Source organism: Corallococcus sp. AB038B, assembly GCF_003668955.1.
Lineage (GTDB): Bacteria > Myxococcota > Myxococcia > Myxococcales > Myxococcaceae > Corallococcus > Corallococcus exiguus.
Genome location: NZ_RAWO01000008.1, coordinates 226,291 through 339,428, shown reverse-complemented (window position 1 = coordinate 339,428; position 113,138 = coordinate 226,291). Strand labels below are relative to the sequence as shown.

Annotated in this window: 93 protein-coding genes and 1 pseudogene (2 of these 94 only partly in view); 33 read left to right on the top strand and 61 right to left on the bottom strand. The window is 69.3% G+C overall.

Annotated elements, in window-relative coordinates; translation table 11 throughout:
- The 7 genes from D7Y04_RS28625 to D7Y04_RS28595 form a co-directional block, all read left to right on the top strand.
- A protein-coding gene (locus tag D7Y04_RS28625) for a C45 family autoproteolytic acyltransferase/hydolase (RefSeq protein WP_121761321.1) crosses the window boundary here: on the top strand, window positions 1-78 show its 3' portion. The gene continues 3,195 nt to the left of window position 1, outside the view; the window shows 78 of its 3,273 coding nt (coding positions 3,196-3,273); the start codon falls outside the window, past its left edge; its stop codon occupies window positions 76-78.
- Window positions 79-225: 147 nt separating this feature from the next.
- The gene (locus D7Y04_RS28620) at window positions 226-846 is read left to right on the top strand and encodes a TetR/AcrR family transcriptional regulator (RefSeq protein WP_120596180.1); all 621 of its coding nucleotides are present in this window, start codon (window positions 226-228) and stop codon (window positions 844-846) included.
- A 1-nt stretch (window position 847) separates the two neighbouring features.
- Window positions 848-2,479: a DHA2 family efflux MFS transporter permease subunit gene (locus D7Y04_RS28615; RefSeq protein ID WP_121761320.1), complete on the top strand. Its 1,632-nt coding sequence runs from the start codon at window positions 848-850 to the stop codon at window positions 2,477-2,479.
- Window positions 2,480-2,482: 3 nt separating this feature from the next.
- Window positions 2,483-3,715, top strand: a complete 1,233-nt coding sequence (locus D7Y04_RS28610) for an HlyD family secretion protein (protein WP_121761319.1) — start codon at window positions 2,483-2,485, stop codon at window positions 3,713-3,715.
- 229 nt (window positions 3,716-3,944) lie between these two features.
- Window positions 3,945-5,954, top strand: a complete 2,010-nt coding sequence (locus tag D7Y04_RS28605) for a LodA/GoxA family CTQ-dependent oxidase (RefSeq protein WP_121761318.1) — start codon at window positions 3,945-3,947, stop codon at window positions 5,952-5,954.
- Window positions 5,951-7,123: a tryptophan 7-halogenase gene (locus D7Y04_RS28600; RefSeq protein WP_121761317.1), complete on the top strand. Its 1,173-nt coding sequence runs from the start codon at window positions 5,951-5,953 to the stop codon at window positions 7,121-7,123. The genes D7Y04_RS28605 and D7Y04_RS28600 overlap by 4 nt, the downstream gene beginning before the upstream one ends.
- The gene (locus D7Y04_RS28595) at window positions 7,120-10,197 is read left to right on the top strand and encodes a hypothetical protein (RefSeq protein ID WP_147477208.1); all 3,078 of its coding nucleotides are present in this window, start codon (window positions 7,120-7,122) and stop codon (window positions 10,195-10,197) included. Before D7Y04_RS28600 ends, D7Y04_RS28595 begins: the two co-directional genes overlap by 4 nt.
- A gap of 83 nt (window positions 10,198-10,280) precedes the next feature.
- Here D7Y04_RS28595 and D7Y04_RS28590 read toward each other — a convergent pair whose 3' ends face one another.
- The 3 genes from D7Y04_RS28590 to D7Y04_RS28580 all read right to left on the bottom strand — a co-directional run bounded on the left by D7Y04_RS28590 (window position 10,281) and on the right by D7Y04_RS28580 (window position 13,300).
- Entirely contained in the window at window positions 10,281-11,318 is a 1,038-nt protein-coding gene (locus tag D7Y04_RS28590) for a hypothetical protein (protein WP_120577577.1), read from the bottom strand.
- Between the two features lie 198 nt (window positions 11,319-11,516).
- The gene (locus D7Y04_RS28585; protein ID WP_121761315.1) at window positions 11,517-11,999 is read right to left on the bottom strand and encodes a GNAT family N-acetyltransferase; all 483 of its coding nucleotides are present in this window, start codon (window positions 11,997-11,999) and stop codon (window positions 11,517-11,519) included.
- 5 nt (window positions 12,000-12,004) lie between these two features.
- A complete protein-coding gene (locus D7Y04_RS28580; RefSeq protein WP_233601617.1) occupies window positions 12,005-13,300 on the bottom strand; it encodes an MFS transporter in 1,296 nt (431 codons plus the stop codon).
- Between the two features lie 184 nt (window positions 13,301-13,484).
- Between D7Y04_RS28580 and D7Y04_RS28575 the strand changes: the two genes are divergently transcribed.
- Window positions 13,485-15,053, top strand: a complete 1,569-nt coding sequence (locus tag D7Y04_RS28575) for a glucan 1,4-alpha-maltotetraohydrolase domain-containing protein (RefSeq protein ID WP_120600268.1) — start codon at window positions 13,485-13,487, stop codon at window positions 15,051-15,053.
- A 245-nt stretch (window positions 15,054-15,298) separates the two neighbouring features.
- Here the strand turns inward: D7Y04_RS28575 and D7Y04_RS28570 are convergent, their stop codons facing one another.
- A complete protein-coding gene (locus D7Y04_RS28570) occupies window positions 15,299-17,140 on the bottom strand; it encodes a hypothetical protein (protein WP_233601616.1) in 1,842 nt (613 codons plus the stop codon).
- Window positions 17,141-17,749: 609 nt separating this feature from the next.
- On the opposite strand from D7Y04_RS28570, the gene D7Y04_RS28565 reads away from it, so the two are divergent.
- Window positions 17,750-18,745 carry a hypothetical protein gene (locus tag D7Y04_RS28565; RefSeq protein ID WP_120599664.1) on the top strand — a complete coding sequence of 332 codons (996 nt, stop codon included), beginning with the start codon at window positions 17,750-17,752 and terminating at the stop codon, window positions 18,743-18,745.
- Window positions 18,746-18,840: 95 nt separating this feature from the next.
- On the opposite strand, the gene D7Y04_RS28560 is transcribed toward D7Y04_RS28565, so the two are convergent.
- From D7Y04_RS28560 to D7Y04_RS28550, 3 genes are read right to left on the bottom strand one after another with little or no spacing between them, the layout of a single operon-like run.
- The gene (locus tag D7Y04_RS28560) at window positions 18,841-21,999 is read right to left on the bottom strand and encodes an efflux RND transporter permease subunit (protein WP_120599665.1); all 3,159 of its coding nucleotides are present in this window, start codon (window positions 21,997-21,999) and stop codon (window positions 18,841-18,843) included.
- 28 nt (window positions 22,000-22,027) lie between these two features.
- A complete protein-coding gene (locus D7Y04_RS28555) occupies window positions 22,028-23,215 on the bottom strand; it encodes an efflux RND transporter periplasmic adaptor subunit (RefSeq protein ID WP_120599666.1) in 1,188 nt (395 codons plus the stop codon).
- Between the two features lie 26 nt (window positions 23,216-23,241).
- Window positions 23,242-24,669 carry a TolC family protein gene (locus tag D7Y04_RS28550; RefSeq protein WP_120599667.1) on the bottom strand — a complete coding sequence of 476 codons (1,428 nt, stop codon included), beginning with the start codon at window positions 24,667-24,669 and terminating at the stop codon, window positions 23,242-23,244.
- Between the two features lie 207 nt (window positions 24,670-24,876).
- Here D7Y04_RS28550 and D7Y04_RS28545 point away from each other — a divergent pair, with 207 nt between their 5' ends.
- On the top strand, window positions 24,877-25,278 hold the full coding sequence (locus D7Y04_RS28545; protein ID WP_233601615.1) for a MarR family winged helix-turn-helix transcriptional regulator: 402 nt from the start codon (window positions 24,877-24,879) through the stop codon (window positions 25,276-25,278).
- 96 nt (window positions 25,279-25,374) lie between these two features.
- Here D7Y04_RS28545 and D7Y04_RS28540 read toward each other — a convergent pair whose 3' ends face one another.
- Window positions 25,375-25,668: a FruA-associating protein, FapA gene (locus D7Y04_RS28540; RefSeq protein ID WP_014395578.1), complete on the bottom strand. Its 294-nt coding sequence runs from the start codon at window positions 25,666-25,668 to the stop codon at window positions 25,375-25,377.
- 251 nt (window positions 25,669-25,919) lie between these two features.
- Here D7Y04_RS28540 and D7Y04_RS28535 point away from each other — a divergent pair, with 251 nt between their 5' ends.
- Complete coding sequence (locus D7Y04_RS28535) at window positions 25,920-26,978, top strand: type IV pilus twitching motility protein PilT (protein ID WP_233601614.1); 1,059 nt, start codon at window positions 25,920-25,922, stop codon at window positions 26,976-26,978.
- 31 nt (window positions 26,979-27,009) lie between these two features.
- Here the strand turns inward: D7Y04_RS28535 and D7Y04_RS28530 are convergent, their stop codons facing one another.
- The 7 genes from D7Y04_RS28530 to D7Y04_RS28505 form a co-directional block, all read right to left on the bottom strand.
- Window positions 27,010-28,641: a fumarate hydratase gene (locus tag D7Y04_RS28530; RefSeq protein WP_120600253.1), complete on the bottom strand. Its 1,632-nt coding sequence runs from the start codon at window positions 28,639-28,641 to the stop codon at window positions 27,010-27,012.
- 42 nt (window positions 28,642-28,683) lie between these two features.
- Entirely contained in the window at window positions 28,684-29,253 is a 570-nt protein-coding gene (locus D7Y04_RS28525) for a class I SAM-dependent methyltransferase (RefSeq protein ID WP_121761314.1), read from the bottom strand.
- A 43-nt stretch (window positions 29,254-29,296) separates the two neighbouring features.
- Entirely contained in the window at window positions 29,297-29,470 is a 174-nt protein-coding gene (locus D7Y04_RS44600; protein WP_158627600.1) for a hypothetical protein, read from the bottom strand.
- Between the two features lie 184 nt (window positions 29,471-29,654).
- Window positions 29,655-30,941: an MFS transporter gene (locus tag D7Y04_RS28520; RefSeq protein WP_121761313.1), complete on the bottom strand. Its 1,287-nt coding sequence runs from the start codon at window positions 30,939-30,941 to the stop codon at window positions 29,655-29,657.
- A gap of 71 nt (window positions 30,942-31,012) precedes the next feature.
- On the bottom strand, window positions 31,013-32,119 hold the full coding sequence (locus tag D7Y04_RS28515) for an isopenicillin N synthase family oxygenase (protein ID WP_120600214.1): 1,107 nt from the start codon (window positions 32,117-32,119) through the stop codon (window positions 31,013-31,015).
- A 116-nt stretch (window positions 32,120-32,235) separates the two neighbouring features.
- Window positions 32,236-32,856 carry a protease gene (locus D7Y04_RS28510; protein ID WP_121761312.1) on the bottom strand — a complete coding sequence of 207 codons (621 nt, stop codon included), beginning with the start codon at window positions 32,854-32,856 and terminating at the stop codon, window positions 32,236-32,238.
- A 90-nt stretch (window positions 32,857-32,946) separates the two neighbouring features.
- Entirely contained in the window at window positions 32,947-34,032 is a 1,086-nt protein-coding gene (locus tag D7Y04_RS28505; protein WP_120599833.1) for a M35 family metallo-endopeptidase, read from the bottom strand.
- A 238-nt stretch (window positions 34,033-34,270) separates the two neighbouring features.
- On the opposite strand from D7Y04_RS28505, the gene D7Y04_RS28500 reads away from it, so the two are divergent.
- Window positions 34,271-34,966 carry a glutamine amidotransferase gene (locus D7Y04_RS28500; protein ID WP_120580891.1) on the top strand — a complete coding sequence of 232 codons (696 nt, stop codon included), beginning with the start codon at window positions 34,271-34,273 and terminating at the stop codon, window positions 34,964-34,966.
- Between the two features lie 33 nt (window positions 34,967-34,999).
- Window positions 35,000-36,298, top strand: coding sequence for an AAA family ATPase (locus D7Y04_RS28495; protein ID WP_121761311.1), 1,299 nt, complete (start codon window positions 35,000-35,002; stop codon window positions 36,296-36,298).
- A 3-nt stretch (window positions 36,299-36,301) separates the two neighbouring features.
- On the opposite strand, the gene D7Y04_RS28490 is transcribed toward D7Y04_RS28495, so the two are convergent.
- From D7Y04_RS28490 to D7Y04_RS28480, 3 genes are all read right to left on the bottom strand, one after another.
- Complete coding sequence (locus D7Y04_RS28490; RefSeq protein WP_121761310.1) at window positions 36,302-37,498, bottom strand: hypothetical protein; 1,197 nt, start codon at window positions 37,496-37,498, stop codon at window positions 36,302-36,304.
- A gap of 265 nt (window positions 37,499-37,763) precedes the next feature.
- Window positions 37,764-38,771, bottom strand: a complete 1,008-nt coding sequence (locus D7Y04_RS28485; RefSeq protein WP_120599836.1) for a hypothetical protein — start codon at window positions 38,769-38,771, stop codon at window positions 37,764-37,766.
- 165 nt (window positions 38,772-38,936) lie between these two features.
- Window positions 38,937-40,238, bottom strand: a complete 1,302-nt coding sequence (locus tag D7Y04_RS28480) for an OprO/OprP family phosphate-selective porin (RefSeq protein ID WP_121761309.1) — start codon at window positions 40,236-40,238, stop codon at window positions 38,937-38,939.
- Window positions 40,239-40,416: 178 nt separating this feature from the next.
- On the opposite strand from D7Y04_RS28480, the gene coaA reads away from it, so the two are divergent.
- Together coaA and D7Y04_RS28470 are read left to right on the top strand one after the other, a co-directional pair.
- Window positions 40,417-41,370 carry a type I pantothenate kinase gene (gene coaA / locus D7Y04_RS28475; RefSeq protein WP_120580466.1) on the top strand — a complete coding sequence of 318 codons (954 nt, stop codon included), beginning with the start codon at window positions 40,417-40,419 and terminating at the stop codon, window positions 41,368-41,370.
- 17 nt (window positions 41,371-41,387) lie between these two features.
- Entirely contained in the window at window positions 41,388-42,380 is a 993-nt protein-coding gene (locus D7Y04_RS28470; RefSeq protein WP_121761308.1) for a cysteine synthase A, read from the top strand.
- 13 nt (window positions 42,381-42,393) lie between these two features.
- Here D7Y04_RS28470 and D7Y04_RS28465 read toward each other — a convergent pair whose 3' ends face one another.
- The gene (locus tag D7Y04_RS28465) at window positions 42,394-43,662 is read right to left on the bottom strand and encodes a type I restriction enzyme HsdR N-terminal domain-containing protein (protein WP_121761307.1); all 1,269 of its coding nucleotides are present in this window, start codon (window positions 43,660-43,662) and stop codon (window positions 42,394-42,396) included.
- A gap of 192 nt (window positions 43,663-43,854) precedes the next feature.
- Window positions 43,855-44,739: pseudogene (locus D7Y04_RS28460) on the bottom strand (FadR/GntR family transcriptional regulator); the annotation flags it as partial.
- 471 nt (window positions 44,740-45,210) lie between these two features.
- On the opposite strand from D7Y04_RS28460, the gene D7Y04_RS28455 reads away from it, so the two are divergent.
- Window positions 45,211-45,837: an SgcJ/EcaC family oxidoreductase gene (locus D7Y04_RS28455; RefSeq protein WP_121761305.1), complete on the top strand. Its 627-nt coding sequence runs from the start codon at window positions 45,211-45,213 to the stop codon at window positions 45,835-45,837.
- Here D7Y04_RS28455 and D7Y04_RS28450 read toward each other — a convergent pair.
- From D7Y04_RS28450 to D7Y04_RS28435, 4 genes are all read right to left on the bottom strand, one after another.
- A complete protein-coding gene (locus D7Y04_RS28450) occupies window positions 45,800-47,110 on the bottom strand; it encodes a DUF418 domain-containing protein (protein ID WP_121761304.1) in 1,311 nt (436 codons plus the stop codon). The two genes, D7Y04_RS28455 and D7Y04_RS28450, sit on opposite strands and share 38 nt — an antisense overlap.
- A 102-nt stretch (window positions 47,111-47,212) precedes the next feature.
- Window positions 47,213-48,739, bottom strand: a complete 1,527-nt coding sequence (locus tag D7Y04_RS28445; protein WP_121761303.1) for a phosphatase PAP2 family protein — start codon at window positions 48,737-48,739, stop codon at window positions 47,213-47,215.
- Window positions 48,736-49,647, bottom strand: coding sequence for a fatty acid desaturase (locus D7Y04_RS28440; protein ID WP_121761302.1), 912 nt, complete (start codon window positions 49,645-49,647; stop codon window positions 48,736-48,738). Before D7Y04_RS28440 ends, D7Y04_RS28445 begins: the two co-directional genes overlap by 4 nt.
- Window positions 49,637-50,620, bottom strand: coding sequence for a Rieske 2Fe-2S domain-containing protein (locus D7Y04_RS28435; RefSeq protein ID WP_121761301.1), 984 nt, complete (start codon window positions 50,618-50,620; stop codon window positions 49,637-49,639). The genes D7Y04_RS28440 and D7Y04_RS28435 overlap by 11 nt, the downstream gene beginning before the upstream one ends.
- A gap of 144 nt (window positions 50,621-50,764) precedes the next feature.
- Here D7Y04_RS28435 and D7Y04_RS28430 point away from each other — a divergent pair, with 144 nt between their 5' ends.
- The 3 genes from D7Y04_RS28430 (at window position 50,765) to D7Y04_RS44595 (ending at window position 52,628) form a co-directional block, all read left to right on the top strand.
- Complete coding sequence (locus tag D7Y04_RS28430) at window positions 50,765-51,952, top strand: cyclic nucleotide-binding domain-containing protein (RefSeq protein WP_120599595.1); 1,188 nt, start codon at window positions 50,765-50,767, stop codon at window positions 51,950-51,952.
- A gap of 82 nt (window positions 51,953-52,034) precedes the next feature.
- The gene (locus tag D7Y04_RS28425; RefSeq protein ID WP_121761300.1) at window positions 52,035-52,451 is read left to right on the top strand and encodes a hypothetical protein; all 417 of its coding nucleotides are present in this window, start codon (window positions 52,035-52,037) and stop codon (window positions 52,449-52,451) included.
- Between the two features lie 15 nt (window positions 52,452-52,466).
- Complete coding sequence (locus tag D7Y04_RS44595) at window positions 52,467-52,628, top strand: hypothetical protein (protein ID WP_158627599.1); 162 nt, start codon at window positions 52,467-52,469, stop codon at window positions 52,626-52,628.
- A gap of 17 nt (window positions 52,629-52,645) precedes the next feature.
- Here D7Y04_RS44595 and D7Y04_RS28420 read toward each other — a convergent pair whose 3' ends face one another.
- Window positions 52,646-53,260 carry a hypothetical protein gene (locus tag D7Y04_RS28420; protein ID WP_120599597.1) on the bottom strand — a complete coding sequence of 205 codons (615 nt, stop codon included), beginning with the start codon at window positions 53,258-53,260 and terminating at the stop codon, window positions 52,646-52,648.
- Window positions 53,261-53,377: 117 nt separating this feature from the next.
- On the opposite strand from D7Y04_RS28420, the gene D7Y04_RS28415 reads away from it, so the two are divergent.
- Window positions 53,378-53,695, top strand: coding sequence for a hypothetical protein (locus tag D7Y04_RS28415; protein WP_147477207.1), 318 nt, complete (start codon window positions 53,378-53,380; stop codon window positions 53,693-53,695).
- 3 nt (window positions 53,696-53,698) lie between these two features.
- Here the strand turns inward: D7Y04_RS28415 and D7Y04_RS28410 are convergent, their stop codons facing one another.
- The gene (locus D7Y04_RS28410; protein WP_121761298.1) at window positions 53,699-55,069 is read right to left on the bottom strand and encodes a hypothetical protein; all 1,371 of its coding nucleotides are present in this window, start codon (window positions 55,067-55,069) and stop codon (window positions 53,699-53,701) included.
- A gap of 282 nt (window positions 55,070-55,351) precedes the next feature.
- Here D7Y04_RS28410 and D7Y04_RS28405 point away from each other — a divergent pair, with 282 nt between their 5' ends.
- The gene (locus tag D7Y04_RS28405; RefSeq protein WP_121761297.1) at window positions 55,352-55,714 is read left to right on the top strand and encodes a hypothetical protein; all 363 of its coding nucleotides are present in this window, start codon (window positions 55,352-55,354) and stop codon (window positions 55,712-55,714) included.
- A 79-nt stretch (window positions 55,715-55,793) separates the two neighbouring features.
- Here D7Y04_RS28405 and D7Y04_RS28400 read toward each other — a convergent pair whose 3' ends face one another.
- The 6 genes from D7Y04_RS28400 to D7Y04_RS28375 all read right to left on the bottom strand — a co-directional run bounded on the left by D7Y04_RS28400 (window position 55,794) and on the right by D7Y04_RS28375 (window position 62,789).
- Entirely contained in the window at window positions 55,794-57,974 is a 2,181-nt protein-coding gene (locus D7Y04_RS28400; RefSeq protein ID WP_233601613.1) for an ATP-binding protein, read from the bottom strand.
- 23 nt (window positions 57,975-57,997) lie between these two features.
- Window positions 57,998-59,179: a hypothetical protein gene (locus D7Y04_RS28395; RefSeq protein ID WP_121761296.1), complete on the bottom strand. Its 1,182-nt coding sequence runs from the start codon at window positions 59,177-59,179 to the stop codon at window positions 57,998-58,000.
- Window positions 59,180-59,181: 2 nt separating this feature from the next.
- Window positions 59,182-59,913 carry an ImmA/IrrE family metallo-endopeptidase gene (locus D7Y04_RS28390; protein WP_121761295.1) on the bottom strand — a complete coding sequence of 244 codons (732 nt, stop codon included), beginning with the start codon at window positions 59,911-59,913 and terminating at the stop codon, window positions 59,182-59,184.
- Window positions 59,910-60,275, bottom strand: coding sequence for a hypothetical protein (locus tag D7Y04_RS28385; RefSeq protein ID WP_147477206.1), 366 nt, complete (start codon window positions 60,273-60,275; stop codon window positions 59,910-59,912). The genes D7Y04_RS28390 and D7Y04_RS28385 overlap by 4 nt, the downstream gene beginning before the upstream one ends.
- Window positions 60,262-60,864, bottom strand: coding sequence for a sigma-70 family RNA polymerase sigma factor (locus D7Y04_RS28380; protein WP_147477205.1), 603 nt, complete (start codon window positions 60,862-60,864; stop codon window positions 60,262-60,264). The genes D7Y04_RS28385 and D7Y04_RS28380 overlap by 14 nt, the downstream gene beginning before the upstream one ends.
- A 260-nt stretch (window positions 60,865-61,124) precedes the next feature.
- The gene (locus tag D7Y04_RS28375) at window positions 61,125-62,789 is read right to left on the bottom strand and encodes a bifunctional aspartate transaminase/aspartate 4-decarboxylase (protein ID WP_121761292.1); all 1,665 of its coding nucleotides are present in this window, start codon (window positions 62,787-62,789) and stop codon (window positions 61,125-61,127) included.
- A 207-nt stretch (window positions 62,790-62,996) separates the two neighbouring features.
- Between D7Y04_RS28375 and D7Y04_RS28370 the strand changes: the two genes are divergently transcribed.
- Both D7Y04_RS28370 and D7Y04_RS28365 read left to right on the top strand, forming a co-directional pair.
- Window positions 62,997-63,791 (top strand): GNAT family N-acetyltransferase, encoded by a 795-nt coding sequence (locus tag D7Y04_RS28370; RefSeq protein ID WP_121761291.1) that lies wholly within the window; start codon window positions 62,997-62,999, stop codon window positions 63,789-63,791.
- An 86-nt stretch (window positions 63,792-63,877) separates the two neighbouring features.
- Entirely contained in the window at window positions 63,878-64,567 is a 690-nt protein-coding gene (locus tag D7Y04_RS28365; RefSeq protein ID WP_121761290.1) for an iron-containing redox enzyme family protein, read from the top strand.
- Window positions 64,568-64,587: 20 nt separating this feature from the next.
- Here D7Y04_RS28365 and D7Y04_RS28360 read toward each other — a convergent pair whose 3' ends face one another.
- From D7Y04_RS28360 to D7Y04_RS28310, 11 genes are all read right to left on the bottom strand, one after another.
- A complete protein-coding gene (locus D7Y04_RS28360; protein WP_120595096.1) occupies window positions 64,588-65,637 on the bottom strand; it encodes a LuxR C-terminal-related transcriptional regulator in 1,050 nt (349 codons plus the stop codon).
- 146 nt (window positions 65,638-65,783) lie between these two features.
- Window positions 65,784-67,127, bottom strand: a complete 1,344-nt coding sequence (locus D7Y04_RS28355; protein ID WP_121761289.1) for an ankyrin repeat domain-containing protein — start codon at window positions 67,125-67,127, stop codon at window positions 65,784-65,786.
- A gap of 69 nt (window positions 67,128-67,196) precedes the next feature.
- Window positions 67,197-67,634: a hypothetical protein gene (locus tag D7Y04_RS28350; protein WP_121761288.1), complete on the bottom strand. Its 438-nt coding sequence runs from the start codon at window positions 67,632-67,634 to the stop codon at window positions 67,197-67,199.
- A 122-nt stretch (window positions 67,635-67,756) separates the two neighbouring features.
- Window positions 67,757-68,596 carry an alpha/beta fold hydrolase gene (locus D7Y04_RS28345; RefSeq protein WP_120595094.1) on the bottom strand — a complete coding sequence of 280 codons (840 nt, stop codon included), beginning with the start codon at window positions 68,594-68,596 and terminating at the stop codon, window positions 67,757-67,759.
- Complete coding sequence (locus D7Y04_RS28340; RefSeq protein WP_121761287.1) at window positions 68,596-69,372, bottom strand: alpha/beta fold hydrolase; 777 nt, start codon at window positions 69,370-69,372, stop codon at window positions 68,596-68,598. The genes D7Y04_RS28345 and D7Y04_RS28340 overlap by 1 nt, the downstream gene beginning before the upstream one ends.
- 28 nt (window positions 69,373-69,400) lie before the next feature.
- Window positions 69,401-75,856, bottom strand: coding sequence for a non-ribosomal peptide synthetase (locus tag D7Y04_RS28335; protein ID WP_121761286.1), 6,456 nt, complete (start codon window positions 75,854-75,856; stop codon window positions 69,401-69,403).
- Complete coding sequence (locus tag D7Y04_RS28330) at window positions 75,853-82,620, bottom strand: polyketide synthase (protein WP_199749744.1); 6,768 nt, start codon at window positions 82,618-82,620, stop codon at window positions 75,853-75,855. The genes D7Y04_RS28335 and D7Y04_RS28330 overlap by 4 nt, the downstream gene beginning before the upstream one ends.
- 174 nt (window positions 82,621-82,794) lie before the next feature.
- On the bottom strand, window positions 82,795-83,673 hold the full coding sequence (locus tag D7Y04_RS28325; RefSeq protein ID WP_147477204.1) for an alpha/beta hydrolase: 879 nt from the start codon (window positions 83,671-83,673) through the stop codon (window positions 82,795-82,797).
- Window positions 83,670-85,418 carry a DUF885 family protein gene (locus D7Y04_RS28320; RefSeq protein WP_121761283.1) on the bottom strand — a complete coding sequence of 583 codons (1,749 nt, stop codon included), beginning with the start codon at window positions 85,416-85,418 and terminating at the stop codon, window positions 83,670-83,672. The genes D7Y04_RS28325 and D7Y04_RS28320 overlap by 4 nt, the downstream gene beginning before the upstream one ends.
- Before the next feature lie 27 nt (window positions 85,419-85,445).
- Entirely contained in the window at window positions 85,446-86,033 is a 588-nt protein-coding gene (locus D7Y04_RS28315; RefSeq protein ID WP_120595105.1) for an NYN domain-containing protein, read from the bottom strand.
- Window positions 86,034-86,072: 39 nt separating this feature from the next.
- Entirely contained in the window at window positions 86,073-86,960 is an 888-nt protein-coding gene (locus D7Y04_RS28310) for a LysR family transcriptional regulator (RefSeq protein WP_121761282.1), read from the bottom strand.
- Window positions 86,961-87,073: 113 nt separating this feature from the next.
- On the opposite strand from D7Y04_RS28310, the gene D7Y04_RS28305 reads away from it, so the two are divergent.
- Window positions 87,074-88,006 (top strand): MBL fold metallo-hydrolase, encoded by a 933-nt coding sequence (locus D7Y04_RS28305; RefSeq protein ID WP_121761362.1) that lies wholly within the window; start codon window positions 87,074-87,076, stop codon window positions 88,004-88,006.
- On the opposite strand, the gene D7Y04_RS28300 is transcribed toward D7Y04_RS28305, so the two are convergent.
- Window positions 87,939-88,952, bottom strand: coding sequence for a GlxA family transcriptional regulator (locus tag D7Y04_RS28300; RefSeq protein WP_121761281.1), 1,014 nt, complete (start codon window positions 88,950-88,952; stop codon window positions 87,939-87,941). The two genes, D7Y04_RS28305 and D7Y04_RS28300, sit on opposite strands and share 68 nt — an antisense overlap.
- Window positions 88,953-89,115: 163 nt before the next feature.
- Between D7Y04_RS28300 and D7Y04_RS28295 the strand changes: the two genes are divergently transcribed.
- On the top strand, window positions 89,116-89,484 hold the full coding sequence (locus tag D7Y04_RS28295) for a hypothetical protein (protein ID WP_120595086.1): 369 nt from the start codon (window positions 89,116-89,118) through the stop codon (window positions 89,482-89,484).
- Window positions 89,481-89,816: a DUF3817 domain-containing protein gene (locus D7Y04_RS28290; RefSeq protein ID WP_121761280.1), complete on the top strand. Its 336-nt coding sequence runs from the start codon at window positions 89,481-89,483 to the stop codon at window positions 89,814-89,816. The genes D7Y04_RS28295 and D7Y04_RS28290 overlap by 4 nt, the downstream gene beginning before the upstream one ends.
- Here the strand turns inward: D7Y04_RS28290 and D7Y04_RS28285 are convergent.
- Both D7Y04_RS28285 and D7Y04_RS28280 read right to left on the bottom strand, forming a co-directional pair.
- The gene (locus tag D7Y04_RS28285; protein ID WP_147454493.1) at window positions 89,785-91,167 is read right to left on the bottom strand and encodes a hypothetical protein; all 1,383 of its coding nucleotides are present in this window, start codon (window positions 91,165-91,167) and stop codon (window positions 89,785-89,787) included. The two genes, D7Y04_RS28290 and D7Y04_RS28285, sit on opposite strands and share 32 nt — an antisense overlap.
- An 88-nt stretch (window positions 91,168-91,255) precedes the next feature.
- Window positions 91,256-91,663, bottom strand: coding sequence for a MarR family winged helix-turn-helix transcriptional regulator (locus D7Y04_RS28280; RefSeq protein WP_171811810.1), 408 nt, complete (start codon window positions 91,661-91,663; stop codon window positions 91,256-91,258).
- A 94-nt stretch (window positions 91,664-91,757) separates the two neighbouring features.
- Between D7Y04_RS28280 and D7Y04_RS28275 the strand changes: the two genes are divergently transcribed.
- A complete protein-coding gene (locus D7Y04_RS28275; protein WP_121761279.1) occupies window positions 91,758-92,843 on the top strand; it encodes an aldo/keto reductase in 1,086 nt (361 codons plus the stop codon).
- Between the two features lie 6 nt (window positions 92,844-92,849).
- Here the strand turns inward: D7Y04_RS28275 and D7Y04_RS28270 are convergent, their stop codons facing one another.
- The gene (locus D7Y04_RS28270) at window positions 92,850-93,770 is read right to left on the bottom strand and encodes a LysR family transcriptional regulator (RefSeq protein ID WP_121761278.1); all 921 of its coding nucleotides are present in this window, start codon (window positions 93,768-93,770) and stop codon (window positions 92,850-92,852) included.
- Window positions 93,771-93,863: 93 nt separating this feature from the next.
- Here D7Y04_RS28270 and D7Y04_RS28265 point away from each other — a divergent pair, with 93 nt between their 5' ends.
- Entirely contained in the window at window positions 93,864-94,748 is an 885-nt protein-coding gene (locus D7Y04_RS28265; RefSeq protein ID WP_121761277.1) for an NAD-dependent epimerase/dehydratase family protein, read from the top strand.
- A gap of 44 nt (window positions 94,749-94,792) precedes the next feature.
- Window positions 94,793-96,031, top strand: coding sequence for a hypothetical protein (locus D7Y04_RS28260; RefSeq protein WP_121761276.1), 1,239 nt, complete (start codon window positions 94,793-94,795; stop codon window positions 96,029-96,031).
- A 57-nt stretch (window positions 96,032-96,088) separates the two neighbouring features.
- Here D7Y04_RS28260 and D7Y04_RS28255 read toward each other — a convergent pair whose 3' ends face one another.
- Together D7Y04_RS28255 and D7Y04_RS28250 are read right to left on the bottom strand one after the other, a co-directional pair.
- Complete coding sequence (locus tag D7Y04_RS28255) at window positions 96,089-97,636, bottom strand: DUF1501 domain-containing protein (RefSeq protein ID WP_121761275.1); 1,548 nt, start codon at window positions 97,634-97,636, stop codon at window positions 96,089-96,091.
- Window positions 97,637-97,641: 5 nt separating this feature from the next.
- Window positions 97,642-99,324 (bottom strand): DUF1800 family protein, encoded by a 1,683-nt coding sequence (locus D7Y04_RS28250; RefSeq protein WP_121761274.1) that lies wholly within the window; start codon window positions 99,322-99,324, stop codon window positions 97,642-97,644.
- 190 nt (window positions 99,325-99,514) lie between these two features.
- Here D7Y04_RS28250 and D7Y04_RS28245 point away from each other — a divergent pair, with 190 nt between their 5' ends.
- Window positions 99,515-100,135, top strand: coding sequence for a hypothetical protein (locus D7Y04_RS28245; protein ID WP_121761273.1), 621 nt, complete (start codon window positions 99,515-99,517; stop codon window positions 100,133-100,135).
- Here the strand turns inward: D7Y04_RS28245 and D7Y04_RS28240 are convergent.
- Window positions 100,116-100,766: a hypothetical protein gene (locus D7Y04_RS28240; RefSeq protein ID WP_233601612.1), complete on the bottom strand. Its 651-nt coding sequence runs from the start codon at window positions 100,764-100,766 to the stop codon at window positions 100,116-100,118. The two genes, D7Y04_RS28245 and D7Y04_RS28240, sit on opposite strands and share 20 nt — an antisense overlap.
- On the opposite strand from D7Y04_RS28240, the gene D7Y04_RS28235 reads away from it, so the two are divergent.
- Window positions 100,765-101,508, top strand: a complete 744-nt coding sequence (locus tag D7Y04_RS28235) for a hypothetical protein (RefSeq protein WP_121761272.1) — start codon at window positions 100,765-100,767, stop codon at window positions 101,506-101,508. The two genes, D7Y04_RS28240 and D7Y04_RS28235, sit on opposite strands and share 2 nt — an antisense overlap.
- A gap of 9 nt (window positions 101,509-101,517) precedes the next feature.
- Here D7Y04_RS28235 and D7Y04_RS28230 read toward each other — a convergent pair whose 3' ends face one another.
- From D7Y04_RS28230 to D7Y04_RS28205, 6 genes are all read right to left on the bottom strand, one after another.
- Entirely contained in the window at window positions 101,518-101,718 is a 201-nt protein-coding gene (locus D7Y04_RS28230; protein ID WP_120580979.1) for a hypothetical protein, read from the bottom strand.
- A complete protein-coding gene (locus tag D7Y04_RS28225; RefSeq protein WP_120596678.1) occupies window positions 101,715-102,572 on the bottom strand; it encodes a hypothetical protein in 858 nt (285 codons plus the stop codon). The genes D7Y04_RS28230 and D7Y04_RS28225 overlap by 4 nt, the downstream gene beginning before the upstream one ends.
- On the bottom strand, window positions 102,569-103,687 hold the full coding sequence (locus tag D7Y04_RS28220) for a pilus assembly protein (protein WP_233601611.1): 1,119 nt from the start codon (window positions 103,685-103,687) through the stop codon (window positions 102,569-102,571). The genes D7Y04_RS28225 and D7Y04_RS28220 overlap by 4 nt, the downstream gene beginning before the upstream one ends.
- Entirely contained in the window at window positions 103,660-105,291 is a 1,632-nt protein-coding gene (locus D7Y04_RS28215) for a pilus assembly protein (RefSeq protein ID WP_120596676.1), read from the bottom strand. Before D7Y04_RS28215 ends, D7Y04_RS28220 begins: the two co-directional genes overlap by 28 nt.
- 35 nt (window positions 105,292-105,326) lie before the next feature.
- On the bottom strand, window positions 105,327-106,163 hold the full coding sequence (locus D7Y04_RS28210; RefSeq protein WP_120596675.1) for a TadE family protein: 837 nt from the start codon (window positions 106,161-106,163) through the stop codon (window positions 105,327-105,329).
- Window positions 106,164-106,337: 174 nt separating this feature from the next.
- Window positions 106,338-106,961, bottom strand: a complete 624-nt coding sequence (locus D7Y04_RS28205; RefSeq protein WP_199749743.1) for a TetR/AcrR family transcriptional regulator — start codon at window positions 106,959-106,961, stop codon at window positions 106,338-106,340.
- Between the two features lie 107 nt (window positions 106,962-107,068).
- Here D7Y04_RS28205 and D7Y04_RS28200 point away from each other — a divergent pair, with 107 nt between their 5' ends.
- Window positions 107,069-108,055, top strand: coding sequence for an NAD-dependent epimerase/dehydratase family protein (locus D7Y04_RS28200; RefSeq protein ID WP_121761270.1), 987 nt, complete (start codon window positions 107,069-107,071; stop codon window positions 108,053-108,055).
- A 10-nt stretch (window positions 108,056-108,065) separates the two neighbouring features.
- Here the strand turns inward: D7Y04_RS28200 and D7Y04_RS28195 are convergent, their stop codons facing one another.
- The 4 genes from D7Y04_RS28195 to D7Y04_RS28180 all read right to left on the bottom strand — a co-directional run bounded on the left by D7Y04_RS28195 (window position 108,066) and on the right by D7Y04_RS28180 (window position 112,033).
- Window positions 108,066-109,955: a chloride channel protein gene (locus D7Y04_RS28195; protein WP_121761269.1), complete on the bottom strand. Its 1,890-nt coding sequence runs from the start codon at window positions 109,953-109,955 to the stop codon at window positions 108,066-108,068.
- Window positions 109,942-110,496, bottom strand: coding sequence for a MarR family winged helix-turn-helix transcriptional regulator (locus D7Y04_RS28190; protein WP_121761268.1), 555 nt, complete (start codon window positions 110,494-110,496; stop codon window positions 109,942-109,944). Before D7Y04_RS28190 ends, D7Y04_RS28195 begins: the two co-directional genes overlap by 14 nt.
- A gap of 182 nt (window positions 110,497-110,678) precedes the next feature.
- Window positions 110,679-110,984 (bottom strand): hypothetical protein, encoded by a 306-nt coding sequence (locus tag D7Y04_RS28185; RefSeq protein WP_120596670.1) that lies wholly within the window; start codon window positions 110,982-110,984, stop codon window positions 110,679-110,681.
- A gap of 65 nt (window positions 110,985-111,049) precedes the next feature.
- Entirely contained in the window at window positions 111,050-112,033 is a 984-nt protein-coding gene (locus tag D7Y04_RS28180; protein WP_120596669.1) for a LysR substrate-binding domain-containing protein, read from the bottom strand.
- Between the two features lie 123 nt (window positions 112,034-112,156).
- Here D7Y04_RS28180 and D7Y04_RS28175 point away from each other — a divergent pair, with 123 nt between their 5' ends.
- Entirely contained in the window at window positions 112,157-113,071 is a 915-nt protein-coding gene (locus D7Y04_RS28175) for a DMT family transporter (RefSeq protein WP_121761267.1), read from the top strand.
- Window positions 113,072-113,075: 4 nt separating this feature from the next.
- Here the strand turns inward: D7Y04_RS28175 and D7Y04_RS28170 are convergent, their stop codons facing one another.
- A protein-coding gene (locus tag D7Y04_RS28170; RefSeq protein WP_158627598.1) for a class I SAM-dependent methyltransferase crosses the window boundary here: on the bottom strand, window positions 113,076-113,138 show its final stretch. 747 nt of this gene lie beyond the right edge of the window; the window shows 63 of its 810 coding nt (coding positions 748-810); its start codon lies beyond the right edge, outside the window; its stop codon occupies window positions 113,076-113,078.

The window sequence follows — 113,138 nt, the reverse complement described above, 5'->3', positions numbered from 1 at the left end:
TTCCACGCCACCGAGGGCCTCACCCAGGAGCTGTCCGTGGAGCTGCCCGCCCCCAAGCTGGGCATGCTCACCCCCTGAGACGCCGTCGCTGAAATCCAGAAGCACCCAGGAAGGGCCGGCGGAGCGCACTCCCGCCGGCCCTTCTTGCGTCCGGCTGCTTCCTCCCTCTGGAACTCCAGGCCGATTTGACTCCAGCGGGGAGAAGGTTAAATCTCCATTCAGAGAATGAATCGAGATTCAAAATCTGAGGCGCCCGTCAAAAAGCTGCGCTCTCGTCTGAAGGAAGCCACCGCTGACGCCATCCTGTTGGCGGCCGCGGCGGTGTTCGCTCGCGACGGCCTGCACGCGGCGAAGATGGAGTCCATCGCCGAGCAGGCAGGCGTGTCGGTGGGGACGCTCTACAACCACTTCACCGACCGCGCGGCCCTGCTGGACGCGCTGCGCGCGAAGCGCCGCCAGATGATGCTGGACCGGCTGGACGCGGCCCTGGCTCCCGTGGCGGAGCGGCCCGCTCGCGAACAGCTGCGCGCCTTCGTGACGGCGCTGTTCGCCCACGCGGCGGAGCGCGACGCGTTCGTGCGGGTGCTGGTGCAGCTGCCGGAGGACCCGGCGCGCAAGAGCCGCATCCTGGCGGAGCTCAGCAAGCGCGTGTCGGTCATCCTCGACCGGGGCATCCAGGCCGGGGAGGTCCGCGCGGAAGGGCGCGCGTTCTACCCGAATCTCCTGATGGGAATGGTGCGCGGCGCATTGGACCGCCTGCGCGAGGACGACGCCGCGAACCTTCCGGCAGCCGCCTGGGCGGAGGAGATCCTCCGCGTCTTCTTGAAGGGCATCGAGGTCGACTGACATGGCGACAGCCGTCGCAACACCGGAGGTCCTGGCGCCGGCAACGCCCAAGGCCCCCGTCAACAAGTGGCTCGTCACGCTGTCGGTGACGTTCGGCACGCTGATGGGCGCCATCGACTCGTCCATCGTGAGCGTGGCGCTGCCTCAAATCCGCGGCGCTGTCGGCGCCACGGTGCAGGAGATCACCTGGGCCACCACCGGCTTCGTCATCGCCACGGTGATGGTGATGCCGCTCACGGGCTTCCTGGGCCGCATGTTCGGCCAGAAGCGCGTGTACCTGGCGTGCCTGGTGCTCTTCGTGGCGGGCTCGTTCCTGTGCGGCTTCGCGTGGAACCTGCCCACGCTGGTGCTCTTCCGCTTCCTGCAAGGGTTGGGAGCAGGCGCACTCCAACCCACCGAGCAGGCCATCCTCCGGCAGACGTTCCCTCCGAAGGAGCAGGGCACCGCGATGGCCATCTTCGGCATGGCCGTGATGGTGGGCCCCGCCATTGGTCCCACGCTGGGCGGCTACATCGTGGACAACTGGCACTGGTCCTGGATCTTCTTCATCAACGTGCCGGTGGGCATCCTGGGCTTCTTCATGGTGGCCCGCTTCGTCCAGGAGGACGAACAGCTGCGAGCCACCGCGCGCCAGGAGGCCGAGAAGCAGCGCAAGCACATGGACTGGTCCGGCATCACGCTGCTCTGCATGGGCCTGGCCTCGCTCCAGTACTTCCTGGAGGAGGGACAGGCGGATGACTGGTTCGAGTCCCCCATCATCATCATCTGCGCGCTGCTCTCCGCCACGTGTCTCATCGCCTTCGTCATCCGCGAGCTGACCGCGGAGGCGCCCGCGGTGAACCTGCGCCTGTTCAAGGATCCGGTGTTCGCGTCCGGCACGCTCCTGGGCGCGCTGGTGTTCGCGGTGCTCATGGCCAGCATGTTCCTGCTGCCGGTGTTCATGCAGGAGCTGCTGGGCTTCACCGCGACGCAGTCCGGCCTCTCGCTGATGCCTCGCACGCTGGTGATGATGGTGATGATGCCCATCGTCGGGCGGCTGTACGGCAAGGTGCCGGCGCGGGTGTTGGTGGGCATAGGCATCGTGTTCGCGGGCTTCGGCGCGTTCGAGATGAGCCACTTCTCGCTCGCCACCGGCTCCAGCAACATCATCGCGGCCATCGCGCTGCAGGGCGTGGGCTTCAGCATGATGTTCGTGCCGCTCAGCGCTACGGCGCTCGGCAACATCCCGCGTGAGCGGATGGCGGACGCGACGGGCCTCAACTCCCTCTTGCGCCAGATTGGCGGGTCCGTGGGCCTGGCCATCTTCACCACGCTCCTGTCGCGTTACACCGTGCTGTCCAAGGCCTCCATCGCGGCGCACCTGAACCCGGAGCGGTGGGAGGTGGCCAGCCGCATGGCCGCCACGCAGAAGGGGCTCATGCAGCACGGCCTGGATGCCGCGAGCGCCAGCATGGCCAGCCTCCAGATGATGGTGGGCAACGTGTCTCGGCAGGCCATGGTGCTCGCGTTCGACAAGCTCTTCGTATTGGCGTCGCTGATGTTCGTGGTGGTGCTGCCGCTCATCTATTTCCTCAAGGACCCCCCGAGCGTCGGGGGCTCCCACGAGAAACCGCACATCGACGTGGAGATTTAAGACATGGCAACGACAACGACTGCTCCCCAACTCGTCCCCGAAGCGGCGCCCGCGCCCGCCTCCGCGGCGCAGGCGAAGCGCGGCAAGCGCGGCTTCCTCATCCTCGGCGGCGTCGTGGCGGCCATCGTGCTGGCCATTGGCGGCTTCAAGATCGTCACGGCCGGGCAGGAGACCACCGACGACGCGCAGGTGGAGGCGGACGTGGTGCCCCTGGCCGCGCGCGTGTCCGGGCCCGTGGTGAAGGTGGCCGTGCTGGACAACGCCACCGTGCACCAGGGCGACGTGCTCCTCCAAATCGACCCGCGTCCGTATGAGGCGCGCGTGAAGCAGGCGGAAGCCGAGCTGGAGTCCGCGCGCGCCCAGGCTGTCGCGGCGGACGCGCAGGCCACGGTGGCGGAGGCCGGCGCGAAGGGTGGCCTCTCCAGCGCGAAGGCGCTCGTGTCCACGAGCACGTCCGCGGTGAGCGGCGCCCAGGCGCAGGTGGCGGCGGCCCGCGCGGCGCTGACTCGCGCGGAGGCGCAGGCCCGCAAGGCCACGCTGGACCTGGATAGGACCCAGAGCCTGCGTCAGCAGAACGTGGTGGCGCAGAGCGCGCTGGATGACGCGCAGACGTCCAGCGAGACGGCGCAGGCCGCGCTCGAAGGCGCCCGCGCGCAGCTCGCCCTGGCGGAGGAGGGCCGGCGCACCGCGGAGAGCAAGGTGGCGGAGGCCAAGGGCCAGCTCGACGTGAGCGCCCCCATCGACGAGAAGATCGCCGCCGCCCAGGCCAGCGCGTCGCTGGCACACGCGCGGGTGAAGGGCGCGGAGGCCGCGCTCGACCAGGCGAAGCTCCAGCTGGAGGACACGCGCGTCGTCGCCCCGGCGGACGGGCAGGTGTCCAAGCTGTCCGTGCACGCGGGCCAGCTGCTCACCCCCGGCCAGGCCGTGGCGGAGCTGGTGCCCACGACGACCTACGTGGTGGCGAACTTCAAGGAGACGCAGGTGGGTCACATGCAGCCCGGCCAGCGCGTGGAGGTGGAGCTGGACGCCTTCTCCGGTGAGAAGCTGGAGGGCAAGGTGGAGAGCCTCTCTGGAGGCACCGGCTCCCGCTTCTCCCTGCTGCCGCCCGACAACGCGTCCGGCAACTTCGTCAAGGTGGTGCAGCGCGTACCCGTGCGCATCTCCTGGGTGCACCCGCCGCAAGGCCTGGCCCTGCGCGCCGGCCTCTCCGCCGACGTGACGGTGCACACGAAGTAGGCCCCAGCCCGAAGCCCCACACCCCAGCGCCGCGCCCCGCACAGGGACGCGGCGCTTCTTTTTGGGGCTGACACGTCATGGCCAATCCTTGACGCGTCAATGGCCACGTCCGCCACTGCCGGGACATGGCCCCTGTCTGTAGAATGTGCAGTATTTCTGGAATTTCTGCGCTTCCCTTGAGGGGAGTGTCTTTTGCATCAGCTCCTTCCCCACCGCGAGGAGCAAAGGCATGAGCACGACCTACAAGATTCACCCGGCCATCGGCGTGGCCCGCGTCGGAGACAGCGAGGACTACTACCTCGGTCCCGAGGAGGCAGGAGGACTGCCGCTGGAGGTGGCGGGCGGCAGCGTGACCCGGTTTCGCGATGCCAGCATGGCAGTGCGCAGACAGGCGGCGCGCTTTCAAATCCACGCCTACGACTCGCCCGGCTCGAACGGGCGCAGGGTCCAGCCGGGTGAGGGCGGAATCAAAGACATCCGCTGGACGGTCCACCTGGCCAACAAGAAGTCCGCCTGGTACGAGTTCCGGCAGCAACAGGGCGCGGACGGCACCTACGCCGTCGACCACCCGCTGCGGAATCCGCGCACCGTGGGGAATGACCGCAACGCGCTCATCCTCGACGCGGGGCCGCGCACCGTCACCTGCCTGGGCAGCGCGGGCGGTCCCACCACCGTGCAGTGTGAGCTGCTCCCGGCGTCGGCCCGCCCTTCGCGACTCCTCCCCGAAGGCAGCGACATCACCACCCTGGGAAAGCTCGTCACGGATGCCCGGGGCTATCTCCACGCGGTGGGCGGCTACGGCAAGTCCGGCGTGTCGGTTCGCTATGACATCACGAGTGGGCTGTTGGAGGACTGGGCGCGGTACCACACGCTGGAGAAGGTGAGCGGCCTCAGCGGGAAGGCGCAGGACATCCTCCTCGCGCTGAAGAGCATCGCGGACATCGGCTACGACACCCAGGCGGCGTTCGACGCCGCGGTCGCCTCCGTTCTCACGGCCCCCAGCCTGGGGCTCACGTCCGATCAGGTGACCCAGGCGAGGCAGTTCATCGACACGAACGCCTACCCCCAGCCCCGGCTGGACACGTACGCCAACAACACCTTCTGGTGGGATGACATCTCGGACGGGCCCGTCACCGCGACGCTGGTCATGGATGACAACTCGGAGCACGAGGTGGAGTTCCCCGCGTGGGTCGTGGTGGGGCCCCCCGGGTACGCGCCTCAAATCCTCAACGTCATCACGCTCTACGACACGCTCTTCGACACCTTCGTCACCCAGCGGGGACTCGTCCCCGGGCTCTACCAGGGTGGGCAGTTCCAGCAGGACTACACGCCCAATTTCCAGGCGGACCTTCTTCCCATCCTCAGCCGCCCCGCTGCCTACCAGTGGGTCGCTGACGTGGGCCCGCAGGGCAATGGCAGACACGACGCCATCCAGGGCGGCAACCTGGGGCCGCGTTTCCTTCAGAGGATCCGGCACCCCGACGACGTCAACGTGCCGACGCCGGACCTCATGCCGAAGATGGCGGGCGACAACCCCATCTCCGACATCATCCCCCGGAAGTTCCTGAGCCTCACGCGGACCCAGTACTTCCTCCTCCAGCAATACAGTGCCGGCAAGGTCGACCACTCGCCCCCCAAGTCCCCCGCGTCGGAGGGAGCGCGGTTGGACCGCGCCGTGCTGGAGAACTGCGTGGGCGGCGCGTTCTGCCCGGGCATCGAGATGACGTGGATTGCCCGGGACGCGAACTTCTTCCAGGACGACCCGGCCGCGGGCTTCCGCTTCAAGCACCGAGACAGGCCCACCGGCCAGCCGCTCCAGTGGAGCATCAATCCGCACGACGGGCTGGGCCTGGAGCCGGGGGATGCCAGCAAATACATGGCGCTGCCCTGGCAGGCCGACTTCAACGAGTGCTCCAACCAGACGGTCCAGGGGACGTCTCTCTGGTGGTGGCCCGCACAGCGGCCCTACTTCGTGAGCTACCTGGGCGACGACCAACAATGGCACCAGGACTATTGGACGCGTCCGACGGACATCAACTTCGACACGGACGAAGCCATGGTCTTCCACTGGAAGGAATTGGGCTTCGTCCTCAAGCGGTCGGATGCCCCCGCCCCCCAGCAGGGCCCTGAGGCCGCGCCAGGAATGCCGCCCACGCCCACGTTCATCGAGGTGGAGCGGACGTATGCGCCCGCCACGGGCCAAGAGGTACCGGCCCTCGCCAAGGTGGCCAACTCGTGAGCGAGGACTCCTGCGACGTGGCCGTCATTGGCGGCGGCCCTGCGGGCGCGGCCATGGCCGTGGCCTTGAGGAGGAAGGCGCCGTCGCTCTCCGTCACCCTGGTCGAGCGAACCACCTATGACGCCCCCCGGCTGGGGGAGACCCTGCCACCGGACGTCCGCCTGTCATTGTCCCGGTTGGGTGTCTGGGAAGGCTTCCTGCTCGATGGGCACCTTGCCTCCCGCGGCACGGCGTCATGCTGGGGCAGGGCGGAGCCGGGCTTCAATGACACGATGATGTCCCCCTGGGGCTCCGCCTGGCACCTGGACCGGACGCGCTTCGACGAACGGCTGAGCGTCGAAGCCGCCGGGCAAGGCGCTCGGGTGCTGCGAGCGACGACCCTGGTGGACTCGGAATCGCTGGGGCGCAGCGGCTACCGGCTCCGCCTGTCCCATGGGGCAGCGGACCCCAGCACGCTGCGGGCACGCTTCGTCGTGGACGCCACGGGAGGCAAGGCCACCTTCGCCGCGGCACGCGGCGCGCGGCGGCTCGTGAGCGACCGCTGCTTCGCCGTGTATGGCGCCTTCCAGCTTCAGGGCGGCGCGGCCTTTCCCACCCACGCGCTGGTGGAGTCCTGCCCGGAGGGCTGGTGGTACTCGGCGTTGCTGCCGAGAGGGCGGGTCGTCGTCGCGCTCGTCGGCGATGGGGACTCCTTGCGCGGCTTGCGCTGGGCCACGCCCGAGCCCTGGATGAACCTGCTGAAGCAGGCGCCGGTGACCTGGGCGCGGCTGGACGCTTGTGACTTCGTCGGCGAGGCGCTCATCGCGGTGCCCGTGCTCGTCGGACAGTTGGACCGGCCACGAGGGGAACAGTGGCTCGCCGTGGGCGACGCGGCGTGCACCTATGATCCGCTGTCCTCCCAGGGCATCACCAAGGCGTTGGACTCCGCGCTCCTGGCCGCCGACGCGCTGGAGCGCTGCCTGAGCGGCGACGCGGACGCGCTCCAGGACTACGAGTCCATGCTGAACGCGCGGTTCCAGGACCATCAACGCACACGCGGCGTCTACTACCGCCAGGAACAGCGGTGGCCCCAGGCCCCCTTCTGGATGAACCGGTGGGAGGCGCTGCCCGCTCCCGCCGCGTCCCCAGCGCAGTCCCGCCGCTCCCATTCCACCGAGGTGAACCCATGAAGACGAGATATGCGCGTCATGTGATTGTCGCGGCGGGCGTAGGGCTCGCCATCGCGGCCGCGGTGGTCGTGCGGAGCGGGGCGCCCAAGCCAGTGGTCCTGGCCACGAGCGGCAGCGGAGGGGATGGCCTCGTCCCTCCGCCCTATCCCGTGTTCCCGCGAGGCAATGCCCTGCTCACGCCTCTCGCCGAGTCCAGCGACGAGGCCCAGGCATTCCTGAAGTTCTACTCGACGCAGTTGGGTGTTCAGCTGCCCAGGATCCAGAGCGCTGACCTCGTCAAACTGCCGCCCCGGAACCTGGACATCGCGCACAACGGACTGAACCTCGGCAGCCAGGACTTCAACTCCTCGCTGGTGTGCCAGTCCTGCCATGACTCGGATTGGAAGGCCCAGGGCAGCGACCTGCCGGAGATGGCGTTCTGGCAGCAGCCCACGGTCAACAGCCTCTGGCCGAGCGGTGGCGCGGGCCCCATGAACCTGTCCGCCAACTGGTCCCCCTTCGGAGACTGGAGCGCGTCCATCAAGGCACTGGCGGGCCGGGACCCTGTCTTCCTCGCGCAGGTGGAGACGACCCGTTCGCTGTCTCCTCACCAGCCCTACCAGGTGGACCAGCTCTGTCTGCGATGCCATTCCCCCCTGGCGGAGCGCCAGGCCCTGGCCAACAACGCCCCGTTCGACCACTTCACCCTCTACGCGACGCCAGAGGGCGCGCCCTACAAGAACCCGTTCCCCTCGGCCTCCTCGGCGGATTCGCAATACGCGACCTACGGCGCGCTGGCCCGGGACGGACTCTCCTGCGCCGTCTGTCATTCCATGGCGCCGAAGGAGGGCCAGCCCTGGAATGGCGCCGACTACAACTTCTTCTATGGCTCCGACGGAGACCTCTTCGGCGCGGGCGTCTCGGACCGGCTGGTCAGCGCGGAGGAGAAGAAGACGCAAACGCCGCCGTCCTTCCCCTTCACCTCGTCCATGAACCTGCACCCCGGCGCCATCCTCGGGCCTGACTTCGGCCTCAACGCGAAGCCCATGGCCGCGGCGGGGGTGAGCCTGGAGACCGCGGCGCACGTGGACGGACACAGCTACCTGCGCGACTCCATGGTCTGCGGCGCCTGCCACGTCGTCATCCTCCCCAAGGTCCCCACCAACTACAGGCCTGGCATGCGCATCGCCGACGCGAGCGAAGGCTACGAGCGCCCCGCGAGCTGCGACGCCAGCAAGACGACCTTCGACGCCAACGGCAACTTCACGAAGGACCCCTGTGTCGCGCTCGCCTATGAGCAGACCACCTACTTCGAGTGGCTCAACAGCGGCTATCCCGACTCCAAGACGACGTGCCAGGGCTGCCACATGCCGCTCACCTCGCCGTCATCCCCCCACGACAACCGCGTGTACGTGGCGCAGTACAACGACGACCTGGACCCCTTCTACCAGGGCAGTCCGCCCCCGGTGGCGCGCGAGTACAACCGCCACACGCTGCTGGGCATCAACCTGTTCGTTCACGAGATGTTCCAGCAGTTCCCGGACGTGCTCGGGCTGGACTTCTACCTGTCGCAGGACTCACGCATCCCGCCCTACCTCCAATCCCCAGACATCCTGAACCGCACGCCCAACCTCGTCCCCAATCCGGGCGCCGAGGATGGCAATACGAAGGGCTGGAGCGACCACAGCGCCATCGCCGCCGTCCAGAAGGCCACGGGCGACCAGGTAGGTTCCATCCACCCGAGCCACGGCCGCTATTTCTTCCAGCTCAACCCGGGCAGCGCGACGCTGAGCATCGACCTCAGCCGCTATCAGGACGCCCTCCAGAAGGGAGGCGGCAAGACGACCCTCCTCTGGGGCGCCACCGCCTGGTGCGACCAGCTCTCCTGCGGCGAGCTCGTCGTGCGCACCTTCAACGCGCAAGGAGTCGCGGCGTCCACGACACCTCCGCTCGCGGTCGACCCGGGACAGTCGAGGTGGCAGGCGCGTCAGGCGACCATGGCCGTGGGCACGGACATCCGGCGGCTGGAGCTGGGCTTCACCGGCCGGAGTGGCGAAGTGCTCCTCCTGGATGACGTCTTCATCGCCCTGCGCTTCCCGGATGGCACCGTCGCACCGCTGACGGATGCCAGACGCAACTACGTGGTCGCGCAGAACCTGCTCAACGCCGAGCAGTCCATCCTGGACCTCGCGTACAGCACCGCCCAGGGCTCCTACAATCCGCGGCTCCCCGCCGTGCAGGTTTCCCTGGGGAACATGTCCACCGACAACGGCCTGCTGAGCGTCCCCGTCACCCTCAGCAACAACGCGGGTCACAAGTTCCCCAGCGGCGCGGGCTTCCGCCGGGCGTTCATCCAGTTCGAGGTCCTGGACGCGTCCGGCAAGGCGCTCTGGGCGTCGGGACAACCCAACGCGCAAGGCGCCATCTGCAATGGCCCCTGCAATGCCAATGGCGACAACATCCTCACCAGCGAGTTCTCGTCAGACCCTGGCCAGCTCCAGCCGCACTTCCAGACCCTCCAGCGGCAGGACCAGGTCCAAATCTACGAGACCCGTGTCATGGACGACGTCAAGAAGGTCACCAGCCTGGAGCTCCAGCAGTTCAAGGATCTGAAGGACAACCGGATCCTCCCCGCGGGCTGGAAGCCGCCGAGCCTGCGCAAGTCCGGCGAGCTTCAGCTGGGGCTGGACCTCTACCAGCTGGCTCAAATCACCATGCCCCTGAGCGAGGTCCAGGGAACCCAGCCTGCCATTGAAAGCGACCCGGACTACCCCAACGACAGCCATCCCCAGGAGGCCGAGGGCGAAGACACGCTGGTGTACCAGGTTCCCCTGGCGGAGATTCCTTCATGGGCCTCCATCCGGGTCCGGCTGAACTACCAGAGCATTCCTCCGGGCTATCTCGGCGCGCGGTTCAAGGACGCGCTCCAGGGAAACCAGCAGCCGGGGCCCGCCATGAGCCGGCTCATCTACATGAGCAGCCACCTCAACACGAAGACGGCCATGCAGAGCCAGACCTACGGCGCCACCCAGCCCACGGAGGTCATGAACAACTGGTCCATGGTCCTGGGTGAGGCCCGGGTGACGAAGCGCTGAAGCACCGCGGCACCCACGAGAAAACGGCCACCGGCTCGCAAGAGCCGGTGGCCGCTTTCATTCAGCCAGGCTTGCCGCTCCGCTCAGCGGAAGACGGTGGTGTGGGAGCCGAGCACGATGCCGCGCTTGCCCGCCAGCGCCTTGCACCGCTCGGGAGACATCCCCAACTGCTCCGGCGTGAAGAGCCGGCCGAAGAGGCGGTGGTCATCGGAGACGAACGGCAGGACGCGGACCGTGATGGACATCCCCGGAAGCGGGGCAAGGCCATGGGACCAATACGAGTAGTCAATGGTCGTCGAGTAGTCGGCCGGCACGAAGCAGTCGATCCCCGTGTGCCAGTTGCGGTTGCCGTCCTGGTCCGGGAGCGTCTGGGGCACCGTGGTCTCCCCCAGGCTGATGAGAGGCGAGGGCCCCGGAGTCCCCGCCGAGAAGGCGACGCTCGCCCCCGCGGGGACGTTCACGCACTTGATGTCGAAGGTCACCATCGCCGCGGCGGAGCCATGGGGGTAGATGACGCCCTTGGTGGTGTAGTCCGGCTTGTTTGCATCCACGATGGTGACGTTCCGCCAGCCGAACCCCGGGTTGTCCAGGATGAACTCCGTCAGCTGGTCCATGTTGCCCACGGCCGTGGTGGGAACAGGATTCGGGTGCGCCGTGGTGGAGACCCGGGAGATGAGGCAGTAGTGGTCAGGGGTGGGGGCTCTCCAGACGAACGGGTTGTCCGTCACGGCAACCTTGCCGCTGTCGGCCTTGATGATGTTCTTGCTGTTGTTGTCGACGTTCTTGTCGCTGGTCTGCAGCTCATTGCCTGCCCACAAGTAGGGGTACAAGAGCAGCGTCGCCGGCACGGCATACAGCGACACGCTTCCGGACTGGGTTGCTCCCGCCAGGTTCTTGGCGCGCAGGTAGATGTAGTTGTCGCCGCTCTCCGTCAGGTTCTGCCCCACATCCGAGCTGTAGTTCCCGGCGAAGAACTCCGCCGGATTGAGCGTGGGGGTGAGGCCCTGGGGAATGATGTCCGGCGATTGATAGGCAATGGTGTTCTTCGACTCAGCTCCGAAGTTGCGATCACCGGTGTCACCGGTGTTCACACGGAAGAACAAATCATTGTACTGGGTCATGGGTGTCCGCCTTGGGTTGGGTGACATTCCCCGTGAGGCGTGGCTCGCAGGGGTGCGGCCCTGCAAGTGCATCCTGAATGCCAAGGATGTTCGAATCCCAACTGGTTGGAACCATTTGGGCGGCCCGGCGAAGGGGTGGGCCTTCCCCATGACCCTGACGTGGCAGGCCCAGGGGCTGACGTGTCAGCCCGCCTGCCGTCAGAGCGTGACGGCCATCTCCACGTCCGCGCGCGAGTAGCCCGTCTCCCGGGCAATCTCCGGGCCCTCGCGCGTGGTGACGAAGCCGTGCTTGCGGTACAGGCCCAGCGCGGGCCCCAGCGCGCTGTTCGTCACCAGGACCATCCGCTTCGCGCCACGCTGCCGGGCCGTGGCCAGCGCGGCCCGCATCAGCGCGTCGCCCAGGTCGCGGCCCCGCGCCTCCGGGGCCACCGCCATCTTGCACAGCTCGAACGTGTCCGCGTCCTCGCGCCTGAGCGCGCACGTGCCCATCACCTGTCCGTCCACGAGCGCGAAGAACACCTCGCCCCCCGGCGCCACGAACATCCCGTGGGGATCCGCGAACGAGGCCTCGTCCGAGCCCTCGATGCGGAAGTCCTGCTCAATCCATTGCCGGTTGAGCCGCGCGAAGTGCTCGAGCAGCTCCGGCCGGTAGGGGACGACCTCGACGGATGCAGGGGCCATGTCACTCACGCGGTCGCGACCGCCGCGGCGGGCTTCTTGCGCAGGAAGAGCACGAAGATGAGCGCCACGATGCTGATGCCCACCAGGGTAATCAGCCCGTCCGCCGCGATGGTGGCGCGCGTGCCGATGCCGCGGAACTCCGACGCGTGCCCGTCCAGCGCCGTCGTGTAGCTGATGGCGAAGTTGGAGGCCGCGACGAAGAGCGAGTACTTCGTCGTCACCGCCGCGCCGTCGTTCACCATCTCCAGCACCATGCCGGCGAAGGCCGCGAAGCCCGCGCCGTTCGCGAAGCTGTACGCGAGCGAACCCCAGATGTACGTGTCCGTCGTCATGGGCCCCGCCGCCATGGCGAACGCGCACATCGCGGTGGCCCCGCCCATCAGCGCGTACGCGAGCTTGCGGTTCATCCGGTCCGACAGCCAGCCGCCCATCAGTGAACCCACCGCGCCGGTGACGGCCATGCCCGGCCCGTTCACCATCTCCACCGTGTGCTCCGGCACCTGGTACGCGCCCGCCATCGCGCTGAAGAGGTTGCTGAGCGCGCCGCAGCTCACCGGCGCCAGGCAGAGCACCAGCATGATGAGCCCGTCGCGGCTGAAGGCCGTCTTCACCAGGTCCATCACGATGCTCTTCACCCGGTCCACCGCCGCCTTGAGCAGCGGCCCGGTGGGCACGGTGGAGGGGTCATGCCGCTCGGTGATCCAGAAGATGCCCGCGCCGCTCGCCAGCACCAGCGTGGCCAGCACGATGCCCGCCACCTGCCGGGAGAACTGGGTCGCCAGGAAGATGGCCAGCGCGCCCATCATCGCGGTGGAGCCCACGTTGCCCGCCATCTGCCAGCCGCCCGTGCGCCCCTTGTCGGACGGCTTGGACGTCGTGGCCATCAGCCCGTTGAGCGCCGCGTGCGCCGTCGTCGCCGCCGCCTGCAACGCCGTGAGCAGCAGCGTGAAGACGCCCAGGTGCTGCGCGGGCTCCGGGAACATCGCGCACGCCAGGAGCAGCAGCGCGGTGAGCAGCGTGCTCACGCCGTACCAGACGCGCCGCCAGGGCCCCAGGTCGATGAGCGGCACCCACAACAGCTTCCACGCGTGCGGTGAGAACGCCGTACCGGACAGCACGCCAATCTCCGCCAGCGGCATCCCGTCCTTCGCCAGCCAGTACGGCACCGCCGTCTGGAGGTAGCCCACCGCGGCGCCGAACTGCACCTCCAAGAGGCCGAACAGCGGGGGCCAGGCCCAGCGCGGTTCCTCGGCGGAAGCGGTGGCCGGAAGGGCAGTCTCTTGTTCAATCAAGGGCGACACCTACAGGGGAGGACAGGGGAGGGTGGGATTCTAGACACCTCCTGCGTCCTGCACAGCCCAACGCACTGCGCCGTCTCCTCGGAAGCACGGGGTGGGAGGGTGCCCTTCAACGGGGAGTCCTGGTCCATGCCGGAAGGCAGGACTAGCTTGCCCGCGCTTCCCCCCACAACCCCGAGGTCCCCCGATGACGTTGAAGACCCGACTGCTGGTCGTCTCCACGGCTGGCCTGTTCGCCGCCGCGCCCGCCGTGGCCAAACCGCTGGATGGCGCCAGCACCGACGTGATGCTCCAGGGCTTCCACTGGAACTCCGCCAGCGCGGGCGGGTGGTGGAACACGGTGAAGAACAACGCGGCCGCGGTGAAGGCCGCGGGCTTCACGATGATCTGGCTGCCGCCGCCCTCCGACGCGGCGTCCACGCAGGGCTACCTGCCCCGGCAGCTCAACGTGCTCAACTCCAGCTACGGCACGGAAGCGGAGCTCACCCAGGCGCTGGCCGCGCTCAATGCGCAGGGCGTGAAGCCCATCGCGGACATCGTGGTGAACCACCGCGTGGGCACCGCCAACTGGGCGGACTTCACCAACCCCACCTGGAGCGGCTGCAACGCGGTGGCCGCGGGTGACGAATGGCCGAGCGCCTGCGGCAACGCGGACAGCGGCGAGGGCTACGCCGCGGCGCGAGACCTGGACCACTCGCAGGCGAACGTGCGCGCGGACCTGAAGACGTGGATGAACACCCGCCTGAAGGGCGTGGGCTTCGCGGGCTGGCGGTTCGACTTCGTGAAGGGCTTCGCGGGCAGCTACGTGAAGGAGTACGTCACCGCGACGGACCCGTGGTTCTGCGTGGGTGAGTTCTGGCCCACGAACTACTTCGACGCGAACAACCCCAACAACTGGAAGCAGCAGATCACCAACTGGGTGGACGCCACCACGGGCTCCTGCGCCGCGTTCGACTTCGCCACCAAGGGCCTGCTCAACGACGCGCTCACCAACAACAACTACACGCGCCTGAAGGCGTCCGACGGCAAGCCCGCGGGCGGCATCGGCTGGTGGGCCAGCCGCCACGTCACCTTCGTGGACAACCACGACACCGGCCCCAGCGAGACGTGCGGCAACGGGCAGAACCACTGGCCGGTGCCCTGCACCAAGGTGATGACGGGCTACGCCTACGTGCTCACCCACCCGGGCATCCCCACCGTCTACTGGGGGCACTACTTCAACTGGGGCCTGGGCAGTTCCATCAAGACGCTGATGGACATCCGCAAGAACGCGGGTCTCACGTCTGAGTCCACCGTCAGCATCCAGCGCGCGGAGAGCGGCCTGTACGCGGCCATCATCGGCGGCAAGGTGGCGGTGAAGCTGGGCACCGGCTCCTGGACCCCTGGCACCGGCTGGACGCAGGCCGCCACCGGTACGGACTACACCGTGTGGACCACCAACACGCCGCCGCCCACCGGCACCACCTCCAACGTGGAGTTCGTGTGCAACAACGGCACGACCGTGATGGGCCAGAACGTCTACGTCACCGGCAGCGTCGCGGAGCTCGACACCTGGAGCCCCACCACCACCAAGATTCTCAGCCCCACCGCGTACCCCACCTGGCGCGGCACCTACGCGCTGCCCGCGAACACCACCGTGCAGTGGAAGTGCCTCAAGCGCGACGGCAGCGGCAACGTCGTCTGGCAGGGCGGTGGCAACAACACCGTCACCACCCCGGCCGCCGGCGGCAGCATCACCGCCACCGCCAGCTTCTAGGACGCACCCCTCCAAGCCTCTTCGGCATCGGCTCCCTGGGGGGAGGAAGCCGGGCTGGCTGGCGAGCAGGTAAATGCGCTGCGAGGGGCTGCTCCAGCGGCACGCGCTGGCCCCTGTGCGGACGGTAGCCCCTTGGCCACTCTTGGCCTGGGGGCCTACCGTCATGGCCCGGGTGGTGCTGGAGCGTGCCTGTGACGCGGCGTGGAGGGGGCGGGCTGAAGCGCGTTGATCAGCCTGCACTCATCTCAGGGGGAGGACATCAGCCGGACGCCATGCTCGCGCACCAGCGTGGCCCGCGCGGCCTCGGAGACAGCCGTCTCGCGCAGGTCGAGCTCACGAAGGAGGGGAAGATGGTGGAGCGCGGGCATGCCGGCGTCCGTGACCTTCGTGCGCAGCAGGTACAACGTGAGCAGGGAGCCCGGGAGGTGAACGAGCGCCTCGTCCCCGACGCGGGTGCCGGCGAGGCTCAACCAGGAGAGCTTCTCGAAGCCCGCGAGCATCTGCGCCCCGTTGTCGTCCAGCCAGGTGCCTCCCAGGTCGAGCTTGACGAGGTGGGGGAGCGTCTGGAGCGGCACCAGCCCCGAGCCGCTGATGGGGTTCCCCGAGACCTGGAGTGACTCCAGCTCCCGCAACTCGGAGAGCTGGCCAAGCCCCAGGTCCGTGAGGAGCGTGCGGATGGCGCGGAGCGACTGCAGTCGGGAAAAGGTCCGAAGGGTGGCCACCCACCCGTCGTTGAAGTCGGTCCGGCTCAGATCCAGGTGCCGCAGGACCATGCGCGAGCCGAGCTGCTTCAATGCCTCGGGGCCGATGCGCGTGGCACTGAGGTCGAGCCGGGAGAGCCGCTCCAGGGGCTCCAGCGACGCGAGCGACGCGTCCGCCAGCGCGAGACCCGAGAGCCCGAGGCTCTCGAGCTCCTGGTGGCCGGCCAGCGCAGGGAGGCCGCTCCCGGTGACGGCCGTGCGCGACAGCTCCAGGTCGCGCAGGTGGTGGAGGCCCTGCAGGTGGCGCAGCGCCGCGTTCCCGAGCAGGGTGTCGTCGAAGTGGAGGACCTCCAGCCGAGTGAGCCCGGCAAGGTGACGAACCCCTGGGCCGCGGATGCGTGTCTTGCTGAGCACCAGCACCCGGAGCACCGGCAACCGCGCCAGGTGGACGAGCCCCGCATCCGTCACCCCGGTGCTTCCCAGGTGGAGCGCGTCCAGCATGCGCAGCCCTCCAATGTGTGCCAGGCCTGAGTCCGAGACGGCCGTCCGCGCCAGCCCCAGCGAGCTCAGGGCCGGCATTCTCCTCAGGGCGCCGAGGCCGGCATTCGTGACGTGGGTGCCGCTCAAGACGAGTGTGCGCAAGCGGTCCCCGGGCAGGGACGCAAGGACCGTGTCATCGACCGTGGTGTCCGAGAGATCCAGCCACTCCAGCTCCGTCTGTGCCGCGAGCAGGCCGAGCCCCCGCGGGCTCACCGACGTGCCGCTGAGCGAGAGCCGGCGCAGCGTCGTCAGCGAGGCGAGAAGAACCAGCCCCCGGTCGGACACCGCCGTGGCATCCAGCCGCAGGATGGCCAGGTGTGGCATTCCCTGGAGAGAGGCGAGCCCCGCATCGGTTACCCGTGTGCCGTCGAGGTGCAGGGCCTTCAACCGTGCCGCGTTCCCAAGGGCGGCCAGGTGCTCGTCGCCGAACGCGGTATCGGAGAGATGGAGCGATACGACGGAGGAGCCCTCGACGAGGAGCGCGAGCAGGGCTGGGGCGGGGAGGCCTTGCTCCCCGAAGGAGAGACCGGGGACGCGGTATTCGCGCAGCACGGCGGCCAGCGCCTGGGCCTCGGCCGGTGTGCTCACGGGCTCCAGAGGCTCGGCGTACCAGTCTCCATCGGGAAGCGGCTGGGGGGCGGCATCACCCGCCGGCAGCAGGCCCCACGGGGAGGACGTCCCGTCCGGCAGGAGCCGGTACGCCTGGAGGGAGGGACGTGGGGGGGCCACGACCGCGGGAGCCGGAGGCGCGGTCGGGCGGGGTGGGGGGATGGGGGCGGGCGGGGAGGCGCAGCCCACCGCGAGCAGCAGTCCCGCCAGTCGCAGCCAACTCCAGGGGCCATTCACCAGTCGCTCCGTGACGCTGACATTCCCCTCTCTCTCGGCCAGGGCCCGGGCCAACTCCTCGCGACGGGCTCGTTCCCGGGCACGCTCCAGGACGAACTCGAGAGAGGGGGGTCTTTCTATTGTCATGTTCGAAGCCATCGTGGAGCGCTTCCTTGCCCAGAGTCCACAGGCCTGCGCTGCACGCGATTGCGCGAGCATTGCGGTGGAATGAAGGCCGCCCTCCCAGAGGAGGTCTGGCGTCCCATGAAAAGCAGACATCGAAGCGGCTGGCCCGGACGCGGGTGGACATGGCAAGGCACGGAGACCCCGTGATGCTCCTCAAGCATCCTCGCGGGCCGAAGCCTCGGAAGAAGAAAGGCTATGCACCCAGGAGCGAGGTGCGCCGGCAGGTCGCGACGTCACGTGTCCTCGCTGTCGGCACCGTCGACTACGTCAAGCAAGATGTTTAGAGGGGTGGCTCCAAGACGCCAAGGCAGGCGCCCCTCTCGCACGTTTCACCAAGGGCGCCTGTGTTTCATCTGTTGCTTGAGTTCCACTCTTCAAGCTGTCACAGGGAGGCGTTTCACTCCCAGGGCGGGTCCCCCCGCCCTCCTTGAGAAGGTGGACGCGATGAAGCGTGGAACGGCAGTGCGAAGCGCGGTGCTGGGCATGTCCGCGGTGGGCCTGATGGGTGCCTGTGGTGGCCAGCCGGAGCAGACCCCGGTCCCCGAGGGCGGCGACACGGTGACGACGGCGACGCAGCAGCTGGTGCCGGCCCCGCCCGCTCCGTTCGACAGCTACCTGTACATCGCGGGCACGCTGCCCGTGGGCGGCGCGGTGTCGTCGAACACCGGCACGTCCGCGAACTATGAGGGCTTCAAGCTCAACGTCGCGGCGAACACGCAGGTGGCGCTGGAAGTCACCCACCTGGGCACCGGCATGGGCGTGGACACCGGCCTGTACGTGTACGGCCCCAAGACGCAGTACGGCTACGGCTTCATGCCGCTCTACGGGGACGACGACTCCGGCTACGGCGAGCTGAGCAAGATTCCGCTCGCGACCTTCAATCAGGCGGGCGAGTACCTGGTGGTGGTGGGCTGGAGCAACGGCCTGGCGAAGCAGTACCGCCTCCAGGCCTCCTGCGTGGGCGGCGCGTGCGTGGCGAACCCCTCTCCGGCGCCGGCCAATGCCCCGGTGACGCTGGCGGCGTTCCCCCTCGACGGGACGCTCAACGCGGTGCTCGGCGGGGCCAACGCGTACCGCGAGGACATGTACTCCTTCCTGGACCGGTATGACTTCGCGTGGCCGTACTCCACGCATGCGACGCTGAACGCGGCGGCGGCGGCGGTGCTCGCGCGCAGCGAGTACAAGGGCTACCGCAACGACCCGAACCCGGGCACGTACACCTACGCGGCGTTCCTGCCGCGGATGTACCTGCAGTTCCAGCCGCTGCACCAGGCCATCCTCGACACCTATGGCGAGAGCGCCGCGAACGCGCAGGTGAAGAGCTACTTCCGCGAGTTCAGCACCGGCCCCAACGGCGACAACTGGCGCACGCTCAACATCATCCTGCTGCCCGAGTCCCGCCACGTCATCGTGTACGAGCAGACCGCCCACGAAATCTGACGCGCACGCAGTCCCCGAAAACACCACCGCCCTCCTCTTCGCGAACCGGAAGGGGAGGGCGGTCTGTTTTTCAGCGCTGCACTGGCAGCCTCAGCTCACGGTGCGTGGGCCGGGGCGGGCTCGTGCGAAGTGGGCGTCTCCTCCTCACCGCTGGACCGCTTCGCGTCCCCACGCACCTTCTGCATGAGGATGTAGAGGCCGGGGATGAAGATGAGGTTGACGATGGTGGACACCAGCATGCCGCCGAACACCGCGGTGCCCAGCGAGTTGCGCGCCGCCGCGCCCGCGCCGGACGCCGTCATCAGCGGCACCACGCCCAGGAGGAACGCGATGGACGTCATGAGGATGGGGCGCAGGCGGACTTCCGCGGCCGTCACCACCGCCTCCAGCGCGCTCTTGCCCTGGTCGCGCAGTTGCTCCGCGAACTCCACGATGAGGATGGCGTTCTTGGACGCGAGGCCCACGAGCATCACCAGACCCACCTGGCAGAACACGTCGTTGGCGTAGCCGCGCGCCACCTGCAATCCCAGCGCGCCCATGATGGCCAGCGGCACGGACAGGATGATGACGAACGGGAGGCTGAAGGACTCGTACTGCGCCGCCAGCACCAGGAACACGAAGAGGATGCCCAGGCCGAAGATGATCATCGTCTGCCCGCCGGACTCCTTCTGCTCCAGGCTGATGCCCGTCCACTCGGAGGACATGCCCTGGGGCAGCGCCGCCTGGGCCACCTGCTCCATGGCCTCCAGCGCCTGACCGGACGACACGCCGGGCGCGCCCTGGCCGTTGATCTCCACGGAGCGGAACAGGTTGTAGTGCTTGATGACCTGCGCGGAGACGATGGGCGTCACCTTCACCAGCGACTCCAGCGGAATCATGTCGCCCGCGTCCGTGCGTGCGTAGAAGGAGCCGATGTCCTGGGGGCTGTCGCGGAACTGCTGCTCGGCCTGGACGTACACGCGGTAGGTGCGGCTGGCGTAGTTGAAGTCGTTGACGTACTGGCTGCCCATGTAGAGCTGCATCACGCCGAAGATCTGCTCAATCGGCACGCCCAGCGCCTTGGCCTTCTGGCGGTCCACCTCCACGTCCAGGATGGGCGTGTTGGCGTTGAAGGGAGTGAAGACGCCGCGCAGGCGGCCCTCCTCGTTGCCCTTCTGCACCATCTCCTGCGTGGCGTTGGCCAGGTCTTCCAGCGAGTGGTTGCCGGCGACGTCCTCCACGATGAACTGGAAGCCGCCGACGCTGCCCACGCCGCGGATGGCGGGGGGCTGGAAGGGGATGACGCGCGCGCTGCCAATCTTGCCCAGCGGCCCGCGCAGCCGCTCCACCAGCGCGGCCACGGACTGGTCCTTGCCCGTGCGCTCCTCCCACGGCTTCAAGGCCGTGAAGACGGTGGCGTAGTTGGAACCGTTGCCGCTGGGGGAGAAGCCACCGATGGCGAACATCACGCTCACCTCCGGCTGGGCCTTGAGCACCGCCTCCACCTCCTGGAGCACCTTCTCCGTCTGGCTGAGGGCCATGCCCTCCGGCCCCTGCACGGAGATGATGACGTAGCCCTGGTCCTCATCCGGGATGAAGCCCGTGGGCGCCGAGCGGAACAGCATCACCGTGACGCCAATGCAGGCGAGGAACGCCACCAGCACGATGAGCGGGTGCACCAGCAGCTTGCGCAGCCCCTTGCCGTACATGTCGCGCGTCCAGTCCAGCACCTGGTCCACCTTGCGGAAGAACACCCACTTGGGGCCGTGGTGGTGCTTGAGCAGCCGCGCGGACAGGGCGGGCGTGAGCGTCAGCGCGCAGAAGGTGGACAGGGCCACCGACGCGGCGATGGTGAGCGCGAACTGCCGGTAGATGGAGCCCGTGGTGCCTGGGAAGAGGGCCACCGGGATGAACACCGCCACCAGCACCACGGAGATGGCCACCACCGCGCCGGCCACCTCCTTCATGCCTTCGCGCGCCGCCTGGAACGGGCTGAGCCCGCGCTCCGCCATCAGGCGCTCGATGTTCTCGATGACCACGATGGCGTCGTCCACCACGAGACCCGTGGCCAATGTGAGGCCGAAGAGGGTCAGCGTGTTGATGGAGAAGCCCATCAGGTAGACGAACGCGAACGTGCCGACCAGCGACACCGGCAGGGTCAGCGCTGTGATGAGCACGCTGCGCCACCCGTGCAGGAACAGGAAGATGACCAGGATGACGAGCGCGATGGCTTCAACCAGCGTGTGGATCACCTCGTTGACGGAGGCGCGCACCGCGAGCGTGGTGTCCGTGCCCACGCGGTACTCCAGGCCCGGCGGGAAGGACTGCGACAGGCGGTCCAGCTCCTTGATGACGCCGTCACGCACGTCCAGCGCGTTGGCGGTGGGCAGCTGGAAGATGGCCAGGCCCACGCCGGTGCGGCCGTTGAAGCGCAGGAGGGTGCTGTAGTTCTCCGCGCCCAGCTCCACGCGGCCCACGTCCTTCACCGTGACGGCTTTGCCGTCGTTGTTGCGCATGAGCACGATGTCGCCGAACTCCTCCGGCTCCACCAGGCGGCCCCGGGCGCGCACTGCAATCTGGTACGGCTGCTCGTCGCTGGACGGCGGCTGGCCCACCTGGCCCGCGGCCACCTGGAGGTTCTGCTCCTGGAGCGCGCGCACCACGTCCTGCGGCGTCATGTTCCGGCGCGCCAGCTCGGAGGGATCCAACCACAGGCGCATGGAGAACTTGCGCTCACCGAAGATGCGCACCTCGCCCACGCCGCGGACGCGTTTGATGGCGTCCTTGAGGTTCACGTCCGCGTAGTTGGAGAGGAACTTCGCGTCGTAGCGGTTGTCCGGGGAGGACAGGCCCACCGTCAGCAGCATCTGGCTGGAGGCCTTGTTCACCACGATGCCCGTCTGGTTCACCTGCGCGGGCAGGCGGGCCGCGGCGCGGCTCACGCGGTTCTGCACGTCCACCGCCGCCACCTCGATGTTGCGCGTGGGGGCGAAGGTGACGGTGATGGTGCTGGTGCCGTCGTTGCTGCTGGTGGAGGTGATGTAGCGCATGTCCTCCACGCCGTTGAGCTCCTGCTCCAACGGGATGGTGACGGCGGACTCCACCACCTCGGCGCTGGCGCCGACGTAGGTGCTGGTGACGGTGACTTGCGGCGGCGCCAGGTCCGGGTACTGCGCGATGGGCAGCGTCGGGATGGCGATGACGCCCACCAGCGTCAGGATGATGGAGCAGACGATGGCGAAGACAGGCCTGCGGATGAAGAAGTCGACGAACACGGTGTGGCGCCTCTCTTGAATTCGCCTGCTAGCGGCTGCCGCCGGTGGTGCCGCCGCCACCGGACGCGGAGCGGGGCAGCTGGGCGTTGGTGGGGGTCTCGTCGGCCCGCACGGTGCCCGTCGGCTGGGGGGATGCGTCGTTGTTCACGGAGACCTGCTTGGGGATGACGGGCATGCCGTCACGCAGCATGTGCAGCGACGACACCGCGACGAGGTCGCCCTGCTTCAGGCCGCCCTCCACCACGTAGGACATGTCGCCCAGCTGCCCCAGCGCCACCGGGCGGCGCTCCACCAGCGTCTTGCCGTCCTTCTTCTCCACCACCATGGCGAAGGGCTGGCCGCTCTGGCGCACCACCGCGAGCGCCGGAATCTGGAGCGCGTCCCGCGTGGCGTACACCAGCCGCGCCCGCAGCAGCTCACTGGGGCGCAGGCCCACCGTGTTGCGGAAGGCGGCCTTCACCTCCACCAGCTGCGTGCGAGGGTCCGTCTGCGGCGCCACGTAGAAGACGGTGCTGGAGAGGATGACCCGGCCCTGCTGATCCAACAGCTCCAGCTGCGTGTCCGGCTTGAGCGACCGCGCGCGGAACGACGGCACCGACACGCTGACCTCCAGCGCGTCCGCCTGGGCCACCGTCGTGAGCGTCGTGGTGGCGCTCACGAAGTCACCCACGCGCACCAGCACGTCGCCCATGGTGCCCGCGAACGGCGCGCGCACCACGTGGAACTGCAGCTGCACCTGACGCTGGGCCACGTTCGCGCCCGCCGCGCGCGTCGCGGCCTCCGACGCCTTCACCGCCGCCTGGGCGCGCTCCAACTCCTGCACGCTGGCCAGGCCCTCGCGGTTGAGGGACTCCGTGCGCGCCAGGGTGCGCTTCGCCAGCTCCAGCTCCACCGCGGAGGAGCTCTGCTGGGCCTGCGCGCTGTCCAGCGCCGCGGTCTCCTGACGCGCGTCCACTTCAATCAGCGGCGCGCCGGCCTCCACCTTCTGGCCGGGCTTCACCAATATCTTCCGGATGTAGCCGTTCACCTGCGGCAGCACCGTCACGCTCTGCCGCGACAGCAGCGAACCCAGGTACTCGCCGGTGTCCCGCACCTCGTGCGGCGCCAGCGCCACCACCTGCACCTCGCGCGGCGGCGGAGCGGCCTTCGCCTCCGGCTTGCCCGAGCACCCGGCCGCGCCAGCCACCAGCGCCGCGCCCAACACCGTCTTCGTCATCAGCGCCTTCAGGGGGCGTACCCTCGTCACCAGTCGCACCGGGCCTCCGTCAGGAACGCGTCCAGGCGGGCCTGGACGAGCTCGAATTCCCTCAAAACCAACGCGAGCTGCGCCTGGCGGAGGGCGGCTCCGCTCTGCACCAGCTCCAAACTGCCACCTCGTCCCACCTCGAAGGCCCGGCGCGTGAGCCGGTCCGTCCGGTCCGCGAGCTCCACGGATTCGGCAGCGGTCTTCAACAGCGCCTCGGCCACTTCCACTCCACGCCGCGCGCGAGAAACCTCCACACCCACGTTGCGGCGGTTGGCCTCCAGCGACTGGGCGGCCTGTTCTTCAATGCCTGCGCGCTCGCGCACGAGCCCTTCGCGCTGACCGCCCTCCCACAGGGGCATGGACAGCACCGCGGACACGTTCCAGGTGGCGAGGCGGCCAAAGCCGGGGTCGGTGGTGAAACCCACCAGCGTGCTGCTCAATCCCAGGGTGGGCAGGTAACCGGCGGAAGCCTGGCGCCGGCTCTCCCGGGCCGCGTCCACGTTGGCCCGCTGGGCCACCAGGTCCGGGCGGTTGGCCAGGTCCTGGAGGGGGGCGCAGTCCTGGCGCGTCTGCTCCACCAGCCCGCCCAGGTTGAACTCCGGGTTGACGCCCACGCCGTGGTCCTCGCCCAGGGACAGGCCCAGCGACTCACGCGTCCGGCGCAGCTGCTCGTCCCCGGCCACCAGCGCCTGCCGGGCCACCGCCACGTCCTGGCTCACCCGCACCACGTCCAGCTGGGTGCCGGCGCCCAGCTCGAACGAGCGCTGGGTGATGGCCTGGCGCTCCAGCGCCTGACGCAGGCCCACGCGGTTGACCTCCGCGGCGCGCTCGGCGGCCACCGTGGCCACCAGCACCTGCGCCAGCCCCTGCGTGAGGCGGCGCTGCACGTCCTGGAGGCTGGCCACGAACGCGGACTCGGAGGCCTTCGCGGACGACAGGCCCCGCCATGCACCCACATCAATGATGGACTGGGTGAGGGTCGCGGACACCGTTCCCAGGGGCGCACTGGGAGAGCTGACCCCGGTGCCGGTGTTGGAGCCGCCCACGAAGCCGCCGCCCGCGGCGGAGGGCACGTCCGGGTGGAGCACGTCCACGCCCACGCCCGCGGTGGCCCGCGCGTTGGGCAGCAAAAGGCCCAGCGACTGGCGCCACCGGCCCTGCGCGCGTGACACGCCGGCTTCCGCGTTGCGCAGGTCCGTGGAGCGCTGGCGCACGCGGGTGAGGGCGTCGTCCCACGTCTTCACCTGCTCCGGCGCCGGCGGAACGGGCGTGAGCATGGGGTCTTCCACCTTCGGCTGGAAGGGGACGGGGGCCGGCGCGGCCGCGCTGGCTTCAGGTGTAGGCTGCTGTGGGGCCGGGGTCGCGGACGGCGCCTGCTGCGCGGCGGCGAGGAGGAGGACGAGGAGGGCGCTGGAGGTGGCCATACTCTGGAGCGGCGGGTCTTTCCGGCAGGAGCGAGTGGTGGTACCCACCCCGGGTTCCCTGCGCGCGGTCAAGATGTAATTGACAACCGTTGTTGAATGCAATCATCTCTTACGCCCATGACCATCGCTGAGCAAGTGGCATCGACGCGACGCGCAGTGGTCCGACTGCTCACCCAGAAAGTTGGTGAACAAACGGACCGGCCGCTGATGCAGCTGCTCGTGCTGAAGAACATCGGAATCCACGGCATCCACAGCCAGGCGCAGATCGCGGAGCGGCTGCTCATCGACGCGCCCGCCGTGAGCCGGCTGGTGGACCGGTTGGAGGAGGATGGGCTGGTGGAGCGCCGCGCGGGGGAGAACCGCCGCTGCGTGCGCCTGGAGATCACCGACGCGGGGCGCCGGGAGATCCAGGCCCTGGAGCTCGCCGCGCGGTGGGTGGATGCCCAGGCGCGCGAGTTCCTGGCGCCGCCGGAGGTGGAGGTGCTGTCGTGCCTCCTGGAGAAGCTGCAGACGGGGCTGTGCCAGCTGCTGGGCGGCGAGCCCGCGGCTCCCCCGCGCAAGGACGACCCGCCTTGCGGGCCGTCCTCCTCCAACAACGACAACGGGTGACGACGGGAGGTGGAAGGCCGGGCGCGATGCCCGTCCCGCCGCCGCCCCGCCGCCACCCGTGTGCCACGTCCGGGGGGGTGGAAGTGGTACTTCCGACTACCGGTGGCGAGGGATGTTGCGGGCCACGTGCAGGGCCCACGCCTCCGCCGAGTCCAGCTCCGCGCGGGCCTCCGCATAGCGGTCCTTCGCCGCTTCACTGAGGTCGTTGGCGAAGATGGCGTCGTGCAGCTCCTTCTGGGCGCGCGTCAGCCGCAGGCTGGTCTGCAACCACAGCCGGGCCGCCATGCGCGGCGTAATCACCACCTGGGTGGGATCCCACACCTCCAGGGCGGCGTAGTCAGCGGACGACAGCTCTTCGTAGTGGGGGGCCTGCTCGGTTTGTGCGTTCATGCCCGGATGTTCGCCACGGATTCCGGGCAGGGCATCCGGGCCGCCTGGGCAGGAAGACGGCCACTGGTGAGCAGTCGAGGACAGTTCCTTCATCCCCCGGGGTACTCGCCTTCCTTGATTTGCGGGAAAACTTAGTACAGTGAGGCTGGGGAATGCTTCCCACATTGCAACCATGGAGGGATTGGGTGCCCTTCTCCTAGAATCCTCCGCTCCATTCGTGAAGTGAGAGGGATTACCTGGACCTGAACACCTTGAACAAGCTGCTCACCGTTGGCGTCCAGAACGGGGCTTCGGACATCCACTTCCGCCCTGGCGACCCGCCCATCTACCGGGTGAACGGCGTGTTGCGGCCGTTGAAGATGGAAAAGCTCCAGGCTGATCACACGAAGCAGGTCGCGCTGCACGTGATGAACGATCCGCTGGTGAAGGCGCAGATCGACAGTGTGCAGGAATGCGACTCGTCCTACAGCCTGCCGGGAGTGGCGCGTTTCCGGGTGAACATCTACCGGCAGCGCGGCTCGCTGGCCTGCATCCTGCGCATCATCCCGGATGAGATTCCCAGCATCGACGGGCTGGGTCTGCCGCAGGTGCTGAAGACCATCGCCGGCAACGAGCGCGGGCTGGTGCTGGTGACGGGAGCCACGGGGTCCGGCAAGAGCTCCACGCTGGCGTCGATGATCAACCACATCAACCACACGGAGAGCCTGCACATCCTCACCATCGAGGACCCCATCGAGTTCATCTACAAGAACGTGAAGTCCTCCATCTCCCAGCGGGAGATTGGCCCGGACACGGCGAACTTCTCCATCGCGCTGAGAGCGGCGCTGCGTCAGGACCCGGACGTCATCCTGGTGGGCGAGATGCGCGACACGGAGACCATCGACATCGCGCTGAAGGCTTCGGAGACGGGCCACCTGGTGCTGTCCACGGTGCACACCACGGACGCGTCGCGCACCATCAACCGCCTGGTGTCGGTGTTCCCCGCGGAGGAGCAGACCATGGTGCGCATGCGCCTGGCGGACTCGCTCAAGGCGACCGTCTCCCAGCGCCTGCTGCCCAAGGCCACCGGCAAGGGCCGCACGGTGGCGCTGGAGATCATGGTGCAGACGAAGACGGTGGAGCAGTACATCCGGGACGACCGCGCCTCGGAGCTGAAGGACGTCATCGAGAAGGGCCGCGACATGTTCGGCATGCAGTCCTTCGATCAGCACCTGACGCAGCTCTACCGCGCGGGCGACATCACGCTGGAGACGGCGCAGAGCGCGGCCTCCAACCCGGCGGACTTCCAGCGCGCGCTCGAGTTCGACTGAGAGCGCACGCCGGAAGGTGACTTTTCGAGGCCTACTTCTTCGCGGACGGCTTGTTGATGTTCGCGAAGAAGTCGTTGCCCTTGTCATCCACGACGATGAAGGCGGGGAAGTCGACCACGTCGATCTTCCACACGGCCTCCATGCCCAGCTCGGCGTACTCCAGCACCTCCACCTTCTTGATGCAGTCCTGCGCCAGGCGCGCGGCCGGGCCGCCGATGGAGCCCAGGTAGAAGCCACCGTGCTTCTTGCAGGCCTCCGTGACGGCCGGGGAGCGGTTGCCCTTGGCGAGCATCACGAAGCTGCCACCCTCCGCCTGGAACTGATCCACGTACGCGTCCATGCGGCCCGCGGTGGTGGGGCCGAAGGAGCCGGACGCGTAGCCCTCCGGCGTCTTCGCCGGGCCCGCGTAATAGACCATGTGGTCCTTGAGGTACTGGGGCATGCCCTCGCCCCGGTCCAGGCGCTCCTTGATTTTGGCGTGCGCGATGTCGCGCGCCACCACCAGCGAGCCGGACAGCGACAGGCGCGTCTTGATGGGGTAGCGCGACAGCTCCGCGCGCAGGTCGCTCATGGGGCGGTTCAAGTCCAGCTTCACCACGTCGCCGGCCAGGTCCGTGTCCGTGGTCTCCGGCAGGTACTTCGCGGGGTCCGTCTCCAGCGCCTCCAGGAAGACGCCGTCGCGCGTAATCTTGCCCAGCGCCTGGCGGTCCGCGGAGCACGACACGGCGATGGCCACCGGGCAGGACGCGCCGTGGCGGGGCAGGCGGATGACTCGCACGTCGTGGCAGAAGTACTTGCCGCCGAACTGCGCGCCAATGCCGGTGCGCTGCGTGAGCTTGAGCACCTCCTGCTCCAGCTCCACGTCGCGGAAGCCCCGGCCCAGCGCGTTGCCGCTGGTGGGCAGCGTGTCCAGGTAGCGCGCGGAGGCGTACTTCGCCGTCTTCAGCGCGAACTCCGCGGAGGTGCCGCCCACCACGATGGCCAGGTGATACGGCGGGCACGCGGCGGTGCCCAGCGCGCGGATCTTCTGCTCCAGGAACGCGAGCAGGCTCTGCGGATTGAGGACGGCCTTCGTCTCCTGGAAGAGGTAGCTCTTGTTCGCGGAGCCGCCACCCTTGGCCATGAAGAGGAACTTGTAGGCGTCGCCGTCGGTCGCGTAGAGCTCGATCTGCGCGGGCAGGTTGTTGCCCGTGTTGACCTCCTTGTACATGTCCAGCGCCGCCATCTGCGAGTAGCGCAGGTTGGCCGTGAGGTACGTGTCGAACACGCCCTGGGAGATGGCCGCCTCGTCGCCGCCGCGGGTGAGGACGTACTGGCCCTTCTTGCCCATCACGATGGCGGTGCCGGTGTCCTGGCAGGAGGGCAGCACGCCGCCTGCGGCGATGTTCGCGTTCTTGAGCAGCTCCACCGCCACGAACTTGTCGTTGGACGACGCCTCCGGGTCCTGGAGGATGTTCGCCAGCTGCCGCAGGTGCCCGGGCCGGAGCAGGTGCGAGATGTCCCGCATGGCCTCGCGGGTGAGCAGCGTGAGCGCCTCCGGCTCCACCTGGAGGAAGCTGCGTCCGCCGGCCTCGAACGTGGAGACGCCCTCCTTCGTGAGGAGGCGGTAGGGCGTCTCGTCCTTGCCGAGCGGCAGCATGTCCTGGAACTGGAAGTCACTCATCGCGGGAGGGTCTCTTCGAGAAGGGGTGGACGGGCGGGGACTCTACTCACGGGGCGGCGCGCGGGGCGGCACTTCGTAGAGGTAGACAGGCGTGCGGTAGAGGTCCTGGAGCCGCACGCTGCGCACGGGCGTCCAGCCACGAAGCCCGAAGGTGTGGCTCAGGATGCGAGCGCCTTCCGGCATCTCGGCGGCGAAGCGGGGCGCCAGGCGCGTCATGATGCCCGGGGACAGGTAGCAGATGACGCAGGTTGCGTCCTGGAAGGACGCGGCGAAGAAGTCCCCGTGAAGCAGCGTGAGGTTGGGACGGGGGAAGAGCCGCTGGCGCAGCCGGCTGAAGAGCCACGGCAGCCAGGACAGCTCGTACGCGACGATGCGCGCCTGGGGGCAGTGGTCCGCCAGGTTGAAGGCCACGTCGCCCCAGCCCGAGCCCAGGTCCAACACGGTGCCCCGCGTGTCCGCCGGGAGCATGGCCAACAGCGCTCGCCGCACCCGGGGCGAGCTGGGCATGGGCGGCGCGCCGGTGCGCAGCGTGGAGACGACGATGGACAGCACCCCCACGAGGAGCACCGCCCAGAGCAGCAGGAAGAGAAGGAAGGAGCCGGTCTCGCTCACGGTCAGCGCGCATCATCGCGCGGGGACGCCCCGGCGTGGGGCCCTACTTGCGAGGGTGGTTGCCGGCGTCCATGCGGACCACGCGGGGCGCGCTCGAGTCCGGCTGGGTGGTGACGGGGACAGGGGCGGGCGCGTCAGGCTCGAAGAGCGCCCGGCCCAGGACGAGGCAAAGAGCGGCCCCTACGCAGAGTGCCAGCACGTGGAAGTAGTACGCCATGGGACGTGGGTCCAAGCACGGACCATACCAGCGGCGACCCTCCTCGAAAGGTGGGGGCTGAAAGGCCCCGCTTGTGTCCTTCCTGGCCACAGAAGCAGTCAGCCGGTGGCCGCCCAGGCAACAGCTCCCTCACCCGGCGTCAAACCTTCGCGCGCCATGGTTTTTCACTCGGCGCTCGAGGGCCTCAGACGGAGGGCGCGGACTCGGCGGGGTCCTGTTCGGGGCGGGGCGGGCGGTGGGCGGCGGACTCGAGCCGGTCCACGTTGCGCAGCTCCGGGAAGAGCCAGGCCCAGAGGCCCACGACGATGAGCGTGCCCACGGCGCCAATCACCACCGCGTGCACGGCGCCCAGGGCCTCCGCGAGCGAGCCCGCGCGGAACTCGCCCAGCTCGTTGGAGGCGCCGATGCACATCATGTTCACCGCGCCCACGCGGCCGCGCATGTCATCCGGCGTGGAGACCAGCTCCAGCGTGTGGCGCACCACCACGCTCACCATGTCCGCCGCCCCGCCAATGGCGAGCGCCACGAGCGACAGCGGCAGGGACCTGCTCAGGCCGAACACCAGCGTGGCCGCGCCGAACACCGCCACCGCGCCGAACATCTTCCACCCGGCGTGGCCGCCCAGCGGACGGAACGCGAGCAGCACCGCCACCACCGCCGCGCCCGCGGCCGGAGCGCTGCGCAACAGGCCCAGGCCCCATGGGCCGGTCTGCAGCACGTCGCGCGCGTAGATGGGCAACAACGCCACCGCGCCGCCCAGCAGCACCGCGAAGAGGTCCAGGGTGAGGCTGCCCAGGAGCAGCCGCTTCTGGCGCACGAAGCGCAGGCCCGCGACGAGCGTCGTCAAGGAGATGGGCTCGCGCGACGCGCTGCCGGTGCGCACCTTGAGCGAGAGGATCCACACGATGGTGAGCGCGCACAGCGACGCGGACGTGAGGTACACGCCCTTGCCGCCCAGCCACCCGTAGAGCAGGCCGCCCACGGCGGGGCCGGCGATGGTGGCCACCTGCCACGTGGTGGAGTTCACCGCCACCGCGCGCGTCAGCTCCTCCGGCGGCACCAGGTAGGGCGTGAGCGCGGAGCCCGCGGGCGCGTAGAAGGCTCGCGCGGTGCCGAACAGCACCAGCACGCCGTAGACGAAACGCACGTCCGTGACGTGGCCCAGCGTGAAGGACAGGAGCAGCAGGCTGCACACCAGCATCACGCCCTGGCAGATGGCCAGGATGCGGCGGCGGTCGTAGCGGTCCGCCACCTGTCCGCCCAGCAGACTGAAGGCGAGGAAGGGGACGAACTGGGACAGGCCCGTGTAGCCCAGCGCGAGCGCGCTCCCGGTGAGCTCGTACACCTGCCACCCGATGGCCACCGACTCGATCTGCGCCGCGAGCACCGCGCACAGACGGGCGATTTGATACAGCCGGAAATCGCGGTGACGGAAGACGGAGCTGGCGAGGACGGAGGGGGTATCGGCCATGGAGTGGGCTGCGCTGTAACGCAGCCCGTCCCCTGCCGCCAGCGACAAGGGGCGCACGGCCCCGGCGCGCCTTATGTGGTCGCGCGCATCTTGTTCAGCCGGTCGTAGTGGCGGTAGCCCAGCTTGTCGAGCGCGGCGGGCGGCGCGAGGCCGATGTCCACCAGCGTCTTGATGTCGTACGTGCCCGCGAGCACCGGCGGCGCGTAGTTGGCCACCGCCTCCGGCGTGCGGAAGCCGGGCAGCGGGAAGAGCACCTGGCTGGTGTGCACGTGCATGAAGTGCGCGGCGGACTGGCGCTGCCACCCCGGCACGCCCGGCGCGGTGATGACGTGCGGCGTGGCGAGGAACGTGCCGCCCGTGAGGATTTCCAGCTGCTGGCCCACCTGCGCCACGATGCAGCCCGCGGGCGCGGTGCCGCGCACCATCGCTCCATTGGGCGCGTCCGGCGTCGCGCGCGTGCGCAGGTACAGGCCGCTCTGGTCATCCGGCTTCGGCGCGGGGCGGCCTTCCGGATTCAGGAAGCGGCCTCCGGGCAGCAGCGTCAGCAGGTTGAAGTCGGTGTGCTCCTCGCCCCAGAGGATGCCGGTGTTCACCTGGGACGGACCCAGCGGCAGGTACTGGAGCGCGCGCGTGACGTGGGGCGCCTTCTCACAGGAGGCGGTGAAGGTGTCCTGCGGCAGGTTCAGCGCCAGGGCGGCGCCGCGCAGCAGCTTGAGGCCGGCCTCGTGCAGCGCGGTGCCCATGGTGAGCAGGCCCTCCTGGAAGAAGGGCGGCGCGTCGTCCGGCCAGATGTTCTCCGGGTACAGCTCCGGGAACTCCATGGCGGACTGCGGGTCGGTGGGCGTGGGCGCCGCGAAGTAGCACTCCTTGAAGTCCGGCTGCCCGTTGCTGGCGACGGCGACCTCCGTGTTGGGAGGCGTCCAGCCGCGCTGGTACCAGAGGTCCGAGCGGCCCAGGGGGCGCTTCTGGGCGTCCGGGCGGGCCACGAAGGCGGAGAACGCGTCGTAGAAGCGCTCCAGCGCCGGCGCGTCCACGCCGTGGTTCTTCACGAACACGAGGCCGAAGACGCCGAAGGCCTCGCGCAGGGCCGCCGCGGCGCGCTCCAGGCGCGCCGGTTCACCCGACGCCAGGTCCAGCAGGTCGACCGTCGGGATGTTCATCGTGGGGGTGTCCGCCATGGTGGGCCCAGGTGTATCGCGCCCGGGCCCGGCTGAGGAGGGGGACCGTGCCTGCCCGCCCTCCCCGTTCCAGGGAAATCCGGAAGAGGTCCCCTCCTACGGATTCACGGCTCCCATCAGCGCGCGGCGACCGTGACGTCCACGGGGGCGCACGTCACGGGCGTGGACTGGTATTCGCCGCCGGCGCGGGGGACGTCCTCCTTGCGCGTGGCCACGTCCATCAGCGCGTCGCGGAAGGTGATGCGGTACGTGCCCGGCTTCTTGAAGTCCCAGGCCTGCGTCACCTCCACGGTGTTCTCCACCGTGGCGCCCGGGGCGATGGCCGCGTAGCTGTCCGCGCCCGGGGCCGCGCGCTTCACCATGGGGCCCTGGTACGGCATCTCCTCGCCGTCGCGAGTGACCTGGAACACCGTGCCCAGGATGCCCTCCAGCGGCGTCTGCCACTTGAGCACCCAGACGGGCGACTCCGAGCGGTTGGTGAGCTTGAAGAGGACTTCAATGGACTCGCCGACCTTCGCCTTCGGGTGGACGCTGAGGGCGCACTCCAGCTTCGGGGTCGTCACGGCGGCGGGCTCCTTCACGGGCTCGGCGGGAGGCGGGGGGGCCGCGGGAGGCGGCGTCGCGGCGACGGGGGCCTGCTGTTGCGCGGGTGCCTCCGCGGGCTTCGGGGTACAGGCGGTGACACCGGCGGCGGTCAGCACCGCGAGCCATGCGAGGTTCCTTCGTCCCAGGCCCATCACGTGACGCTCCTTGTGTTCGTGCTGCGAAAAGAAAAGGGGCGCGAGCCCATGTGGCCCGCGCCCCGAAGTCAACGGTCCCGCGTCACCTTACGGCAGCGAGGGGGTGTTCTCCGCGAAGTATTCGTGGCTGTCCGCGTTGTCACGCGCGTTGGTGGGGTTGGAGCGGGCCAGGTTCTTCGCGGCCGACTGGCCGTAGGCCCAGTCGTCCGTGCCGGCCACGACGTTGAAGTGGCTCATCTCGTGGACCAGCGTGCCCGCGCGCGAGTCCGTGCCCGTGTTGGGGGCGCTCCAGAAGGCGCCGCACACGTAGATCTTGTACGGCGAGGCCGGGTACACGTACGCGTAGGTCCCGCTGTCGTTGCAGCTGCAGTCCACGACGACGGCGGCGGACGCGAACGCGTTCTTGATGTTGTTGAAGTGCGTCTTGACGGTGCTCCAGCCGCTGCTGGAGTACGTGCCGAACCAGGTGGTGTAGCGGCTGGTCGCGGACGGCGTGCCGCTCAGGTACGTGTACGCGTTGTTGGAGTACGTCTTCGCGCTGTTGTACGCGTTGGTGATGGTGGTCTGCTCGGAGCTGGTGCAGGCCCCGGAGTAGGTCAGGCCCTGCGCCGTCACCGTGCCCATCGCCTCGGCGCCATCGCGGCTGGTGCGGCGGCCCTCGATGAAGAGGCTGACCGCGTTGGAGGACAGCGCCGTCACGCCCGCGCGAGACTCCAGCTCGTAGCGGATGGTGTAGGTGCCGGAGGCGGACAGGTCATACGCGTCCGACACGACGACCGGGCCGGAGATGCTCTGGCCGGGGGCGATGGTGATCAGGTCCTCGGGGCGGCCCTGCACGCGCTTGAAGTGCGCGCCCGTGTACTCCACCGGCTGGCCGTCGCGGGACACCGACAGGCGGCCCTCGTTGAGGCCCTCGCCCGGCGCGTCCCACTTGTAGATGCTGACCGGCGCGGAGGAGGTGTTGGTCAGCGTCACCTCCACCGCCACGCGCTCGCTGGCCGCCATGGAGGCCTTGCCCGCGGACACCTGCGCCGTCAGGGCGCCCTGGGCCTGCTCCGTGGCCTCGGTCGGGGTGGTCTCACCCTCCGCCGGAGGAGCGCCGCAACCGCTCAGCAGGGAAACGCCGACCACCGTGCCCATCAGCCACTTGAAACCGCGAAGGCTCTTGCTCACGAGGAACTTCCTTTCGGAATACGACGCGACGAAAACGCCCAAGGGGGAATGCCCGGGTGCGCATGCTTATAGGGGAAACCGGGCCCGCAGATGATGGCACGAAATACTGTGAAATAAATGCCTACCGGCTATCCGGGTTCACGGCGCGTCGCGGCCAACCGTGGCATGGAGCGTTAGTCTTCACGCGGCACGCATTGCGTGTGGCACAAACAAAGACACAGGGAAGGGGTGGCGGAAAATGCGCGCGGTGGTGTTCGAGCACGAGGAGCACGAGGGGCCAGGCCTGTTGGGGCCGGCGCTGGAGGCGGCGGGCTTCACGCTGGTGCGGCGCTTCCGGACGGTGAAGCGCGAGGACGTGGACGCGCCGCTGGTGGTGGTGATGGGTGGGCCCATGGGGGTGTACGAGGCGGACGCCCATCCGTTCCTGAATGAAGAGCTGGCATTGCTGGGAGAGCGGCTGGCGAATGACCGCGCGTGCGTGGGCGTGTGTCTGGGTGCGCAGCTGTTGGCGGCGGCGGCGGGTGCGACGGTGTCGCCGGGGAAGAATGGCTTCGAGGTGGGCGTGGGGCCGGTGCGCTGGACGCAGGACGCGCTGAAGGACCCGGTGGTGGCGGGCGCGAAGCCGCGCACGGCGGTGGCGCACTGGCACGGGGACACGTACACGCCGGTGCCCGGCGCGACGCTGCTCGCGTCCACGGACCGGTACACGCAGCAGGCCTTCCGGCTGGGGAAGTCGTATGGCTTCCAGTTCCACCTGGAGCTGACGGCGCAGGAGCTGGGGCGTTGGCTGGAGCTGGGGGAGGAGGACCTGGTGACGCGGGGCAAGGACGTGGCGGCGCTGAAGGCGCAGCTGCCCAAGCTGAAGGCGGCGGAGGCGGAGAACACGGAGCTGCTCCAACGGCTCGCGCATCAGCTGGCGAAGGGCCTACGCTGACGGCCGTCCAAGGCAAGGGGAGGGCCGGACGCCATGAAGCTGACCCGTCTGCACGTCCACCACTACCGAGGGCTCGCGCCGGACACGGTGCTGACGTTCGGCCCTGCCCTGAACGTGGTGGTGGGCGCGACGGGCAGCGGACGCACGACGCTGCTGGAGCTGGTGTCCGCGGTGCTGTGCTCGGACTTCTCCGGGCTGTTGCGGGAGCCGTTCGCGCTGGAATACGCGCTGCGCTTCGACGCGCTGACGGTGGATGTGGCCGTGCGCAATGAGCCGCCCGCGGCGCTGCCCGCCAATGCCGGGGAAGGCGGGCCCGATGCAGGCCCTGGCGCCGCATTGGCGTTGCCTCCGGCGGCGCTGGCGCACGGGCTGTTGCCTTCCATCGTGGCGACGGTGCGGTGGGACGCGGCGGAGGACGCGCGGCTCGTCATGCGCGCCAGCGCCACGGGCTTCGCGTGCGAGGTGGCGGGCGCGGCGGGATTCTCCAAGCGCATGCACTGGTCGGTGTTGGACCGCTCTGTGTGGACGCTGCTCTTCATGGCCGCGCAGTACCTGGAGCGCGGCGTGAAGGACCGGCTGAAGGACCTGCTCCGGGAGACGTTCCTCCTGGCGCCGCCGCGCTTCGACGAAGCGCTGGGCATGTTCGAGCGCATCGGCGCCATCCGCTACGCGATGGAGCAGCGCGGTGAGGAACTGTTTCCGCTGGGACTCATGGCGCTGCCCACATGGATGCCGGGCTGGCTGCGCGAACAGGTGGAGCGCGAGCCCGTGCCCCCGTCGCTGCTCTTCCGCCACGAGGCGCAGCCCCAGGGCTTCCTCGCGCGCTTCGTGACGTTGGCGGGGTTCGTTTCAGGCACGCTCACCGTGGACGTGACGGAGACGACGCCGCTGTCCCAGGGCGGACGGTTGGGCTTCAGCGGCTTCCGCTTCGCGTTCGTGCGGCCGGACGGCACGCCGGTGACGCAGGAGCAGCTGGGCCATGGCCAGAAGCGGCTGTTGTCCTTCCTCTACTACCTGGACGTGCACGAGGCCTTCGTCATCGCGGACGAGCTGGCGGACGGCCTGCATCCGGACCTGGTGCGCGCGTGCGTGCGGGACATGGGGACGCGGCAGGCCTTTGTCACCAGCCAGAACCCGCTGCTGCTGGAGCAGCTGGAGTTCACCCACGCGGAGCAGCTGCGCACGTCGTTGATCCGCTGCCAGGAGGGCGGCGGGCCTGGGCACTGGCGGTGGACGCAGCCGACGCCGGAGGAGGCCGCGCGGTGGTTCGACGCGTACCGCGCGGGCTCCGTGCCGCTGGGCGCGGTGCTGCGCGCCCAGGGCTTTGGATGACGGTCAGGGCGCCGTCGACGCCTTGAAGAGGAAGTCGTCGTCGAAGCCGCGCGAGACCAGGTTCCTTCCCAGGTGGAGGGTGCCGGAGAAGTAGCCGATCCCCACGAACGCGCCCTGCTTGTTCACCGCCACGTCCGTGAAGAACGGGCGTCCCGTCGAGGGGTACGTGTGCCGCCACTGCTGCTGACCCTCGATGCGCTCCAGCCTCGCGGTGAAGAGCGTGTAGCCGGAGGGCGAGTCCGGCGCGGTGGACGCTCCGCCCACGACCACGGCGTCGTCCTCGGCCATGGCGACGGCGGTCACGGGCTGCGGGTAGCCACGGGCCCAGCGCTCCTCTCCGGCCCGGGTCCATGCGACGAGGAAGCCCCCGATGCCGGTGGATGGGCCCGGAATGTCGTGGCCCGCGAAGGTGAAGGAGTCGTTGACCGCGCCTCCTGCCACCACCCGGTTGCCATGCACGGCGACGGCGATGGCGCTGCCGGACGCGCCCTCCAGCGACCGTGTCCAGGCCACCGTGCCGTCGAGGCCCACCTTCCACACCTCCGGGTCGGGGTACCGGATGCCGCTGAAGTAGTAGGCGTCCGTCTCATCCACCGCGACGCTGGCGCCGCCGCTCAGGTCCCACTGTTCGCGCACGGTCCACTGCGTCGTGCCGGCGGCGTTGAACCGGGTCAGGAACGCGGTCTGGACGTCGGTCACCATCGAGGAGTTGGGGCCCAGGCCGAAGTCCACCGTGCGGAAGGCGGCGCCCGTCATGGCGATGCCGTCCTGGGAGTCGGTGACCAGGTCCTGGGGGAAGATGCTGCCGGTGAAGTGCCGGGCCCACTGGAACTGCCCCGTCTTGCGCAGCTTCAGCAGGAAGGCGCCCGGCGGCTGGAGTCCTCCGCCCAGATTGATGGGCTCATTGGAGCTTCCCGCGATGAGGACGTTGCGCTCCCGGTCCACCGCGAGCGCCACCGCGTTGGTGAAGTTCTGTCCGCCGGGAGGAAGCACGCCTTCATAAGCGCGGGTCCACAGCAGCGCGCCGGCCGTCGTGTACTTCGCCACCGCGAAGCCAATGCTGTCGGGATTCCCGGAGCCGACGGGGCCCGCGCCCAGGTCCACGCTGCCCTGGTAGAGAAACAGCGCGAGGATGTTGCCGTCGCGGTCGAAAGCCACCGCGTGGGCCTCGTCGAACCGGGGGGAGCCCAGGTGCTTCACCCAGGCGAAGGCTCCCCCTGAGAGTGCCGCCTCCTGCGTCCGTGCGGACGCCTCGGGGGCCTCCGAGGGTCCGCACCCGCCAAGCGCCGCTGCGATCACTGCGCCCCAAAGAAGCCGCCAGCCCATCACCCTGCGAGTCGTTCCCATGTGTCCCACCTCGCTGTCCCCAAAGACAGACAGTGCGAGTTAGGAACGACCCTTCGACAGGCACACTGCCCTGGAGGGCAGTGGGGTTTTGATGTCTGAACAGTCCGCGGGCGCGCGGTCAGCGGCCGGAGAGCAGCTCCGTGGTGAAGGAGAAGCCGCCCAACAGGTAGGGCATGGCGTTCATGCGGTTCTCATGTTTGAGGTACCAGCCGGCCATGAGCAGCACGGTGGGCTTGCTCATGACGCCGCCCGGCTTCGTGTCGAAGGCATACGCGACGAGCGGGCCCACGCGGACGTGCGAGTTGGTGGGCAGCGTTCGTCCGGGCAGCGGCTCCACTGCGTTGGTGTCTTCGTCGTAGCGGGGCCACACCGCGGAGAGCCGGGCGCCCAGCGTCCACTGTCCGGCCAGCCAGAGGAGGTCCGTGTCGTTGGCGAGCACCCAGCCCTTGCCGGGCACCAGCGTGTCCAGCGTCGGGTCGTAGAACGTGCCGCGCGTCCCGCCGTCGCGCAGCGACATGTTCCAGTACTCGATGGCCAGCTTCGAGCGCAGCGCCAGGGACTTCACCTTCGCCTGGAGCATGGGCTCCACGAAGAAGTGGTGCCCGGAGGTGCCGTAGGCGGTGTCATTGGTCGCGCTGCGCAGGTCGTCGTCGTAGGGCTGGAAGGAGTCCGGATAGGACTGCACGCTGCCGAAGGTGCCGAAGAACTGGACGTACTCGTAGCCGGCGCGGACGTTGAAGATCGCCAGCGGTTGCAGCTCCACCACGGGCCCCAGCTTGAAGAACGCGGGGCTCAGCCGGAGGCTCGCGCCGGCGCTGGCGTACGTGTCGCGCAGGAGCAGGGAGGGGCTGTCGGAGAGGCGCTTCTGGTAGACGAGCCGGTTCTGCGACTCGAGCCCCAGCGGGTTGTAGCGGACCACGTTGAGGGTGGTGAAGTAGACGCGGCTGTCGGGCAGCAACGGCTGCACCGGGAGCGGCACGTCCTCTGTGATGGGCGCCTGGGGCTGCTGCGCGGCCACGGGCGCGCCCAGGCCCAGGAGGCCGAGCAGCGCGGCGCGCGTGAGCGCCTTCGACAGGGACGGGGAGCGGACAGGCGTCGGGCGCTGCGGGAACACGTTCGCGGGCATGCATCCTCTCGGCGGAGTCCGCGGGAGCAGCCCACGGGCAAGGGCCACCCGTGGCGGGCGGCGGGAGCGTCGTGCACCTGACGTGGGCGCTTCAAGACGCACCAGGACGAAGCCGCCGGATGACACCCGGCGTCACCAAATGTTTCACGGCTCGCGGGCGGGTTTTCAGAACGTGAGCTGGAAGCGGGACATGAGGACGTTCTCGGGAGGGCGGTCGGCGCCGTCTGGAGCGCCGCCCTCGTAGTTCGTGCGGTGGAAGTTCATGGCGAAGCGCACGCGCCGGTTGAAGGCGAACGTCGTGGCGACGCCGAAGCCGCTCGCCGCGCTCACGGATTGCGCGGGGTTGGCGAAGCGGGGGAAGGCGGCGTCGTCAATGTCCAGGGCGTGGTAGCGCGCCGCCACCTCCAGCGCGCCGCCCTTGAGCGTCTTCGGGTCGAAGGGCGTCGTGGGCCGGGCGCCTTCGAAGGAAGCCTTCCCTCCGAACACCCACGACACCGACGTCTGCCACGCGTGGTTGCGCAGCCGCGCGCGTGCGTCCGCGATTCGCACCTCTTGTGACGAGCGCACGTACTCCGCGAGGAGGCCGAAGGACCCCCAGTAGAAGTAGCCCTGGGGCGCGAGCCGCAGGTGCTGGCCGTGCGCCGTCACCGTCTCGCCGGTGTTCGCGTTGTTGAGATAGCTGAAGATGGTCTCCTGGCCCGTGCTGCGAAGCGGCGCGAGCCCGGTGTTGGTGGCGGTGCCGAACTGGAGGCCGCGCGTCACCGCGATGCCCAGCCCCAGTCCCTGGAGGAAGGACGGCTCGCGGCCCTTGAAGGGCAGGGCGAAGACGCGGGCGACCAGGTCGAAGCTGTCGTCGGGGTTGGTGTCGGTGCTGGCGCCGTCGGGGTCTCCATTCACCACCGCCAGCGAGTACTGCCACCGGCCGCCTTCGCCCTCGCCGTGCAACTCCAGGCCCTCGTCGCGGTTGGGGACCAGGTCCACCGTGAGCGAGCGCTCAATGAAGGGGTTGTCCATGTCGGACTGGAGCAGCTCCAGTCCGAACGGCGTCTTGAACCGGCCCGCGCGCAGGCGGACCCATTCCCCTGGACGGAAGTCGATGAACGCGTCCTGGATGATCGGCTGATTGACGCCGAAGTCCGGCATGAGGCGGAAGTCGATGAAGCCGAAGAGCGTCCCGTCCAGGATGGGACGCACGCGCCGCATGAGGAATGTGTTGGTGCCAGTTCGGTCGATGTCCGCGAAGTAGAAGCGCCCGTCGCCCTGGAGCTGGCCGCGCAGCTTGAGCACGAAGGCCTTGTCCGCGGACGACAGCGTGAAGCCTTCCTCGGAGACGTTGATGACCGGAGGCTCGGCGGCCTTGGGAGGCTCGGCGGCCTTGGGAGGCTCGGCGGCCTGGGCGTGAACGTGGGGGGTGGCGAGCAGCAGGCCCGTGGCGGCGAGGAGGGCGGGGGCGCAGAAAGTGGACACGCGTGGACCTCGGGGGACGGGCTCCAGGAGGGCGGAGTGCCCCCGCGTCCGTCGGGCGCGACCGGGATGCGGACGGGCACGTTGGCGGCGGGAAAGTCTTGCTGTCAAGAATCGCAGGGAAGACCTGTTGTCACCTTCACTTGCCGGATCCGGGGCGGTTTGGTTCATGCTTGGCGGCATGTCCGTGACCAAGCCCCGCGCCGCATCGATGTACGTCGACCTGGACCGCGACGCGTGGCGCGAGCTCCGGGCCTCCACTCCGCTGACGTTGACGGCGGAGGAGGTGGAGAAGCTGCGGGGCCTGGGGGACCGGCTGGACATCCAGGAGGTGGAGGACGTCTATCTGCCGCTGTCGCGACTGCTGCACCTGCAGGTGGCGTCAGCGCAGTCGCTGTGGGCGGCGCAACAGGCGTTCCTGGGCTATTCGGTGCGCAAGGTGCCGTTCATCATCGCCATCGCGGGCAGCGTGGCGGTGGGCAAGAGCACGACGTCGCGCATCCTCCAGGCGCTGCTGGCGCGCTGGCCGGACCATCCGCGCGTGGCGCTGGTGACGACGGACGGGTTCCTCTATCCGAACCGGGTGCTCGCCGAGCGGGGCGTCATGAACCGCAAGGGCTTTCCGGAGAGCTATGACCGGCGCGCGCTGGTGCGCTTCCTGGCGGAGCTGAAGGCGGGGCGCGAGGAGGTGACGGCGCCGGTGTACTCGCACCTCGTCTACGACATCGTGCCGGAGGAGGCGCAGTCCATCCGGCAGCCGGACATCCTCATCCTGGAGGGGCTCAACGTCCTGCAGACGGGGCCGGTGGAGGGCGGGCGGCTGCCGCAGACGTTCCTGTCGGACTTCTTCGACTTCTCCATCTACGTGGACGCGAGCGAGACGGACATCCGCCACTGGTACGTGGAGCGCTTCCTTCGCCTGTGGGAGACGGCGTTCCGGGACGAGCGGTCCTTCTTCCGGCGCTTCTCTGAATTGACGCGCGACCAGGCGATTGCCCGGGCCGCGTCGGTGTGGGCGGAGATCAACGGGCCCAACCTGGCGGAGAACATCGCGCCCACGCGTTCACGGGCGAGGCTCATCCTGGTGAAGGGCAGCGACCACAAGGTCCGCCGCGTGCGGATGCGCAAACTGTAGTGCGGGGGAGGACGGACATGGCGCCACGAATGGGTTCGCTCTGGGATGCGGTGGGGAACACGCCGCTGTTGCGCATTGGCTCGCTCAGCCGGCAGACGGGCTGTGACATCGTCGCCAAGGCGGAGTTCATGAACCCGGGCGGGAGCATCAAGGACCGGGCCGCGAAGGGGATGATTCAACGCGCGGAAGCCACGGGGCAGCTCAAGCCCGGCGGCACGATTGTCGAAGGCACCGCGGGCAACACAGGCATTGGCCTGGGATTGCTGGGGCGCGAGCGCGGCTACCGCGTGGTGGTGACGATGCCGGACAACCAGGCGCGCGAGAAGTACGAGTACCTGGAGGCAATGGGCGTGGAGGTGCGGCGGGTGCCGCCGGTGCCGTTCTCCAATCCCTCGCATTTCTTCCACCAGGCGCGGGCGCTGGCGGAGGCGAACGGCTGGGCGTGGATGAACCAGTTCGAGAACACGGCGAACGGCGACTTCCACTACGAGACGACGGGGCCGGAGATCTGGGAGCAGGCGGAAGGAAAGGTGGACGTGCTGGTGGCGTCCGTGGGCAGCGGAGGCACGCTGTCTGGCACGAGCCGCTACCTGAAGGAGAAGAACCCGGCCTTGCGAGTGGTGTTGGTGGATCCGCCGGGGTCGGGGCTCTACTGCCAGGTGCGCACGGGGAAGATGGAGACGGCGGGGAGCTCCATCACGGAAGGCATTGGCATCATGCGGCTGACGGAGAACTTCCGGCAGGCGCGCGTGGATGAGGCAATGCGCCTGGAGGACCAGGACATGCTGGAGATGCTCTACCACCTGGCGCGCGAGGACGCGTTGGTGGTGGGTACCTCCGCGGCCCTCAACGTGAGGGCTGCATGGGAGGTGGCGCGCAAGCACCAGGGACAGGGGCTGCGCATCGTCACGTTCGTGTGCGACCACGGCAGCCGCTATGCCTCCAAGGTGTTCAACCCGGAGTTCCTCGCGTCGAAGGCGCTCACGGTGAAGCCGCTGCCGGCGGTGTGAATCAGCCGGGCCGCTACTGGCTGGCGACGACCTTGAGAGTGGGCTCCGCGGGCGCCTCCTCCTTGACGGTGAGGGACAGCTCCAGGCTCCGGGCGACCAGGGCCTTGAGCGCCCACACCTCTGGAATCGTCTGGATGTAGACCCGGCTGATACCGAACGCCGCGGGGGATGCTTCGACCTCGAACCCCGCGGCGAGCGCTTTCGCCTCCTCGACGGGGACCCAGGTGGCGATGCACTTGCGTTTGCCATTGCCGAAGAACCGCACGAACCACTTCGTGGGCTTCTTGAAGGACACGTTGAAGTAGTTCGAGGTGTCCCGGTAGAGGACGTCCTCCGCCGCGTGGCCGTTCTTGGTGCAGATGTCTCGGACGACGCCGAAGAAGGCCAGTTCCTCCTCGGTGGTCTCCACTGCGGCGCGTGTCTTGTCGTCACCCGAGGCTCGGGGTTCCGACTCAAAAGGCTTCGCGCTGTCCGCCTGCACCACGTTGGCCCCGTCCTTGGCGGCGGGTGCCTCGGTGCCTTCGTTCAAGCGCTGGATGCGCTCCTTGAGTTTGTCGAGGAAGTCGTCGCCCATGACGCGGAGGAGGGTGGGCTCGATGGCCTCCTTCGCGACCTCCGCGAGGCGTTCCATCACGGCGGTCGTCCGCTTCCCCTTGTAGATGTCCTCGGTGAGCCACTTGAGGAAGCCCTCGTGTTCGCCGGGCGATTTGAGGGCGGCGGACAGCTTGTCGATCATCCCCTGGCGGTAGCGGCTGTTCTCCGCGTCGCTGATGAGCGTCGTGGCGTTGAAGGCTTCGCGGCTGAACTTGGACAGGAACTTCGCGACCTTGGCCCAGTCCGACTTCGTGTCCTCCAGTGAGAACGTGAAGAAGGGCTCCGGGTCCATGACGTTGGGGTTCTCCAGGTCTCCGAAGAACAGGTAGTGGCATCCATCCGTGATGATGCCGAAGTGGAGCTCCGGGAGCTGGGAGAGGTAGCGGGCCAGTTGCTGGGCGCGCGATTTGAGGTCCGTTCCCAGGGGCTTGGTTTCAATGACGATGAGGGGCTTCTGTCCCGTCTGGTCGAAGATGGCGAAGTCCATGCGGTCCGGCAGCTTCTTGCCGTCGCCCTGGACGAAGTCCGCTGCGTATTCGAGGCGAACCTCCCGAGGAAAGCCGGGGTCATAGCCAAGCAGCCGGATGAAGGGGACCACCAGCGCCAGCTTGGCGGTCTCTTCGTTGGAGATGAAGGACTTGGAGTCCTGATAGCGCTTGACCAGCTCCAGCAATTGATTCGCGTCCACGGTATCCCCCTGCAACCCGTCGAGCCCAGGCCGCGCCAGCAGTGAGAACAGACTGGCGACGTCCAGAACTACAATCGGTTGGATCCCGCTTGGCCATACCTCTTATGGGTTATCCGGGGGCAAAGGAGGGATTGGAGGGTGTCCATCACGTCCTCCCGGAGAACTCCCCTCCACGCGGACCTGGTCCTCTCCGCAGGGTTGGGCCTCCTGTGTCTCGTCCTGTGCGGCAGCTGGAGGAAGGCGATCGATGGCACCTTCCTCGACGCTGGGATGTGTCTCCAATGCCTCGTCCTGGCCGGTCGCTGACAGTGGGGTGTTGAGCAGGTCCTCCTGCGCGCGTGGGGCCTCGGGGGACGCAGAGCCCTGGGGCGCAGGGGCGAATGCGTTCAGCACGCGCTCATCGCGAGCCTTCAGCAGTGCTGGCAGTTCATGCTGAAGGGCCTGCACGTCGCGCTCGTGCAGGATTTCGCTCACGCGGATGGCCCACTCGCGCAGCGCCGCTCCACCCATGAGCGGCAGCAGTTGGGCGGCTCCTCCCAGGAAGGCCCGCTGCAGGGACTGCACGAGGAGCACGTGCCCCGGACGCGCAGCCACCCGCGCCGCATGCCGCAGCAATTCGAATTCCGCCTGCGCGCAGACTTCCCCCGACTCCCAGCGCGCCGCGTCCTGGAGCTGGAAGCACGTGCTCCCCAGCCGGTCCAGGTCGAGGTCCGAGGCCCTCGCGCAGCAGTCGGCCAGAAGCTCCAACAGCACCTGCCGCTTGAGGCTGAAGTAGCCCTCCAGAAGCCACCGGGCATCCGGGTTGCTCGCGTCATGCAGCGCCAGCCCCAGGTTCTCCAGCGTCAGCGACTCATCCAACGCCACCGCGCGCGTCTTGCGTCCGGGGCGCTGAACCACCAGGCCTCGCGCCGCCAGCCGCCGTAGCGCCTCGCGGATGGTGCCCCGACACACCTCATAGCGGCGCGCCAGCTTCGCTTCGGAGCCGAATTGCCCGCTCGGGTGCAGCCGCCCCAGCGCGATATCGCGCTCGATTTGAGCCTCCACATAGGCCACGAGTCCTCGCCGTTCCATCCCCATCCCCTTCCTCGTCCCAGCATCGCCATCCAACCACAGGGGTCTGACATGGACGTGCGGGCCCACCCTCCGAGTTGATTGCCGGGCCAGCGCGCCCCCGGGCCGCATGGACTGAAAACCTGTCCGACAGTCGGACAGGTTTTGAGGCAACCGGGCCCGGGCGGGCGCCTCTGTCGGCGGTCCACATTGGCGACTGCGCGGGCGCGACTTCGTTCGCCTTCTGGCCTGGTGCGGTCTGGGGCCCATGCGGCGGCGGCCTAGCCGACTGTCGGACAGGTTTTGAGGCAACCGGCCCCGGGTGGGGGCCTCCCTCCGTGGCCCCATCCTGGCTTCCGCGCATGCACGCCGTCGCGATCCACCGCCGCGCTTCGTGCGGCACGCGTCATCACGGGGCCATTGAATCGACGGGTTTGTTAACGAACCTCGGGCGACCTGCTTAGGATGCTCGCCGTCCTCTTTCTTCATGGAGCTTCGATGGTGCGCACCCGGCTCGTAGGTCTCCTGGCGTTGCTGTTCGTCGCGGTCCCCGTTGTGTCGGGGGCTCAGGATGCCGTGGCTCCGGCGGCGGTGGCTTCTGGCGATGAAGCGACGCATCAGGCGCTGCGCGGCATCAAGCAGGACATGGAGGACGCGCTCAACAAGCAGGACCTGGACCGGTTGCTGTCGCACCTGCACCCAGACGTCGTGTTCTCCACCATGAACAACGATGTTCGCGTGGGGAAGGACGCCATCCGCGCGTACTACGCGGAGATGCTGGGCGGCCCGAACAGCGTCGTGAAGAAGGTCACCGCGAAGTTCGACGTGGATGCGCTCACTCGCCTTTATGGCAACTCGGGCGTCGCGTATGGCTCTTCGCTGGACCACTACATCCTGAACGACGGCACGGACCTCGTCGTCAACGGACGGTGGACCTGTACCCTGGTGAAGGAGGGCGACCAGTGGCTCATCGCCGCGTTCCACTACTCCACCAACGTGTTCGACAACCCCCTGCTCACGAAGGTGAAGAACGCCGCCATGGGCTTCGGTGCACTGGTCGCGGTCGCCGCGCTCGGCGCGGGTTTCTTCATCGGACGCCGGGGACGCCGGACGGCGAGGGCTTGAGCGCGAGCCGCATGGGCTGGCGCTGGCCGTAGGTGAGCGAGCGCCACAGCCACTCGGCCGGACCGAAGCGGAAGCGCGACAGCCAGGCGTGGCTGAGTGGAATCTGGAGCGCGAACACCAGCAGGGTCAGTGCCACGCAATGTGATGGCGGCACCCTGCCAATGAGCCCCAACCCCCAGCCGTCATACAGCCAGAGGCTCACCACCGTCTGCATCAGATAGTTGCTGAGCGCCATGCGCCCCACCGGGGCCAGGATGCCCAGCCATCTGCGCCAGCGCTCCTTCTGGAAGAGCAGGGCGAAGGCGGCCACGTAGGCCGCGGCGAGGCCCAGGTAGCCCATCTCCTGGATCGCGGACAGGGTGAACATCCAGTGGGCTTTCGACGGGTCCAACAACCCCGCGAGCCGCAGGTGCTGGACCACCACTCCCGCGCCATTTCCCAGCACGCCCAGCACCAGTCCCCAGCCCAGCATCTTCCGGTGCCAGGCGCGGTGTCGCTCCACGTCCTGGAGCAACAGGTGCCGGCCCGCGAGCAGCCCCAGCAGGAACCGGCCCAGGATGAAGATCATCCACAGCAGCCGCTTCAGCGTGGGCAGCATGTACTGGAGGAAGTGCGCGTTCGCGGCCTGCGTCGTCCAGAGCGAGTCGCTCTTGAGTCCCAGCAGCAGCTGCTCCCGCGTCTGGGCCTCCATGGCTTCCGTGGCCTTCGCGGCGCCGGCCGCCGCCTGCGCTCCGTGCATCAGGATGGGGCCGAAGTGCAGGAGCGCCGGCACCAACAACGGCACCACCACCACCGACAGGCCCACCCACGCCAGCAGCGTCCGGTCCGAACGGTTCCGGAAGAAGAGCAACGCGAAGCCCAGCAGGGCGTAGGTGGAGAGCACGTCTCCCGCCCAGAGCGTCGTGAGATGCACGGCTCCGATGCCCAGCAGCACCAACAGGCGCCGTGAATACACCGGGACGACGGAGGCTCCGCGGGACTCGGCCCGTGTCAACTGGATGGAGAACCCCAGCCCGAAGAGGAAGGCGAACAGCGTGACGAACTTCTGGTTCACGAAGAAGTGGTAGAGCGCCGTGACGGTCGCCTCGAAGGGCGGTGCCGCCAGTGCCTGGGCCTGCTCTCGCGGCATCAGGACCCGGCCGCTGAACCAGGCGAAACTGTTCGACACGAAGACGCCCCACAACGCGAAACCGCGCAGCACGTCCAGGAGCGGCAGCCGCTCGGAGGCATCCACCGGACGGGCGCTGGAAACGGAAGGGGCGGAGTCGGACATGCGTCCAGCAGATGCCTCCGCCTGCTTCGCGTCAACGCATGCACCGCGTCGTGCTCAGTGGACTCACTCCACGCGGATGGAGGCCGACCACGCGTGAAGGACTCAGGAGATTTCGAGCACCGGCGCCTCGCGCAGGAAGGGCATGCGACGCGGCAGCTTCCGCACCCAGAAGCTTTCCACCGACCTGTGGAAGAGGCGCAGCAGTGCGACGCCTTGCCTGCCTTCCAGATGGGCCAGTTCCTTCGCGGAGCGGTCCAGCAGCGCGCGGGCTCGCTGGTACTCATCGCGCACCCAGGCCCGTCCGGCTTCCGCCCTGAGCAGTGATTCGAAGTCCTGGGGATCATGTCCCTGGGCGCGCACCTCCGTGGCGACGTCCGCGGGCACGTTGAAGAGTCCCTGAACCAGGTCCTCTCTCAGGTCGCGCATCACCGAGCACCATCCCAACGCCGCGAGCAGGGAAGGGGCTTCATCTGCTCGCACCTGCGCGTCCGCGACGTGCAGCATCAGGCTCACGGACAGCCGGAAGGTGTTGCCGAGTTGCGTCCGGAGCATCGCCGCGTCCCACCAGTGCCCATCGCGCACCCGCTCCCGGTCCCGGCGCATGGTGCGGACCAGTTCGAGCACCTGCTCGCGGGCCGCCGGGTCGGTCAGCTCCGTGAGCAATACCCGGCCCAGTGATACCGCGGTGTCGTAGAACTCCGTGGCGGGGCCTGGCGCTCCGGTCTCCAGCGTGCGCAGGAGCGCGTCGATGGCGTCCAGCGGTTCGCCTCCGACGGGGCGGTCTCCATCCAGCACGTCATCCACCAGTTGGAGGAAGCAGAACCCCGCCCGTGCCCGTCGCGCCTTGCGCCAGCGTCCCAGCGACTGCTGATACAGCGCGAGCGCGATGAGCCCGTAACGCGGATGCCTGCGCGCGAAGCGATACATCTCCCTCGCGCAGAGGGCTTCCACCCGCACCGCTTCGAGGAATGCTTCCTTCCGGACCCGGGGCGCCACGACACGCGACGTGCCCCAGGCGAGCAGTGCTCCCGCGACCACGTCCACCAGGTGGTGCTCGTGGATGAGCAGCGTGGACGCCGCGATGGCCAGGGCCCACAGCGCGAAGAGGGTGCTCGCCACCGGCCCTGAACGCTCGCGGTAGGCCAGGGCCGCCGTGCAGGCGAAGGCGACGTGGAGCGAGGGCAGGTAGTTTCGCTCCAGGTTCATCGTGTCCGCGGTCTGGAAGATGGATGCCCAGACTCCGGTGACGGCACGCGGCGGCCACGCGACCTCCACCGGCAGGACGAGGAAGCAGAGTGCTCCCAGCACCGTCTCCGCGCACAACGCCATCGCGAAGGGGAGCATCTGTCTCCATGTCCGGAAGATGAACAGGGACAGGAGCAACAGCACGTCCATGCTGACGTAGACGGCGGCCCAGCCAGGCATGAACGGGATGTGCTGCTCGAAGGGCAGGTCCACGCGCAGACCGCCGGAATAGAAGCCTGTCACCCAGCTCGCGCCGCCGTACACCGCGAGGAAGAACAGCGCGAAGCCGCACGTCATCGCGCCTGTGCGCTTCAGTTCATCCCGCGCTGGCCAGCCAAAGAGTGGAGCCTCCGTGTGCGCTTCCTTCTCAGCGGACGCGCTCATTTCGGCTGCTCCGGGAACGGCCGGGGCCCGCGCCACATGGACAGCCAGATGCCCAGGAAGGACGGCCGGGGCCCGCTCTCGTCCACGTAGCGGCCCAGGTAGAGCCAGGGCACCTGCGGGTACCGGTGGTGCGCCCGGTGGTAGTGGTAGTTGAGGAACACCCAACGCACTGGCGCCGCGACCTTCAGGTCCCATGCGCCTTCGCGCACGTCCAGCGGCGACCACGCGTGGTCCGCGTACTGGAGCGAGCTCCAGTTCACCGCGAACGCCGCGTAGCAAAGGGCCCACCCCACGAGCGTCAGGTCCAGCGCGTACGCCAGCCCGGCCTGCACCGCCACCATCCCCAACACCTCCGCTCGGATGGCTGTCCCCGGTGCATCCTCCAGCCGCCCCAGGTACGCGTCCGCGCCTGTCTGTTCCCCGTATCGCGTTCCCGGCCCTCGCAGCCTTTGCAGCAGGCTCGGCGCGAGCGCGAACACCAGCGCTCCCAGCGGTACGAACAGCCAGTAGAAGCCGGTCAGGATGACGTACCACTGCGCATACTTGAGGAAGCGGTGGTCGCCCGGGTGCAGGTAGTCGAACTGCTCGCGCGCCGAGCGGTTGTACCGGTGATGCGTGAGGTGGAAGGCACGCTGCAACGTGAACGACGTGGGGAAGAACGTCGCCGCCAGCCGGCCCAGCATGTCGTTGATCCGCCGAGAGGGATGCAGCACCCCGTGCGTCGCTTCATGCAACAGCGAGAACACCGTGTTGTTCACGTAGGAGAACACGCCGGCCGCCACCAGCCGCACCCAGAGCCCTTGCGCGTGCGACGCCGTCCACAGGCACAGCGCCCCCGCGCCCATCGCCGCGACGAGCAGCACCGCATTGAGCGCGGCGGGGATCGGCGGAGCGTCATCAGCGCGCATCGTCCCCGTCCTCGGGCAGGCCCACAGCGAAGTCGAGCAACTGGCGCATCACCGGGTCTGCCGTCGCCGTCGCGACGTTGAAGCGCATGCCGTCCAATACGGACATGTCGCGCCGCAGGAATGACGTGTACAGCCAGCGCGACACCCCGAGCACCATCGCCGCCGCGCCCGGAATCCGCCCCCGCCTGGCCGCGACGGCGAGCCGCACCGACGTCCCCTCCGCCACCGGCGTCAGGCTCGCGAGCAGCAGCCCCCTCGCCCGGCCCAGGTCGCTCTTCACGGAGATCAACGTCCCGCCGTGCAGCGTGAGCTCCACCCGGATGCGGTTGCCCGACAGCGCCTTCATCAGCCGGTCACTCGCGCCCGTGCCGATGACGCGCGACGTGTAGCGCAGCCGCAGGGTGTACCGGTCCGGCGTCTCCCAGGTCGGCGTGTCCCACAGCTCCCGGTGGTGCACCGTGCGCAGGTGGTCCAGGTCGAATGAGTTCGCCGCGAGCGGCAGCCACGGACAGCCCACCGTCACCGGAGGTCCTACGTTCCAGACGTGCTCCTCACCTCCCAGGTCGGGTGGGGGAAACAGCGCCTCCGGGCCGTTGAACACGAGCACCCCGCCGAAGCGCTCCTCCACCGGCCACGCCCGAGGCCCCGGCAGGGCGGACACGTCGCTCCGGCCTGGCACGGCTCGGCAGTGGCCCAATCCGTCGAAGCTCCAATGATGCAGCGGACAGCGCAGCAGCTCACCCTGGACGGTGCCGTGCTTCAGGTGTGCCCCCAGGTGGGGACAATGTGCGGACAGGGCGTGGACCCGGCCCTGCTGGCTCCGGAACACCACCACCTCCTGGCCACCTACCTGAACGCCCATCGCGTGGCCGGGCCGCAGGGCCGCGGATGGAGCCACCAGGTACCAGGAGCGCGGGCGCGAGGGCCCGGGGAGACGCTCCGGAGCCACCCCGGCCAGGACGGGAACAACCATGACAGGACCCTACCGGACCCGGTGTCTCCAGGGCCACGGGGGGCCGGTCGAGACTGGCTTTACGCCCGGGTTCCTGGTTTGTCAGGCGCTGGCGGAACCGGGCGCGCCGCCTCAACGGTGCGGGCCTGGGAAGGGACGTGTGACATGGCAGGCGATACTGCGGGCAGCAGTCGGGGCGGTTCGTTGCGGGGCAGCACGCTCCAGGTGGTGCAGTCCCTGGCGGCGCAAGGCGAGCCGGAACGCGCGGCACAGCTCTACGAGGAGCTGGGCGCGGCGCAGCGCGAGCGGCTTCGCAAGGAGGCCGCGCAGGGGTCGGTGAAGGAGCGCCACTGGCTGGTGGACGTGCTGCGCCGGGCGCGGGACTTCACGGGCGCGGCACGGCTCCTGGACGGCAGCGGCGACGACGTTTCCGTGGCGGACCTGTACGCCCAGGGCGGTCAGCACGTGGCGGCCGCGGAGGCGTACCTGCGCGCGGGCGAGGTGGAGCGCGCCGCGGCGGCCTTCGAGCGGGGCGGGGCGCTGGAGCGCGCGCTGGAGGTCTACCGGGGCCTGGGCGCCCGCGAGTCCATGGCGCACTGCCTGGTCCGCCTGGGCCGCCCCTTCGAGGCCGCGGACCTCTACCAGGAACTGGGACAGGCTCACGCGGAGGCCGAGGCCCTGGGCGGCGTGCTCGCGGAGGATCCTCGCTACGTCGAAGCCGTGCTGCGCACGTGCAAGGTGCTGGATGCCGGCGGCTTCACGCACCGCGCGCTCGCGGTGCTGGCGGACGCGCTGAGCAGCGCCGAGCACCTGCGCGCGGATCCCGTGCTGGTGACGGAGAAGGCGCGGCTCCTGCGGCGCATGGGCCTGGACGTGGAGGCGGAGGCGCTCCTCGCGCGGCTGGCCGCGGGCGCGACCGTGCCGGAGGCCAGCGGCTACCGCTTCCTCAAGGCCATTCCCATCTTCGGCGAGCTGCCGCTGGAGGACATGAAGGACCTGTACCGGCTGGCGCGGCCCGTGGCGACCACGCCGGGCACGGTGCTGCTGGAGAAGGGCGCTCCCGGCACGGGCCTGCTCGTGCTGCTGGAGGGCACCGTGGACGTCTACTCCGGCAATGAGGCCAACGCGCGGCACCTCAACACGCTGGGGCCGGGCTCTTTCCTGGGGGAGATTTCGCTCGTGCAGGACGGCCCCGTGTCCGCGAACGTGCGCGCGAAGACGGCCGTGCGCGCGCTGCGCATCACCCGCGAGAGCTTCCAGCACTTCCTGGCCACGCACGACGCGGCCTCGCTGCACATCTACCGGCTCTTCACGCAGAACCTCGCGGCGCGCGTGCGGGCGCTGAGCGGCTGAACGCGGCCGTGTCCCCAGCGGGCCGTGCTTGCTACCGTCCCGCACCATGGGTGATTCAACAAGGCTTGAGAGCGCACGCAACGTGCGCGTGTCCGCGGAGTTCTGGAAGCAGTGCGCGGCGTTCCAGGGGAGGAATGTCTTCCTCGACGCGGTCCTCCTGAAGGGGCCCACGAAGGCGGGCGAGCTCCAACTGGCGCTGCCGGAGTCGACGCGGTTGCTCGGCTATGCGCGGCAGGAGAAGGAGTACCTCGCGTTCCTCCGCACGGTGGAGCCCTTCCTGCCGCGCACACCCGAGTCCGGGTACCGCTCGATGGGGGAGGCCCTCTTCGAGTCGGAGGCCCAGGCCCGCTGGCACGTCACGTTCCACTTCGGCACGAAGCCCCAGGTGCGCGTGCGCCGCGCGGCCTGGGTGGATGTGAGCTTCAAGGACGCGAAGCCCCTGGTGGCGCCGAAGAAGCCCGCGGGCGGAAAGGGCGAGGTGCTCTACGCGAACGATTAGGGCCGCTTCCAGGGGGTGCGGGTCGCTCGCAACGTGCTCAACGTCCGCAAGGGTGACCTGGGGACTCAAGGGCGCCCGTCCTCCAAGCGCTTCGCGCATGAGTGGCAGGCGAAGTCCGCCGCGGACCGGCTGATGAAGAAGCTGCGCGCGGAAGGCTTTACCCGCCGCAAGGCCTGAAGCGGGGCGCGCGGTCGCTATGCGATGCGGTCCTCGCTGTGCTCGATGCGCAGGCCGGGACGCTGGCGTTGGAGCTCGGCCACGGCTTCCCGGGTGACGCGGCTGTCCTCCAGCGTCAGCGTGCGCAGCGCGGGAAGCGCCGCGAGCTGGAGGACTCCGGCGTCGGTGATTCCAGTGCGTCCCAGCGACAGGAACTCCAGGCCTCGCAGGGCCAGGAGGTCGGGCACGGCCGCGTCGGTGATGCCGCGGCACCACCACAGCGCGAGCCATTGAAGCGAGACCAACGGACGCAGGTGCATGAGCGCCCGGTCCGTCACGTCCGTGTCGGAGAGGCTCAGCCTCCGCAGGCCGCTCAGGTGGGGGACGTGGCGGAGTTGCTCATCCGTCACCTGCGTCTGCGTGAGTTCCAGCGCGTCCAGGTCGCCGGGTTGGAGCCGCGACAGGAAGGAGAGGTCGCGCGCCGCGGTGGACTCCACGAGGAGCCTGGGCGCGCAATCGTCCGGCACGGGGACGTCTCCCCTCGCGTCTCCGAGCAGGATTCCATGCGGCATGTCGGGCCACTGGGGCCCTCGGGCCCGGAGCCAGCCCACGGAGCGGTCGGAGGGAAAGCGCAGGATGCGTGAGGGCGTCATGCGAGCACTCCAGCCCCGCCCGTGAGGAAGCAGGCGAGCGCGACAAGGGGGCCTTTCACTGGACCCCGGTCCATCCCCATCCTCCTGGACAACCCCCCTGTCCGGAAGGATGCCCCGATGGCTTCAATCGACGCACTGAGGCAACACGCTCGCGCGAACTGGCGCACGTGGTTGGCGTGGGTGGCCACGCCCGTCGCCGCGCTGCCGCTCCTGGGGGTGGGCGGCCTTCGCCGGGTGGGCCTCGTGGACGAGCTGGCCACGGGCGCCGTGGGGCTGGGCCTGCTGTCGCTGACGCTCATTGGCCTGGGGCAGCTCCCTCGGGGGCCTGTCCGCCCGGCGGGCGGGAAGGCGTGGAAGCGAGCGCCGAAGAACTTCCCCATTTCCGGTGAGATGGTGCCGGAGGAGTTCGCCGCGTCGATGGCGTCCGGCCACTGACGCTCAGGGCCGGCGCTCGATGCCGATGGCGATGGAGGGGCCGGTGAGGGCCTCGCCGGTGCCGTCGGAGAGCGACACGATGCCCAGGCTGGCGGAGACCACGGTGGTGCCGGCGCCGCCGGTGCCCTTGAGGAAGCTGCGCACGCCCAGCTCGCCGAAGTTCCATCCGCTGGCCGAGCCTCCGCCCGCACCGAAGAGGGAGAGGCTGGGCGTGAGGGGCACCTGGACCTCGCCGCGTCCGGAGCCGAAGCGGAATTGGTTATCGCGCGAGAGGATGGCGGAGTTCCACGCGATGTGGAACCCGTCGAGCGCGCCCAGCCGCAGCACCTGCTGGAAGGACACTCCCGCGTTGGAGTCGCAGAAGGTCCTGGGGTTGATGGGCTCGTAGGTGTTGGGGTCGTAGTCGAACTGGGGGGTGCACGCCTTCTGTCCGAACAGCGCGCCCGCGCCGATGCCGACCTCCAGGAAGTCGGTGGAGTAGGCCGCGGCCACGTACGCGGAGCCCGGCGAGTGGCGCAGGCCGGTGCCCAGGCCGAAGCCGACGGGATCCAACTGCGCGCTCAACACCAGGGGCAGGTCCCCGGGCCGCCACGCGATGAACGCATCCAGGAGCAGGCCGCCCGCGCGAGCGGACTTCCCCTCGCGCGTCTTCGCGTCCAGCGCGAGGAAGGGCCGGGCATGGAAGCCGTAGCGCAGCCGAGGCACCCCGGGCTCGGGGAAGAAGAGGCGCGCGGTGGCGGGGGCGTCGGTGACGACCGCGGTGTCACCCACGCGCACGTTCTCACCGCGGCCCAAGCGGGCGATGGCGGTGTCCTCGCGCGATTCAATGACCTTCAGCACCACCTCGCGGGAGTCCTGCGTGCGCACGCGGACGCGGGTGCCTTCGCCCAGGCCGGCCAGGGCACCCCCGGAGAGCGTCACGTCGCCATCCTTCACTGCGGTGACGGTGAGCCGCGCGGAGGAGGGGGTGGCCGTGGGCGGCGGAGCCTGGGGCGGAGGCGGCGTCTGGGTGACGACGGTGAGGTCGCGCGCCGCACCCAACGCGGAGGCCAACGAATCCGGCTGGGGCTGTTCCGGCGTGGCGAGCGAGAACGCATGGGCCTCCTCGCGCTGCTCGATGGCGAGGAGCGACTGGCCCACGACGACGAGCCGCACGAAGCGTCGGCCTTCTTCGATTCGACGGACGAGTTGCGGCGCGGCGCCGTCCAGCTTGAGCACGGCGATGCCGCCACGGCCGAGCGCGACGTAGGTCACGCCTTGATGGACGACGGAGTCGAGCACAGGGCCCAGGCCCAGCGTCTCCGCGGCACGTGAAGCCGGAGACACGGGAGCCTGGGCAACGATGACGGAGGCGAGGAGCGCGGAGCCGAGCATGAAGCTGGCTCTATATCGCTCCTGCCTCCTGGGATTCCTGGCCTTTGAGTGACGTGAGCATTGCGCGAGATGGGGCAAGGATTGACGGACCCAGGGTGTGGCCGCGCCGTGACTGCCAGACAACGAACAAATCCTCCCTCACCAGGGCTGTCGTTCGTTCGGTTTCAATCCCAATCCACCCATTGGGAAAGTGGAGAGACTTCACCAGTCGGAAAGAGTGGCCATTCCTGCGAGCGCAACATCTGAAGCCCCCCAACGCGGTACACGAACTGGAGGCCTGAAATGGCCCGTGTCTTTGCTCGCGGTGCGTTGTTGGCAGTGACGATGTTCCTGGTCAGCGCTTGTGGAGGCCCGGTGGAGTCCCCCGAAGCTCCCAGCGGCAACGCGCCGACGCCGGCTCAGGTGGCGGAGGAGATGGCGGGGTACAACTGGCAGGACCAGGAGGAGAACTCCTCTGGAACGGTGACCGCCCAGTTCTGCGCGCTCGAGTATGTCCAGCCCTGTATCGCGGACGTCGCGATATGTGCGGTCCGTTGTTGCGATGACTCGCTCTTCAAGTCCGCGCAGGTCTGCGGCAACTGCGGCACGTGGGCCGCGGGCGCTTGCGCCAACCACGGCACTCGCAAGCGCATCCGCTGGGAGTAGCGGACGCCCACGTCTGGGTGCTGCTGGAGGCGTCGTCCCCGCCGTGTGAGCGAGGACGACGCCTTTGCGTGTCATTGGCTCAGTCGACGAGCAGCCGCTTCACGGGCGCGGGGTCCACGGCCACCATCAGGGGCCGGGTGAAGTGACTGAACGACATCAGCGCCTGGCCTGGGGCGAGCCGCGACACACGGCTCCACAGGCTTTCGTCGATGCTGCCCACTGACTTTTGCATCCGGTTGATGACCGCACCGTCGGTGATCTTGTGGATGATGAAGTTGTTGAGCAAGGCCAGCACCTCGTTGGGCAGGTGTTGGGGCAACTGTGTGACGAAGACGAGCCCCAGCCACCGCTTGCGGCCCCGCTTCGCGATGCGCGAAACCTGCTCGAACAACACGGGCATCTGCGAGATGCGGCTGGCGGACAGGAACTCGTGGGCCTCCTCGATGATGATGAGCACCGGCGTGACTTCGCCACCCTCGCGGTCGGCCTTTTCGTAGGCCTCCTCCTGCCGCTCCTGGATGCCGCGCAGGATGTCCGCGATGACCAGGTTGTTGAGCTGCGGGGAGTCCGTGTCCGACAGGTCGATGACGGATACCCGCCCGGGGCTGAGCATCGAGTCGTACTTCACGCCTGCGGACGTGCCCCGGTCGAAGATGTTGAGCCGCTTCAGCCGGTAGAGCTTGCTGGCCAGGGCTTTCCAGCTGATCTCCGTGCGGCTGCTCGCGGCGTACACGCGCTGCATCACCATTCCCGGGTTGTTCCGAAACTCGCTGTAGAACTGTGGACCCGAAGGTGTTGGGGGCGGTGCCTCCTCCGGCTCCTCGCCCAGATTCAGGCCCTCCTGTACGGCGGCGCGCCGGCGAGAAGGCGCCCGGGTGCCCGTGGCACGCCCCTCCGCTCGGCCTTCGTCGCTGAGGCTGTAGATGTACGCATTCACCACGTCCAGCACGTGCTGAATGGTCATGCGTGGATAGCCGGTGGTCAGCTCATCCACGTCCATTACCTGCCGCTGCTGCTCCGGGTCCCTGGGGTCTGAGGGGAAGATCCTGAAGTCCTGCAGCAGGAGCTTGGTGACGTCGTAGGCCTTGATGAACCGTTCGTGCTGCGCCTCCGACAACTCCAGGATCTCCGCGAGCGCATAGGGCGACAAGCTGGAGAAGTTCAGGGAGAACCGATGCAAGGCCCGATGCCTGGGATTGCGTGTCTTGCGCCCGTCCAGGTGATGGATGTGGAGGTCTTTCACGCCCTCCGCTTGATGCCGACGGCGCCGGAGCGCCTCCAGCATCGCCTCGTGGTTCGTGGGCTGATGGATATGGGTGTACTCACCCTCCACGTCGAAGACGACGGTCGCGATGCCCGCGTTCTGGGCTCGGTGGATGAGTGTGGCGACCGTGGTGGACTTGCCGCCACCCGTCGTCCCGATGATGCCCGTGTGCCGGGGCAGGACCGATTTATCGCGCGGGTTGAGGCGAGCCTCCATTCCCTCATATCCCACCACCAGGCCGAGGCTCAGGCTCAGGTCCCCTCCGACGCCCAGCACGCGCGCGCTCTCCTTCTCATCCAGGATGAAGACAGGGCTCTGAGGGCGGGGCCGGAAGCGGGGCGGGTGAAGGGTCCCCTGGACCTCCTCGCCCAGCAGTTCCACCTCGGCGCGACCGTGATAGTCGAACGTATAGGTCAGCTTCTTGCCATGCGTGACCACTCCAATGGCCATGGACGAGTTCGCGGGCACGGCGTTGGGTTCCGCGAAGGGACCGCTCACGACGACCCCCAGATAGGAACGGCCGTCCTCTCGGGATTTCACCCGCACCAGCGTCTGGGATGCCAGCCGGGGCACGTCCTCCTTCGTCGACAGAACCGTGATGAGGTTGTCGTGGCTGGAGGAGGTGTCGAAGTGGGTGAAGCCCACCGCGAGCGCCAGCTCCGGGTCGGCCTTCACCGCCTCTTGCGCTTCCTTCTGGGCAGCGGCCAGCGCATGGATGACCTCAGGAGGCGTCTCTTGGACGATGTTGTTCCTCACGGGCCGAGGCCGGTTCGCCGGGGGAGGCGCGGCCGGAGGCGCCTGCACGGGACGTCCCTGGGGCGGTGCGCCGGACGCGGGCCCCGGGCGTGTCCCCATGGAAGCCGGGGGCGGCACACCGTTGCCTGCCGGCCGGATGTTGCCGTTCAGAGGATGCGGCGCCTGCCCATTGCGGATGGAATTGCCGTTGTGCTGCGAATATCCGCCCGCGTTTCCAGGGCCTCGGCCATTGTCAGACATGGATGTGTTCCCCCTCGGTGGGACTACCGGCGCATCTTGCGGACATTGAGATACTGGAGGCTGGGATCGGCCTGGGCGTAGGCGTCCTGGACGAGACCATGAAAGCCGTCTTCACCGAAGACGCTGTGACAGGTCATGGCTGCGACATCCAGGAGCATGGGGTATCCTTGCTCCGGCCTCAGGATGCTGTCCGCCATGGCGACGCGTACCGCGAAGTGGACATGCTCCTGGTGGGCGTAGAAGAGGCGAGGTGGGGAGTTGTTCGACGCGCGGTACAGCCCCATCACGATCTGAGGGCAGTACCGCTGGACGAAGCGGGTCGCTTTCACGAGCCCCTCGTCGTCATAGCGCCAGCCGTCGAGGATCTCCTGGCCGTAGGACTCCAGCGTCTCGAGGATGGCGTACTCGCCCGTGTCGAGCGAGTGCCCCAGCGTGAGGAACCCCCGGTGCTCCAGCTTGTCCGTGACGAAGACGAACTTCTGCTGCCGGTCGACGAGGTTCGCGAGCATCTCGAGGGACGCGTCCAGGAGCGTCCTGTATCCGGATCCGGTGACGAGCTCATATGCCAACGGATTGCCCATTCCGATGCGCCATTCCGCCTGGAGTCGCTCGGCCAGGATGGCCCGCTCCGCGTAGGTGCGAATGCCGCGGGTCGCGAGACGCGAAAGGCTGTCCTTGTTTCGGGGGCCCTTGCGCGAGCGAACCTCCCGCTGCTCGATGTACTCACGCGCTTGTTTGAACGGGTCGTCCATCTGGAACGTGACCTCCTTGCGAAACAACCGCTGGGAGAAGGTTCCTGACGAACCGCCGTAACCAACTGCCGCGATGCCCAACTGCGTGATGCCCAGGGCCAGCGTGTCGTGTGACACCGCGCGCCCGTTGACCGCCTCGACGTTGCCGCGGAACAGGTATCCATCGTGGACTGCCCGCAGCTGCGCCTCAGTCGCGTGATAGACGCCAGCGCCCTTGGGTGCGTGAGGGCCGGTCTTCAGGAGCGGCAGCAGTTCCCTGCGCACATCGGCGCGAAGCACGTCCTCCTTGCGCATGGCGCCGCCTATCTGATCCCGGAAGATGCGCATGATGTCTTCCAGGTCCAGCCCGTGTGCCCATCGCCCCAGGTCGAGCGTCTGCAGAAGGGTTTCGCCGAAGGACGCGAGGAAGTCCCCGTCCCCCGCGAGTTCGCTGTCGTCGAGCGGATCCGCCATGGCTAACCCGGGTTCCTTTCACCCAGCACCGAGGACAGCGTGAAGCGCGGCGCCCCCTCTCGTTGAGCCAGCACCCGTGCGTAGATTTCAGCCTTCCGGAGAGGCAGGCCAAACGAGCGCTGGAGCCGCGCAGCCCGCTCCTCGTGTGGGCCTTGCTTCATGCACCGCATCGCGGCGACTTCAGGCGCAAGCCATTCAAAAGCAAGCCGGTCCGCGCGTTGTTCAACGCGCAAGACGTCCCCGGTGGGAATGTCGCCCAGGTCGTCCCGCTCCATCAGGTGGACCTGTGCCTGCATGGGAACGCCGTCCAGGGCGGAGGTCAGGAGCTGCTCCTTCGTGGGCTTCTCTTGGAGATCGAGGACCGGAAGGATGCTGTCGCCGAAGAAACGCAGTGCCTTCTGTCGCGGAACCAGGTGGTCGAGGACGAAGTGCGCCAGTTCATGCGCGGCCGTGAAACGCTGGTCCTCGAGCGGGTCCTTGCGCGAGTAGAAAAGGAAGGCGGTGCCACGCAGGGCCACGATGCATCCGTGCATGTCCCGATCGTTGCCTTCCGGCATGGACTTCAAGCCACGCCGGGAAAGATAGGCCCGGACGGTGTGGGTGGTGACTTCATCCAAGGCGACGAAGCTCACCTGCAGCACCTTCTGCGCGTCCGCGACGATGGCGCGAGGAAAGGTGCTGGGGGCGGGAAGGCCAGCCGCCTGGAGTGCATCTCGCAGCCAGCGTTCCCTCATGACTTCTTCTCGCGGTCGAGTGCCGCCATCAGCACGGCCCGCGCCTCCGGTTCCAGGGGGCTGTTCTCCGTCGCCAGGAGCGCGGCGGTGGCCTCCATGTCGCGCAGGATCTTGGAGAGCTCGAAGGAGTCGATGCCGAAGTGCTCGGCGATCTGGTTCACGTGCTCGGAGAACGCCGTGCCTTCAGGCTTCCGGCACAGGGACACCCAGTGGAGTGTATCCACCGTGCAGCCCAGCTTCTGGGCGAAGTCCTGGACCGAGAGGTCTTCCAGGTCCCGGTACCATGCGAACACGGAGCCCAGCATTTCCGGTACACGCGCACCGCGTTCAGCCGCGGCCTCCAGCCATTCAGGATTCGTCATGGGTGTCCTCCTCCTTTCCGAGCCGCCTCAGTTGCTTGAGGAGGCGGTCGCGGTTCTGCTTCACCACCCGTTTGCGCTCGGACGCGGGCAGCCCTTCCTTGCCCAGGGGGCGGGCCAGCTCCAAAGTGGAGCTTTCTCCCTGGAGGACGAGCCGGAGAAATCCCAAGTCCCCCTGCGTCAGGTTTCGACGTTCAAGTTTTTTCAGGGCCAGGGCGGTTTCCACGGCTGCCTCCATCTCTTCATTCGGAGGCCTTGCCCGGAGTTCGATTACGTCCGCGAATTTTTGTTCGCGGAGGACCCGGCGCTCTGTCGAACGCTGGGAATCCAACACGTTGCGCCTGGCCGCCAGCATCAGGAAGCTGCGCAGGAGCGACTGGTTGCGGTCGTAGTTCTCCGGCTGGTCGAGGTAGTCGAAGACGGCCTTGAGGGCGCCGTCGCGCGCCTCATCTGCGTCGCACCTCATGGCGGAGGTAAGCGTCTTCAGCATGAACGGCATGAAGAGCTTGAAGACCTTCGTGTTCGCGACCGGCATCCGCCTCAAGACCTGATCGTGAAGCGCCCACTCCTCTTCTCTTGATGGGTAATTCATCCCCCACACCTCACTGACATGCGCACGCCCGCTTTCAGGTTGGCTACGGTCCGTATGGACTTTCGCTACAGGCCTGTAGAGTTCGACGACTGAGCGTCTCCGTCCGAGCCGACAGGTTGGCGAGGTCAAGGATCCGTGTCTGTACCTCGGAGGTGGTACTGCCTTTGGGGACAGGGTCTCGCGTGATCCCCCGGGATCGAAAAAGACCCTGGCCTCCGTGCATGGAGGCCAGGGTCCGTTTCATCCCATTGAGACGTGTTTCAGTGCAGGTCTGGAGGCGATTCCCCGCGGGCCTTCTTCCACGCATCGATGGCGCGGAGCACTTCATCCCGGAGATCCCGGCCAATCCGTGGATACGCGTCGTCCTCCAGGTTCGCCAATGACACACGGGCCGACCAGGGAGGTCCGTCGAAGCCGCTGCCGTTGAGCAGCACCACTCCGTAGCTCCGGGCCAGCGTGAAGACGATCTCCAGCGGGTCGTGGTGGTCCTCGATGAAGCGGACGAAGTCCTCGCCAATCTGCTCGCGGCACCAGGCTTCCAAATCCAGCGTCTGGTAGTAGGCCGTGCGCAGCGGATCCTCATGCATCGGAATGCCCATGCCTTCGCACAGGGCCTGGAGCCGGTCCTGGCAGATGCGCTGGCAGTACTTCTTGTAGACACCGTCCTTGTCCAACAACGCGAACAGCGAGAACAACGTCATCTGGAGCTGCTGCGGCAGCGACAGGCCCGCTGTGTGGTTCAACGCCACGGCCCGGCTGTCCGCCACCATCCGGTCGATGAACTTCAGCCGCCCCGGATGCAACGTGATGGCGCCATACCGCGCCTCCAGCAGCGCGCGCTGTGACGAGGGCTGTTTCGCCAGCGCCTCGTCCAGGATGTTGTCCTCGTGGAGCGCCACCGCGCCCAACCGCCAACCCGTGCAGCCGAAGTGCTTGGAGTACGAGTACACCAGCAGCGTGTTGCGCGGCAGGTCCGCGGCCAGCGAACGGAAGCCGTTGACGAACGTGCTGTAGACATCATCCGTGATGATCAACAGGTCCGGCCGGCGCTTGCGCACCAGCTCCACCAGCTTGTGGACGGACTCCTTCCGCATCGCCACCGCGCCCGGGTTGGACGGGTTGACGACGAAGAACGCCTTGATGCGCGGGTCCTCCAGCTTGCGCAGCTCCGCGTCCGGGTACTGCCGGGTGTGGTGGCCGTCCTTCGAGGTCGCGCTCTGAAGGATGTCCACCGTGCGCAGGCTGAACTCCTCCAGGCGCGGAATCTCCAGGTACGGCGTGAAGATGGGCACGCCCAGCGCGATGGTGTCTCCCTTGCGCAGCAGGCCGTTCACCATCAGGGAGTGGAAGACGTAGGTCATCGCGGCCGTGCCGCCCTCCACCGCGAACAGGTCGAAGCGACCGGAAGGTGGCCGTCCCGCGAACAGCTCCTGCGTCAGGTACTCCTGCACGATGCGCTCGGCGTGCGTGAGCATCCGGTCCGGCACCGGATAGTTGTCTCCAATGGCCGCGTCCGTGAGCTCCCAGACGAACCGGTCCGGATTGAAGCCCAGCGTCTGCTCCCCGTAGTTCAGCGCGCCGCGCAGCAGCTGCACGGCGGGCTCGTCATCGCTCGCGTCCAGGAACTCATGCAGGCGTCTGGCGATGCCCGGGGACCGGGGCATGCCCGCGAGCCCCACCTCGGGGACGTCCCAGGCCCTCCGGCTCTCCGCGAGCGCGAACTGGCCCAGGAGGAAGAACGCCTCGCGCGGCGTGGTGGCAATCCAGTTGGGATTGCCCCGGCCGGCGTTGAGCATCACGGCCTCTCGGGTCTTCACCGCCTCGTCCGCGACCTGGAGGAGCTCGTCCTTCAGCTCGAAGGGGCTGAGCTTGTGGAGCTTGCGTTCGGAAGGGGCTCCCGGGGCCTCGGGCGTCTGCTCGGTCATGGTGTCCTCCTCCAGTGTCGGTTCAAGGTGAGCCACTCCCGGGGACTCGGGCCATGCGCCACAGGGTGGGGCGGGCGGAGGTGGCGGGCGGTTGGCCGGGCTCGATGAAAAAAGACAACCCGTGAGCGCACTCAGCCGGGCAGCGACGAATGAAAGGTCGGGGCCGGACACACAAGTCCGGCAAGCACTGGGGAAGCGAGACCCGCCATGCCTTCATTGAGTTGCCGTGTCGCCACAGCGCAGCGCGAACTGGATGACGCGCTCCGCATCCGTTACCGGGTTTTTGGCGAGGAGATGCGGATGCTGGGGCCCAAGCGGCCTCGGGCCCCGCGTGAAACGGATTGCTTCGACACGCTCCGCACCACCTCCCACGTCGTCGTCTACTCGGGCGCGGAACCAGTGGCGACCGCCCGGCTGCTGACGCCCAACGCGGAGGTGGCGGCCTTCGCGGACACCCTCGTGGGGCTGGACATCGAGAAGAAGCTCGACCTGTCGGAGCTCGTCGCGCCGGGCCGCGTGTTCGCGGAGACCACTCGCTACTGCGTCACCCGGAGCCACCGGAACTCCGCCGTGCTGCGTCTCCAAGCCGGCCTGTACCGCGAGAGCCGCCGGCGTGGCGTCACCCATTGGATCGCCGCGGCCAACATGGAGACGGACTCGCAGGAGGAGGCGGACCTCTACTTCCTCGCCGCCGCGCGCCAGGGCTGGGTGAGCGACGGCTTTCGCGTACGGACCCGGGAGTTTCCCCCGCCGCCCGCGGAACCCCTGGCCGCCCGGCTCACCGCGGAGCAGCGCACCCAGGCCCGCCAGGGCCACCTGTCCGCCCTGCGCATGCCGTCCGTGCTGTCGTTGTTCGCGGACAAGCTGGGTGCGCGCTTCATCGCACCGCCGCACTTCGATCCCGCCTTCAACCGCTTCACCGTGCCGCTCGTCGCCGCGCTGGATGACATTCCGCGGCGGACGCTGAAGCTCTTCGACTCGCTGGACGCCGACGCCGCCTGACCCCAGTCCGGCGCGCTCCGCACTTCCCCCTTCACCCTCAACGCAACACCCACCGGGCCTTCACGGGCCCCAGTCAGGAGACGTGTATGTGCAAGCAGCCCAGGCATGAGCAGACGGCGAAGACGGACTGGCTGGATTCCCTGCGGCACGAGGCGCGGATGCTCGTGCATGAGCTGGACGTGACGCCGGGCGTGCGGCGCCTCTTCGAGGGGCGCATCCGCCAGGACGACTACGTCTACTACCTCATCCAGTCGTACCAGTACGTGCGCTGGAGCGAGGGTTTCTTCACCGAGTCCGGCGAGCGCGTGCACCGCGAGGGCCGCAACCCCGCGCTCGCGGAGCTGCTGTTCCAGAAGGCGCACGAGGAGCGGGGCCATGAACAGTGGTTGCTCAAGGACCTGAAGGCCCTGGGCTGGACCGAGGAGCGCGTGGAGCGCGCGCCCATCTGCACCGCCGTGCGCGCCTACGTGGAGTGGAACCGCTTCACCACCCAGTCGGGCGTGCCCACCGCGTTCCTGGGCACGGCCTACGTGCTGGAATACCTGTCCGTGAACCGGGCCCCGGGCTCCGTGGACCGGCTCATCGCGGAGAGTGGCATCCCCAACATCGACAAGGCCGTCCTCTTCCTCAAGGGCCACGGCGCCGCGGACGGCGACCACGTGGCGGACCTGGAGACGGAGCTGCGCAAGCTCACGTCCCCGGCGGAACAGAACGCGCTCATCCTCTCCGCCCGCACCACGCGCACGCTGTTTCCGAAGTTCTTCCGGGAGCCTTGAGCACGCGCGCCGGGACCTCCTCACCCTGGCTTCTGCCTCCAGGCGGCCTGGTAGAGGAGGTCCGTGCGGCTCTCGATGCCCAGCTTGGGGAAGATGTTGCGCAGGTGCGTCTTCACTGTGTTGAGCGTCAGGCCCAGGTCCTCGGCGATGAGCTCGTTCGTCCAGTTGCAGAGGACCCCCTGGACCACTTCCACTTCGCGCCTGGACAGCTTCTGGCGCCAGGGCTCCGGCATGGGGATGGCCCGCGAGCACTCCTGCAACACCAGCACCCATGGATGGTGGCCGCGCTGCTCCGGCAGCTCCACGAACGTCACCTTCAGGTCGTGCTTCAGTCCGGAGCGCGTCCAGGTGTCCACGCTCAGGAGCCGATTCATCCCTGGGGTCTGGAGACGCGTCAGGTGCTCGCGCAGCTCCTGGGGCAGGCGCGAGTCATCCGCCTTCATCTCCTCCGGGTACCAGCGCCGCAGGAGCTCCGTTGCTCCTGGGGTCCTCAGCTTCTCGTGCTCCGGTGGATCCATCACGACGCACTCGGCGCCCTGGTGGTGGAAGAGCGCGTCCAGCAGATCTCCCCGCATCGCCTCGTGCTCGAACATCCGGCAGTTGCGCACCGTGTTCGCCAGGTAGGGCTTCAGGTCCTCCAGCAGGTCCTGTTCCCGTTCGGAGAAGGGCAGGGTCTGCTCACGGTACAGCGTGAAGCCGCCGTGCCAGTCCTGCCGCAGCTCCAGCAGCACCGCCAGGACGTTCTCCAGGGGGAGCCCCATCTCGCGGCAGCGCAGGTACAGGAGATTGCGCTTCAATTCCTTGCTCGACACCTGGTTCGTGGCGCGCACGACGCCCACCGTGGCCAGCTCCGGGTAGTGCGCGAAGAGGATGCCCGGAGCCCCCAGCCCCATCCATTCATAGTCCCCGGGCCGCTCCGGCCTCGACACGCACAAGGCCGCGTAGTCGCAGGGCAGGAGCTGCGTGAGGATTCCCTGGGCGCGGGCCAGGACCTCGGTCAAATCCAATGAGCTGGAGAGTGCCCGGGTCAGCTCGAGCACGAGCACCTGTTCGTGCGCGGTAAAGTTCATCCCACGGGCCTCCTTCCAACCAGTCCATGCAAGGACTTACAGGTTGGAAAGCCCGGAGGTCTGTCCCCCACAAGGGGTATGGACGGTCTTTGGCCCTGGCGGCCGGTACCGTCTGCCATTGAGATGTCTGGCGAAGCCGGGACGGCTCAGCGGGCTCCCAGGCTTTGCAGCAGCGTGACCATCTCCGGGCTTTTCCGGGCGACCTCGAGCAGGCCCTTCCCATCGGGCGTCTTGCGATCCACTTTCGCACCGTGCGCCACCAGGGCCCGGATGGCGAGTTCCGCCTCGGGCGAGTATTTCTCGTGGGCGGCGTAGATCAACGGCGTCCAACCATACCGGGTGGGAACCTCCGCCCGGGCTCCCGCCTCCAGCAGGAGCGGAACGCACCGCAGTCCCCGGGTCGACCGGGTCGCGGCATGGAGCACCGTCTGTTGGTCCTGGCCCACCGTGTTGGGGTCCCCTCCCGCCTTGAGCAGGAGCCTCAATGCCTCACAGGCACCCATGCTGGCCGCATTGTTCATCGGACCGTTGCTTCGCTCGCGTCCCCTCCAGGAGAGTCCCCCCTCCAGCAGTGTGCGCACGAGCTCCAGGTCCGTCAGCGCCAGCCGCAATGCCTCGGGATCCTGGGTGTCCCGAGGCATGTGTCGCATGAGGAGCGCGACCATGGGTGCGTCCTTGCGCTTCACGGCCTTTTGCAGTGCGGAGAAATCCGCGTAAACGCGCGTGTTCGGGCGTGCGCCTCCTTCGAGCATTGCCTGGACACGGGCCCTGTCCCCTTGATCCACCGCCCGCAGGAGGTCTGGGTCGGTCTGGGCGGCGAGGTCTTCCTTCCGCCGCTTCTCGATGCGCACGTCGAAGTCGGGCTCCTTCTCGCGCGCCGTCTTCAGGGCCGTCGCGAGGTCCGCCAGCTTCGTGTCGGTGACGGGCCAGCGGTTGCTGGAGGTCACCTCGAACCAGGTTCGTGCCTGGTTCCATCCGCCGGCGACAATGAACCGTGCCCCGAGCGCGGGGCCTGGAGCTGGCTCCTGGGCCCGCTGCTGCGCTTCCTCCATGGCGCCATTGCCACAGAAGTGGTCCCCGAGCGACGCGCTGAAGACGGCCGGGAGGGGCTGCGGCTGCGGCTCCCCGAGGATGACCTGCTCCACGGTCAAGGCCACGCGTGGAGGGCGCGTGAAGGTCGCCCCCTGGTCATGCACCTTCAACACCCGGACTACGTACAGCTCACAGGTCGCGAGCGCCTTGAGGTTGATGCTCTCTTCTTGGACCAGGGTGTTTGGGCGCTCCCCGGGGCGCCACGCACTGCTCGTGATTCCCTGGCAGTGTTGGTCGCGCCAGTCCTTGTCGGCGGTTGGGAGCTCGCGGGCGACGTCGCGCACGGGGACGTAGGCCTGGGGCTTGGTCTCCGCCACGCCGGACCGGCTCATCAGCACCAGGATGAAGACGAGCGGAAGGAATACTCCCGCGAGGATCGGGACCCAGCGTTGGCGCATGGGCCCCGAACCTAGGCCACGGCTCGCCCGGCCGTCACGACGCGGCCGGGCGGGTCCTGCCTTTTCGCGTCAGTTGCCCGCGCTGCCTTCCACCGGCGGGGTGCCCGTGGTGGGGCTGACGGGGCTGCCCATCTCCTTGTTCTTGTCCCAGGCCGGCGGCGTCACTTCCATCTTCGCCCCTTTGTTGCCCGGGGTGCCGGCGTTCGGGGTGCCCGGCTTCGCCGAGGACGAGTGATCGCTGGTGCTGTTGCTCCCCTGCTCGGTGGAGCCGGAGCCACCCACGCCCTCGTCGACGCGGTCCGGTTCCACGACGCTGTCGTCATCCGGGGCCAGGACGCCCGACGAGCCCGAGCCGCCCGTGGCCTTGTCCCAGCGCTCCGCGCTGTCCTGGGGCGCGTCCGTGGACGGCTCCTGCATGGGCGGCGCCTCGTGGTCGGTGTGGCTCTGCGCGAACGCCTGACCGGAGAAGGCGAGTGTTGCCAGTGCTGCCATCAGGGGGAGCTTCATGGGTGGCGCTCCTTCGAAGAACGTGTGTGCTTCGAAGGTGGCGACCGTCGGGTGGGAAACAAGCGCTTGACGCACACCCGACCCCCAGCCGCGTCCCCGCTCGCCGGGCGAGCAGGCGCTCGTCAGCCCGCCAGTGCTCGCGGAGGCACCGTCCCCACGGCCCAGGCGGTGAGCTTGCGCAGGAGCTCCGCGCGGTCCTCCGGCACGGAGAAGAGGTGGTCCGCGCGCGGATAGAAGGCGTACGTGACGCGGCCCTCCAGCTTCAGCGGCGAGAGCATCTCGTAGAACTGGCCCTCGTGGTTGAAGGACAGCCCCATGCCACCGGAGAACACGAAGCACAGGCTGACGCCGCGCTCCATGAGCTGCTTGTAGTCCTGCGTCAGCTGCGAGCGCTCCGGGTACTCGCGCGTGTAGACCTCGTCGGCCTCGCCGGCCTCTCGCAGCTGGGCGGGCAGCTTGCGCTTGCGCAGGAAGCGAGTCCACCGGCGGGGGCTCAGGTAGCGCAGGTGGAAGCGCAGGTGGTAGCCCAGCGTGCGGTACGTGTAGCCGTCGATGAAGGCCGCGCCCACCACTCGCGGATCCGCCACCGTCACCGCGTGCGCGCTGTCCACGCCGGAGCACAGGCCCATCAGCACGAAGCGCTTCTGGCCCTTCTTCTGCTCCAGGTAGTCGAGCGCCGCGCACGTCTCCTCGCGGGCGCGCTGGAACTCGTCGGCGCCGCCCTCGCGGCGGGGGCGGCTGTCTCCCAGTCCGGACTGGTCGAAGCGCAGCGTGGTGAACCCGCGCCCCGCCAACTGGCGCGCCAGCTCCACCCACACCCGGTATGGGCCCACATGGTGGTTGAGGCCCACGTTGGACAGCACCACCACGGGCGCTTCCGGCAGGACCTTCGCCGGGTCCGGTTCCGTGAGGATGCCCACGAGGCTCTGCTCGGGGCCAAAGGTACAGATGCGCTCGCGCATCACGCGGCCTCCTTCAGCAGCGTGGTGATGGTCTGCAGGATGCGGTTGGACAACAGCGCGGACTCCTGACCGCCCGCGCCCTCCTCGGGCACCAGGTGGTGCTGGAAGGGCAGGCCCGTCTTCTCCAGGTGCTCCTGGAGCCGCTGGTACTCGGGCTTCTGCGCGCTGGCCACCAGGTGCGTGCGCGTTGACGGCCACGCGGGCAGCGCGGCCAGGTCCAGCGAGAGGATGTCGTCGCGCAGGGCGCGGGGGAACGGGAAGCCGAGCAGCTCCTCACGCACCTCCAGCGGGCTTTCAGGCCGCGGGAAGAGCGTGCGGGTGTCCCGGCGCGCCTGGAGCAGCTCCAGCTCCCGGAGCCAGGCCTCGCCCTCCACCAGGGGCTCCCAGAGCACGAGCGCGGCGGTGGACAGCCCTTCCAAGGCGGCGCGCACCGCGAGCGCCGCGCCCAGCCGCAGGCCCACGAGCGCCACGCGCTGCACGCCCGTCACGTCCTGCAACTCATTGACGGCGTTGCGGATGTCGTGGACCCACGTGGCCACCCGGCCCTCGTGGACCTCGCCGGCCGAGTCCCCCGTTCCGTAGTAGTCGAAGCGGAAGACGTGGAAGCCCTCGCGCGCGAGCATCCCGGCCAGCTTCCGGAAGGCCCAGTGCGTCAACATGTACTCCTGCGCGGCGGGGTAGCAGAGCACCACCCCGGTGGAGCGCTCGGCGCCCTGCGCGGGGTGGTGCATGCCAAAGAGCTGTCGTTCGGAGGTGCCGAAGAAACAGGGCGTCACGGTCTGACCATTCTCCTCAAAGGGCCGCTCAGTCCGAGCGTCCCGGCAGTTTCCCCTTCAGCTTATTGAACAAGCGTTGCGCCAGGGGAACAGAAGTCTCCGGAGTGGCAGTCTTTGGCGGCATGACGGGCTGCGTCCTGACGGCGGGCGTGGGAGCCGCCGCCGCGGGCGCCAGCTGCGAGGCCACCTGCTCCAGCGTGTTGAGCAGGAGCGTGCGCGGGTGCAGCTCCTGGTTCAGCTCCTTCTTGACGCGCATCACCACCTGGAAGGACAGGAGTGAGTGCCCGCCGATGTTGAAGAAGTTGTCGTGCACGCCCACCTGCGCGATGCCGAGCACCTCCCGCCAGATGCGCGCCAGGTGCTGCTCCGTCGGCGTGCGCGGCGCGACGAAGGCGTCCTCGACGGCACGCGTGGTGCCCGCCGGAGGCGGCAGGGCCTTGCGGTCCACCTTGCCGTTCGGCGTGAGCGGCAGCGCCTCCATCTCCACGAAGTGCTGCGGCACCATGTACTGCGGCAGCTGCGAGCGCAGGTGCTTGCGCAGCTCCGTGTCCGTGTAGGCCTGTCCCGGCTTCGTCACCAGGTACGAGACAAGGCGGCGGTCACCGGGGCGGTCCTCGCGAACGAGGGCCACGGCCTGGGCCAGGGACGGATGCGAGGCAAGCGCCGCCTCGACTTCGCCCAACTCGATGCGGAAGCCACGCAGCTTCACCTGCGAGTCATTGCGGCCCAGGTACTCGACGGTGCCGTCGGCCAGCCAGCGGGCCAAATCGCCCGTGCGGTACATCCGCTCGCCAGCGCGGAAGGGGTTGGGCAGGAAGCGCTCCTGCGTCAACTCCGGGCGGTGGAGGTAGCCGAGCGTCACGCCGTCGCCGCCGATGTACAGCTCGCCCGCGACACCCACCGGCACGGGGGCCAGGTGAGAGTCGAGGAGGTAGAGCTGGGTGTTGGCGATGGGGCGGCCGATGCGGATGGAGGAGAGCGGAGGCTGCACGCGCCACGTGGTGGACCAGACGGTGGTCTCCGTGGGGCCGTACATGTTCCACAGGCTGCCGACGCGGGCGAGGAGCGACTCGGCCAGCTCGCGGGGAAGGGCCTCGCCACCGACGAGGGCCTTGAAGCCGGGGCGCGGCTGCCAGCCGGCCTCCAGCAGGAGGCGCCAGGTGGAGGGCGTGGCCTGCATGACGGTGACGGCGTTGGACTCCAGCGCGGCCTTGAGGAGCGCACCGTCGGACGCTGTGTCACGAGAGGCGAGCACCACCTGGGCACCGGTGGAGAGGGGCAGCAGCAGCTCCAGCACGGCGATGTCGAAGGAGAGCGTGGTGACGGCCAGCAGTACGTCCTGGGCAGAGAGGCTGGGGGCCTCCTGCATGGTGCCCAGGAAGTTCACCACCGCGCGGTGCGGGACGCGCACGCCCTTGGGCTTGCCCGTCGAACCCGACGTGTAGATGACGTACGCCACGGCTTCCGGCGTGACGGCGGGAACCTCGGGGGCCGTGTCCGCCTGCGACGTGGTGTCCTCGACGAAGAGGGACTTCGCCGTGGTGGAGGGCAGGGTGCTCTGGAGCGCGCGCTGGGTGAGCACGAGCGAGAGCTGCGCGTCCTCGACCATGAAGGCCAGACGCTCCGGCGGGAAGCCGGGGTCGAGCGGGACGTAACCCGCGCCCGCTTCGAGGATGCCCAGCAGGCCCACCACCATGTCCGGACCGCGCTCGGTGAAGAGGCCGACGAGGCTTCCGGCGGTGACGCCCTCCTGCTTGAGCGCGTTCGCCACCTGGTGGCTGCGCTGGATCAGCTGCTGGTACGTGAGCGTCACGGCGCCGGAGCGCAGCGCCACCGCGTCGGGCGTGGCCCGGGCCTGGGCGGCCACCAGCGTGTGGACGAAGGCCTGACGGTCGAACGGCTTCTCCGTCGCGTTCCAGTCCACCAGCACGCGCTGCTTCTCCGACTCGGGCAGCAGCGGCATGCGCGACACCGGCACCTCCGCGTCGGACACCGCGGCGCGCAGCAGCGTGCGGATCTGCTCGAGCATGCGGACGACGGTGTCCCGCTCGAACAGGTCGGTGTTGTAGTCCATGCCGCCGACGATGCCGTTCGCCGTCTCCTTCACCCAGAAGCTCAGGTCCAGCGGCGTCGCGTGCGCGTGCACGTGCACCTGGCCGTAGGTGAGGTCTCCCAGGCTGGCGCCGCGGTTGCGGACGTCCTGGAAGGTGAAGAACGTCTGGAACAGCGGCGTGCGGCTCAGGTCGCGCTGCACGCCCAGTTGCTGCATCAGCAGCTCGATGGGCATGTCCTGGTGGCCGAAGGCCTCCATGCACGTGGTGCGCACGCGCTCCAGCAGCTGCCGGAACGTCTGCTCCGGCGCCAACTGCGTGCGCAGGACGAGCGTGTTGACGAAGAAGCCCAGCAGGTCCTCGACCTCCGGATGCGAGCGGCCCCGGATGGGCGTGCCCACGACCAGGTCCTCCTGGCCGCTGTAGCGGTGCAGCAGCGTCTTGAACGCCGTGAGCAGCACCATGTACAGCGTCGCGTTGGACTCGCGGCCCAGCTTCGTGAGGGCGGCCACCTCCGCGCCGGTGAGGACGAAGGGCTCAGTCCCGCCCTTGAGGCTCATCTGCGCGGGGCGCGGCTTGTCCGTGGGCAGCTCCAGCGCGGGCAGGTTCCCGGAGAGCTTCCCCTTCCAGTAGCGCGCCTGCCGCTCCAGCTCCTCGCCCTGGAGCCAGTTGCGGTGCCACTCGGTGAAGTCCGCGTACTGGATGGGCAGGGTGGGGAGCTTGGGCTCCTGGCCCCGGGTGAGCGCGGAGTAGATGACGTCCAGCTCGCGCAGGAACACGTCGAACGACCACCCATCCCAGATGAGGTGATGGGGCATGAAGAAGAGGACGTGCTCGTTGGCGCCCAGCCGGAACAGCGTCAGCCGGAACAGCGGCGCGGCGGTGATGGGAATGGACTCGTCCGCCAGCGCCTGAAGGCGGCGCAGCAGGTCCTCCTCGCGCGTGTGCGCGGGGACGGGCTCCAGGTCCACCGGCTCCAGCTCCACCGTCAGGGACGGGGCCACGTGCTGCACCGGCGTGCCCTCGTCCCACCGCACGAAGGTGCGCAGGGACGACTGGCGCTCCATCAGCTTGTTGAAGCTGAAGCGCAGCGCGCCCACGTCCAGCGCGCCGTGCAGGCGGAACGCGGAGGGCAGGTTGTAGACGGCAGTGCCCGGGTTGAGCTGCTCCAGGAACCACAGCCGCTGCTGCATGAGGGACAGCGGCGCGGGCGCGGTGCCAGCGCGGGGGGAGATGCGCTGAGCGGGGCTGGTGGCTCCGTCGTCGCCGCGCACCAGCCGGGCCAGCTTCTCCACGGTGGGCGCTTCGAACATGCGGCGCAGCGTGAGGCTGACGTCCAGGTCGCGGCTCGCGCGCGTGAGGGCCTGCGACGCCAGCAGCGAGTGGCCGCCCAGACGGAAGAAGTCCGCCGTGACGCTCACCCGGCGCAGCCCCAGCACGTCCGCGAAGATGGCCGCGAGCTTCTGCTCCGTCTCGTCGCGAGGAGCGATGAAGGCGTCCTCCTGCGACTCCACCTGCGGCGAAGGCAGGGCCTTGCGGTCCACCTTGCCGTTCGGCGTGAGCGGCAGCGCGGGCAGGGCCACGAAGTGCTGCGGCACCATGTACTCCGGCAGCCCCTGCTTGAGGTGCGCGCGCAGGGCTTCGTCCGCCGGAATCGCCTGGCCGGGCCGCGCGATGAGATACGCGACAAGGCGGCGGTCACCGGGGCGGTCCTCGCGAACGAGGGCGACGGCCTGGGCCAGGGACGGGTGCGAGGCAAGCGCCGCCTCGACTTCGCCCAGCTCGATACGGAAGCCGCGCAGCTTCACCTGCGAGTCATTGCGGCCCAGGTACTCGACGGTGCCGTCGGCCAGCCACCGGGCCAAATCGCCCGTGCGGTACATGCGCTCGCCAGCACGGAAGGGGTTGGGCAGGAAGCGCTCCTGCGTCAACTCCGGGCGGTGGAGGTAGCCGAGCGTCACGCCGTCGCCGCCGATGTACAGCTCGCCCGCGACACCCACCGGCACGGGGGCCAGGTGCGCATCGAGGAGGTAGAGCTGGGTGTTGGCGATGGGGCGGCCGATGCGGATGGAGGAGAGGGGAGGCTGCACGCGCCAGGTGGTGGACCAGACGGTGGTCTCCGTGGGGCCGTACATGTTCCACAGGCTGCCGACGCGAGCGAGGAGCGACTCAGCCAGCTCGCGAGGAAGGGCCTCGCCACCGACGAGGGCCTTGAAGCCGGGCCGCGGCTGCCAGCCGGCCTCCAGCAGGAGGCGCCAGGTGGAGGGCGTGGCCTGCATGACGGTGACGGCGTTGGACTCCAGCGCGGCCTTGAGGAGCGCACCGTCGGAAGCCGTGTCACGGGAGGCGAGCACCACCTGGGCACCGGTGGAGAGGGGCAGCAGCAGCTCCAGCACGGCGATGTCGAAGGAGAGCGTGGTGACGGCCAGCAGCACGTCCTGGGCAGAGAGGCTGGGGGCCTCCTGCATGGTGCCCAGGAAGTTCACCACCGCGCGGTGCGGGACGCGCACGCCCTTGGGCTTACCCGTCGAACCCGACGTGTAGATGACGTACGCCACGGCCTCCGGCGAGACGTCCTGCGCAGGCAGCGCGGAATCGGGCTGCGAGGCCGTGTCCTCGATGAGCAGGGGCTTCACGCTCGTGGAGGGCAGGGACGCCACCAGGGCCTGCTGCGTGAGGATGGTGGAGAGCTTCGCGTCCTCGACCATGAAGGCCAGACGCTCCGGCGGGAAGCCGGGATCGAGCGGGACATAGCCAGCACCCGCTTCGAGGATGCCCAGCAGGCCCACGACCATGTCCGCGCCGCGATTCGTGAAGAGGCCGACGAGGCTTCCGGCCGCGACGCCCTCATGCTTCAGCGCGTTCGCCACCTGATGGGCGCGCTGGATCAGCTGCTGGTACGTGAGCGTCACGTCCCCGGAGCGCAGGGCCACCGCGTCCGGCGTGGCCTGGGCCTGGGCGGCCACCAGCGTGTGGACGAAGGCCTGACGGTCGAACGGCTTCTCCGTCGCGTTCCAGTCCACCAGCACGCGCTGCTTCTCCGCGGCGGGCAGCAGCGGCAGGCGCGAAACGGGCGCCTCCGCGTCGGCGACCACGCCCCGCAGCAATTCTTCGTAACATGACATCCAGCGGCGAACCGTGGAGCCATCGAAGAGGTCGGTGTTGTACTGGCACTCCAGCACCACGCGGCCATGGGCCTCGGCCGCGTTGATGAAGAGGTCGAAGTTCTCGTAGTGGCGCGGGTTGCTCGCCAGGGTGCAGGTGAGGCCCTGGAACGCCAGCTGCTCGCCCGTGACGGCCTGGTCCACGTTGAACAGCACGTTCACCAGCGGCAGGCGGCTGGGGTCGCGCGGCAGCGCCAGCTGCTTGAGCAGCGTGCCGAACGTGTACTCCTGGTGCTCGTAGGCATCGAGCATCGTGGTGCGCAGCTGCTTGAGCACCTGCGTGAAGGGCGCCTCCGCGGCGACGTTGCTGCGCAGGGGCAGCGCGTTCACGCAGTGGCCCACCAGGTCCTTCAGGCCGGCCACGGACTGGCCCGCGGCGGGGATGGCCACCACCACGTCCTCCAGCCCCGTCAGCCGGTGCAGCAGCGCCTTGAAGCCCGCCAGCAGCGTGGTGAAGAAGCTGCCGCCGTGCTTCGCGCCCACGCGCTTGAGCTGCTCCACGAGCGCGGGCTCCAGGACGTAGTCCTCACGCCGGGAGCTGTACGTCTTCGACGGCGGACGGCGCCGGTCCAACGGCAGCTCCAGCACCGGCAGCGAACCGGAGAACTGCTTCAGCCAATAGCGCTCGTGCTCCGCGTACTCCGGCGTCGTGGCCAGTTGGGCCTGCGCGCGGGCGTAGTCGCTGAACGTGGGCGCGGGCGACAGCGTGTGCGGGGTGCGCCGCGCGTGCGCCGAATAGAACGTCGCCAGGTCGCGCAGCATCACCGCCATGGACCAGCCGTCGCACACGATGTGGTGCGCGGTCAGCGTCAGCAGGTGCTCTTCCGCGGACAGCCGGGCCAGGCGCGGACGCAGCAGCGGCCCTGACTCCAGGGGCAGCGGCGTCTCCACCTCCTGGGCCACGAGCTCGCGGACGCGGGCGTCGCGCTCGGAGGGCGGCAGCGCGTCCAGCGCGAGCACCTCCAGCGGGAAGGGCGTGGTGGCGGCCACGCACAGCGTGAGGCCGTCCGCGCTGAACGTGGTGCGCAGCGCTTCGTGCCGCTCGCTCAGGTCCTGGAGCGCGGCGCGCAGGGACTCGACGATCAGCGGGCCGTGCAGCCGCACGGACATGGACTCGTTGAAGGCGCACGACGCGTCCGGGCCCATCTGCACGCCGGTCCACACCTCGCGCTGGGGCTCGGTGGATGGCGCGGTGAGCAGCAGCGCGGGCCCGGCGAACGGGTCGAAATCCTCGGGCAGGTCCTGAATCGGGGTCGCGGGGGTCTTCATCGGGTCTCGCTCAGCTTGACGAACTTGCCGGGCACCGTGGGGTGCGGGACGAACCAGGCAGGGTTGCCCTGCGGATCACGCCCCAGGCGGGCGCCGGGGACGGGGGGCTGGTTGGAATCGAAGGCGGCGGGGGCCTGCGCCTGGGCGCGGGCCGTGCCGGGCAGGAAGCCCGCGTCCTGCAGCTCCGTGACGCTGTCCTGGAACGCGGTGATGAGACGCTGCAGGTCCGCGTCCGAGTGCGCCGTGGTGAAGAAGCACGGGAAGCCATCCCAGATGTGGATGCCCTTGTCGCGCAGCAGGCAGAACAGCAGGTCCGCGTTCGCGGCGTCCCCCGTGACGAACGTCTTCCACAGCGACCCGAAGTGCTTGATGCGCAGCGGGGCGCCCACCTCGTCGAAGAACGCGTTGAGCGTGGTGGCGAGCGTGTCCGCCTTGGCGCTCACGCTGCGCTGCAGCTCCGGGCCCGCGGCCTTCATGTGCTCCAGCGCGGCCTTCGCGGCGGCGAGCGCCAGCGGGTGGCGCACGAACGTGCCCGCGAAGTACGTCACGCCCACCGTGGGCACGGAGTCGTCGCCGAACTGCCAGTGGCCGCCGTCCAGCGCGTCCATGAACGGGCGCTTGCCCGCGATGACGCCAATGGGCATGCCGCCGCCCACGACCTTGCCGTAGGTGGCCACGTCCGCCTGGACGCCGAAGATGGACTGGGCGCCGCCCGGGTGCATGCGGAAGCCGGTGATGACCTCGTCGAAGATGTAGACGGAGCCGGACTTCTGGGTGAGGTCGCGCAGCTGGTGCAGGAACTCGCGCGGCTGGAAGTCCGGGCGGCGGCTCTGCACGGGCTCCACCATGATGGCGGCCAGCGAGTCCGCGCGGGCGCGCAGGATTTCGAGCGACTCCGGCGTGCCGTAGTCCAGCACCAGCACGTCCTGCACCGCGCCCGCCATGATGCCCGGAGCGGCCGGCACGGTGCGCAGGCTCTTGGTGCCGCGCACCAGCACCTCGTCGAAGATGCCGTGGTAGCTGCCGCTGAAGATGGCGATGGTGCTGCGGCCCGTGACGGTGCGGGCGATTCGCATCGCGCCCATCACCGCCTCGGAGCCGGTGTTACAGAGCGCCGCGCGGTCCGCGCCGGTGAATTCACAGACGAGCTTCGCGACCTCGCCGGCCAGCGGGTGCATGGGCCCCAGTTCGTAGCCGTCGTCCACCTGCTTGTGCACGGCCTGGGTGATGAAGTCCGGCGCGTGGCCGAACATCACGGACCCGAAGCCGTTGAGCGCGTCCAGGTACTCGTTGCCGTCCATGTCCCAGAGCTTGGAGCCCTTGGAGCGGTTCACGGCCAGCGGGTAGATGAGCTCCTTGAGCAGCGGGCGGAAGCCGGTCACCACGCGCGGATCCGACAGCTGGTTCCGGTTGTCCTGGGCGTAGCGCTTGGAGCCCTGCGTCTTCGCGTTGTAGCGGCGGGTGAAGTCCTCCAGGAACGTCTGCTGGCGGGGCGTGAGCGAGTCCTTCGGCGCCAGGCTGATGCGCGCGATGGCGCCGAAGGCCTTCTTCACGTCGTACTTCACCGGGCCCTTGAGGTCGGCCTCATCCGGCGCGGCGGCCGGAGCGGGAGCGGCGGGCTGGGCGGCCTGCGGCTGCGCGGCGGGGGCCGGCGCGGGCTGCGGCTGCGCGATGGGCGCCGGCGCGAAGGCCTGCGGGGCCACGGCCTGCGCGGGCTGACCGGACAGGAGCGCGAGCTGCTGGGTCATCAGCCAGAGCTGCTGCGCGACGACCGCCTGAAGGCTCCCGGCGGGCGCGGCCATCGCCTGGGCCTGGAACGCGGCACCGGCGGAGGCGAACTGCGCGGGGATGGCAGCGACAGCCGGAGCCCCCTGGGCCGGGAACGCGGTGCCCGCGGACGGAGCGGCCTGCGGCTGACCGAGGATGTTCGCGGTCATCTGCGCGGCCGGCGCGGCGGCCACCGGGGCGGGCGCGGCCTCTTGCGGCATGCGGCCGTCGAGGTACGCGGCGAGCTGTCCCAGCGACGCGACCTCTTCCAACAGCTGCCGGAACGTCACCTTCACGCCGAACTGCTTCTGCACCGCGAGCGCCGCCTGCGTGAGCACCAGCGAGTCCAGCCCCAGCTCCAGGAAGCTCGCGCCCGGATCCGCGTCGGCCAGCTCCAGGCCGCTCAGCTCCTCGAACAGGTTGCGCAGGGTGGGGACAAGACGCTCGGCACGGGGAACAGGGGCGGGACTCACGGCGACTCCGGTGGACAGGGTAGGCGCGGGCACGGGCGCCCGCTCGAGGTCGATCCAGTGGCGCTGCCGCTGGAAGGGATACGTAGGAAGGGTGACGCGCTGGCGCTGCTCGTCGGCGTGGAAGGCCCGCCAGTCCAGGGCCACGCCCCGGCGCCAGAGCTGGCCCGCGGCGGTCAGGAGGGCGGTCCAGTCTGCGGCATCACCGGTGGACTCGCCCAGGGAGGCGAACACCCGCGAGCGCTGGTCGGCCGAGGCCTGCTGCCGCGCCAGCGTGGCGAGCGTCACGCGCGGGCCCACCTCCAACATCAGGTGGTCGCCCTTGTCCCAGAGCGTGCGCAGCGCGGGGGAGAAGCGGACCGTGTCGCGCAGGTGCCGCGCCCAGTACTCAGGGGACGTCGCCTCGGAGTCCTTCAGCCACGTGCCCGTCGCGGTGGAGACGATGGGGATGCGCGGTGCGGACAGGCGCATGCCCTTCACCGTCTCCAGGAATGGCGCCACCGCGGCTTCCATCATCGGCGAGTGGAACGCGTGCGACGTCTGGAGCATCCGGCACGCGGTGCCCTCCGCCTCCAGCGCGGCCTGCAGCCGCTGCACGGCCTCCGTGGGCCCGGACACCACGCACAGGCGGGGCCCGTTGTCCGACGCGATGGCCAATCCGTCCGTCAGTCGCGGCGCCACTGCTTCGGCGGACAGGCGCACCGACAGCATGCTGCCCGGCGCCTGCGCCTGCATCAGCTGGCCGCGCTTCGCCACCAGGTGCAGCGCGTCCTCCAGTGTGAAGACACCCGCGAGGCACGCGGCGACGAACTCGCCCACGCTGTGGCCCACGAGCGCGCCCGGCCGCACGCCCCAGCTCCACCAGAGCTGCGCGAGTGCGTACTCCACCGTGAAGAGGGCCGCCTGCGCGAACGACGTCTGGCGCAGCGTCTCCGCGGCCTCGGGAGACTCCGGGTCCTTCGGGAAGAGCACCTCGCGCAGGTCGCGCCCGAGCAGCGGCTTGAGCACCTCCGCGCACGCATCCACCGTGGCGCGGAAGGCCGGCGCGTGGCGGTACAGCCCGTGCGCCATGTCCGGATGCTGCGAGCCCTGACCCGGGAAGAGGAACGCGACGGGCGGCGTGGACTCCAGCGCGGAGGCCTCCGGTTCGGCCGCAGTCAGCGCTCGCACCGCTTCCTCATGGGTGCCCGCCACCACGGCGCGGCGGAACGGGAACGCCTTGCGGCCCGTGGCCAGCGTGTGAGCCACGTCCGCGAGCGAGTCCTCCGGATGCGCCTGGAGGTGCGCGGCCAGCCGCAGCGCCGCCTGCGCCACGGCCGCGGGCGTCTTCGCCGACAGCGTCAGCAACTGGCGCGGCTTCGACGGGCCGGAGGCCGGCCGCTCGGGAGCCTCCTCCACCACGACGTGCGCGTTGGTGCCGCCCACGCCGAACGAGCTCACGCCCGCGCGCAGGGGGCCGGTGCCCTCCGGCCACGCGGAGCGCTTCGCCTGAACGAAGAAGGGGCTGCGTGGGAAGTCGATCTTCGGGTTGGGTGTCTGGAAGTGAAGCGTCGGCGGCAGCTCGCGGTGCTTCAGCGCGAGCACCGTCTTCAACAGGCCCGCCACGCCAGCCGCGGCGGTGAGGTGGCCGAAGTTGCTCTTCACCGAACCGATGGCGCAGAAGCCCGTGTCCGCCGTATGCGCGCGGAATGCCTGCGACAGCGCCTCCACCTCGATGGGGTCACCCAGCGGCGTCGCCGTGCCGTGCGCCTCCACGTAGCGGATGGTGCGAGGGTCGATGCCCGCGTTCGCGTGCGCCGTCGCGATGGCGGTGGCCTGGCCCTCCACGCCCGGCGCCGCGAAGCTCACCTTGGCCGCGCCGTCGTTGTTGATGCCCACGCCGCGCAGCACCGCGTGGATGACGTCGCCGTCCGCCTGCGCGTCCGACAGGCGCTTGAGCACCACCGCGCCCAGGCCGTCGCTGAAGAGGGTGCCGGTGGCGTTCGCGTCGAAGGGGCGGCAGTGCCCGTCCTGGGAGAGCATGCCGCCCTCCTGGTACAGGTGGCCGGACTTCTGGGGCACCGTCACGGACGCGCCGCCCGCCAGTGCCACATCGCACTGGTGCGTCTGGAGCGCCCAGAAGGCCTGCGCTACCGCGACGAGCGACGTGGAGCACGCGGTGTTGAGCGACAGCGCGGGCCCGCGCAGGTCCAACTTGTGCGCGACGCGGGTCGCCACGTAGTCCTTCTCGTTGGCCACCATCGCCTGGAAGGCGCCCACCCGGCCCACGATGTCCTGCCGGGGCAGCACGTGGAGCGGCTGGTAGCTGTTGTTGTGCGTGCCCGCGAAGACGCCGATGAGGCCGGGGGACGTCTCCGGCACGCAGCCGGCGGACTCCAGCGCCTCCCATGCCGTCTCCAGGAACAGGCGCTGCTGCGGATCCATCACCTGCGCTTCCTTCGGCATGATGCCGAAGAAGGCCGCGTCGAACAGCTCCACGCCCTCCAGGGTGCCGCGCGCCCGCACGTACTCGGGGGCGTCGCGCTCGGCGGCGGACACGGACGGGTCCACTTCCTCACGCGTGAAGGTGGCGACGGACTCCACGCCGCCCACCAGGTTCTTCCAGAACGTCTCGATGTCGGGCGCGCCCGGGAAGCGGCCCGCCATGCCGATGATGGCCACCGGCTCCGCGCCACCCGCCGCCTGCTGACGCTTCGCCTGCCGCGCCTCCGCCAGCTGCTTGAGCGACGGACGCGACGCATCCCCCGTCAGCACCGCCGCCAGCTGCGCCACCGTGGGGGACTGGAACAGCTGGACGATGGGGATCTCCAGCCCGTGCGCCTGCCTCAGCCGCGCCACGCACTGGAGCGCGAGCAGCGAGTTGCCACCCAGCTCGAAGAAGCTGTCGTGCACGCCCACCCGGTCGATGCGCAAGAGCTGCGCCCACGCGTCCGCGATCGTGCGCTCCAGCGGCGAGCGCGGCGCGACGAACGCCTGCTGCAGCTCCGGCCGCGTGGGCAGCGGGGCGGGCAGGCCCCGGCGGTCAATCTTCCCGCTGGGCGTGCGCGGCAGGGCGTCCATCACCACGAACGCGGACGGCACCATGTAGTCCGGCACCCGCGTGGACAGGTGGCGCCGCAGCGTCCCGGCCGCGTGCTCCAGCGTGCCGTCCGGGACGACGTAGGCCACCAGCCGCTTGTCGCCGGGCACGTCCTCACGGGCCACCACCGCCACCTGCTTCACCGCCGGGTGGCTGCCCAGCGCGACTTCAATCTCGCCCAGCTCGATGCGGTAGCCGCGCACCTTCACCTGGCCGTCGATGCGGCCCAGGAACTCCACGTTGCCGTCCGGCAGCACGCGCGCCAGGTCGCCCGTCTTGTAGGCGCGCTCGCTGGTGCCGGGCTTGAGCGGGTGCGGCACGAAGCGCTCCGCCGTCAGCGCCTCGCGGTGCAGGTAGCCCTTCGCCAGGCACACGCCCGCGAGGAACAGCTCGCCGGACTCGCCCTGCGGCATGGGCTTCTTCTGCTCGTCCAGCACCAGCAGCTCGCAGCCGTCCACCGCCTTGCCAATGGGCGGCAGCGCGGGCCACGTGTCGGGCGAGCCCCGGAGCACGTAGCTGGAGACGACGTGCGTCTCCGACGGGCCGTAGTGGTTGTGCAGCGCGCAGCCCGGCAGCGCGGCGAAGAACGCGCGCAGGTGGTGCGTCACCTGGAGCTGCTCGCCCGCGGTGACGACCTCGCGCAGGGCCGGCGGCACCTTCTGGTGCGAGGTGGCGATCTCCGCCAGGTTCTGCAGCGCGATGAAGGGCAGGAACAGCCGCTCCACGCGCTCGTCCGCCAACAGCTGCAACAGCAGCACGGCGTCCAGCCGCAGCGCGTCCCGCACCAGCACCAGCGTTCCGCCGGAGCACCAGGTGCCGAACAGCTCCTGGAACGACACGTCGAAGGACAGCGGGGAGAACTGCAGCGTGCGCGTGCCCGGCCCCGCGATGGACTGCTCCAGCTGCCATGCGATGAGGTTGGCGAGCGGCCGGTGTCCCATGGCCACGCCCTTGGGCGTGCCCGTGGAGCCGGACGTGTAGATGGCGTAGGCCAGCCCCTCCAGGCTCGACACGTCCACCGGTGATGCCGGTGCCTCCGGAGCGAAGAGGGCAGGGGACTCATCCAGGCACAGCACCGGGCCCGCGAAGGCAGGCAGCCCCGCGCGCAGCTTCGCCTGGGTGAGCAGCACCGGCGCCTTCGCGTCCTCCAACATGAAAGCCAGACGTGGCGCGGGATAGGCCGGGTCCAATGGCAGATATGCGCCGCCTGCCTTGAGCACGGCCAGCACCGCCACCACCATCTCCACCGAGCGCTCCAGGCACACGCCCACGAGCACGTCCGTGGTGACGCCCAGGCCCCGCAGGTGGTGCGCGAGCTGGTTGGAGCGACGGTCCAGCGCCGCGTACGTCAGCCCCGCGCCTTCGAACCGGACCGCCTCGGCGTCAGGCGTCCGGGACGCCTGCGCGGTGAAACGCGCCACCACTGTCTGCATGAGCGCTGCGTCCACGGACTTATCCCCCGGGTCCATCAGACCGTCAGGTACCGAGCGTTTGAGATTGAAGAGGATGGGAAAGACGGGCCAATCCGGTCACGCAGCATGCCATGCCTGGAAAGGAATGATCGCGTCTGGGCAGATTCCTTACATCCGGCCGACCCCTCGGCCGCTCCCCAGCCGCCACATTCAGAGAAAGCGCGACAAGAACGCCAACACCCTGCGTGGATATTCTTCGGGAGAGGCCTGGAGGTAGCTTTCGTGCCCTGCACCCGGCACGCGCCACTTCTCCCACGGGCCTTGACCCTGGCGAAGCAGGTTTTCCAGGGCTGCGTCCGGCACCCAGGGATCCGAATCGCCCGCCACCAGCAGGACGGGGCGGCCCGCGAGCGCGGCCATGTCCCGCGCGGGTTGCACGGCGTTCACGTCCACGCCCGCGCGCTTCATCACCCCCAGCGCCGGCCACAGGCCCAGGGGTCCCCAGTGTCCCAGCTCGTCCTGGAGCGCCTGCGCGGGCGCCACGGCCGCGGCCTCCACCACCACGGCCTTGATGCGCGGATCCTCCGCCGCGGCCTTCAGCACCGAATAGCCCCCCAGGGAGAACCCGAGCGCACCGATGCGCTTCGCGTCCACCTCTGGCTGGAGCGCGGCGAAGTCCACCGCCGCCCGCACCTGGGTCGCCTCGCGGTCGCCATAGGTGGACACCGTTCCGCTGCTCTCGCCGTGCGCGCCCAGGTCGAAGAGCACCAGCCCGTATCCGGCCCGGGCCAGGAACCGCGCTTCGGGCAACAGCTGCGTGCGGTTGCCTGACAGCCCATGGACCAGGACGACGAGCGCCCCGTCGCGCGGAGGCAGGTACCAGCCCTTGAGCTGGAGGCCATCGCGGTCCTGGAACGCCACGTCGCGCAGGCCGGCGAACTCCGCTTCCTGCGGAGGACTGCCCACCGGCTGCCGGGGCGGGTGCACCTCCTGGGAGATGTAGCGCGCGCTGCGTACCGCGACCCATGCGGCCATCGCCAGCAGGGCCACGCCTCCCAGCAGAAGCCCGGCGACGAGCGGACGCTTCACGCGGACTCCCGGGCCACCCACGCGTCGATCTTCGCCTCCAGCACGTCCAGCGGCAGCGAGCCCGTCAGGAGCACCTCGTCGTGGAAGGCCTTCACGTCGAAGCGCGTCCCCAGCGCGGCCTCCGCCTTGTCCCGCAGCGCGCGGATGCGCAGCTGGCCGACCTTGTACGCCAGCGCCTGGCCGGGCCACGCGATGTAGCGGTCCACCTCGTTGGTGACGTCCAGCTCCTGGCGCGGCGCGTTCTCCATGAAGAAGTCCAGCGCCTGCTTCCGCGTCCACCGCTTCGCGTGCAGGCCGGTGTCCACCACCAGCCGCACCGCGCGCCACATCTCGTAGGCGAGCTGGCCGAACTTGTCGTGCGGGTCGTCGTACAGACCCAGCTCGTCGCCCAGGGACTCGCTGTAGAGCGCCCAGCCTTCATCGAAGGCCACGTAGGACGTGAAGCGGCGGAAGGCCGGCACGTCGGTCTGCTCGTTGGCAAGGCACACCTGGAAGTGGTGGCCGGGCACGGCCTCGTGCAGCGTCAGGGGCACCATCTCCCAGACGGGCCGCGTCTCCGGCCGGTAGAGGTTCACCTGGAAGGTGCCCGGGCGCGAGCCGTCCGCGGCGGCCGGGAAGTAGAAGCCCGTCGTCACGTCCGGGGCCATGGCCTCCGCGATGGGTTCGACCACGTAGGGGGTCTTCGGCATCGTCCGGAACAGCCGCGGGAGCAGCGGGTCGATTCGGCGGGCCAGCGTCCGGTAGCGCGCGAGCAGCGACTCACCGGTGGGCTCGTAGAAGCGCGTCTCCGTGCGCAGCGTGTCGAAGAAGCCATGGAGCGTGCCGGTGAAGCCCGTGCGCGCCATTACCGCGTCCATCTCCGCGCGCAGCCGCTGGACCTCCGTCAGGCCCACCGCGTGAATCTCCTCCGGCGTCATCCGCGTCGTCGTGTGCCGGCGCGCGAGCACCGTGTACATCGCTTCGCCATCCGGGAACTGCCAAACGCCCACCGTCTCCGGCGCGGCGGGCAGGTACTCCGTGGTGACGAAGTCCAGGGCGCGCTTCAGCGCGGGCACCACGGTGTTCGCGATGGCGTCGCGGCCCGCCTGCGAAAGCCGCCGCGCGTCCTCCGGCGTGAAGTCCTTGGGCATGCGGGTGAAGGGACTGAAGAAGCCGCTCTGCGTGGCATCCTTCACCACCTGCCGCTCCAGCTGCGGCGGGATGCGCTGGAGCACGATGCGCGGGTGGATGCGGTGCTGGCGCATGCCCTCGCGCATCAGCGCCACCACCTGATCCGCGTAGGCGCCGAAGCCCTCCAGCCGCTTCACCCAGTCCTCGTAGTCCCGCACCGTCTCGAAGCGCAGGGTGTCCGCCAACTGGTACGCCGTCTGGAGCCCCGGCGGCATCTTGAGCCCTTCCGGCAGGCACCCCATCTGGTTGAGGGGCATGAGGTGCCACTTCACCCCGTACTCCTCGATCCAGGTCTCATGCATCCGGCGGAAGAGGTCCAGGTGCAGCCGGTCCGCGTCGCTGTCCAGCGCGGCGCGGTCCACGTCCTGCAACCGGCGCAGCACGGCGTGGCTGTGCTGGTGATCCGCCTCCAGCGCCGTGAGGCTCAGGTCATCCCATCGGTCATTCCAGCGCCGGTCCCCCAGGAGCGACGCGTAGGTGGGGTACTGCTGGAGCGAGTACTGCCACTCCGCTTCCAGCAGGGTGTGCAGCGAAGCGGACGCGGCGCCGCGCTGGGGGACGGACTGGGATGACATGGACGGACTCCGGCGTGGAAACCGCGGCTAGACGAACAGAGAAGGATCGAACTCGTCCACGTTGACCGGCAGCAGCCGGGGCAGGGGGCGCTGGAACACGCGGGCGTTGAGCTCCAGGTCGACGACCTTCAGGCCCAGCGGGGTGAGCTCGCGGAATTTCTGGCTCACATACTCGCGCAGGCCCAGCACGGCGACCTGCCGCTTCTCTTCGAGCAGGGGCTTGAGCGCCTCCGCGAAGTCCGCGCCGTCGTGGCTGGCCAGGCCGACCGCCGCCTGCGGACGCTGGGTGCGGATGTTCTCCAGGAGCTTGAGGATGCCCAGGTCCACGACCTTCTGGTCCGGACGGCCGTGCAGCAGCGCCACTTCACAGCCCGCGGACTTCAGCGCGCGCACGAAGCCAATCATCGCGTCCGGCAGCTGCTCACCCCGAGAGTTGAGCACCACCACGCAGCGCACCGGCTTGGGGAAATACGTGTCGCAGAAGGCGACGAGCCGGTCGAACTGCACCCGGTCCTGCGGCTCGGGCTTGCGCCCGACGATGTTGGAGACGGCCCAATCGACGTTCTCGGCGTCGATGAGGACGTAGGATGCGGCGGCGGGGCGGACGGATTGCATGGCGGGCACAATACGCGGGCTGCCGGCCGTTGGGGGTTTTCATCGACCCAGGCGAATTCGTTGGAACTCCTCGCGCAACAGCTCTGACACACGGCGCACCCGGGGAATATCCAGCGCGGATTTCGCGCACACCAGGTGGGTCTGGCTCCGGGAGAAGGGCCCCAGGTCCACCTCCAGAGGGACGAGGCGCGAGGGGCGGGTGAAGCGGTGCGCCATGCGCGCCATCACCATCGCGCCCAGGCCGGCCTCCGCCGCCGCGAGCAGCACCAGGTAGTTGTCCGCCGTGAATGACGGACTGAAGCCGGGGATCATCGACTCCAGTTGGGGGTTGGGCGGGACGGCTTCGAAGGGGGGCGCCCAGGCCACCCAGGGCAGCTGCTGGAGCGAAACCTTCTTGGGCAGCCGGGCCTTCAGGGCCTTGGACACGAAGACGGCGTTGGGGACCTCCAGCGTGTCCACGAGCTTCAGGTCCGCGCTGGTGGGAGGCCGTCCGCGCAACGCGAGGTCCGCCTCACCGCGCCCCAGGTCCAGGTATTGAATCTGGGATTGCACCTCCAGGCGCAGGCCCGGGTGCTTCTGGGAGACGAAGGCGGCGAAGGGGGCCAGGAAGTCGAAGCTCATGTAGGGCGTGGCCGTCACGCGCACGATGCCCCGGGGCGAGCTGTCCGCGGATTCCGCCGCGCGGTGCAGCTCACCGGCCCACTCCGCCATCTTCTTCGCGGGCACGAGCAACCGCTCTCCCGCGGACGTGAGCGCCGCGCCATCCACGCTCCGGCGGAACAGCGCGGAGCCCACCGCGTACTCCAGCGCGGCCAGCCGCCGGCTCACCGTGGGTTGTCCGATGCGCAGCCGCCGCGCGGCCCCGCTGAAGCTGCCCGTCTCCGCGATGGCGAGGAACAGCCGGGCGTCGTCCCAGGAGATATCCATGAATGGATGGCATCATGCCGATTTCACGGATTCCCATCCATGAGCGCATCGCGCATCGTGCCGCCTGTCCCAAACGACCGGTGCCTCGCGCCGGAAGGAAGAAGGAGTCCGTCATGAAGTCCCCCCTGCTCGCGCTCTGCCTCTGTGTCGCTGGTTTCTCCACTGGCTGCGCCACGTCCTCGCACGGCGCGCAGAAGTCCGCGCTCGGCGTGACGCGGCCGGCGGACGCGCTGCTCGCGGAGCTGGACGCGCCCGGGCCGGTGGAGCTGGAGACCGTCACCTCGTGCGACTGGTCCGTGAATCGCAGCGGCCTCATCAACCTGGACCACCCGACGGCGAAGGCGGCGCACCTGGAGGACGGGGACGAGCCCGTGCAGGTCTTCTTCCACGCGATTCGTCATCCCACGAAGGGGATGTTCATCGTGGACACCGGCGTGGAGACGGCGCTGCGGGACGCGCCGGACCGCGCGGCGCTGGGCGGCATCGTCACGAGCGCGATGCACATGGAGAAGATGACGGTGCTGGCGCCGTTGGGCGAGTGGCTGGCGAAGCAGCCCCAGCCGCTCTCCGGCGTCTTCCTCACGCACCTGCACCCGGACCACATCAGCGGCATGGCGGACGCACCGGCGGGGACGCCCGTCTACACCGGCCCGGGTGAGGCGGGCCTCCGCGCCTTCCGCAACCTGGTGGTGCAGGGCGCCACGGACCGCGCGCTGGAGGGCAAGCCGGCGCTGTCGGAGTGGAACTACACGGCCGACCCGAAGGGCCTCTTTGACGGCGCGGTGGACGTCTTCGGGGACGGCTCCGTGTGGGCGCTCTGGGTGCCGGGGCACACGCCGGGCAGCACCGCGTACCTCGTGCGCTCCACGAAGGGGCCGGTGCTGCTGTTGGGCGATGCCAGCCACACGCGCTGGGGCTGGGAACACGACGTGGAGCCGGGCTCCTTCACGGATGACGGGCCCCGGGGCGTGGAGAGCTTCAAGAAGCTGCGCGCCTTCGTCGCGGCGCACCCGGCGGTGGAGGTGCGCTTCGGCCACCAGCATTGAGGCGGTCTGCTCCCCGGAACGCGCGGCGGTAGGCGAGGGGGCTGGTGGTGACGAAGCGCTGGAAGTGTTCGCGGAAGGTGGTGAGCGACTGGAAGCCCACCTCTTCCGCGACGGCCTCCACGGACTGCTCGGTGGTCTCCAGCAGGTACTGGGCGCGGCGCACGCGGGCGTGGAGGAGCCATTGGAGCGGAGTGGTGCCGGTCTGCTCCCGGAAGCGGCGGCTCAAGGTGCGGTCGCTCATCGCCGCCTTCCGGGCGAGGTCGTGGAGCGTGAGCGGCCGGTCCAGGTGGTCCTCCATCCAGTGCAGCAGCGGCTCCAGCGACGAGCCTTCGGGGGCGGGAGGCACGTGGGTGATGAACTGGGACTGGCCGCCGTCACGCTCCAGCGGCATCACGGCCAGCCGCGCAGCGTCCGCCGCCACCGCGGCGCCATGGTCGCGCCGCACCATGTGCAGGCAGAGGTCCAGCCCCGCCGCCGCGCCCGCGGAGGTGAGGAACTGGCCGTTGTCGACGTAGAGGACATTCGGATCCACCTGGATGGAGGGGAAGCGCCGGGCCAGCTCCTCCGTGGCCATCCAGTGCGTGGTCGCGCGCAGCCCATCGAGCAGCCCTGTCGCGGCCAGGAGGAACGCGCCCGAGCAGATGGACGCGATGCGCGTGCCCCGGCCCGCGGCCGCGCGGAGGACCTTCACGAGCCTGGGCGGCACGGGCCCGGAGACATCCGTGATGCCGGGCAGGATGATGGTGTCCGCGCGCGCCAGGGCGCCCAGGCCATAATGGGTCTTCACCCGGAACGCGCCCGCGTGGACCTCCGGCGTGAGGCCGCAGACGCGGACCTGGTAGCCGGGGCCGCCGAAGGGCAGCCGCACATGGCGGAAGACCTCGGTGGGAATCGAGAGGTCGAACGGCACCACTCCGTCCAGAGCGACGATGGCCACGGTGTGCATGTCGGGACGATGCCAGGGCCGGTGGGTTCCCGCCAAGGTAAGTCGTGGCGGGAAGTCGTCGAAAGATGGCGTTTACGCCACTCACGGTGGGAGCGGGGCCCGTGTCATACGGACGGGGCTTCGTGGCGATGGCCGCCACGGCGTGCCAGGGACGTGTGACGGGGTGTTGATCTACCGCTTGCTGCTCCTGCTGAAGTTCGTGGGCGTGGTGCTCTATGGCGGCGGGCTCGTGGGGGCGCTGGCCGCGACGGAGTCCCGGGACCGCAAGCGCGCGGTGCACGCCATCGCGTCACCGGGGTTGGTGGTGACGTGGACGGCGGGCTACCTGCTCACGCTCCAGTTCAACATCGCGTTGACGGAGGCGTGGATTCTGGGCGGTCTGACGCTGTCGCTGGTGTCGCAGTTGGCGCTGGTGGCCATGGCGTCCCGTGAGCGGCGCACGATGGCGGGGGCGCTTTGGGCTGCCGTGCCGTTCTTCTGCGTGCTGGTGCTGATGGTCTTCCGGCCGCGCTGGCCCTGGGTGGACACATGAATGCGCTGAGACAGCTGCGGTGGGTGGCCTTCCTGGAGGGGATGTCCTTCCTGGGGCTGCTCTTCATCGCGATGCCGGTGAAGTACCTGTTCGCTCAGCCCCTGGCGGTGCGGATCACAGGCAGCGTCCACGGGCTGTTGTTCCTGCTCTTCGTGTCCTCACTGTTCCGCGCGGCGTCCGAACACGGCTGGACGGCGCGCCGTTCGCTCGCGGCGTTCGGCGCGTCGCTGGTGCCGTTCGGGACCTTCGTGCTGGACCGCTCGCTGCGGCGGGAGGAGCAGCGAGCGGAGGGCGCCACACCTACCGCAGGCGGAACGAGCCCTCGGAGATGATCAGCAGCTCCACGCCGGTGGTGGCCTTGGGTCCGAAGGCCACCAGGGTGGCGGTGGCGCCGCCTCGCACCGCGGCGTCATAGGTGGCGAAGGCGTTGACCACCGCGTCCGCGAGCGCCGTGGCGGACGCCTTGCCGGACTGTTCCAGCACCGTGCCCAGCGCGGCTTCGAGCGTCGCGCCCGCCTGCGCGCCCGCATGCACCGCCGAGTCGAAGGCGAGCTGGTTGCTGCTCGTCACTCCCAGCTGAGCCCCCATCACGGACGCGCTGCCGCCGGTGGCGAGCTGGGTGTTGTAGTTCGCCCAGGCCGTCGCGGCGGCGTTGGCCGCCGTGGCGGAAGAGAGGTTCGCTCGCAGCGACGTGGCGGCGGTGTTCGCCTGTTGCAGCGTCAGGTCGGTGGCGCTCGCGCCCTGGAGCAGGGCCTTCACGGCGGCCTCGGTGGCCCGGGCCTCCAGTGCGGCGGCGGCTCGCACCGACGCGTCCGCGACCGCGATGCCCGCTCCCGAGGACAGCCGCGCATCCACCGCGATGCGATAGGACACGCTCGCCTCTCGCTCCGCCTGCTGGTCCTGCGCGTCGTTCGCCTGGGGCGTGGCCGCACGCACCGCCGCGAAGAACGTGTCGTAGGCGCCCACCGCGGACTGTCCGCCGGCATCCAGTGACGCGTCCAATTGCGCGGACGCATCCAGCGACGCGCTGAAGAGCTGCTCCTGCGTGACGGCCACGCCGGCCCGGGCGTACGCCTTGATCCGAGTCGCCTGTGCCGCGCGCACCGCCGCGCTCAACGCCTCCACCGACTCCGCCGCCGTCGCCTTGAGCTGGCCGCGCACCGCCGCCGCCTGCTCCGAGTTCAGCCGCGCGCGCAGGTCCACCGTGTCCACGCCATTCGGCGAGTCCCCGTCCCGCACCATCTGGACGAAGACCTCCGCCTCCAGCGAGGACTCACTCGTGATGGGCGGCGCCGTGCGCACTTCCTGACCGGACTGCGGCGTCGTGGAGTCCAGCACCGCGGAGCCCACCGTGGCGGCGGACGCGTTCACCGCTTCGATGATCAGCCGCTGCCCCGCGTCGTCCAGCTCCAGCGTGTAGCTACCATCCGCCGCGACGTCGGCCTCCGCCAGCGTCGTCAGGTCGCCGGACGCCACCACGCGGCTGATCCGCACCGTGGTCGCCGCCGAGACCGTTCCATCTCCGGCCAGCGCGGGCGCGCCGTCGACGAGCCCCTGCGACTGCTGACCGCCTCCGTTGGTGACGTGCCCCCGGACCTTCACCTTGTCGTCGCCGCCACAGGCCGCGAGCATCCAGCACACCAGTGCACCCAGAACCACTTCACCCGCACGACGCTTCTGCATGGATGGGGAACCCCCGGCCGGGCGAAAAGTCGCCTCGGCGTCATGGCCGGAATTACGCACCAGGGGCGCGGCAGGATTCAAGCCGCCGTCAGCTCAGCTTCTCGAGCAAGCTCCGGAGCTCGGCCTGCTCCGCCGCACTCAAGCGACCGAGCCGCGCGCCGAACGCCTCCGACAGCATCGCGAGCCCCTTCGCCGTCACCTTGCGGCCCGCCGGGGTGACCTGCAGCCGGTGCCGCCGCAGGTCCTCGGCGTCAATCTCCCGGCGCAGGAAGCCCGCCGCTTCCAGCCGCTTCACGTACACCGTCACCGTCGGCTTCGGCATGCTCAGCGTCGCCGCCAGCTCGGCCGGGTAGGGGTGCTCCTCCACCTGGGCCAGCACGAACAGCTCCTTCGTGTCCAACCCCAGCCCGGCGATGTCGGGGGAGACACCGGAGATGACCGACATCAGCAGGTTGTAGTTCAGCGACCAGATCTTCGCCGGGTCGATCTTCGACATGAGCCCTTGCGCGGAAATTGGTACAAAATTAAATCAACTCAAGGCTGAACCAATTCGGCCTCCCTGAAACGGTAACACATCCCCAGGAGACTCCATGCCTCTCGACCACTACGTCACGCTCGGCCGCTCCGGCCTGCGCGTGAGCCCGCTGTGCCTTGGTGCGATGACGTTCGGTGAAGACCTCGGCTGGGGGACCAGCGTGGAGGAGTCCCAGCACATCATCGACCGGTTCATCGAACTGGGCGGCAACTTCATCGACACCGCGAACTTCTACACGAAGAGCCATTCCGAGAAGATCATCGGTGACCACATCGGCAAGCATGCTGCCCGGCGCGACCGCCTGGTCATCGCCACGAAGTTCAGCGGCAACCTCTACCCCGGCGATCCGAACGGGGGAGGCTCCGGCCGCAAGTCCATCATCTCGGCGTGCGAGAACTCGCTCCGCCGCCTGCAGACCGACTACATCGACCTCTACTGGCTGCACAACTGGGACAAGCACACGCCCATGGACGAGACGATGGCCGCGCTCGAGGACCTGGTCCGGGCCGGCAAGGTCCGCTACCTCGGCGTCTCCGACACGCCTGCCTGGAAGGTCGTCGAGGCGAACGTCACCGCGCGCTTCCGGGGCTGGTCGGCCTTCATCGGGTTGCAGATTGAGTACTCGCTGCTCGAGCGCAGCGTGGAGCAGGAACTGGTCCCCATGGCCCTGGAGCACGGGCTCGGCATCACCCCCTGGTCCCCGCTCAAGAGCGGCGCGCTCAGCGGCAAGTACACCCGCAAGAACGCGGGCCAGCTGAAGGGCGACCGGGGCGCCTTCATCGAGCCCTACCTGAACGAGAAGACGTACACCGTCGTCGACGCGCTCGAGGCCATCGCCCGTGCGCACGAGAGCACCCCGGCGCGTGTGGCGCTGGCCTGGGTCATGGCGAAGCCGGGCGTGGGCTCGACCATCATCGGCGCGCGGCGGATCGCGCAGCTCGAGGACAACCTCAAGGCCGCCGACGTGAAGCTCACGGCCGAGGAGCTGGGCCGGCTGAATGAGCTCACGAAGCCCGCGTTCGGGTTCCCGCAGAGCATGGAGCCCATGTTCCCCGCCATCCACAACGGCGGGACGACGGTGAACGGAATCCAGATGCCGGCTTCCCCCTTCGGCGTGGAGAAGAGCGACAAGGTCTACTGACCGTCGTCACCGACGAGGCCGGGGCTTCGTGCCCGGCCTCGCCTCCTCTCGCGCGAACGCATCCGCCACGAAGTCCACGAACACGCGGACGCGGGGCGACAGGTGCCGGCGCTCCGGATAGACGACGAACACGTCGGGGCCCGGCGAGTGCACCTCGCCGAGCACGGCCCGCAGTCTTCCGGACGCCAGCGCCTGCGTGGCGACGAACTCCGGGATGCGCGCGATGCCCACGCCCTCCTGCGCCAGCGTCAGCAGCGCTTCGTTGTTGTCGGACGCGAAGGGGCCGGGCACGTCCACCTCCTTGCCATCCAGTCGCCACGGGACGCGCTGGCCGCCGCGCAGGTAGGCCAGACACGCGTGGCGCTGGAGGTCCGCCACCTTCCGCGGCGTGCCGTGCCGGCGCAGGTACGCGGGCGAGGCGCAGATGACGGCGCGAGACTCTCCCAGCCGCCGTCGCACGAGCCGCGTGTCCGCGCTCTCCCCCATGCGCAGCCCCACGTCCACGCGCTCCTCCACCAGGTCGATGAAGCGGTCCGTGAGCCCCAGCGCGCACTGAATCTGGGGATACGCGGCGAGGAACGCCGGCAGCCGTGGCACCAGCCAGTGACGGCCCAGGTCCATGGGCGCGGTGACGTGGAGCGGGCCCCTTGGGCCTTTCGACTCGCGCAGCTCGCCCTGCGCCGCCTCCAGCTCCGCCACGATGCGCTGGCCCCGCTCGAAGAGGGACAGCCCCTCCGGTGTCGGCTGGAGCCGCCGCGTGCCTCGCTGGAGGAGCAGCACCCCCAACCGGCCCTCCAGGCGGGCTACGGTCTTGCTGACCGCGGAAGGGGACACGCCGAGCGCTCGGGCCGCCGCGCTGAAGCTGCCCGTTTCGAGCGTGCGCACGAAGGCACCCAGCCCGGCGAGCGGCTCCTGGATGAGGGTCATTCGAGAACTCTAGGAACAGGACATGTGCCCGGCAAGCCACTACCCGTCCACAGGGGAACAATGCAGGTTCCCTCCCATTCACGGGAGCGGATCATGAAAGTCTTCGTGTTGGGCGCGACGGGGTACATCGGCGGGTCGGTGGCGGCGCGGTTGATGGCGGCGGGGCACCAGGTGGTGGGCACCGCCCGGACTCAGGACAAGGCGCGGGAGCTGGAAGCGCGCGGCATCCAGGCGACGGTCGCTTCGTTCGACGACCTGGACGCGCTCGCGCGGCTGGCGAAGGAAGCCGACGCGGTCATCAACGCGGCGTCCGCGGACGAGCGCAAGGTGGTGGAGGCGCTGCTCGCCGCGCTGAAGGGCTCCGGCAAGCACTTCATCCACACCAGCGGCTCCAGCATCGTCGCCACCGACGCGGGCGGCGAGCTGACGGCGGGCGTGCACGACGAGGACACGCCCATCGAGCCCGTCCCGGAGAAGGTGGCGCGCATCTCGTTGGACAAGACGGTGCTGGACGCCGCGAAGGACGGCATCCACACGAACGTCATCTGCCCGTGCCTCATCTACGGCAAGGGCCTGGGCCTGAATCCGGACAGCGTGCAGCTGCCGCCGCTCATCCAGTACGCGCGCGAGACGGGCACGGCGCGCTACATCGGGAAGGGGGAGAACGTCTGGTCCAACGTGCACATCGAGGACCTGGCGGACCTGTACCTCCTGGTGCTGGAGCGCGCGCCAGCCGGCACGTTCTTCTTCGCGGAGAACGGCGAGGCGAACTTCCGCGACGTGGTGACAGCCATTGGCAAGAGCCTCCACCTGCCCGTGGACAGCATGCCGCTTCAGGAAGGGGAGAAGCGCTGGGGTGTGGAGCTGGGGCGGCTGGCGCTCGCGTCCAACAGCCGCATCCGCGCGAAGCGGGCCCGCGCGCTGGGCTGGAAGCCGCACCGGCCCTCCGTGTTCGACGTGCTCGCGGAGCTGAAGTAGCCGCACGCCCGCAACCGGCGAGGCGCGGAGGGGTTGAGGAGGGCATGACCCCTCGACCCCTGCTCCTCGCCTCACTGTTGCTCTCCACCCCCGTCTTCGCCTTTGGCGAGGACCTCTGCTACGCGGCGAACGGTTCCGCGCCGCTCAACTGCCAGCCGCTGCCCGCGGGCTGCGCGCCCGGTGACGCGTCCTCGGCGTGCAAGGCTGCGGCGCTGGTGGCGGCGGGCAACGCGCAGAACCAGTCCAACGGAGGCCGCAGCCTCGTCCACGTGGACGCCACGTACATCCTCGCGCAGGCGGTGGGCTTCTCCTCCACGCAGGCGTACTGGATCGCCGCCTACGACGAAGCGACGGACCTGGGCTCGTTCACGCCGCGCACGCTGAACGGTGCGCCCGCTTCGAACGCGGCGGCCCTCGCCACGAAGTCCATCACCGGCGTCACCCGGGGCGACTTCGACCACGGCGGCGTGCTCTTCCACTTCGTCGCCCCGCGCAACGGCGGCGCCGCTGACCCGGCCCCCGCCGTGGACGGCCTGCACCCGGATGCCACGGACGTGAACGAGGTGCTGCTCGCCAACCTCCGCGCATGGGCGCTCCAGGGACAGGGCGCGGGGCGAGGCTGCGCCGGAGGCCTGACCGTGCCCGCTTCGGGGATGGGCTACGCGTTGGGGCCCACGTGCTACCAGTTCAACGGCCAGCCCGGCGCCATCACGGGAAGCCTGGCAGCGGTGGGCCCCGTCGCGGTGCCGTTCAACACCTCCACGGGGCCGCAGGTCATCGACGTGGACGCCGGCGTGCTGTCCACCGGCTTCGACGCGTACCTCGGCGCGAACGCCGCGGACGCCCGGGCGGGCATCTACCTGCACGTGCTGGCGGACCGCATCTCGCACCACGTCTGCACGGACGCATCCACGAGCACCGGCCCCACCGGCCCGCAGCGCACCTTCACCGTGGACATGTCCAACAGCGAGTGCGTCCAGACGCTGCACGTGCTCCGCCATGTCTGGGAGACGGGCGTGGACTTCTCCGCGCTCCCGGTTCGCGAGCGCACCACCGAGGCCGTGTTGGGAGAGGCGTTCGACGCGCTCCTGGAACTGGCCACCGCGCGCGGCCTGGCCTCGGGCCCCACGTCCGCGACCGCGACCCTGAGGGCCCAACTCCTCACGGAGCTGTCCTCCGCGCTGGAGACCTTCAACGCCCGGGACCGGGCGCTGGCGGTGCGTGACGTGGGCTGCACCCGGGGCTTCGCGGTGCTGCCGGGCATGCCTGCCTGCGGGACCTGACGACGAAGGCCGCGAGCGACAGCACGGGCTCGCGGCCTTCTCGCGTTCATGCCGGCGTCAGTCCGCCAGCATGAAGCCCACCTTGGCCTTGCGCGCCTGCGCCGGGAAGTTGCGCGCCACCGCGTCCGCCAGGTAGCCGGTGAGGTTGGGGAACACGTAGTCGCGCTCGGCGGCGGTGTTCAGCCCCAGCCACGAGGCCAGCGTCCAGCCGTACTGCTCCACCGTGAGCGTGGGAATCCAGCGGCCCCGCTCGTCCGTGGAGCCGTCCAGCGAACCGGACAGGTCCAGGCTGGGGAAGGTGCCGTAGAGCTTCTTGCCCGCCACGCGGTTGCCCAGGACGATGGCGTGGCCACCCCAGGCGTGGTCCGTGCCGCTGTCGCCGTTCTCCAGCAGCGTCCGGTTGAAGTCGCTCATGGTGAAGAGCGTGGCCTGCGGCGCGTTGGAGCCGAACGCGGTCTGCGTCTCCAGCAACGTCACCGACTTCTGGAACGCGTCGAGCGCGAAGTCCAACTGCTCCAGGAGCTTCGGCTGGTCCACGTCCTGGTTCTGGTGCGTGTCGAAGGAGCCGAAGCCCACGGAGAACACCTGACGCTTGAGGCCCAATCCCGCGTTGCTCACCGGCATGGCGCCCGCCACCAGGTCGCGCACCACCTGGTAGAGCTGCGTGTGCAGCGTCCACTTCACGGTGTCCTCCGGCGGCAGCGTGGGCACGAAGTAGCCGTCGATGGCGTCGCGGGTGGCCTGCGGCAGCTGCGCCCACGCCGCGTCGCGCGCGGCGGCGCGGGCAGCGGAGAAGGTCTGCGCCGTGGTGAACACGCCCGCGTAGGCCGTCTCCAGCACGTTGCCATCCTGCACCGTCATCACGTCCGCCAGCGCCGCCTGCTGGAGCAGGTCGAAGTCCGACGCCGGGGTGTTGACGGTGCGGAACGCGAGCGTGCCATCCGGGGCGACCATCATGGGCTTGCGGTCCACGCCCGCGCAGAAGCGCGGCTTGCCTCCGAACGACGTCACCTCCGGATAGTCCGGCGGGGTGCTGGTGTTGAGCACGTGGAGCTTGTCCGCCGTGCGCCCGCCCCATCCCGTCACCTTGATGTCGGAGGTGACGGTGCTGGAGCCGGGGTTGGCCAGCGCGCTCGCCCAGGCGTCCTGCTGGTCGCTGTGGGAGAAGAGGTTCTCCGGAACGGACGTGCCGCCGGCCAGGTAGTCCGCCTTGGTCAGCGGGAGCACCAGCGGGCCCACGTTGCACACGAACGCGGCGCGGCCCGCCTCGAAGTGCGCGCGCAGCTTCGAAAGCGTCTTGGGCAGCGCGAAGGAGCCCGCGGCCAGGTCCGTGGGGTTGATGAGGTCCATCTGGTCCGTCTTCAGACCGATGGTGGGCCGGGCGGCCAGGTACTTCGCGTAGGCGTTCGTCTCGCGCGGGATGAGGATGTTGTTGCTGTCATTGCCTCCCAGCAGGAAGACACAGACGGCGACGCGGCTGCCGGAGTAGCCACCGATGGTGGCCGCGTGGGCGTTGCCCACCCAGCGGGGAAGGGCGGCCGCGGCGGCCAGGAATCCCAGGCCCTGCGTGGCGCGCCGGAGGAACTGGCGACGGGTCGTGGTCATGGGGTTCACCGCTGGATCTGGAAGGAGGGGGAGAGGAACGTCAGGTAGAGCGCCAGCTTCTTCTTGCGGATGAGCGAGTTCGCCCGGCTGTCACCCATGGCCGTCAGCAGCTTCTGCTCCAGCTCCGGCGCCATCGTGCCGTGCAGCCAGTAGCGGCCCAGGTACGCGACCAGCTCCGGGTTGGTGGACGGCAAGAGGTCGTAGTCCACGGTGATGCCCGCGTTGGCGGCGGTGTTGGCGTAGAGGAACTCGTGCAGGAAGTTGGCGCGGGCCGTGATGGTGGCCGTGTCCAGGATGGCGAACTCCGGTCCCACGAGGCCGTCCGCGCCCGGCAACGGCGCGTTGGGCGGGTAGAAGCTGAACACGGAGGGCGGACGGCTCACCCACTGGTTCATCGACTTGCTCCAGTTGCTGAGCTTCAGGCCCGGGTCCTTGGTGGTCGTGTCCAGCGTGGGACCCAGCCAGCGGACGACGTTGGTGACGAACAGCGCGGGCGAGCGCAGGTGGCCAAAGCCGGGCCGCAGCGCCACGGGCGGCTGGGCGCCGCGCGCCTCGGTGTCCTCCAGGATGGCGCGCACCACCGCCTGGAGGTTGCCGCGCGCGCCGGTGCCGTCGTTCTTGAAGACGTTGGCCACGCGCTTGACGTAGGCGGGCGTCGGGTTGCTCGTGACCAGGTGCTGGATGAGCTGCTTGCTGATGAAGGGCGGGACGTTGGCGTCGTTGAAGACGTTGTTCAGCGCCTGGTTCAGGTGCGCGGTGATGGTCCCGCCCGCCGAGGTGGTGACGCCCCGCAGGAGCGTCTGGCTGCTCTTGTCGTGGTTGTCATCGCAGGGCATCAGCGGGTTCTTGTAGTCGGGCGTATTGTTGGCGGCGCCCTTGGCCGGACACCCCGTGGCGTTCCAGGTCCAGCCGGACAGCGCGTGCGCGAAGGCCTTCACCTGCTCCTCGCTGTACGCACGCTGCCGGTTGCCGTTGGCGTCCAGCGCCGGGGTGCCGTCCAGGTTCAGCTTGTCCGTGCCCAGCGTGAACAACTGGAGCATCTCCCGCGCGTAGTTCTCGTTCGGGTCAATGGGGTTGCCCTGCTTGTCGAACGCGCGGTTGTTCGCCATGTCCAGGTAGCGGCCCATGGCGGGGTCCTTCGTCACGGCCTCCAGCAGGACGCGGAAGTCACCGAAGGCGTGCTGCGACAGCAGGTTCATGTACCCCGCGAGCGCCACCTTGGAGTCCGCGTAGGGCGTCCGGGTGGACTCCGGGATGCCGTTCTGGGAGACGACGAGGATCTGACTGAGCGCGAACGCCACGCGCTGGCGGAGCTGATCCTCCCCCGTCACCGCGCGCTGGAAGAACTGCGAGCCCAGGTCCTGGGCGCTCTCTCCGTCGTACGGCGTGGCGGGCTGGAGCGCGAACTGGTCCGTGAGCGACTGGGTGATGCCTACGGACATCACGCGCTCCACGGTGCCCACTGGGGCGGGGGCCACGCCGCGCGCCAGCTTGGGACCGAAGGAGGACTGCTCCAGGAAGCGGATGCTGTTCGCCTCACCGGGCGTCTCCAGGGACTCGGCGGCCTGTTCGGCCCGGCCCAGGACTTCCTGTTGTTCGGGGGGAGGGGACTCTGTTGCGGAGGGCCCTTCGGCCTGTGTGCAGGACGTGGCGCACAGGACGAGGGCCAGGGCGGTGCGACGAAGCATCCGGAACCTCCTGGTGACTGCGGGGGTGAGCAGCCCCAGAACGCCGGGGCCGCGACGTCGAAAAAGATTCTAAGAGATAGGTAAATTCATTGAAAGCAGCTTTTTCTGGTAGTGCCGGAACCATGGGATGCCGGAGGTTTCCCGGGTGGGTGCTCGGGGCTTGGGGCCCAGGTGGTGTAGAGACAACTGGGTGAGTCGTTCCCCGGTCCCCTCGCGCCCCGTCTCCACGGCCGCCTTCCATGGCGTGACGCTGGTCTTCTTCACGGGCTGCGCGGCGTGGCTCGTGCGCGAGTCGCGGGAGCTGGGAGGTCGTCCCGGGATGATGGGGCTGGGCGTGGCGGTGGCCGCGGCGGGACTGGCGCTCGTGGCGCTGGGCGCGCTCGTGGGGCTGCTGCGCGGCGGAAGGCTCCTGGCGCTGCGCTCGCGGGCGGAGATGGGCACCTATGCGCTGGTGCTCGCGACCATGGCCGTGCTGGCGCTGGTGGGCCTGCGGCTCTTCTCTTCGGAGGGCCGGCCCGCGCTCGCCACGTTCTGCCTGGGCGTCGCCGGGTGGCTCGCGGGCGTGGGCCTGCATGGCGTGCCCGCGCTGTTCCTGGGCCCCTCGGGCTTCATCGATTCGCTGGGGCGGCGCACGCCGTTCTCCCGGCTGGAGTGGTTCACGTTCCAGCGGGAGACGGGGGACCTGCCTCGCGTGCGCCTCCAGGCGGGGCACGGGACGCGGCTGCTGCTGGCCGCTCGGCTCGCGAGCGCGGATGAAGACGCGGTGCGGACCGCGCTCGTCGGGGCGGGCCTTACTTCCCGGCGGCGGTAGCGTCCTTCCACGGGTCTCCGCCCACGCCGAAGGCCTCCAGTTGGAATGACTGTGTGCCGGAGACGCGCACCAGGCCCAGCACCGGGACGCCAGGGGACCACTGGGCGATGATGCCTCCGGCGTACGAGTACTCCGACACCGCCAGCTTCTTGCCGGCGAGGGTCTCCGTCGTCTCCCGCAGGGGGTGCGGCCTTCGTTCGGCGCCCGGTTTGTTGAACGGCGCGGGCGTGTCGTTCGGCGGACGGCCGGGCACGCGCAAACGCATGAGCAGCACGCTCTTCGCGCTGAAGCGCTCGCCCTCCACCAGGAAGTCGAAGCCCACGCGTCCGGTGGCGGGCACGTCGAGCTCGATGAGGACCCAGCGGCCGCGCTTGCCCTCGTGGCGTCCCGGGCCGCCCAGCTTGATCACGAACTGCGGAGGCCCGTCCGGAGACGTGTTCACGTAGCGCGCCCAGCCGCCTTCACGCACGACGAGTGGCAGGCCGAACAACGCATCCGGTGCGCCGCCCTGCGCCCGCGCGGGCAGGGCCCCCAGGCCCACGAGCAGCAACGCGAGCAGCGTCAGCAGCCGTCCCATGTGTCCCCCGGACTTGTCCGGCGCGGAGCCCCGGACCGATAGTGCTGTTCCCATGCGCCGCCTCCTGTGTCCCGTGTGCACCGCCGTGCTGCTCTTCGCCACGCCGGCCACGTCCGCCGCGCCCGACGCGGGCATCGCTCCCGCCCCTCCCACTGCGACGGTGGCCACCACCGACGCGGGAACGCCCGCCCCCGAGGATCCGCCCATCGCCCCCGGCCGCCTCGCGGAGGCGCGCGCCCTGGTGCCGCCGCTGCTGCTCTACGGCCAGCTCCAGCCCGTCGTGGGCACGTGGGTGGAATACACCGTCCGTTCGAAGCAGGTCACCTTCCCCGTGCGCGCCGCCGTCGTGGGCGAGACGCCGCGCGAACGCGACACGCTCTACCAGGTGGAGCTGGACTACCAGACGACGCCTCCCTCCCTCATCGTCGTCTGGGTGGCCCGCGCCGGTACCGGCCGCGCCGTGGTGGAGCGGCTGGCCATCACCGTGCCGCCCAACACCCCCGTCGCCATCCCGGTGGACCTGGTCGCGGACCACGCCGCGCTCCGGGGCGCGCCCGTCCGCCAGCGCGACACCGACCTGCGCACCGGCCCCTTCGCTGGCAAGGGACGGGAGCAGACCTTCCGCCTGGCGTCCGGCGAGCAGGTGACCGTGGTGACGGCGGCCACGGTGCCGGTGTTCGGCGTGGAGTCCCTGCGCGACGCGGAGGTCACCTGGACGGCGCGCAAGAGCGGCACCGGTGCCCGTCCCATGTTGGACGTCGTGCCGCTCACGCTGCCCCGGCTGCCCGTGCCCTGAGCCGGGGCCTCAGCCGAAGGGGTAGCCCAGCACGCAGTAGAAGCCGCGGATGTAGATGGTGAGCGCCGCGAACATATCCGGCGCGAACGTGGTGATGGAGACGCCGGTGAGAATGAACACCATCAGCAACACCGTGAACTCCGCCATGGCCTGCCCCCGCGAACGGGGACGCCGCAGCCACCGGTAGCCTCGCGACAACCAGCCATTCATCGATTCGACTCCTGGGGAAGAGGGGCACGTTCCATCACGAACGTGATGAGGGATTCGGGGGGACCGTCCTTGTCGAGCGGCGACAGCGTCAGCGACAGCCGCTCACCGGGGCGCTCGAACTCCAAAAGCTCCACGCCCTTCGCCAGGCGCCCGCCCGAAGGCATGTAGCCGCGCGAGGGCATCTGCGCCCGGTAGAACTCCGCGAGCATCGCGGGCGTGCCGTGCGCCACCTGCGTGAGCGTGGTGCTGCCCGCGCTGGCGCCGCCGCTGCCTTCGTCCAGGCGCAGCACCGTCACCACGCCCGGAGGCTGCGGCAGCGACGCGGGCGCCGTCCCCTGCAGGTGGATGCCCTCGGGCGCCTCCACCAGCGAGGGGAACACCAGCGTGCGCGTCGTGGCACCGCCCGCGCGGATGGTGGTGACGGCCACCAGCGCGCCCAGCCGCTCGTCGTAGTAGTTCACGGAGCCGCCACCCGAGCCGTCGTCCTGCGTGACGATGTTGCGGCCGCGCAGCCGGAACTCCCGCGCGTAGTACTCCAGCACCTCGCCCGGCGGATGATCCGTGTCGAAGTAGCCCATCTCCATGGGGCTGCCATTGGTCATCAGCCGGCCCATGGGCACCATCACCGCGCCGGGGAAGGACGGCATCACGCGCATCAACTTGCCCACGCCCGCGTCAGGGAACGGCGGCGCCGGGGGCAGGGCGACCTCCGGCTGCGAGGGCGGCTTCGCCGGGAGCGCCGTCGCCGGAGCCGGCGGATCCTTCAACACCACGGCGGTGGCCACGAGCGCGAGCAGTCCGCCCAGGCCCAGCCAGCGCGTGAGCGCGCCCGTGCGGTCCGTCAGCCCACTCATGGGAGGGTGCAGGCGTCGTCGCTGTAGTGGAAGTACGCCGCCGCCGCGGAGGTGGACTTCGTGTAGATGGATTCCGGCGCGTTGGAGATGGCGGCGCCCTGGAAGAAGTTGCCCCGGCACCGGTACGCGCGCATGGGCCAGTTGGCATCCCGGCCGCTGGAGCTGGAGAGGCCACGCTTGGTATTGATGGCGTTGGGCTCGCAGTTGCCGTAGCAGTAGCTCGTGTCGTTGCGCCAGTAGGCGGCCTGGAGCACGTCGCCGGGCACCGTGCGCGTGGGCCGGACCGCGTTGAAGTTGCCCGCGGCCGGCACCTCGCGGATGACCACGGACTGGCGGATGTATTCATCGGAGAAGGGGAAGTCGATCCCCAGCACGCCCAGCACCGACCCGATGGAGTTCAGCGTCCCGCCGCTCACGCCCGCGTAGACGATGTTGCTCGAGCGGTCGTGCGTGAGCTGCTCCACGCGTGGATAGGTCTGCGCGGGATTCTCACCCGGCCCCCAGGCCCTCCACGTGTCGTGGTAGAGGTAGAAGTGCTCCTCGAAGTTGAGGTCCAGCTGATTGCCGTCGAAGCCCGTCGTGTAGAGGGCGATCTCCCGGGGAATGATGCGGTTGACCAGGCGGATCTGCACGTCCGTCTGAACCGCCCCGACGCTGGGGTCGAAGCCCATGTCCTGGGCCAGCTGAGCCGGCGAGCCGCCCAGCGCGCTGACCGCGGCGGCCGCGATGCCCCCCACGCCCGACTGCGCACCCAGGTCGGACATCCCCACCTCTTCGAGCGGCGCCTCCGCGTTCTGGGCCTGGACGTTGATGGTGAGCCCGTTGCGGTAGGCCGTGCCCAGCGTGCCCGTCTTGGTGGAGCCGTCCAGGTCCTGGTAGCGCGTCCTCGCCTCGGCGACGACGGCGTTGAGGTCCTGGCGCACCGTGCGCTCGAAGGCCACGAAGCGCGCCATCTCCGCCATCTTCAGGCGCGCGCGCTGCACCTCCCAGAAGTAGTTCGCCCAGAGGACCAGCACGACGAGCAGCGGCGCCAGGAGCGCCAGCTCCACCGTCGCTGAGCCCCGCGCCGCGCGGCGGCCCGGCCGCGTCAGTAGTTGATGCCGTTGAGCAGCCATTCGCTGTCCTCCCAGGCGGGCACCATCCACTTGAGGTGGTCTTCGTCCCAGTGCGTGTTGATGGGCGCCAGTCGCGCGGTCCAGAGCGGGTTGAAGAAGTTGGGCTCCTCCTTCCACGCGTTGGGCCGGTGGTAGATGGCGCGGCCCACCGCCATGGCCATCATTCCGCCCGTGCGCTCGCGGAAGTCCGCCGCGTAGGCGTCCTTCTTGCCGCCCACGTACCGCCAGGTCATGTCCAGGTACGACTCGCGGATGCCCTCTTCGGAGTTCTCTTTGAGTTTGTCGTACTCGCCGCTGCCGCTGCCCTCCATGAACGCGTTCTGGGACAGGTTCTCCAGCTCGTAGACCGGCTTGTTGCCGGTGCGGTCCGCGCCCATGTCCTTGCCCAGGACGATGAGGTTGCACGGGTAGCCGAAGTGGTTCTGCCGGGGGGTGACGAAGCTGGTGTCGGACGTGACGAACGGCGTGATGCCCATCCAGGGGTGGTGGTCATCCGTCTTGTTGGAGCCGTATTCCTGGTGGAAGCCGCCCCGGTTGTCCGCCGCCGCCCGGAAGCGCAGCCGGAAGACGTCGCTCCAGCCGAAGATGAAGCAGGTGGGGCGCACCTCGATGCGGATGTCGTCCGACGCGAAGAGCTGATCCTTGCGGTTGTTCTCGAAGTTCTCGTCGAAGCTCTTGATTTGGCTGTCCGCCGTCTTGCGGATGCGCAGCTCGCCAATGACGACGCACAGCCGGAACTCCCATCTGCGCCCGATGAGGATGGGCCCCTCGCCCTCGGCCGTCCACCGCCGGCGCACGCCGTTGGCCAGGTTGCCCATCAGCAGGCGGTACTTGGCCATGTTCGGATCCGACAGCTTGTTGCCCGTCACCAGCTTCCCCCGCGTGAGCATGCCGGTGGGGTCCACACCCATGGTGGGACTGCTGCTGAAGGGGCCGTCGTCCAGGACGTGCAGGAAGTTCTTGGCGTTGGAGTAGTTGATGTCGGTCGAGTTCTTGAACAACGCGGAGACCGTGGCGGTCTTCGTGAAGGAATCCCCTGAATTCATGTCCTTGGTGACGACCGCCTTCGGGTCGGTCGTCTCGATGACGTTCCCGTGCCCCTTGGAGGTGTAGAGGTCGAAGAGGGTGCCCGTCAGCATCGCCTCCTGGGCCAGCCACAGCGCGATGTTGAGCGCTGTCAGCACCGGGATGAGTAATCGGGAGATGGTCTCCACCGTCACCTTCCACGTTTTTATCGCCGTGGAGACGGCGGCGAAGACGGCGCCGATGCCTGGGATGTATTGCAGGTACTTGGCCGCCACGCCGATGGTGCGGTCCAGGTACACCGCGTGGCTCACGTAGGACATCACCGTGAGCATCGCGGAGTAGTGCACGATCATCGCGCGGTTGGTGTACGCGAGGAAGTTGTAGGCCCGCGCCTCCTTCACCGCCAGCGAGTACGCCTGCGCGTCCGCGGCGTCCTGCAGCTTGATCTTCTCGTACACGCCCTGGCCGATGTTCACCGACACCATGACGGTGACGGCCAGCACCAGCATGACCACCACCCCCAGCACCATGGCCTGTCCGCGCTCGTCGCGCCGCAGCCTCCGCAGAATCCGAAACATCGAGGGGGTCCTTCTGGCCGGCGCCGGGGGAGACGCTAGCCGTCCACGGCGCACGCGTTGGGGCCGTGCGAGCCGCTGTTGAGGAGGTTGGACTGCATGCGCATCGAATAGGTCGCGACGACGGGGATGGCGAAGACGTTGCTGTCCGCGAGCGTGCGGATCTTCTTGTGGTCCGGGCTCTGGCCGGCGCCCGCGTCCTCCAGGTGGTCCGTGAGGCTGCCGCCGTTCACCTTCTGGGTGGTGAAGTTGACGCCCCGCATGGCCAGGCCGTTCAGCGCCTCGCGGCCCATGTAGAACGCGTGCAGCTGCCAGTTCGCGAACGGGATGCGCATCTCATAGAAGTAGGTGATGCGCACCGTGAGGAGGTTGGCCTCGATGACCTGCGCGTTGCGGATGTCGTCGTAGTCCACCTCCAGGCCCTGCATGTGTGAGCCGTAGGAGGAGAAGAGGGTGGGCAGCTGGCTGCGCCGGGGGTTGGTCACCTCCACCCGCACGCGCTCCAGGTCCACCTGCTGGAAGCGCTGGTTCTGGGCGGCCTGGCTTCCTACCGTGTACGCGTCATGGACCTTCGCCACGTTGATGAGCGTGTCCACCCGGCCCTCGAGGTTGCCGCTGGCGCTGACCTTGGGCGGCCCCAGCGTGGGCAGGACCGCCGCGTAGGCGGCCTTCTTCATGATCTCGCAGTCGCCGCTGTTGACGATGCCCGCGCGCGCCGCCCGGTACGCGGCGTACTCCGTCATCAGCCGCGCGTGGTGGAGCGTCCCCAGCTGGAGGATGCCCAGGATGAGGAACACCATCACCGGGATGACCAGCGCGGACTCCACGAGCACCTGACCCGACTCACCGGGACGGGTTGAAAGGGACCTTTTCATGGGACGTCCAATCTTCACACGGCGTGTTACCGGGATGCCAGTCGGCGGCCCTTCGGTCGCCCGCCAGCCTCCCCCATGAAACGGGTCCGTATCCAATACACGACGTAAAAAGACGGTATCGGGCACGTGGCCGCGCCGTGCCGAGGGACGCCACCCGGCGGGTGGAGGCGAAAGCTACCGGGAGCGCCGCGCGGGCTTTAGGTCGTGCACCAGCGAGGCGACCAGGGTTCGCGCCAGCACTTCCGCCGGTGAGCCCTGGAACCCGGAGCAGGTGAGCTTGAGGCTGATGATGCCGTGCAGCCCCGCCCAGAAGACCTCCGCCAGCTGCTCCGCGGGTGTGGCCTCCGGGGCCCGGCCGGCCGCCTTCAGGTCCTCGAAGGCCGTCACCAGCAGTGCGAAGGAGCGGGGGCCCTCGCCGTGCTGCTGGTCCTGGAAGAGCTCCGCGGACAGCTTGGGGTCCTCCATGAAGATGAGGCGGTAGGTCTCCGGGTGCTTCAGGCCAAAGGACACGTAGGCCTCCGCCATGCGTGACAGCCGCTCCACGGGCTCCTTCACGGTGGCCGGCGGCTCCAGCGCCGCGAGCAGCTCCTGGAAGCCGCGCACGCACAGCTCCCGCGCGATGGCGTCGCGGTTCTCGAAGTGCAGGTAGAGCGTCGCGGGCGCGTACTCCACCGCGTCCGCCAGCTTGCGCATGGAGAGGGCCCCGAACCCCTCCTTCATCACCATGTCGCGAGCCACCCGGAGGATGTTCTCCCGCAGCTCCGCCCGCTGTCGCTCCTTGCGCTCCGTGATGCCCATGTCACGAGGGTAGGCCTTGACGGAACGAACGGACAGCAATAAATGAACGGTGTTCACCGAACGGTGTTCATAAAAAGTTTGACCGTTCAATTTCCCAGGAGAGCGACATGGAAACGGTGGCGTTGTTCGGCGCCTCGGGCGTCGTCGGTCAGTCTGTGGCGCGGGCGCTCCAGGCGCAGGGACGGGGTTACCGGGTGGTGGGGCGCTCGGAGGGCAGCCTGCGCAGGGAGTTCGGCGCGGATCCGCGGGCGGAGGTGGTGACGTGGAATCCGGAGGACCCGGCCTCCATCCGGGCCGCGGCGCGGGGCGTGCGGACCCTCATCTACATGGTGGGGGTGAACTACTGGCAGTTCCACCTGCACCCGGAGCTGATGCGCCGCACGTTGGACGCGGCCATCGCGGAGGGCGTGGAGCGGGTGGTGCTCATCGGCACGGTGTATCCCTACGGCCTGCCGCGCACCGCGACGGTGACGGAGTCCCATCCGCGCGAGCCGAACTCCTACAAGGGCCGCATGCGCAAGGCGCAGGAGGACCTGCTGCTGGAGGCGGACGCCGCGGGGAAGATCAAAGGCACCATCCTCCGGCTGCCGGACTTCTACGGGCCGGGCGTGGAGCGCAGCTTCTTGTACCGGGCCTTCGTCGCGGCGAACCAGGGCAAGCGCGCGCCGCTCATCGGGCCGCTGGACACGCCGCATGAGTTCGTCTTCGTGAACGACGTGGGCCCCATCGTCACCGCGCTGATGGACGAGCCGCGCGCGTACGGCCGCTTCTGGAACCTGGCGGGCGCGGGCGCCACCACGCAGCGGGAGATGGTGAAGGAGATGTTCGCGCAGGCGGGCCACGCGCCGAAGACGATGGCCATGGGGAAGGGGATGGTCCGGTTGGCGGGCCTCTTCGATCCCTTCATGCGGGAGCTGGTGGAGATGTACTACCTGCTCACGAACCCCGTGCTGATGGACGACTCCGCGCTGCGGGGCCTCCTGGGCACGGTGCAGAAGACGCCGTACGCGGAAGGCATCCGCCAGACGCTCGCGGCGCTGCGCCGCGAGCAGGAGGCGAAGGCAGGTCCGGCCCGGGTCGCCGCGACGACCTGAGCCGGAGCGCTCACGCGGGGCGGGGCGCCGGAGGACGCGTGGGGCCCAGGCCGCGCTCCCGCGTGCGTTCGTTCGCCAGCCGCTGCCGGTGGCCCGCGAGCAGGTCGCTGCGGGTGAGGATGCCCACGACCTGCTGGGGCTGCGCGCGGGAGACGACGGGCAGGCGGCCCACGCCCTCGTCCATCATCAGGTCCGCCGCCTCGCGCAGGGAGCTGTCCTCGAAGACGACCGCGGGCGGCCGCTTCACCACGTCCCGCAGCCGCCGGCCTTCGCTCGCGTGGCCATCCATCAGGTCCCTGCGCGTGACGACGCCCACGAGCGTCCCTTCCCGCGACACGACGGGGAAGCCCTGGTGTTTGGAGCCCGAGGCGTCGGACGCAAGCCACGTGCGCACCTCTTCCAGGAGCATGTCCGCCTGCAGCGTCACCACGAGCTTGAGGCCGTGGTCGCGCACGAGCGCCGTCCCCAGCGCGTCCGCGCCCAACTCCGTGGGGATGCGGGCGCCGCGGCGGGCCAGCTTCTCCGTCATGATGGAGTGCCGCATGAGCAGCGCGGACACCAGGTAGGACGCCGCGCAGCCGGCGAGCAGCGGCAAGAGGCCCAGCGGCTGCCGCGTGGTTTCAAAGGCGAACACCACCGACGCGAGCAGCGCGCGTGACGCCCCCGCGAAGAGGGCGGCCATGCCCACCAGCGCCGCGACGCGCACGTCCACGCCCAGGCTGGGGAACAGCTGCGTGGCCAGCAGCCCCAGGCCGGAGCCCAGGCCGCCGCCCAGCGTGAAGATGGGCGCCAGCGTTCCTCCGGACGTACCGCTCCCCAGCGCGACGGACCAGGAGATGAACTTGAGCGCGCAGAAGAGGAGCATCGTCGTGCCCACGAAGCGGCCGGACAGGATGTCCTCGATGTTGGTGTAGCCCACGCCCAGCGTGCGCGGGGACACGAAGCCCACCACGCCCACGACGATGGCGCCCAGCGCGGGCCACCACATCCAGTGGATGGGCAGCTTCTCGAACATGTCCTCCAGCCAGTACACCGCGCGCGTGCACAACACGGAGGCGACTCCGATGACCAGGCCCAGCACGCCGTAGAACGCGAGCGCGCTGCCGGACGGAGTCGTCAGGTCCGGGATGGCGAACGCGGGCGCGCCGCCCATGAAGGCGATGCGCACGCCGGTGGCGGTGGCGGTGGCCAGGGCCACGGGGATGACGGAGCGGGGCTTGAACTCGAAGAGCAGCAGCTCCACGGCCAGGAGCACGGCGGACACCGGCGCGCCGAACGTGGCGGCCATGCCCGCGGCGGCGCCCGCGGCGAGCAGCGCCTTGCGCTCGTCCGCGGTGACGTGGAGCACCTGTCCCAGCAGCGACCCCAGCGCGCCACCCGTGGCGATGATGGGGCCCTCCGCGCCGAACGGGCCGCCAGTGCCGATGGCGATCGCCGCCGACAGGGGCTTGAGCAGCGTCATGCGGGGCGGGATGCGGCTCTGGTTGAACAGCACCTGCTCCATGGCCTCCGGGATGCCGTGGCCCCGGATGGCCCGCGAGCCGTAGCGCGCCATCAACCCCACGATGATGGCGCCCGCCACGGGCACCAAAATCACCCAGCCGCCCAGCGTGTTGTCTCCGGGCGACACCGGCTGCACGGACAGGCGTCCGAAGAAGGCCAGGTTGGTGACGAAGTGGATGAGGGAGCCCAGCCCCTGGGCCACCAGGCCCGCGACGACCGCGAGCGCCACCGCCATGCCGCTGATGAGCACGGTGCGGGAGTCCACCGACACGGAGATGGGAGGGGTGCGCAGGCTGGCGAGCGCGGGGCCCATCGACGGGGCCACGGGGAGGCTGGACCGTGCCTCCGCCCCCTCGCCCAGGCCCTCTTCGATGCGTTCCACATCAGGTTTCTTCATCGGTGTGCTCCTGTGTCTTTCCGCGCCGCGAAGGGCGCGCGTTTTCTTCCTCGAAGAAGAGCGGGGCCACGTCCCCGTCGAGCCCCAGGGCGCGCACCCAGGCGTCCAGCCCCTGGACCAGTCCCGCGCGCACGTCGGGCTTCATCCCGCGCAGCCCGGAGATGAGCCGGGCCTGGGCCATGGGCGGCGCCTTGCGGATGAGCGCGCGGCCCTTGGGCTCCAGCGCCACCTCCACGCGGCGGCCGTCCTCGTCGGAGCGGCGGCGGCTCACCAGCCCCTGCTCAATCAGCCTGGTGACGACGACGGACACGCTGCTCTGGTGCGTGAGCGTGCGCTCCGCGAGCGTGTTGATGGAGCAGGGCCCGCTCTCCGCCAGTTCCTGGAGGATGAAGAGCTGGGCGCCGCTGATACCGACCAGTCGTTCGGAAGCGCGAGCAGAGACTCGCAGCAGCCGTACCAGCCGCCGCACGCCGTCCATGGCCGCGCGCACCTCTCCGGATACCTCTGGAGGTGGTGGCGGCTGATTTGTATGGGAGCCCATATAACTGCCCGCAACCTACGGAGCAGGGGAGGCGGACACAAGCGAAAGTGCGGGGGCTGCCTGGCTGCCTGGGGGCGGAGGAGTGGTTCACCGTCGGAGCGCACGGCCGGTGCGTGTCACGACAGGAACGACAGCGAGGCCCGGGCGTGAAGCCCGGGCCTCGCGAGGAAACGGACCGCGGCTCAGGTGCCGGCGGTGAGGGACTGCTCGGCGGCGGGGTGCTCCTCGCTGCACACCTGCGATGCGTCCTCGGCCTGGCGGGCCTCGTCCCCGGTCACGGAGGCGGTGGGCTCGGAGACCGCCGCGCCGGCAACGCAGGTGTAGCCGTAGTAATCAGCACAGGTCATCTGCTCCGACCCAACGTGACACAACTCATTGCAGTTGGGCAGCCAACAGTCGATGCACTGGGGCGGAATGGCAAGGGCAGCCGTGGGGGCCAGCGACACCACAGCGGAGAAAGCCAACAGCGACTTCACCAGCGTGCGCATGCGTGCTCCTCGTGAGGGAACGGCGCGGCCACTGTGAACCTGTTTCCCAGACAAGTAAATGCATGTCATTGGGAGGGTTTGTCATCACCCTGGGCTGAAGCGTGGTGTTGGGAAACTTTCCTGCGTGACGGTGCAACGCCTTGCGTCGCGGGCGGCGGCACTGACGCGCTGTCGCGTTGCGCCAGCAGCCAGTCCACGAAGAGGCGCGCGGCAGGACGCAATCGCCGGTGCGCGGGGTACACCACGAAGTAGCTGGCGCGCGTGGGCACGATGGGCCCGGGCAGCCGGATGAGGCGGCCGTCCGCGAAGTAGGGCGTGGCGATCTTCTCGCGTGCCAGCGCTGCGCCCAGGCCCTGCACCGCGGCCATCAGCGCGCCGGTGGTGTCGCTGAAGCTGTAGCGCTCCTCGAACCTGGCCCCGCGCACGCCCGCCGAGCGGAACCAGTCCTGCCAGCCCTGACGGCTCAGGTCCGCGATGAGCGGGAGCTTCGCCACGTCCGCCGCGTCTCGCACGTGCTCGATGCCCGCGAGCCGCGCCGAGGCCACGGGGAACAGGGCGTCGTCCATGAGCGGCTGCGCGCTGAGGCCGGGCCAGGGCCCCTGGCCGTAGCGGATGCCCAGGTCCGGCCCGCCCTCGTCGAAGCGGGTGAGCGCCATCTCCGTGTCCACGTGGATCCGGATGCGCGGATGCCGCGTGGTGAACTCCGGCATGCGCGGCAGCAGCCACGCATAGGCCAGCGAATGCACCGTGGTGACGCGCACCACGGCGTCCTCGTCCCGCGAATGCTTGAGGCCCCCGAGCACGTGGTCCATGTCCGACAGGGCGTTGCTGGCGGCGTCCGCGAGCTGTCGTCCCTCGGCCGTCAGCGCTACGCCCCGGGCATGCCGTTGGAAGAGCGCGACGCCCAGGCGGTCCTCCAGCTTGCGGACGTGGTGGCTGACGGCGCTCGCGGTCAGGTGCAGCTCCTCCGCCGCGCGGGCGAAGTTCTGGTGGCGGGCGGCGGACTCGAAGGCCGCCAGGGCGGGGAGCAGGTCGGTGTGGAGGGGCATGGGGACGAGCCTCAAATCTGGCTCATGTCTGACACGGAAAGGATGCGCTTGTGAAGAAAGGGCCCCGGCGTGAAGAGAGGGCCAGACAGAAGTCAGATTCCTTCCTCACCCGAAGGGGCCGCCATGAGCGCATCCGTTCCCACCCATCCCCAGGCCGTGACTCCCACCTTCAACCGGGCGTGGCTCACGCCGCTGGAGCTGGGCGGGCTGGCCGCCATCTGGGGCACGTCCTTCCTGTTCCTGCGCATCGCGGCGCCGGCCTTCGGCCCCATTCCCCTGGTGGCGCTGCGCCTGGTGCTGGGCGCGGCGGTGCTGATGCCCTTCCTCTGGCGCGCGCGCTCGGCCCTCCGTCCCGCGCTGTGGCCCCGGCTGGCGCTGGTGGGCGTCGTCAACGCGGCGGTGCCCTTCACGCTGTTCGCCTGGGCCGCGCGGCAGGCCCCCGTGGGCGTCGGGGCCATCACCAACAGCATGGCGGTGCTCTTCACCGCCCTGGTGGCGTTCCTCTTCTACGGCGAGCGCATCGGGGGCCGGCGCGCGGTGGCGCTGTTCGTGGGCTTCGCTGGGGTGGTGGTGCTGGCCAGCGGCAAGGCCGCGGGCACGAGCGTCGCCTGGGCCGCGGCGGCGGGGACCACGGGCGCGTTCCTCTATGGCATCGGCTCGAACCTGGTGCGCCGCCACTTCACCGGACTGCCAGCCGCCGCGGTCGCCGCCGCCACGCTGGCCTGCGGCGCGGTGCTGCTGCTGCCCTTCGCGGTGGTCACGTGGCCCACGGAGCCCATCGGCATGCGTCCCTGGCTGGCGGCGACGGCCCTGGGCGTCATCTGCACCGGCTTCGGGTACGCGGTGTTCTACCGCCTCATCCAGCGCATCGGTGCGCCGCGCGCCGCCGTCGTCACCTACCTGGTGCCGCTGTTCGCGCTGACCTGGGCCTGGCTGCTCCTGGGCGAGCCGGTAACGCCCACCATGCTGGCGGCGGGCACCCTCATCCTGGGGAGCGTGGCGCTGGGGCAGGCTCCCGCGGCGCCGAAGGCGAAGTGAGGCGTCAGCGCCGCTCGAACTTCCAGATGCGGTAGCCGTCGCGAACCGGCTGCATGAACCGCCGGAC

What these genes read in the sequence shown, in the direction of transcription:
- D7Y04_RS28620 (WP_120596180.1), top strand. Translation starts at nt 226, where the DNA reads ATGAATCGAGATTCAAAATCTGAGGCGCCCGTCAAAAAGCTGCGCTCT.
- D7Y04_RS28615 (WP_121761320.1), top strand. Translation starts at nt 848, where the DNA reads ATGGCGACAGCCGTCGCAACACCGGAGGTCCTGGCGCCGGCAACGCCC.
- D7Y04_RS28610 (WP_121761319.1), top strand. Translation starts at nt 2,483, where the DNA reads ATGGCAACGACAACGACTGCTCCCCAACTCGTCCCCGAAGCGGCGCCC.
- D7Y04_RS28605 (WP_121761318.1), top strand. Translation starts at nt 3,945, where the DNA reads ATGAGCACGACCTACAAGATTCACCCGGCCATCGGCGTGGCCCGCGTC.
- D7Y04_RS28595 (WP_147477208.1), top strand. Translation starts at nt 7,120, where the DNA reads ATGAAGACGAGATATGCGCGTCATGTGATTGTCGCGGCGGGCGTAGGG.
- D7Y04_RS28590 (WP_120577577.1), bottom strand. Translation starts at nt 11,318, where the DNA reads ATGACCCAGTACAATGATTTGTTCTTCCGTGTGAACACCGGTGACACC.
- D7Y04_RS28585 (WP_121761315.1), bottom strand. Translation starts at nt 11,999, where the DNA reads ATGGCCCCTGCATCCGTCGAGGTCGTCCCCTACCGGCCGGAGCTGCTC.
- D7Y04_RS28575 (WP_120600268.1), top strand. Translation starts at nt 13,485, where the DNA reads ATGACGTTGAAGACCCGACTGCTGGTCGTCTCCACGGCTGGCCTGTTC.
- D7Y04_RS28565 (WP_120599664.1), top strand. Translation starts at nt 17,750, where the DNA reads ATGAAGCGTGGAACGGCAGTGCGAAGCGCGGTGCTGGGCATGTCCGCG.
- D7Y04_RS28555 (WP_120599666.1), bottom strand. Translation starts at nt 23,215, where the DNA reads ATGACGAAGACGGTGTTGGGCGCGGCGCTGGTGGCTGGCGCGGCCGGG.
- D7Y04_RS28550 (WP_120599667.1), bottom strand. Translation starts at nt 24,669, where the DNA reads ATGGCCACCTCCAGCGCCCTCCTCGTCCTCCTCCTCGCCGCCGCGCAG.
- D7Y04_RS28545 (WP_233601615.1), top strand. Translation starts at nt 24,877, where the DNA reads ATGCAGCTGCTCGTGCTGAAGAACATCGGAATCCACGGCATCCACAGC.
- D7Y04_RS28540 (WP_014395578.1), bottom strand. Translation starts at nt 25,668, where the DNA reads ATGAACGCACAAACCGAGCAGGCCCCCCACTACGAAGAGCTGTCGTCC.
- D7Y04_RS28530 (WP_120600253.1), bottom strand. Translation starts at nt 28,641, where the DNA reads ATGAGTGACTTCCAGTTCCAGGACATGCTGCCGCTCGGCAAGGACGAG.
- D7Y04_RS44600 (WP_158627600.1), bottom strand. Translation starts at nt 29,470, where the DNA reads ATGGCGTACTACTTCCACGTGCTGGCACTCTGCGTAGGGGCCGCTCTT.
- D7Y04_RS28520 (WP_121761313.1), bottom strand. Translation starts at nt 30,941, where the DNA reads ATGGCCGATACCCCCTCCGTCCTCGCCAGCTCCGTCTTCCGTCACCGC.
- D7Y04_RS28515 (WP_120600214.1), bottom strand. Translation starts at nt 32,119, where the DNA reads ATGGCGGACACCCCCACGATGAACATCCCGACGGTCGACCTGCTGGAC.
- D7Y04_RS28510 (WP_121761312.1), bottom strand. Translation starts at nt 32,856, where the DNA reads ATGGGCCTGGGACGAAGGAACCTCGCATGGCTCGCGGTGCTGACCGCC.
- D7Y04_RS28500 (WP_120580891.1), top strand. Translation starts at nt 34,271, where the DNA reads ATGCGCGCGGTGGTGTTCGAGCACGAGGAGCACGAGGGGCCAGGCCTG.
- D7Y04_RS28495 (WP_121761311.1), top strand. Translation starts at nt 35,000, where the DNA reads ATGAAGCTGACCCGTCTGCACGTCCACCACTACCGAGGGCTCGCGCCG.
- D7Y04_RS28485 (WP_120599836.1), bottom strand. Translation starts at nt 38,771, where the DNA reads ATGCCCGCGAACGTGTTCCCGCAGCGCCCGACGCCTGTCCGCTCCCCG.
- coaA (WP_120580466.1), top strand. Translation starts at nt 40,417, where the DNA reads ATGTCCGTGACCAAGCCCCGCGCCGCATCGATGTACGTCGACCTGGAC.
- D7Y04_RS28470 (WP_121761308.1), top strand. Translation starts at nt 41,388, where the DNA reads ATGGCGCCACGAATGGGTTCGCTCTGGGATGCGGTGGGGAACACGCCG.
- D7Y04_RS28455 (WP_121761305.1), top strand. Translation starts at nt 45,211, where the DNA reads ATGGTGCGCACCCGGCTCGTAGGTCTCCTGGCGTTGCTGTTCGTCGCG.
- D7Y04_RS28450 (WP_121761304.1), bottom strand. Translation starts at nt 47,110, where the DNA reads ATGTCCGACTCCGCCCCTTCCGTTTCCAGCGCCCGTCCGGTGGATGCC.
- D7Y04_RS28445 (WP_121761303.1), bottom strand. Translation starts at nt 48,739, where the DNA reads ATGAGCGCGTCCGCTGAGAAGGAAGCGCACACGGAGGCTCCACTCTTT.
- D7Y04_RS28440 (WP_121761302.1), bottom strand. Translation starts at nt 49,647, where the DNA reads ATGCGCGCTGATGACGCTCCGCCGATCCCCGCCGCGCTCAATGCGGTG.
- D7Y04_RS28435 (WP_121761301.1), bottom strand. Translation starts at nt 50,620, where the DNA reads ATGGTTGTTCCCGTCCTGGCCGGGGTGGCTCCGGAGCGTCTCCCCGGG.
- D7Y04_RS28430 (WP_120599595.1), top strand. Translation starts at nt 50,765, where the DNA reads ATGGCAGGCGATACTGCGGGCAGCAGTCGGGGCGGTTCGTTGCGGGGC.
- D7Y04_RS28420 (WP_120599597.1), bottom strand. Translation starts at nt 53,260, where the DNA reads ATGACGCCCTCACGCATCCTGCGCTTTCCCTCCGACCGCTCCGTGGGC.
- D7Y04_RS28415 (WP_147477207.1), top strand. Translation starts at nt 53,378, where the DNA reads ATGGCTTCAATCGACGCACTGAGGCAACACGCTCGCGCGAACTGGCGC.
- D7Y04_RS28410 (WP_121761298.1), bottom strand. Translation starts at nt 55,069, where the DNA reads ATGCTCGGCTCCGCGCTCCTCGCCTCCGTCATCGTTGCCCAGGCTCCC.
- D7Y04_RS28405 (WP_121761297.1), top strand. Translation starts at nt 55,352, where the DNA reads ATGGCCCGTGTCTTTGCTCGCGGTGCGTTGTTGGCAGTGACGATGTTC.
- D7Y04_RS28400 (WP_233601613.1), bottom strand. Translation starts at nt 57,974, where the DNA reads ATGTCTGACAATGGCCGAGGCCCTGGAAACGCGGGCGGATATTCGCAG.
- D7Y04_RS28395 (WP_121761296.1), bottom strand. Translation starts at nt 59,179, where the DNA reads ATGGCGGATCCGCTCGACGACAGCGAACTCGCGGGGGACGGGGACTTC.
- D7Y04_RS28390 (WP_121761295.1), bottom strand. Translation starts at nt 59,913, where the DNA reads ATGAGGGAACGCTGGCTGCGAGATGCACTCCAGGCGGCTGGCCTTCCC.
- D7Y04_RS28385 (WP_147477206.1), bottom strand. Translation starts at nt 60,275, where the DNA reads ATGACGAATCCTGAATGGCTGGAGGCCGCGGCTGAACGCGGTGCGCGT.
- D7Y04_RS28380 (WP_147477205.1), bottom strand. Translation starts at nt 60,864, where the DNA reads ATGAATTACCCATCAAGAGAAGAGGAGTGGGCGCTTCACGATCAGGTC.
- D7Y04_RS28375 (WP_121761292.1), bottom strand. Translation starts at nt 62,789, where the DNA reads ATGACCGAGCAGACGCCCGAGGCCCCGGGAGCCCCTTCCGAACGCAAG.
- D7Y04_RS28370 (WP_121761291.1), top strand. Translation starts at nt 62,997, where the DNA reads ATGCCTTCATTGAGTTGCCGTGTCGCCACAGCGCAGCGCGAACTGGAT.
- D7Y04_RS28365 (WP_121761290.1), top strand. Translation starts at nt 63,878, where the DNA reads ATGTGCAAGCAGCCCAGGCATGAGCAGACGGCGAAGACGGACTGGCTG.
- D7Y04_RS28360 (WP_120595096.1), bottom strand. Translation starts at nt 65,637, where the DNA reads ATGAACTTTACCGCGCACGAACAGGTGCTCGTGCTCGAGCTGACCCGG.
- D7Y04_RS28355 (WP_121761289.1), bottom strand. Translation starts at nt 67,127, where the DNA reads ATGCGCCAACGCTGGGTCCCGATCCTCGCGGGAGTATTCCTTCCGCTC.
- D7Y04_RS28350 (WP_121761288.1), bottom strand. Translation starts at nt 67,634, where the DNA reads ATGAAGCTCCCCCTGATGGCAGCACTGGCAACACTCGCCTTCTCCGGT.
- D7Y04_RS28345 (WP_120595094.1), bottom strand. Translation starts at nt 68,596, where the DNA reads ATGCGCGAGCGCATCTGTACCTTTGGCCCCGAGCAGAGCCTCGTGGGC.
- D7Y04_RS28335 (WP_121761286.1), bottom strand. Translation starts at nt 75,856, where the DNA reads ATGAAGACCCCCGCGACCCCGATTCAGGACCTGCCCGAGGATTTCGAC.
- D7Y04_RS28320 (WP_121761283.1), bottom strand. Translation starts at nt 85,418, where the DNA reads ATGTCATCCCAGTCCGTCCCCCAGCGCGGCGCCGCGTCCGCTTCGCTG.
- D7Y04_RS28315 (WP_120595105.1), bottom strand. Translation starts at nt 86,033, where the DNA reads ATGCAATCCGTCCGCCCCGCCGCCGCATCCTACGTCCTCATCGACGCC.
- D7Y04_RS28310 (WP_121761282.1), bottom strand. Translation starts at nt 86,960, where the DNA reads ATGGATATCTCCTGGGACGACGCCCGGCTGTTCCTCGCCATCGCGGAG.
- D7Y04_RS28305 (WP_121761362.1), top strand. Translation starts at nt 87,074, where the DNA reads ATGAAGTCCCCCCTGCTCGCGCTCTGCCTCTGTGTCGCTGGTTTCTCC.
- D7Y04_RS28300 (WP_121761281.1), bottom strand. Translation starts at nt 88,952, where the DNA reads ATGCACACCGTGGCCATCGTCGCTCTGGACGGAGTGGTGCCGTTCGAC.
- D7Y04_RS28290 (WP_121761280.1), top strand. Translation starts at nt 89,481, where the DNA reads ATGAATGCGCTGAGACAGCTGCGGTGGGTGGCCTTCCTGGAGGGGATG.
- D7Y04_RS28285 (WP_147454493.1), bottom strand. Translation starts at nt 91,167, where the DNA reads ATGCAGAAGCGTCGTGCGGGTGAAGTGGTTCTGGGTGCACTGGTGTGC.
- D7Y04_RS28280 (WP_171811810.1), bottom strand. Translation starts at nt 91,663, where the DNA reads ATGTCGAAGATCGACCCGGCGAAGATCTGGTCGCTGAACTACAACCTG.
- D7Y04_RS28275 (WP_121761279.1), top strand. Translation starts at nt 91,758, where the DNA reads ATGCCTCTCGACCACTACGTCACGCTCGGCCGCTCCGGCCTGCGCGTG.
- D7Y04_RS28270 (WP_121761278.1), bottom strand. Translation starts at nt 93,770, where the DNA reads ATGACCCTCATCCAGGAGCCGCTCGCCGGGCTGGGTGCCTTCGTGCGC.
- D7Y04_RS28265 (WP_121761277.1), top strand. Translation starts at nt 93,864, where the DNA reads ATGAAAGTCTTCGTGTTGGGCGCGACGGGGTACATCGGCGGGTCGGTG.
- D7Y04_RS28260 (WP_121761276.1), top strand. Translation starts at nt 94,793, where the DNA reads ATGACCCCTCGACCCCTGCTCCTCGCCTCACTGTTGCTCTCCACCCCC.
- D7Y04_RS28255 (WP_121761275.1), bottom strand. Translation starts at nt 97,636, where the DNA reads ATGACCACGACCCGTCGCCAGTTCCTCCGGCGCGCCACGCAGGGCCTG.
- D7Y04_RS28250 (WP_121761274.1), bottom strand. Translation starts at nt 99,324, where the DNA reads ATGCTTCGTCGCACCGCCCTGGCCCTCGTCCTGTGCGCCACGTCCTGC.
- D7Y04_RS28235 (WP_121761272.1), top strand. Translation starts at nt 100,765, where the DNA reads ATGCGCCGCCTCCTGTGTCCCGTGTGCACCGCCGTGCTGCTCTTCGCC.
- D7Y04_RS28240 (WP_233601612.1), bottom strand. Translation starts at nt 100,766, where the DNA reads ATGGGAACAGCACTATCGGTCCGGGGCTCCGCGCCGGACAAGTCCGGG.
- D7Y04_RS28230 (WP_120580979.1), bottom strand. Translation starts at nt 101,718, where the DNA reads ATGAATGGCTGGTTGTCGCGAGGCTACCGGTGGCTGCGGCGTCCCCGT.
- D7Y04_RS28225 (WP_120596678.1), bottom strand. Translation starts at nt 102,572, where the DNA reads ATGAGTGGGCTGACGGACCGCACGGGCGCGCTCACGCGCTGGCTGGGC.
- D7Y04_RS28220 (WP_233601611.1), bottom strand. Translation starts at nt 103,687, where the DNA reads ATGGCTGCTCAACGGCATCAACTACTGACGCGGCCGGGCCGCCGCGCG.
- D7Y04_RS28215 (WP_120596676.1), bottom strand. Translation starts at nt 105,291, where the DNA reads ATGTTTCGGATTCTGCGGAGGCTGCGGCGCGACGAGCGCGGACAGGCC.
- D7Y04_RS28210 (WP_120596675.1), bottom strand. Translation starts at nt 106,163, where the DNA reads ATGAAAAGGTCCCTTTCAACCCGTCCCGGTGAGTCGGGTCAGGTGCTC.
- D7Y04_RS28205 (WP_199749743.1), bottom strand. Translation starts at nt 106,961, where the DNA reads ATGGGCATCACGGAGCGCAAGGAGCGACAGCGGGCGGAGCTGCGGGAG.
- D7Y04_RS28200 (WP_121761270.1), top strand. Translation starts at nt 107,069, where the DNA reads ATGGAAACGGTGGCGTTGTTCGGCGCCTCGGGCGTCGTCGGTCAGTCT.
- D7Y04_RS28195 (WP_121761269.1), bottom strand. Translation starts at nt 109,955, where the DNA reads ATGAAGAAACCTGATGTGGAACGCATCGAAGAGGGCCTGGGCGAGGGG.
- D7Y04_RS28190 (WP_121761268.1), bottom strand. Translation starts at nt 110,496, where the DNA reads ATGGGCTCCCATACAAATCAGCCGCCACCACCTCCAGAGGTATCCGGA.
- D7Y04_RS28185 (WP_120596670.1), bottom strand. Translation starts at nt 110,984, where the DNA reads ATGCGCACGCTGGTGAAGTCGCTGTTGGCTTTCTCCGCTGTGGTGTCG.
- D7Y04_RS28180 (WP_120596669.1), bottom strand. Translation starts at nt 112,033, where the DNA reads ATGCCCCTCCACACCGACCTGCTCCCCGCCCTGGCGGCCTTCGAGTCC.
- D7Y04_RS28175 (WP_121761267.1), top strand. Translation starts at nt 112,157, where the DNA reads ATGAGCGCATCCGTTCCCACCCATCCCCAGGCCGTGACTCCCACCTTC.